Origin of the sequence: Pseudomonas syringae group sp. J248-6 (genome assembly GCF_032586995.1) — a bacterium.
Lineage (GTDB): Bacteria > Pseudomonadota > Gammaproteobacteria > Pseudomonadales > Pseudomonadaceae > Aquipseudomonas > Aquipseudomonas amygdali.
In genome coordinates this window covers 76,583-158,462 of record NZ_JAWHOP010000011.1, presented here as the reverse complement: position 1 = coordinate 158,462, position 81,880 = coordinate 76,583, and the positions used below count along the sequence as shown (strand labels likewise).

General features: G+C 59.4%; 72 protein-coding genes, 3 tRNA genes and 1 riboswitch. Of the genes, 43 read left to right on the top strand and 32 right to left on the bottom strand.

Translation table 11 applies throughout. From position 1 onward, the window contains the following. Positions 1-361, top strand: a 361-nt coding sequence (locus tag RYC17_RS16155; RefSeq protein ID WP_316903756.1) for a hypothetical protein, incomplete at its 5' end; no start/stop codon positions are given. On the opposite strand, the gene RYC17_RS16150 is transcribed toward RYC17_RS16155, so the two are convergent. The 5 genes from RYC17_RS16150 to RYC17_RS16130 all read right to left on the bottom strand — a co-directional run bounded on the left by RYC17_RS16150 (position 299) and on the right by RYC17_RS16130 (position 5,131). After that, entirely contained in the window at positions 299-739 is a 441-nt protein-coding gene (locus tag RYC17_RS16150; RefSeq protein ID WP_316889231.1) for a hypothetical protein, read from the bottom strand. The two genes, RYC17_RS16155 and RYC17_RS16150, sit on opposite strands and share 63 nt — an antisense overlap. After that, positions 736-1,662 carry a DUF6402 family protein gene (locus RYC17_RS16145; RefSeq protein ID WP_316889234.1) on the bottom strand — a complete coding sequence of 309 codons (927 nt, stop codon included), beginning with the start codon at positions 1,660-1,662 and terminating at the stop codon, positions 736-738. The genes RYC17_RS16150 and RYC17_RS16145 overlap by 4 nt, the downstream gene beginning before the upstream one ends. Positions 1,663-1,667: 5 nt before the next feature. Then, positions 1,668-2,252 carry a PAAR domain-containing protein gene (locus RYC17_RS16140; RefSeq protein WP_316903736.1) on the bottom strand — a complete coding sequence of 195 codons (585 nt, stop codon included), beginning with the start codon at positions 2,250-2,252 and terminating at the stop codon, positions 1,668-1,670. A 329-nt stretch (positions 2,253-2,581) separates the two neighbouring features. Then, positions 2,582-3,295, bottom strand: a complete 714-nt coding sequence (locus RYC17_RS16135; protein WP_002554489.1) for a FadR/GntR family transcriptional regulator — start codon at positions 3,293-3,295, stop codon at positions 2,582-2,584. A gap of 93 nt (positions 3,296-3,388) precedes the next feature. Continuing rightward, complete coding sequence (locus RYC17_RS16130; protein WP_058399922.1) at positions 3,389-5,131, bottom strand: IlvD/Edd family dehydratase; 1,743 nt, start codon at positions 5,129-5,131, stop codon at positions 3,389-3,391. 214 nt (positions 5,132-5,345) lie between these two features. Here RYC17_RS16130 and RYC17_RS16125 point away from each other — a divergent pair, with 214 nt between their 5' ends. The 5 genes from RYC17_RS16125 (at position 5,346) to RYC17_RS16105 (ending at position 9,722) form a co-directional block, all read left to right on the top strand. Continuing rightward, on the top strand, positions 5,346-6,659 hold the full coding sequence (locus RYC17_RS16125) for an MFS transporter (protein ID WP_058399923.1): 1,314 nt from the start codon (positions 5,346-5,348) through the stop codon (positions 6,657-6,659). Positions 6,660-6,694: 35 nt separating this feature from the next. Continuing rightward, positions 6,695-7,687 (top strand): AraD1 family protein, encoded by a 993-nt coding sequence (gene araD1, locus RYC17_RS16120; protein ID WP_058399924.1) that lies wholly within the window; start codon positions 6,695-6,697, stop codon positions 7,685-7,687. Positions 7,688-7,814: 127 nt separating this feature from the next. Continuing rightward, the gene (locus tag RYC17_RS16115) at positions 7,815-8,099 is read left to right on the top strand and encodes a DUF5629 family protein (RefSeq protein ID WP_003368505.1); all 285 of its coding nucleotides are present in this window, start codon (positions 7,815-7,817) and stop codon (positions 8,097-8,099) included. Between the two features lie 80 nt (positions 8,100-8,179). Further along, the gene (locus tag RYC17_RS16110) at positions 8,180-9,352 is read left to right on the top strand and encodes a lactonase family protein (protein WP_316903733.1); all 1,173 of its coding nucleotides are present in this window, start codon (positions 8,180-8,182) and stop codon (positions 9,350-9,352) included. Between the two features lie 175 nt (positions 9,353-9,527). Next, positions 9,528-9,722, top strand: coding sequence for a hypothetical protein (locus RYC17_RS16105; protein ID WP_219169752.1), 195 nt, complete (start codon positions 9,528-9,530; stop codon positions 9,720-9,722). Positions 9,723-10,009: 287 nt separating this feature from the next. On the opposite strand, the gene RYC17_RS16100 is transcribed toward RYC17_RS16105, so the two are convergent. From RYC17_RS16100 to RYC17_RS16055, 10 genes are all read right to left on the bottom strand, one after another. Further along, positions 10,010-13,654 (bottom strand): AAA family ATPase, encoded by a 3,645-nt coding sequence (locus RYC17_RS16100; protein ID WP_316889242.1) that lies wholly within the window; start codon positions 13,652-13,654, stop codon positions 10,010-10,012. Then, the gene (locus RYC17_RS16095) at positions 13,651-14,895 is read right to left on the bottom strand and encodes an exonuclease SbcCD subunit D C-terminal domain-containing protein (RefSeq protein WP_005781813.1); all 1,245 of its coding nucleotides are present in this window, start codon (positions 14,893-14,895) and stop codon (positions 13,651-13,653) included. The genes RYC17_RS16100 and RYC17_RS16095 overlap by 4 nt, the downstream gene beginning before the upstream one ends. Positions 14,896-14,937: 42 nt before the next feature. Next, positions 14,938-16,596, bottom strand: a complete 1,659-nt coding sequence (locus RYC17_RS16090) for a BatD family protein (protein WP_316903731.1) — start codon at positions 16,594-16,596, stop codon at positions 14,938-14,940. After that, positions 16,593-18,311, bottom strand: a complete 1,719-nt coding sequence (locus RYC17_RS16085) for a VWA domain-containing protein (protein ID WP_219169746.1) — start codon at positions 18,309-18,311, stop codon at positions 16,593-16,595. The genes RYC17_RS16090 and RYC17_RS16085 overlap by 4 nt, the downstream gene beginning before the upstream one ends. After that, on the bottom strand, positions 18,308-19,366 hold the full coding sequence (locus RYC17_RS16080; protein WP_002554479.1) for a vWA domain-containing protein: 1,059 nt from the start codon (positions 19,364-19,366) through the stop codon (positions 18,308-18,310). The genes RYC17_RS16085 and RYC17_RS16080 overlap by 4 nt, the downstream gene beginning before the upstream one ends. Further along, positions 19,359-19,853 (bottom strand): DUF4381 domain-containing protein, encoded by a 495-nt coding sequence (locus RYC17_RS16075; RefSeq protein ID WP_004660770.1) that lies wholly within the window; start codon positions 19,851-19,853, stop codon positions 19,359-19,361. The genes RYC17_RS16080 and RYC17_RS16075 overlap by 8 nt, the downstream gene beginning before the upstream one ends. Continuing rightward, on the bottom strand, positions 19,850-20,794 hold the full coding sequence (locus RYC17_RS16070; RefSeq protein ID WP_002554477.1) for a DUF58 domain-containing protein: 945 nt from the start codon (positions 20,792-20,794) through the stop codon (positions 19,850-19,852). The genes RYC17_RS16075 and RYC17_RS16070 overlap by 4 nt, the downstream gene beginning before the upstream one ends. Positions 20,795-20,798: 4 nt before the next feature. Next, complete coding sequence (locus RYC17_RS16065) at positions 20,799-21,758, bottom strand: AAA family ATPase (RefSeq protein WP_002554476.1); 960 nt, start codon at positions 21,756-21,758, stop codon at positions 20,799-20,801. Positions 21,759-21,968: 210 nt separating this feature from the next. Beyond that, positions 21,969-22,715 (bottom strand): amidohydrolase family protein, encoded by a 747-nt coding sequence (locus RYC17_RS16060; protein WP_316903727.1) that lies wholly within the window; start codon positions 22,713-22,715, stop codon positions 21,969-21,971. Between the two features lie 46 nt (positions 22,716-22,761). Then, positions 22,762-23,121, bottom strand: coding sequence for a hypothetical protein (locus RYC17_RS16055; RefSeq protein ID WP_316903725.1), 360 nt, complete (start codon positions 23,119-23,121; stop codon positions 22,762-22,764). A 367-nt stretch (positions 23,122-23,488) separates the two neighbouring features. On the opposite strand from RYC17_RS16055, the gene RYC17_RS16050 reads away from it, so the two are divergent. Continuing rightward, complete coding sequence (locus RYC17_RS16050; RefSeq protein ID WP_122281832.1) at positions 23,489-28,348, top strand: NAD-glutamate dehydrogenase; 4,860 nt, start codon at positions 23,489-23,491, stop codon at positions 28,346-28,348. Between the two features lie 639 nt (positions 28,349-28,987). Here the strand turns inward: RYC17_RS16050 and RYC17_RS16040 are convergent. From RYC17_RS16040 to acnB, 4 genes are all read right to left on the bottom strand, one after another. Next, complete coding sequence (locus RYC17_RS16040; RefSeq protein WP_122281831.1) at positions 28,988-29,398, bottom strand: hypothetical protein; 411 nt, start codon at positions 29,396-29,398, stop codon at positions 28,988-28,990. After that, positions 29,379-30,542: a polymorphic toxin type 44 domain-containing protein gene (locus RYC17_RS16035; RefSeq protein WP_316889247.1), complete on the bottom strand. Its 1,164-nt coding sequence runs from the start codon at positions 30,540-30,542 to the stop codon at positions 29,379-29,381. The genes RYC17_RS16040 and RYC17_RS16035 overlap by 20 nt, the downstream gene beginning before the upstream one ends. Positions 30,543-30,841: 299 nt before the next feature. Next, positions 30,842-31,414 carry a manganese efflux pump MntP gene (gene mntP, locus RYC17_RS16030; RefSeq protein WP_122281830.1) on the bottom strand — a complete coding sequence of 191 codons (573 nt, stop codon included), beginning with the start codon at positions 31,412-31,414 and terminating at the stop codon, positions 30,842-30,844. 279 nt (positions 31,415-31,693) lie between these two features. Continuing rightward, positions 31,694-34,294: a bifunctional aconitate hydratase 2/2-methylisocitrate dehydratase gene (acnB, locus tag RYC17_RS16025; RefSeq protein WP_004665908.1), complete on the bottom strand. Its 2,601-nt coding sequence runs from the start codon at positions 34,292-34,294 to the stop codon at positions 31,694-31,696. 402 nt (positions 34,295-34,696) lie between these two features. Between acnB and RYC17_RS16020 the strand changes: the two genes are divergently transcribed. From RYC17_RS16020 to RYC17_RS16000, 5 genes are all read left to right on the top strand, one after another. Continuing rightward, complete coding sequence (locus RYC17_RS16020; RefSeq protein WP_002554470.1) at positions 34,697-35,167, top strand: DUF1289 domain-containing protein; 471 nt, start codon at positions 34,697-34,699, stop codon at positions 35,165-35,167. A gap of 83 nt (positions 35,168-35,250) precedes the next feature. Continuing rightward, complete coding sequence (locus RYC17_RS16015) at positions 35,251-35,862, top strand: tRNA-(ms[2]io[6]A)-hydroxylase (RefSeq protein WP_003368536.1); 612 nt, start codon at positions 35,251-35,253, stop codon at positions 35,860-35,862. A gap of 150 nt (positions 35,863-36,012) precedes the next feature. Further along, on the top strand, positions 36,013-36,501 hold the full coding sequence (locus RYC17_RS16010) for a MarR family winged helix-turn-helix transcriptional regulator (RefSeq protein ID WP_058399935.1): 489 nt from the start codon (positions 36,013-36,015) through the stop codon (positions 36,499-36,501). A 76-nt stretch (positions 36,502-36,577) separates the two neighbouring features. Beyond that, the gene (locus tag RYC17_RS16005) at positions 36,578-37,786 is read left to right on the top strand and encodes an HlyD family efflux transporter periplasmic adaptor subunit (RefSeq protein ID WP_230016582.1); all 1,209 of its coding nucleotides are present in this window, start codon (positions 36,578-36,580) and stop codon (positions 37,784-37,786) included. A gap of 63 nt (positions 37,787-37,849) precedes the next feature. Then, positions 37,850-39,388 (top strand): DHA2 family efflux MFS transporter permease subunit, encoded by a 1,539-nt coding sequence (locus tag RYC17_RS16000; protein WP_005731352.1) that lies wholly within the window; start codon positions 37,850-37,852, stop codon positions 39,386-39,388. Between the two features lie 199 nt (positions 39,389-39,587). Here the strand turns inward: RYC17_RS16000 and RYC17_RS15995 are convergent, their stop codons facing one another. Then, a complete protein-coding gene (locus RYC17_RS15995) occupies positions 39,588-41,042 on the bottom strand; it encodes a TrkH family potassium uptake protein (protein ID WP_004665905.1) in 1,455 nt (484 codons plus the stop codon). Positions 41,043-41,215: 173 nt separating this feature from the next. Here RYC17_RS15995 and RYC17_RS15990 point away from each other — a divergent pair, with 173 nt between their 5' ends. After that, entirely contained in the window at positions 41,216-41,776 is a 561-nt protein-coding gene (locus tag RYC17_RS15990; RefSeq protein ID WP_316903723.1) for a nitroreductase family protein, read from the top strand. Here the strand turns inward: RYC17_RS15990 and RYC17_RS15985 are convergent. From RYC17_RS15985 to RYC17_RS15960, 6 genes are all read right to left on the bottom strand, one after another. Continuing rightward, the gene (locus RYC17_RS15985; protein ID WP_058399938.1) at positions 41,773-43,122 is read right to left on the bottom strand and encodes a sensor histidine kinase; all 1,350 of its coding nucleotides are present in this window, start codon (positions 43,120-43,122) and stop codon (positions 41,773-41,775) included. The two genes, RYC17_RS15990 and RYC17_RS15985, sit on opposite strands and share 4 nt — an antisense overlap. An 86-nt stretch (positions 43,123-43,208) precedes the next feature. After that, positions 43,209-43,721 (bottom strand): Spy/CpxP family protein refolding chaperone, encoded by a 513-nt coding sequence (locus RYC17_RS15980; protein WP_058399939.1) that lies wholly within the window; start codon positions 43,719-43,721, stop codon positions 43,209-43,211. A gap of 109 nt (positions 43,722-43,830) precedes the next feature. After that, complete coding sequence (locus RYC17_RS15975; RefSeq protein ID WP_058399940.1) at positions 43,831-44,508, bottom strand: response regulator transcription factor; 678 nt, start codon at positions 44,506-44,508, stop codon at positions 43,831-43,833. A gap of 7 nt (positions 44,509-44,515) precedes the next feature. Continuing rightward, complete coding sequence (locus RYC17_RS15970; RefSeq protein ID WP_058399941.1) at positions 44,516-44,929, bottom strand: hypothetical protein; 414 nt, start codon at positions 44,927-44,929, stop codon at positions 44,516-44,518. A gap of 143 nt (positions 44,930-45,072) precedes the next feature. After that, positions 45,073-45,372, bottom strand: coding sequence for a YciI family protein (locus RYC17_RS15965; protein ID WP_058399942.1), 300 nt, complete (start codon positions 45,370-45,372; stop codon positions 45,073-45,075). A gap of 1 nt (position 45,373) precedes the next feature. Continuing rightward, the gene (locus RYC17_RS15960) at positions 45,374-45,970 is read right to left on the bottom strand and encodes a septation protein A (RefSeq protein WP_002554458.1); all 597 of its coding nucleotides are present in this window, start codon (positions 45,968-45,970) and stop codon (positions 45,374-45,376) included. Positions 45,971-46,035: 65 nt separating this feature from the next. Here RYC17_RS15960 and RYC17_RS15955 point away from each other — a divergent pair, with 65 nt between their 5' ends. The 8 genes from RYC17_RS15955 to arfB all read left to right on the top strand — a co-directional run bounded on the left by RYC17_RS15955 (position 46,036) and on the right by arfB (position 53,191). Then, entirely contained in the window at positions 46,036-46,899 is an 864-nt protein-coding gene (locus RYC17_RS15955) for a PHP domain-containing protein (RefSeq protein ID WP_122257992.1), read from the top strand. Between the two features lie 13 nt (positions 46,900-46,912). Continuing rightward, the gene (locus RYC17_RS15950; protein ID WP_002554456.1) at positions 46,913-47,542 is read left to right on the top strand and encodes an L-threonylcarbamoyladenylate synthase; all 630 of its coding nucleotides are present in this window, start codon (positions 46,913-46,915) and stop codon (positions 47,540-47,542) included. A gap of 119 nt (positions 47,543-47,661) precedes the next feature. Further along, on the top strand, positions 47,662-48,360 hold the full coding sequence (locus tag RYC17_RS15945) for a segregation and condensation protein A (RefSeq protein ID WP_193600917.1): 699 nt from the start codon (positions 47,662-47,664) through the stop codon (positions 48,358-48,360). Positions 48,361-48,375: 15 nt separating this feature from the next. Next, positions 48,376-49,143, top strand: a complete 768-nt coding sequence (scpB, locus tag RYC17_RS15940; RefSeq protein WP_122257994.1) for an SMC-Scp complex subunit ScpB — start codon at positions 48,376-48,378, stop codon at positions 49,141-49,143. 319 nt (positions 49,144-49,462) lie between these two features. After that, a complete protein-coding gene (locus tag RYC17_RS15935) occupies positions 49,463-49,654 on the top strand; it encodes a DUF1289 domain-containing protein (RefSeq protein WP_005767716.1) in 192 nt (63 codons plus the stop codon). Positions 49,655-49,838: 184 nt separating this feature from the next. Beyond that, the gene (gene rluB, locus RYC17_RS15930; RefSeq protein ID WP_005781848.1) at positions 49,839-51,065 is read left to right on the top strand and encodes a 23S rRNA pseudouridine(2605) synthase RluB; all 1,227 of its coding nucleotides are present in this window, start codon (positions 49,839-49,841) and stop codon (positions 51,063-51,065) included. 271 nt (positions 51,066-51,336) lie between these two features. Then, entirely contained in the window at positions 51,337-52,746 is a 1,410-nt protein-coding gene (locus RYC17_RS15925) for an amino acid permease (RefSeq protein WP_316903719.1), read from the top strand. A 31-nt stretch (positions 52,747-52,777) separates the two neighbouring features. Beyond that, positions 52,778-53,191 (top strand): alternative ribosome rescue aminoacyl-tRNA hydrolase ArfB, encoded by a 414-nt coding sequence (gene arfB, locus RYC17_RS15920; protein ID WP_003314723.1) that lies wholly within the window; start codon positions 52,778-52,780, stop codon positions 53,189-53,191. Between the two features lie 169 nt (positions 53,192-53,360). On the opposite strand, the gene RYC17_RS15915 is transcribed toward arfB, so the two are convergent. The 4 genes from RYC17_RS15915 to phhA all read right to left on the bottom strand — a co-directional run bounded on the left by RYC17_RS15915 (position 53,361) and on the right by phhA (position 56,531). Further along, a complete protein-coding gene (locus RYC17_RS15915) occupies positions 53,361-54,560 on the bottom strand; it encodes an MFS transporter (RefSeq protein WP_122257998.1) in 1,200 nt (399 codons plus the stop codon). Positions 54,561-54,697: 137 nt separating this feature from the next. Next, complete coding sequence (locus RYC17_RS15910) at positions 54,698-54,877, bottom strand: hypothetical protein (protein ID WP_005746724.1); 180 nt, start codon at positions 54,875-54,877, stop codon at positions 54,698-54,700. A gap of 464 nt (positions 54,878-55,341) precedes the next feature. Further along, positions 55,342-55,698, bottom strand: coding sequence for a 4a-hydroxytetrahydrobiopterin dehydratase (locus tag RYC17_RS15905; protein ID WP_316903717.1), 357 nt, complete (start codon positions 55,696-55,698; stop codon positions 55,342-55,344). A gap of 35 nt (positions 55,699-55,733) precedes the next feature. After that, positions 55,734-56,531 (bottom strand): phenylalanine 4-monooxygenase, encoded by a 798-nt coding sequence (phhA, locus tag RYC17_RS15900; RefSeq protein WP_230016577.1) that lies wholly within the window; start codon positions 56,529-56,531, stop codon positions 55,734-55,736. A gap of 267 nt (positions 56,532-56,798) precedes the next feature. Here phhA and RYC17_RS15895 point away from each other — a divergent pair, with 267 nt between their 5' ends. Continuing rightward, complete coding sequence (locus tag RYC17_RS15895; protein ID WP_316903715.1) at positions 56,799-58,388, top strand: sigma-54-dependent transcriptional regulator; 1,590 nt, start codon at positions 56,799-56,801, stop codon at positions 58,386-58,388. 83 nt (positions 58,389-58,471) lie between these two features. On the opposite strand, the gene RYC17_RS15890 is transcribed toward RYC17_RS15895, so the two are convergent. Then, positions 58,472-58,738, bottom strand: a complete 267-nt coding sequence (locus RYC17_RS15890) for a DUF2790 domain-containing protein (RefSeq protein ID WP_002554445.1) — start codon at positions 58,736-58,738, stop codon at positions 58,472-58,474. A gap of 312 nt (positions 58,739-59,050) precedes the next feature. On the opposite strand from RYC17_RS15890, the gene acs reads away from it, so the two are divergent. From acs to astE, 14 genes are all read left to right on the top strand, one after another. Next, the gene (gene acs, locus RYC17_RS15885) at positions 59,051-61,006 is read left to right on the top strand and encodes an acetate--CoA ligase (RefSeq protein ID WP_002554444.1); all 1,956 of its coding nucleotides are present in this window, start codon (positions 59,051-59,053) and stop codon (positions 61,004-61,006) included. 529 nt (positions 61,007-61,535) lie between these two features. Beyond that, the gene (locus RYC17_RS15880) at positions 61,536-62,312 is read left to right on the top strand and encodes an ABC transporter substrate-binding protein (RefSeq protein WP_002554443.1); all 777 of its coding nucleotides are present in this window, start codon (positions 61,536-61,538) and stop codon (positions 62,310-62,312) included. Between the two features lie 84 nt (positions 62,313-62,396). Beyond that, complete coding sequence (locus RYC17_RS15875) at positions 62,397-63,086, top strand: ABC transporter permease (RefSeq protein WP_002554442.1); 690 nt, start codon at positions 62,397-62,399, stop codon at positions 63,084-63,086. Continuing rightward, entirely contained in the window at positions 63,083-63,781 is a 699-nt protein-coding gene (locus RYC17_RS15870) for an ABC transporter permease (RefSeq protein ID WP_057454656.1), read from the top strand. Before RYC17_RS15875 ends, RYC17_RS15870 begins: the two co-directional genes overlap by 4 nt. A gap of 1 nt (position 63,782) precedes the next feature. Continuing rightward, complete coding sequence (locus RYC17_RS15865) at positions 63,783-64,895, top strand: succinylglutamate desuccinylase/aspartoacylase family protein (protein WP_122258002.1); 1,113 nt, start codon at positions 63,783-63,785, stop codon at positions 64,893-64,895. A gap of 22 nt (positions 64,896-64,917) precedes the next feature. Continuing rightward, on the top strand, positions 64,918-65,682 hold the full coding sequence (locus RYC17_RS15860) for an ABC transporter ATP-binding protein (protein WP_002554439.1): 765 nt from the start codon (positions 64,918-64,920) through the stop codon (positions 65,680-65,682). A 135-nt stretch (positions 65,683-65,817) separates the two neighbouring features. Then, positions 65,818-66,810, top strand: coding sequence for a transcriptional regulator ArgR (gene argR / locus RYC17_RS15855; protein WP_004665895.1), 993 nt, complete (start codon positions 65,818-65,820; stop codon positions 66,808-66,810). A gap of 236 nt (positions 66,811-67,046) precedes the next feature. Further along, positions 67,047-68,264 (top strand): aspartate aminotransferase family protein, encoded by a 1,218-nt coding sequence (locus RYC17_RS15850; RefSeq protein ID WP_316903713.1) that lies wholly within the window; start codon positions 67,047-67,049, stop codon positions 68,262-68,264. A 133-nt stretch (positions 68,265-68,397) separates the two neighbouring features. Further along, entirely contained in the window at positions 68,398-69,429 is a 1,032-nt protein-coding gene (gene aruF / locus RYC17_RS15845) for an arginine/ornithine succinyltransferase subunit alpha (RefSeq protein WP_005746295.1), read from the top strand. A gap of 63 nt (positions 69,430-69,492) precedes the next feature. Beyond that, positions 69,493-70,518 (top strand): arginine N-succinyltransferase, encoded by a 1,026-nt coding sequence (gene astA / locus RYC17_RS15840; RefSeq protein WP_004659722.1) that lies wholly within the window; start codon positions 69,493-69,495, stop codon positions 70,516-70,518. Beyond that, entirely contained in the window at positions 70,515-71,984 is a 1,470-nt protein-coding gene (astD, locus tag RYC17_RS15835; RefSeq protein ID WP_316903711.1) for a succinylglutamate-semialdehyde dehydrogenase, read from the top strand. Before astA ends, astD begins: the two co-directional genes overlap by 4 nt. 48 nt (positions 71,985-72,032) lie before the next feature. Then, entirely contained in the window at positions 72,033-73,379 is a 1,347-nt protein-coding gene (gene astB / locus RYC17_RS15830; protein ID WP_122258005.1) for an N-succinylarginine dihydrolase, read from the top strand. Positions 73,380-73,440: 61 nt separating this feature from the next. Beyond that, a complete protein-coding gene (locus RYC17_RS15825; protein ID WP_005731381.1) occupies positions 73,441-73,728 on the top strand; it encodes a hypothetical protein in 288 nt (95 codons plus the stop codon). A gap of 12 nt (positions 73,729-73,740) precedes the next feature. Next, a complete protein-coding gene (astE, locus tag RYC17_RS15820) occupies positions 73,741-74,748 on the top strand; it encodes a succinylglutamate desuccinylase (protein WP_316903709.1) in 1,008 nt (335 codons plus the stop codon). Positions 74,749-74,901: 153 nt separating this feature from the next. Here the strand turns inward: astE and RYC17_RS15815 are convergent, their stop codons facing one another. Continuing rightward, positions 74,902-75,414, bottom strand: a complete 513-nt coding sequence (locus RYC17_RS15815; protein ID WP_005746300.1) for a 6,7-dimethyl-8-ribityllumazine synthase — start codon at positions 75,412-75,414, stop codon at positions 74,902-74,904. 126 nt (positions 75,415-75,540) lie between these two features. Next, positions 75,541-75,707, bottom strand: a riboswitch (FMN riboswitch). A 212-nt stretch (positions 75,708-75,919) separates the two neighbouring features. Here RYC17_RS15815 and ltaE point away from each other — a divergent pair. The 7 genes from ltaE to RYC17_RS15780 all read left to right on the top strand — a co-directional run bounded on the left by ltaE (position 75,920) and on the right by RYC17_RS15780 (position 81,879). Further along, on the top strand, positions 75,920-76,924 hold the full coding sequence (gene ltaE, locus RYC17_RS15810; protein WP_058399996.1) for a low-specificity L-threonine aldolase: 1,005 nt from the start codon (positions 75,920-75,922) through the stop codon (positions 76,922-76,924). A 144-nt stretch (positions 76,925-77,068) separates the two neighbouring features. Continuing rightward, on the top strand, positions 77,069-79,693 hold the full coding sequence (gene alaS, locus RYC17_RS15805; RefSeq protein ID WP_316903706.1) for an alanine--tRNA ligase: 2,625 nt from the start codon (positions 77,069-77,071) through the stop codon (positions 79,691-79,693). 93 nt (positions 79,694-79,786) lie between these two features. Further along, the gene (locus RYC17_RS15800; RefSeq protein WP_002554427.1) at positions 79,787-81,019 is read left to right on the top strand and encodes an aspartate kinase; all 1,233 of its coding nucleotides are present in this window, start codon (positions 79,787-79,789) and stop codon (positions 81,017-81,019) included. Positions 81,020-81,190: 171 nt separating this feature from the next. Then, positions 81,191-81,379 carry a carbon storage regulator CsrA gene (gene csrA, locus RYC17_RS15795; RefSeq protein ID WP_002554426.1) on the top strand — a complete coding sequence of 63 codons (189 nt, stop codon included), beginning with the start codon at positions 81,191-81,193 and terminating at the stop codon, positions 81,377-81,379. Between the two features lie 62 nt (positions 81,380-81,441). After that, positions 81,442-81,532 (top strand) — tRNA-Ser (locus RYC17_RS15790). Between the two features lie 109 nt (positions 81,533-81,641). Continuing rightward, positions 81,642-81,718 (top strand) — tRNA-Arg (locus RYC17_RS15785). 87 nt (positions 81,719-81,805) lie between these two features. After that, a tRNA-Arg gene (locus RYC17_RS15780) sits at positions 81,806-81,879 on the top strand. Position 81,880 lies beyond the last annotated feature (1 nt).

Sequence of the window (81,880 nt, the reverse complement as noted above, 5' to 3'; positions counted from 1 at the left end):
GACTATCGTGCCAATGCTCCGCGTTGGCATGCAGTTCGTGACGCTCCGCGTCACAAATTTGCGCCGCGCCGCTTACTTGGGACAGGACGCAGAGCGTCCAGAACGGCATTCCCACGCGGAGCGCTGGAACGATGAGTTACGCCTCAAGATGACTATCGTGCCAATGCTCCGCGTTGGCATGCAGTTCGTGACGCTCCGCGTCACAAATTTGCGCCGCGCCGCTTACTCGGCACAGGACGCAAAGCGTCCTGAGCGTTGGAACGATCATTTAAAAACGTCCAGCATCGTGATGCTCTCGTTATTGAGGGCTTACTGGAGTAGGGCGGTCACCCAGACAATCAGGGAGATTGGGGCCAATTGAGATCATTCCAGCCGATACCTCGCCCGATCCGCCCCCCCAGTCCAGCGGTCCACTCGCTGACGCCAGATCGTAAACCTCTGTCTCTGAAATCAACTCGCCAGTGCGATGATCATAGAGCCGAAAAAACGCAGGGTACTCCCACCAGGGTAGCCACCTTCTTGGCACCTCACTATCCGGGTGTGGCATCGAATGAAACATCATCGGAAGAACCCAGAGTGGTTTGAACAGCTCCACTCTGTAACAGCCTCCAGGGCTTATGTCAGGCTCGCCAGAGCGTTCCGCTAACCCTTTTTCCCACCATTCCGATGCGGTCCAGAGACTACCGGCGATAATAATGTAGGCTGTAAAAAATTTGAGCCGTTGTGGAAGTGGTTTCATTTACGGACTCCCAACTTTATGATCTGATCAGATTTTTTCCACAAAATGTTTGAGTAAATAAAAAAATCGCCCCCTTGACCTGTATCGCCACGATAGTTGCGAAAGTGGGAGTTTGTAACTGCAGCAAATGGTCCGTCTTTTAAACGGATGACCAGATTTCCTTGTGGCGTCAAGGCTATAGCGGTTTCTGCCTTGGTCAGCACGCGATCTTCTGTCCACGTGCCGAGATATTGTAATCCGCTAAAGTCGTAATGGTCCCGTATGTAGAAGCCTAGGTTTTTTATCTGAAAATACAGCTCGGTCTGCTGGGTGATGAAATTTTTCTTACTGAAAGCTCGTCCTGTAACACCAACTTTTAGTGTTGCAGACCCCAGCGCACCGTACATATCGTCCAGTGAGTCCCACGTACTGCCGAATATACGAAAATTTACTTGGGATAAAACATCTATCTGCCGAGAAGACAGTAAGTTGTTGCCCAGTTCAAATGAGCTATTCTCATCCCATTCGGCACGTTTCAAAAGTTTTCTCAATCTTTCAACCGCTTTTGCCGAGGATACGATGGACTCGGCCTCATCTACTGCTTCCCGACAACGCTCAAACTGCATTGCCCACTCCATTTTTACAATGCTTTCGTCACACTGTATTGCAGGTAAGCTCAAAGGGTCAGGTTGGGTTTTTGGCTCCTTCCACTCCTCCGGCATCTCCCACGCGGGACTGTCAAACCATCGCTGCATCAGCGCCGCTGCCGTGTTCCAACCCATGTTGCGCATGGCTCCGGGTATGCGGGAGAGGGCCAGGCTTTGGATGATGACTTCTTTGGCCGGGGTGTCTGTCGGGGCGTAGGTGTGTGAAGCTCCTTGGGGCAAGGCGAAGTAAGTGTCGGGGCCCAAGGCGTTGGTACGCTGGAAATCGTTCAGAGACATTGGGGTTACTCCATGACCGGCCAAGGGGCGGTGGTTGCGAGTTGCAGTGCGATGACAGCCGGGCTTTTATGGCTGCGGCTGTAGCCTTGCAGGTCAAGCGCGCCAACGCAGGTGCAGCGTTGGTCTTGCATCACCACATAGCCCAGATGACCCAGGCTGGAACGCTTTTGATTGAACAGACGAAAACGTTCGTCGCACATGATTGACTCTCGCTGGTCCACCAGCGAATTAACTGAATGCACAACCCGATCCACCACACTTTCGCTGGCCGCCTCCTGATCATTACCAACCGAAGGATCGGGCGCAGACTGCACAACACTCGACCGCCTCTCAACCCGAAAGAAACTTTGTTGCCTGGATATCAATCGAGCCCCGCAACTGGTGAGGTCGCCCTCCAGTGCGATGATGTTTTCTTCGATATGAAAGTTGTTTTCTTCACCGATGATTTTGCTGGCGCCATGCAGTGGGCAGATGACGTCACAGCCTCTGTGCGCCACAGGGAAACCATTGATGCGCTTTGTTTGATCGCCGTTGATAACAGACCCTCCGTGGTCTGTGGTGTCGCCCTGAACGATGGCCAGAAGTTTCATGCAATGCTCCTTGCACACTTTTTATCAGCAGCACGAGTCTCTGACGTCTGATAGGTTTAATCGACGTTTATGAACAGGCGCAGCGTTTTAATTAATGTGCAGGTAGAGATATCATTACTTTATGTTTTCGGAAATGACGGAGCGTCATTTGCGATAATTAAGGACTGAGCTTACGCTGGGCTGATAAGGCTCTTACAAATAGTATGGATATTTCCCACGGAAATAGAATATTCAGAGGCGGGTATCAGCAATAAAGAGGGTTCGCCATATTTGATTGATAAACACGGCGAACATACAGACTCAGAGAGTTATCGACTCAGTCGAGCCAATCAACCGCCGCCCAGGACCACACTCAGCGCATTGCGCGCATCGTCCAGTTGCACCAGCGAAGCATGGCGTGCGCCCAGTGCGTCGCGGTTCTGGATGGCGGTGAGGATTGCCTTGTGACGAGGCATGGCCAGTTCGTGCAGGTTGGGGCGTTTGTTGGAGTATTTGAGTGCTTCGCGCAACGCCAGTGACAGCATGTTGCACAAGTGCGCCAGCAGGTCGTTGTGGGTGGCGTCGGCGATGCGGCTGTGGAAGTCGAGGTCGGGTTGCAGCAGGTCTTCCGGCGTCGGTGCAGCTTCCATGCGCAGGTAGGCTTCGTGGATCGACTCGATCTCTGCGTCGGTGGCATGTTGCGCGGCCAGTGCGGCAACCGCCGGTTCGATGACAGCGCGCACACTGGTCAGCAGGTTGAAGAATTCATTCTGCGGCGAACTTTGCATCACCCAGTGCAGCACATCCGGGTCCAGCAGGTGCCATTCGCGTCGGGCCTTGACCACCGTGCCGACACGCGGCCGCGAGTAGACCAGCCCCTTGGCGACCAGAACCCGTGTGGCTTCACGCAGTACCGGGCGGCTGACGGCATACTCTTCGCAGAGCAGTGCTTCGGCAGGCAGCTTTTCGTCAGGCTTGAAACGGCCGGATACGATTTGCATGCCCAGTTCCTGGACAATGCGCGCGTGCATGCTTTTTCGGTCGGAAGGCTTTCGATAATCCATGAGAGCGCAATTGGGTCCTGGCGGTGATTGCTGGGCATCATACCATCGCGCAACAGTGACGGCGGTCCCCAGAACAAGGGACCGCCGCTTCTTTTAGTGCGAGTGGCGAGGCACTTCTGAACCTCTGCAACCGACCAGAAAGTCGAAGTCGCAGCCTTGATCCGCCTGCATCACCCGGTCCACGTACAGTTGACGATAGCCACCGAGCAGCAGTTGCGGCGGGGCCTGCCACTCGGCAAGACGTGCATCCAGTTCGGCTTGTGGGATGTCCAGATGCAAGCGCCCGCTGGCGCAGTCCAGTTCGATCCAGTCGCCTTCCTTGACCACGGCCAGCGGCCCGCCGGCTGCGGCTTCCGGTGCCACATGCAAAACCACTGTGCCATAGGCCGTGCCGCTCATACGTGCATCGGAAATGCGCACCATGTCGGTCACACCCAGCGCGAGCAGTTTGGCCGGAAGGCCCATGTTGCCGACCTCGGCCATGCCCGGATAACCTTTGGGGCCGCAGTTCTTGAGCACCATGACCGAGGTGGCGTCAATGTCCAGATCCGGATCGTTGATCCGCGCCTTGTACATTTCGAAGTTCTCGAACACCACCGCCCGGCCACGATGCTGCATCAGTGCCGGTGTAGCGGCAGACGGTTTGAGCACTGCGCCGAGGGGGGCGAGGTTGCCGCGCAATACGCAGATACCACCATCAGCGCGAATCGGATTGTCCAGAGCACGGATTACCTGGTCCTCGCCATAGATCGGTGAATTGCAGGTGTTTTCGCCAATGCTTTTACCGTTGACGGTCAGGGCGTCCGGGTTGGGCAGCAAATTGGCTTCGTTCATGCGCCGCAGCACGGCAGGCAGGCCACCGGCGTAGTAGAACTCTTCCATCAGAAAGCGCCCTGAGGGTTGCAGGTCGACGATGGTCGGCATGCCACGGCCCATGCGCGACCAGTCATCCAGGTCCAGGTCGACGCCGATGCGCCCGGCAATGGCCTTGAGGTGGATAACGGCGTTGGTCGAACCGCCGATGGCTGCATTGACCCGGATTGCGTTTTCGAATGCGGCCTTGGTGAGAATCTTCGACAGGCGCAGGTCTTCACGAACCATGTCCACCGCACGCATGCCGGACATGTGCGCCAGCACGTAACGCCGCGAATCCACTGCCGGAATAGCCGCGTTGTGCGGCAGCGAAGTGCCCAGCGCTTCGGCCATGCAGGCCATGGTCGAGGCCGTGCCCATTGTGTTGCAGGTGCCTGCCGAGCGAGACATGCCGGCTTCGGCGGAGAGAAACTCATCCAGGCTGATGGTGCCGGCCTTGTAGGACTCGTGCATCTGCCAGACGATGGTTCCGGCGCCGATGTCCTTGCCTTCATGCTTGCCGTTGAGCATCGGTCCGCCGGTCACGACGATGGCGGGGATGTCGCAACTGGCGGCACCCATCAACAGGGCAGGTGTGGTTTTGTCACAGCCAGTCAGCAGCACGACGCCATCAATGGGGTTGCCGCGAATCGCTTCTTCAACGTCCATGCTCGCCAGGTTGCGGGTGAACATCGCGGTAGGACGCAGGTTGGATTCGCCGTTGGAAAACACCGGAAACTCCACCGGCCAGCCGCCTGCTTCGATCACACCACGTTTGACGTGCTCGGCGATCTGCCGGAAATGCGCGTTGCAGGGGGTCAACTCCGACCAGGTATTGCAAATGCCGATGATCGGCTTGCCCTGGAACTGATGGTCGGCAATACCCTGATTCTTCATCCAGCTGCGGTACATGAAGCCATTCTTGTCAGCGGTGCCAAACCACTGGGCAGAACGGAGGGTCGGTTTTTTATCGGAGTCAGACATGATCGGCTCTCTTATTGTAAGACTTAATGGCGATACTGCTGGCTAAGGTAAGCCTAAAAAACGCGTATTGGAAGAGTTGTCAGTTTAAATAGTATTACTATATAGTCGGTCGTAGACGAGGGATCATCCTGGCGCATGTGCTGCATTATTCAGCCCCCAGGCACAGAGGCGATCCCCGCAGGTTCCATAACAAAAACAATGGGAGACCGCCTACATGAGCCAGGAACTGCGGCTTATACGCCGCATTACGTTCAAACTGATTCCGTTTCTTATCCTGCTGTACCTGATCGCTTATGTAGACCGCTCTGCCGTGGGCTTTGCCAAGCTGCACATGGGCGCGGACATCGGTATCGGCGACGCCGCCTACGGGCTGGGTGCCGGACTGTTCTTCATCGGTTACTTCCTGCTGGAGATCCCCAGTAACCTGATGCTCGAGCGTTTCGGCGCACGTCGCTGGTTCGCGCGGATCATGATCACCTGGGGCGCGATCACCATCGGCATGGCCTTCGTCCAGGGGCCGCACAGCTTCTATGTGATGCGTTTTCTGCTGGGTGCTGCCGAGGCGGGCTTCTTTCCCGGTGTGCTGTACTACATCACCCAATGGTTTCCGGTGCGCCATCGCGGCAAGATCCTTGGCCTTTTCATCCTCTCGCAACCCATCGCCATGATGATCACCGGGCCCGTTTCCGGCGGTTTGCTGGGCATGGACGGCATACTCGGTCTGCATGGCTGGCAATGGCTGTTCATCGTCATTGGTACGCCAGCGATTCTGCTGACCTGGCCGGTGCTGCGCTGGTTGCCGGATGGTCCGCAGCAGGTCAAATGGATGGACCAGGCCGAGAAGGACTGGCTGACCGGTGAGTTGAAAAAGGACTTGGAAGAGTACGGACAGACCCGCCACGGCAATCCACTGCATGCCTTGAAAGACAAACGCGTGCTGTTGCTGGCGCTGTTCTACCTGCCGGTGACCTTGAGCATCTACGGTCTGGGCCTGTGGCTGCCGACCCTGATCAAACAGTTCGGTGGCAGTGACCTGACCACCGGCTTCGTGTCATCGGTGCCTTACATTTTCGGCATCATTGGCCTGCTGATCGTGCCGCGCAGTTCCGACCGCCTCAACGACCGTTACGGGCATCTGGCCGTGCTCTATGTGCTGGGTGCCATCGGCCTGTTCTGCAGCGCCTGGCTGACCCTGCCGGTGGCGCAGCTGGCTGCATTGTGCGCCGTGGCATTCGCGCTGTTTTCCTGCACGGCGGTGTTCTGGACCTTGCCGGGGCGGTTCTTCGCTGGTGCCAGTGCCGCAGCCGGTATCGCGCTGATCAATTCGGTCGGCAACCTGGGCGGCTACATCGGGCCGTTCGTGATCGGTGCGTTGAAGGAAATCACCGGCAGCCTGGCATCGGGCCTCTATTTTTTGTCGGGTGTCATGGTCTTCGGGCTGCTGCTGACCGGCATCGTCTATCACGTGCTGGAGCGCAAGCATGTGCTGCCAGTGTCCGACTTCGCGGCGAGTGCCAAGGCGAGGTAGGTTTTCAGCGGCCCATTATCTGGAAGGAGAATTTCATGCGGTTAGTACAGTTTGAATTGAGCGACGGTCAGCGCCGGGTCGGTCTGGTCGACGGTGATCAGGTGCGTGAGGTCCAGGGTGTCGAGAGTGTTCGCGAGCTGGCGCTGGCGGCGATCGAGGCGGGTTCGGCTCTGGCGCACCAGGTCGAGCAGCGTGGGGTTGGCGAGACGCACGACTATTCGCAGTTGCTTGAGGAACTGCGGATTCTGCCGCCGCTCGACCATCCTGACCCTGCGCACCTGCTGGTCAGCGGCACCGGGCTGACCCATCTGGGCAGTGCGTCGGCACGCGACAAGATGCACCAGCAGTCAGGCGACGAAGCTTCGATGACCGACACTATGCGTATCTTCAAATGGGGCGTTGAAGGCGGCAAGCCGGTGGCGGGGCAGGCCGGTGTTCAGCCAGAGTGGTTCTACAAGGGTGACGGCAGCATTGTCGTGCGCCCCGGCCATTCGTTTTCCCTGCCGCCTTTCGCCGAAGATGGCGGGGAAGAGCCCGAACTGAGTGGCCTGTATGTGATCGGTCATGACCGCAAGCCGTACCGGTTGGGCTTCGCCATCGGCAACGAATATTCCGACCACGTCATGGAGCGTCGCAACTACCTGTATCTGGCGCATTCGAAACTGCGCGCCTGTTCGTTCGGTCCGGAGTTGCGCGTGGGCGACTTGCCGCAAAGCCTGTCGGGCACCAGCCGGGTCTGGCGCGACGGCAAGGTGCTGTGGGAAAAAGAGTTCCTCAGTGGCGAAGCGAACATGTGCCACAGCCTGGAAAACCTTGAATACCATCACTTCAAGTATGCACAGTTCCTCAGGCCCGGTGACGTGCATGTGCATTTCTTCGGCACCGCGACCCTGTCGTTTGCCGATGGCGTGCGCACCCAGCCGGGCGATCGTTTCGAGATCAGTCAGGCCGAGTTCGGCAAGCCGCTGGTTAACGGTTTGGCACCGAGCGAGCCGGTGTTTCAGCCGGGCGGCATCGGCAAGCTGTAAGCGCAGTCCCTGTTTGACTGCTCACCGTGCCAGCGCTCGGCGCTGGTACGGCTCTACTTGCGCTCCGACTGTATCTGCGCCTGCCTTTTGCCCTATCATTCGCGCTTTTGCTGGCCGGATGAATTTCATGACTACCACACCCACCACACTGCTCGCCGCACTCGAAGCCACCACCATGCTGGAAATCGACGGTCTGCACGCCTGGGACTTCTCTCTGGGCGAGGAATTGAACGTCGAATGCATGGACGGCCGCGAGCGCAAGGTATGGCGCTTCACCAAGGCGCAAGTCGATGCTGCGACCTTCGATGAATCCCTGCAAAGCTGGGTGATCAATGACGGCAACGCCGATCACCGGATCATCTGTCTGGATGCCTTCACCCCTTCCGACGAAGATGATTCCGCGCAGGATTGAGTAAATGCGGGCTGGCGCTGTCATAGACCCGACAGTGCCGTAACAGGCATCAATAATTTCGACAAAAAGGGATGCCCTCCATGCCCCATAAATTTCTGCCGTGGCTGGCGATTGCCAGTGCCATGAGCGCATTTACCCTGCAGGCCCAAGCCATGCCCGATACTGAATTGCTGATAGGTTCCTACACGCAAGGCAAGAGTGAAGGGATCTATCGTTTTGCCTTCGACAGCAAAACCGGGATGATCGACGCCAAGCCGCTGCAAGTGGTCAAAACCGAAAACCCGTCGTGGCTGACCGTCTCCAGAGACCAGCGTTATCTGTTCGCGGTCAATGAAAACGGCCCAGGGCAAAAAGATGTGGTCGGTAAGGTCAGCAGCTTTGCAATCGACCCGAAAACCCGTCAGATCACGCCGATCAATCAGGTTCAAAGCCGCGGTGAAGAACCGACGCACTCCAGCCTTAGTTATGACGGCCGCTACCTGTTCGTTGCCAACTACGCAGTAAACCCTGAACCGGGCGGTGCGCTGACCGTGGTGCCGGTGGGCAAGGACGGTACGTTGAGCGAGGCCGTTCAGGTCTTGCCGCTGGGGCCCGGAAGCAAGGTCAACAGTGAGCGGCAGATGTCGTCACATGTGCACCTGGCCGTGCCGACCCCGGATGACAAGTACTTAGTGAGCGCTGACTTGGGCGCTGACAAGCTGTTTGTGTATCGCTACGACGCGAGCCAGGCCAAGCCACTGCAGCCAGCCAAGGAGCCGACCGTGCAATTGCCGGGTGGCTCCGGACCACGTCACACCCTGTTCAGTGCTGATGGCAAGCATGCCTGGCTGGTGCTGGAAATGACGGCGCAGGTCGTGGTGTTTGACTACCATGACGGCGTCTTCAAGCAGACCCAACTGGTTGATATGAAGAACAAGGGTATGCAGGAGAAAAACGGTGGCGGTGCCTTGCACACCTCACCGGACGGCAAGTTTCTCTATGTGACCAATCGTGGTGACGCGAATCAGGTCGTGGTATTCCGTATCGATCAGGCCAGCGGCAAGCTGGAAGAAATTCAGCGCCGTTCCCTGGAAGGCAAGGAGCCACGCGAGTTCGCCTTTGACCCGACTGGCAAGTACATGCTGTTCGCCAATCAGAAGAGCAACCAGATCGTGACCGTGCGCCGTGATCCGCAGAGCGGGAAGATCGGTGAAACTGTGCAGAAATTTGATGCAGATTCACCTTCTTATCTGCGTTTTCTGACTGACAAGTAAGCCTTTCCAGCTCCAGCCCTCTAGATACAAGGGCTGGAGCCGTTATCATTCTTGATGATATGGGTTAGTGCTACAAAAGATTTCTGCTGAACCACCCTCGGGCGTAAGTTTGAGTCACGGCCAAGACGGCCAACACTTCAAGCAAACGCTAACCGGATAACGAGGGGTGACCGACATGAATTTCAATCTTTTCTCCATCATTGCTGCATCGGCTGTTTCCGCAAGCGTCGCGCTTCCAGCCAGTGCCAGTGTCGATGTAGCTGACAAAAAAGCCCACGCTGCTCAGACCTACACTCAGACCTACACCTCGAAATATCTGCAACAGAGCGCTAATTTCTACGCAGCGCTGGATCACAAATCCGCTCAATGATTCATCAGCCGTCACGCTTTCGCGAGCATGTTCGCCAACACAGGTCCCTGCGACTTACTGCCCACTGCGCGGCAGACCATGCACGGAATGTCAGGCGAGCCTGTTCGCGAAAGCATTGACGGCGATGGCGTATTCAAGACCGGACGCAGAGCGTCCAGAACGGCATGCGACGCGGAGCGCCGCACGATAGTTGAAAACGTCCAGAGCTACGGCACGATAGTTGAGATTATCGTTCCGCACGTTCCAGCGTGGGAGTGCCGTTCGTGACGCTCCGCGTCACAGGTCTCTCAGTTACCCACCTCGATTGTGCTCAACCCATTCCCCTGACGACGCACTTTGATCTGTACCGGAATCCGCTCGTGCATTTCCTGTACGTGGGAGATCACGCCGACCTTGCGGCCCTGCGCCTGCAAGCCGTCCAGTGCGTCCATTGCCAGTTGTAGCGATTCCGGGTCGAGGCTGCCGAAACCTTCGTCGATGAACAGCGACTCGATACGCAGCGTGCTGGAGGCCATCGAGGCCAGGCCCAGCGCCAACGCCAGCGAGACCAGAAAGGTTTCCCCGCCTGATAGCGAATGCACCGAGCGCAGTTCATCGCCCATTTCGGTGTCCATAACCAGCAGGCCGAGCATGCTGCCGCCGCGTTTCAGGCGGTAGCGACGCACCAGTTGTCGGAGCTGCGCATTGGCGTGATGGACCAGCAGGTCAAGGTTGTAGGCCTGGGCGATCTTGCGGAATTTGTCGCCTTCGGCCGAGCCGATCAGCGATGCCAGGCGTGCCCAGCGCAGGTATTCGTTGTTGGCGTCGATGATGCGCGCCTGCAACTCGCTGTTGGCGTTGCGGCGGCGTTGATCTTCGCTGAGTTCGGCGCGCAGGTCGGCGCACTGCTGCTCGCCGAGCGCTGACTGCTCCTGGGCCTGTTGCAGCGCTGCCGCCAGTTGCGTGCTGTCGTTAAGGTCGCTGTGTTGCGCCTGATGCTGTTGCAGGCGCTGATCGCGTTCCTGCAGCAATACTTTTGCCTGCTCCAACGCCTTGTCGGTAGCGTTCAGTTGCAGACGCAGTTGCTCAACATGCGCGTCATCGTAAGTCAGCAGTGTGTCGAGCGCGGTATCGTCCAGCTCGGGATGCTGGCCGCGCCACTCGCTGATCTGCACATCAAGTTCAGCCAGTTCCTGCTGTAAGGATTGCTGTTGTTGCCGGGCGGACTTGAGTTCGGCAGCCAGCTGGATCAACTGGCTTTGAATCTGCTGCAGAGCCTCGGCGGCCGAGCTTTCGGTTTGCCTGGCTTGCTCAATGGTGCTTTCCAGCGCCTGTTGCCAGTGCTCGGCAGTCGCATGCTCGCCCAGCAAGCCGGTCAGTGCCTGTTGGCTGGCCTGCTGTTGCTCGCCGAGCCGGGCGACTTCCTGCGCCAGTTCGGTCTGGCGGTGCAGGCGAGTCTGCTGCTCGATCTGCTGCTTTTCGATCTTCTGCTGGCGCTCGCTCTGCTCCTGCTGCTCTTCGTGTTGCTGCTCCAGTTGATCCAGACGCTGAGTCACCTGCTGCTCAAGCTGCATCACTGTCGCCGATGCATCACTGCGCAGCCCTTCAAGCACGTGTGGCGAGACCAGCGGCGTAAATGCGCTCAGTTCTTCTTCCAGCCGCTGCCTGTCGACGTCCAGCTGCTTGAGCTGCTCGGCAACATGGCTCGCCGCGGTCTGACTGGCTTCTGTGGCTGCCTGAAGTTGCTGCTGCAAGCGGGCGGCGTCTTTCTGCAGGGTCAGCAACGCTTCCTGGCGTTGCTCGTCACGGGTGATGACTTCGCTCAGGTTATTCAATTGCTGGCTCAACCAGCTGTCACGCTTGCCTGCGTCGTGGTCGAGCAATTGAGCCGCGAGGGGATGAGATTCCAGATCCGGTGCCAGGGCTTGATAACGCAGGGTGAGCTGCTCGTGTTGGCGAAGCAGCTCTTTCTGGCGGGCGATCACGCCGCCAACCTGCTCGCGCAATTGGTTGCGCTGTTCGGTCAGCTGGTCCACCGCCTTCTGCGCGCTGGCCTGCTCGTTGTCATCATGTTGCGTGAGGCTTTCCAGCAAAGCTTCCGGCTGATGCCAAGGGTGCTCAATGCTGCCACAGACCGGGCAGGGCTGGTCGTCCTGCAACTGGACGCGCAATTCTTCAACGCTGGCGCTGCGGGCCAGGCGTTGACGTTCCAGCAGTTGCCGGGTAACGGTCAGGGTCTGTTCGGCGACGGTCAGTTCATCACGAACGCGAATGCCTTCGCTGTTGAGCTGTTCGCGTTGCTGCTGAGCGCTTTGCTGTTGCTGCGCCAGATCGGCCAGTTGCCGGTCTACGTCCTGCTGGCTGGCCCACAGACGGGCCAGGTCTTCGAATGCGCGTTGCTGCTTGCGATTGTCCTGCAGCAGGCTGCCGAGAATCTGTACCTGTTCAGTCACCGCATCCACTTCGCAATCGGCTTCGCGGTACAGCAATTCCAGCGCGCTGCGTTGCTCGGTCAACTGTTGGTCAGCCGTGCTGGCACGTTGCTGCAGTGCAGGCAGTTCACTCTGCCCGTGCTTGAGGCGGTTGGCGATCAGCGTGAGGGACTTCAGGCGGTCGCGCCAGGCGCTCCAGGCCTGAGCCAGCGGGGCCAGTTCGCTGCTGTGCTCCAGTTGCTCGGCAATACGTTCAAGGCGCTGCGAAACCTGTTGCTGCTGGTCGAGCAGAATGTGCAGGCTGGCCTGACCCTCAGTACAAAGCTGTCCGGTTTGCTGATGCAGGTCAGACACTTTGGCCAGTTCCTGGGCCAGGTGGTTCAGCGTGTTCTGTGTGTCAAAAGCCTGCTGCAACAGCGGTTTGGCGGTGCTGTGGGTTTGCTGGGCCGCCAGCAGACTGGCGTGCGCCTGGGTGCGGTGGGTCTCCAGTTGTTGCTGCTGATCTTGCAGCGAAGCCTGTTGTTGCTGATGCTGGAGAATTTGCTCCGCCAACGGGTTGAGCTGGGCGTTCAGCGTGACCCGACGCGTGAAACGGTGGCGTTGCGGGCCCAGGCGTTCCAGTTGGCCGAGGGTCTGACGTGCTCCGCTCTGGTCGTCCCAGGCCTGTTGAGTACGGGTGATCGCTTCCTGAGCAGCAAGATGTTCGTCGCGCAGGCGGTGCAGCTCGATCAGCCACTGCTGTTTGATTTCCAGTTGCCGTTGCTGTGCCTGGTGCGCCTTGAGCTGCTGCTGCGCATCGTTGAGGCGTTGCTCCAGTTCGGCCAGCAGCTCCGGAGCCAGCGGGACGATGTTGCTGGCTTGAGCAGTGAGGGTTTTAAGCGCTTCCTCGGCCTCTTTGCTCTTGCTGTAAGCGCGCCGCCCGAGCTGGCTGTAGATGGCGGTATTGGTCAGCTTCTCCAGCAGTTCGCTGCGTTCCTTGTCGTCGGCCTTGAGGAAGGCGCTGAACTCGCTCTGGGCAAGCATCACGGCACGGGTGAACTGCTCGAAGTTGAGCCCCAGACGCTGCTCGATCAGTTGCTCGAATTCACGCTTGCTCTGGTTGCTGAGCACCTGTTCGCTGTCCAGGTCGGTCAGGGTCTGGCGGCTGGCCTGCAGCTTTTTGGTCGCGTTGTCGCGTGCGCGGTTGGTTTCCCAGCGCGCGCGATAACGCCGCTGATCGATGCCGATAAAGTCTACTTCTGCGTAACCGCTGCCCGTGCCACGCCGCAGCAGGGTGCGCGGGTCGCTGGTGGTGATGTCGCCGTCGATGTCCGGGACCTTGGACTGGCCGATATTGCTCAGCCGCGGAATCGCTCCGAACAGCGCCAGGCACAAGGCGTCGAGCAGGGTGCTTTTACCTGCGCCGGTCGGGCCGGTAATGGCGAACAGACCGGCGCTGGCCAGCGGCTCGGCAGTGAAATCGATTTCAAACGGCCCGGCCAGCGAGGCAAGGTTTTTCAGGCGAATGGCAAGGATTTTCATGGCTGTTCGCTCTCCTGCTGGACTTCACGCAGCAGCGTGGCGAAATCGGTCAGGGTCTGTTCGTCGACCTCGCTGCCGAAGTTGTCCTGCCAGGCACGGCTGAACAATTCCTGAGGCGTTAGCTGGTCCAGCTCGATCAGGGCGGCTTCACCCTCATTGCCGTCGGCACTGCCTTTACCGGCGTATTCAGCACCGATGCGCACCAACCGCACGGCTTTGCCCTGCAGCGCGGTTTCTATCTGGTTGCGCAGGTCCGGTTGCGGTTCATCAAGACGCACGCGCACTTCCAGCCACGGCTGGCGGTCCGGGTCGGCAAGCAGGTCGATGTCCGGCAGCGCCTTGAGCTGTACCAGCAAATCGGCCAAGGGTGCAGGCCCCAGGCGTTGCAGGTTGACGGCGCGAGGGATGAGCAACGGCTCGACACTGGTCAGCGTCTCACCGTCGCAATTGATCTCGAGAATCTGGTGCTGATAGCTGATTTCCGAAAAGGACAGTGGAATCGGCGAGCCGCTGTAGCGAATGCGCTCTTCGCCGTTGACCCGCTGCGGTTTGTGCAGGTGGCCCAGCGCGACATAGGTGATGCTTGGTCCGAACAGGCTGGCCGGTAACGCTTCGGCGTTGCCGATGATCAGGCTGCGCTCGGAGTCTTCCGAGACCGAACCGCCTGCCATGTGCGCGTGGCTGATGGCGATCAGTGCCTGACCGGGCTGGCGCTTGAGGTTGGCTGCTTCGATCAGCAACTCATGAACCCGACCGATACCGCGCAGGTAGTCGTCACCCAGCGTCGGGCCGGTGACTTCGGCAGGGCGCAGGAAAGGCAGCGCAAGGCACCAGGCTTTGACGTTGCCTTCGGCGTCCGGCAACGGCAGCAGCAGGCGTTCGGCATCCAGCACACCGTCGTCCAGCCACATCACCCTGCCCAGTGCGTGAGTACGCAAGCGGCGCATCAAGGGTGCGGGGAGTTCGATACGCGAGCCGGAGTCATGGTTGCCTGCGATCATCACGATGGTCAGCAGCGGCTGCCGTTCATGGGCGTTGACGATGAAGTCGTACAGGCGTTCCTGCGCTTTGACCGGCGGGTTGACGGTGTCGAAGATGTCGCCCGCGATCAACAGTACATCAGGTTTTCGTTCGGCCAGACGGGCCAGCAGCCAGGTCAGAAAGCAGGCGTGTTCGAAATCCCGCTCCTGACCATGCAGGTTCTGACCCAGATGCCAGTCAGAGGTGTGAAACAGACGCATTGGTTTACCTTGTCGTGTAGAGGTGTTGCCTGAGCTGCATCCTCACTTGGGATACAGCGGTGGCAACCCGGCATCGCCTGCCGGGTCCTTGATATGTTCGGCGGCAGGCAGCTTGCGCACGGCGCGCCAGAGGTCTTCACCCAGCCACAGCTTGCCGGTTTCGCTATAAAGCGCGCCGTTCAGACCGTCCAGTGCATCGGACAGCGGCACGAAACGCGCGGCCATTTCGGCCAGGGTTTCCGGCTGCTGGCGTGCCCACGCGTCGAGTGCCTGACGGGTGCCTTGAGGGTCGTTGGCCAGACAGGCGCGTTTGAGGTCATCCAGTACGGTACGCGGGCTGGGCCCGGTCTGCACGGCACGGGCGATTGCCGGCTGCCCGCGGGCCCGCCACCACAGGGCGAAACCGTAAAAGGTGGTGCAAGCCAGCAACAGCGTGCTCAGTTGCCACGGCCAGACCGGCGGGCCGATCACCGTCACGCCGCCCATCTCGTTGTTCACTGGCGTGTCCACTGCCAGGCCGGGGTTGTTGCTGATCTTCAGTGTGCGGGCGGCCAGACTGGTGTGTTCCAGATGATCTTCACGGGTATTCCACCAGGTCACTTCAACCGCAGGCAGGTCGATTGCCCCGGCCCGGCCGGGCACCAGCGCCTCGCGTTCTTCGCGGGTGCCGATCAGGCCACGTTCACTGGGCAGGTTGCGCAGCTGCGGCTGATCCGGGTAACGCCGCAGGCCGGGCACTTCGGTGGGCGGCAAGGGTGGCAGTTGCGCACCGGCCAGGCCTTCGGCCTTGAGTATGAGGGTGCGGGTCAGTGAGTCGCCGACCTGAGTGGTGCCTGGCTCGGGGCTCCAGTTTTCTTCAAGGCTGATACTGCGCGCCGGTAACCAAGGAGTATCAGCCGGGTAGTCAGCGGGCTTGGGTTTGACGGTCAACGGCACTTCAGCGGACTTGACCCGCACGGATCGGCCTGGTTGCGGGCCGAACGGGTTGGCCTCCTGGCCTTGCGAGCCTTCGGCAGGTGTCTGCACCAGCTTGGCGCTGAACACTTGCGCCGGTATCTTCAGCACGCCGCTTTGCTGCGGATAGATCGCGTAGCGTGTTTCGATCACGCCATGACGCACACCATTGATCAGCTTTTCGTAGGTGCGCGAATCACCCAGTTTTTCGACCCGTGCGTCCGGTACCTGCAAAGGGCTCAGGCTGCTGTCATCGAACAGCGACACCGAGTGGTAGACGCGCAGGGTCAGCACGGCCTGGGCCTGAACATACACGCTGTCCTGATCGAGGCTTGCTTCGATGAAGATCGACGCCAGATGGCTGCCTGGGTCCTGGGGCTCGCTTTGCAGCACCTGCAGCGTCAGTGGCTGACTTTTCAGCTCACCCAGTTGCAACGACGGGATCAACACGCTGCCGGTCTCGCGAGGCAGCAGGGTAACGATCCAGCGAGTAGTGGCCTGGCTGCTGCCGTCCAGGGTTTTCAGGCTGTTGAGCTGACGCGTATCGCGCACCTCGAAGCTGCTCTCCAGAGCGCTCATGTCTGGCTTGCCAAACTGGGTGACATCGTCGGTTTCCAGCGTCAGCTCGACAGTTTCCCCGGCGTTGAGGCGCGTGCGGTCGACGCTGGCGGTCAGTTGCGCAGCCTGCAGTGACAAGCTGATCAGGCTCAGCAGCAGGCCGATCAATAAGGTGTACACGCGACTCATCGGGTCTTTTCCTGATGTTGCTGTTCGTAGCGAAATTTGCGCCGCAGCAGTTCGCCCGGATCATCCGGAATCTGCCTCAGCCACTGTTCCAGTTCCTGGCGCCGCTCGCCAGTGATAGGGGTGTCTGCGGCCTGCAGCGGTGGGCGGGTGGTTTGCTCATCGTCCATTGATTCGCCTGAGGTGGCCTGACCGCTGACGTCTGGCGGCAGGCTCTCGCTGGCACCGGGCTGATCCGAGCGGGACGGGTTCTGATCGGCTGGCGATGCACTGCTGTTGGGGTCCTGTGACGCTTGCTGGCCTTCTTCGCCCTGATCGGCCTTGTTCTGCTCATCCTCGGCAGGCTTCTGGACATCGGCCTTGTCCAGCAGGCTTTGTACCAGCGCCCGGTTGGCTTGTGCGGCGGGAAACTCGGGCTGGCGGTCCAGGGCCTGTTCGTAGGCATCCAGTGCTGCCGCCAGTTCGCCGCTGCGCGCCAGGGCATTGCCGCGATTGTAATGGTCGGCGGCGCTGTTGCCTTCGGCAAACTGCTGGGCGGCGCTGACGTAGTCTTCGGCCTGGTAAAAGGCCACGCCTTTCCAGCGCGGGTCTTCGAAGCGTTGTGCGGCCTCGGCTGGCCGATGTTGCTCCAGTAGCCGCTGGCCCTGTTGATCGGGACGCAGCCACAGGTCCTGAAACTCGAACGCCTGGCTGTTCTGCGGAAACATGAACAGCAGCGGCAGACAGAACAGCCAGCCGCGCCGACCAGCCAGGGCTGCGATCAACAATAGCGGGAGCAGGAACCAGTGTCCCTGATCGGCCCAGGTATCGAGTTGCACAACCTGCCCGTCGCTGCTCATGTGCTGGGGGCTGGCCAGCAGGCCAAGGCTGCGCAAATCTTCTTCATCGCCTCGTGCCTGACGATAGCTGCCGCCGACCTGATCGGCGAATTCGTTGAGGCTGTTGCTGTCCAGGCGCGACACCAGAATGGCGCCCTGATCGTCCTTGAGCAGGCTGCCGTTTTCCTGCATGACCGGCGCGCCGTCAGCCGTGCCGATGCCAAGGATCAGCAACGGCGGCGATTGCCCGCGCAACGCCGCACGGATGCCCTGACGTTCCTGTTCGCTCAGTGACGAGGTAATCAGTAGAATTCGCCCTTGGCCCAGTGCGCCCTGTTTCAGCAGGTGCAGGGCTTTCTGGACCGCCAGATCGGCACGCTGGCCGGTCATGGGCATGATCGACGGCCTGATGGCTTCCAGCAGGTTATGGCTGGTGACCAGGTCATCGGACAGCGGCACCAGCGTGTGTGCGCTGCCCGCATAGACGACGATGGCGGTCTGCGCATCGCTGCGTTTTTGCAACAGGTCCAGCAGTTTGCGTTTCGCCTGTTCCAGACGGGTGGGCGCAGTGTCGGTGGCGAGCATCTGCGGGGTGAGTTCAAGTATCACCACCAGCGGATCAACCGGTTTCTGGCTGATCTGTTCGACGCGCTGCCAGCTGGGTCCCAGCAACGCGAAAAGCGCCAGCAGCCATGCCAGCCCGAGTGCGACCCACGGCAGTTTACTGTTGCTGCCGCGCCCACCGTTGAGCAGTACGGCATGAAAGTGGGTCGGCAGAAGCATTTGCCAGCGCCCGGCGCGTTTCTGCCGATGCCAGAGCCGCCAGATCAACAGCGCCAGCAACGGCAGGATCAGCAGCCATTCGGGGCGAAACCAGTGCGGCCACAGAGAGGCGATCATCGCGACCTCCAGAGGCTTTTGACGCGCTCACGCCAGTTGACTGAACGCACGACAGTCAGCAGGCGTTGCAGCGCATTGTTTGGCCACAGTTCACGCAGCACCAGCAGTACGCTCAACAGCAGGGCTGTCGCCAGCGGCCATTGATAAAGCGTCTGCGCCGGACGTGCCTGGGTGGGCTGCTGGGCAACCGGTTCCAGGCTGTCCAGGGTGGCGCGAATCTTTTCCAGTTGGTCGCCGTCACGAGCACGGAAATACTGGCCGCCACTGAGGCTGGCGATTTCCTTGAGCGTCGGTTCGTCCAGATCAAGGCTCGGATTGAGGCCGAGGACGCTTTGCAGCGCGTCCTTGTCGGGGTCCGAGCCAATACCGATAGGGTAGATTTTTACGCCTTCTTCGGCAGCCAGCCGCGCGGCAGTGATCGGATCGATCTGGCCGGCGTTATTGGCACCGTCAGTGACCAGCACCAGCACGCGGCTGGTGGCCGGACGCAGGCGCAGGCGTTTCAGGCCCAGACCGATAGCATCGCCAAGCGCAGTATTCTTGCCTGCAATACCGATTTTTGCCTCGTCAAGCCAGACCCTTACAGTGCGCCGGTCATAGGTGAGCGGTGCCTGGACAAAAGCCTGAGTGCCAAACAGGATCAAACCGACCCGGTCGCCCTTGCGGCCCTCGAGAAAGTCACCGAGCAGCTGTTGCACCAGCACCAGTCGGCTGACTTCATCGCTTTTCCACTGCATGTCCGGGTAGTCCATGGAACCGGACACGTCGACCGCCACCAGCAGGTCGCGCCCGCTGGCAGCCACTGGCAGTGGCTCGCCCAGCCATTGCGGTCGCGCGGTGGCAATCAACAGCAACAGCCAGATCAACAGAAAGGGCGCGCGCTGCCTCCAGACCGGCAGATTGGCCTTGGCGCGGCGTCCACTCAGCCCTTCGAGTTCACTGAGAAAACTGACCTTGAGCGCCGGCTCGCCGCTGTCGGCCATGGGCAGCAGGGCGCGCATCAGCCACGGCAGCGGCAGCAGGGCGAAAACCCAGGGCCAGACGAACTCAAACATGTTTGCGGATCCAGGTATCAACCGCCTGGGTCAGCCCGGTGATGGCCTTGTCGTCCAGCTTGCACTCGGGTTTGTAGGCACCTTCGACCAGAATCATCCAGCGCGTCAGGCCTGCCGCCGGGCAGCGGTTGTCGAGGAACGCCAGCCATTTTCGGCCGTTCAGCGTGTGGCTCTGGCTGTGCGGATAATGGTTGCGGCACAGGCGCTTGAGCAGGCCGTTGATCTGCTGCAGCCAGGCACCTGCCGGGGCGCCATCGTAGGGCTTGGGCAAGCTGGCGAGTTCCGCCAGGGCGGCGAGGCGAACCGGGTCCAGCGGTTGTTCGCTGCGAACCTTGCGCGCCTTGACTGGCAGCAGTACGCGCAAACGCCACAGGCCCCAGCCCGCTGCCGGGATCAGCAACAGCAGCAGCCACCACCCCGGGGCAAGCGGCCAAAAGCCGACGGCTTCGGGAGCAATCAGCGGCTCGAGCTGATCAAGCGGATTCATTTGCGCTTCACCGGACGCTTTGCGTTGAGGTATTCGCGCAATTGTTCAACGAGTTCCGCCTGGGTGCTCAAGGGCATGAGCAATACCCGCAGTTTCTGCGCGAGCAATTCCCAGCGCGCAGAGCGGTCTTCGCCCTGTTGCCGGTAGGCGCGGCGCAGTTCGGGGTTGAGGGTATCGAGTTCCAGCTGCGCGCCGCGTTCGGCAAAGCGCAGCAGGCCCGCAGCGGGCAGCGCGCGGTCCAGTGGGTCGGACAATGGCAGCAACAGCAGGTCGCTGTGGCGTGACAGCAGGCTCAACTGTTGTTCGGCAGCATCGGAAAGGGCGCGTTCGTCGCACAACACGATGACCAGGCTGCCAGGGCGCAGCACTTCCCGGGCGCGACGCAGCGCAGTGCCGAAGGCATCGCGGTCTGCCGGGATCTCGGTGTGCAGTGACTGATTGACCCGCACCAGTCGGTTGAGCAACTGCAACAGGCTTTGTTTGCTGCGTCGGGGCTTGATCTCGTAGTGCTCGTTATCGCCGAACACCAGCCCGCCGACCCTGTCGTTGTGTTCCAGCGCTGCCCAGCCGATCAGCGCGGCAGCCTGGGCCGCGAGTACCGACTTGAACATCAGACCGGAGCCGAAGAACAGTCGACGGCTTTGCTCCACCAGAATGAAAATCGGCCGCTCGCGTTCTTCGTGGAACAGCTTGGTGTGCGGCTCCTGAGTGCGTGCGGTCACGCGCCAGTCGATGCTGCGCACGTCGTCACCAGCCTGATAGACCCGCACCTGATCGAAATCCACGCCGCGCCCGCGCAGTTTGGAGTGGTGCAGGCCGATCAACGGGCTGCGTTGGCTGGGCGTAGAGAACAGCTGAACTTCCCGCACCCGATGACGCATTTCGATCAGCTCGCTGAGGCTGACGCGGATGCCCGGCTGGGGGATCAGGTAGGGTTGCATGGGCTCAGGCGACGGCCACGACGTCGAGGATGCGCTGAATCACGCGATCCTGATCGATACCGGCAGCTTCGGCTTCGAACGACAGGATGATCCGGTGGCGCAATACATCGAACAGCACTGCCTGAATGTCTTCGGGGCTGACGAAGTCACGTCCGGCCAGCCAGGCATGTGCGCGGGCGCAGCGGTCCAGCGAAATGGAACCACGCGGGCTGGCACCGTAGGCAATCCACTCGGCCAGCTCCGGGTCGAACTTGGCCGGGGTCCGGGTGGCCATGACCAGTTGCACCAGGTACTCCTCGACCGCATCGGCCATGTACAAGCCGAGAATTTCCTTGCGTGCGGCAAAGATCGCCTGCTGGCTGACACGGCGTTCCGGCTTGGTTTCGCCATTCAGGGCTTCGCCACGCGCTTGTTGCAGGATCTTGCGTTCGACGGCGGCATCCGGGAAACCGATCTTGACGTGCATCAGAAAGCGATCGAGCTGGGCTTCGGGCAACGGGTAAGTGCCTTCCTGCTCAATGGGGTTCTGGGTGGCCATGACCAGAAACAGCGGTGACAGGTCGTAGGTGCTGCGGCCCACGCTCACCTGGCGTTCGGCCATGGCTTCGAGCAGCGCTGACTGAACCTTGGCCGGCGCACGGTTGATTTCGTCGGCCAGTACCAGATTGTGGAAGATCGGCCCTTGCTGGAATACGAAACTGCCGGTTTCCGGGCGATAGATTTCCGTACCGGTGATGTCGGCAGGCAGCAGGTCGGGGGTGAACTGAATGCGGTGGAACTGTGCTTCGATGCCTTCTGCCAGTTCCTTGATGGCCTTGGTCTTGGCCAGGCCGGGTGCGCCTTCGACCAGCATGTGACCGTCGGCAAGCAGGGCGATGAGCAGACGTTCGATCAGCTTTTCCTGGCCAAGGATCTGCGTTGAAAGAAAGGTTCGCAGCGCAATCAGCGCTTCACGATGTTCCATCGGTGACGGTTCCTGGCAGGGTAATCAGCTGTGTCTGGTGACTGCTGAGCTGGGGGCGATACTTTAATCCATCCAGGCAGGTATCGACTAACGACTACCGCGTTTTTTATTGCATTTAGAGACGCATACGTCATTTAACTGGGAATTGCCCTACATGTTCTGTGTATGGGCGTGTAGGACGACAGGGTCAGGCCGTCGAATGCGGCAGGGTTAGAGCCGATAGAATTCAGCTGCGTTATCCCACAACGCCTGACGGGCGCCGCCTTCACCCAGTGCGTCGATCAGCAATTCGATATCGTCAGGCTGGAAAGGGCGGGGCGCTCGCGTGGAGGGCAGGTCGGTGCCGAACATCAACGCATTCGGATTGGCGGCATGGATATCCCTGAGTGCTTCGCGCACCGGGAAGTCAACGCGTCCGAAACCACAGGCCTTGACCCGCACGCCGCGCTCGGCAAGACGCAGCAGCACGGGCAATCCTTCGGCGCTCAATCCCAGGTGATCGACGCTGATCGCTGGCAACTTCAGCAGACGGGTTTCTATTTCCGCCAGTTCTCGGGAGTCGATGTACAGCTCCGAATGCCAGCCTGCGCGTTCATGCACTCGCACGGCCAGCGCTTCCAGCTGGTCGAGCTGCTCCGAGCCGCCGCGCTTGAGGTTGAAACGCAGGGCGCGCACGCCTGCGGCATTGAGGGTGTCCAGTTCAGTATCGGTGACACTGGCGGGCAGTTGAGTGACACCGACGAAGCCCGGCCCCAGCAAGCGCAGCGCCTCAAGCAGGTAACCCTGATCAAAGCCCTGAAAGGAGCCGGACACCACCGCGCCACCCTGAACACCCAGAGGCTGGACTGTTGCAAGGTAGTCACCGACGCCGAACGGGTCCGGCAGGTAGCCGTTATTGGCGGTCAGCGGGAAGTGCGGATCGATGATGTGACAGTGGGCATCGAAAATGCGGTTCATGACGGGCTCCTGTACGGCGAAGTACTCACTCTAGCGGTTTTGCCCGTTAACTGATCGTGCTGGTGTACTCGCCCACGTTTTCAAGAATGATCTGTAACGTTTGGTGAACATCCTGCAGCTCGGCTGCGTCGGTGCCGTGCAGAATTTCATACTGGTGATGGCCATCGAGCTGCTTAGCGTCCTCCGGGGTAATTTCCACTAACAGACGCTCGGCACTGAAGCTGACTTTCAGGCTGGACACATTCAGTGACTTTTCATCGCTGACAGTGATTTCCACTTCATTCTCGTCCGGGAAGCGGGTCAGGGAAAACAGCACGCCGTTCTCTGCGTGGCAGCAAAGTAGCGCCATGTCGTCGTATTCGTCGTCGCACGGGTTGGCGATGAGGCTGGCGGTCTTTATTTGCATGGTGGGGCTCCGGGTCTAAGCAGTTGAGGCGTGAGGTGGATTTTGCCAGTCCCGAGTCAATTTTGTCGGGGGATGTTGGCACCATCGTGCGTATTTTAACGCGACCTGATGACCGAATATGTCGCAGCCTCGTAAGCAGCACGCCGTCAGCTCTCGTTAAGCTGCATGGCAGACGAGTGGTGTACGGTGTCGGATGCGCGCAGTTTTTTTATTCCCGCATTCAAATGTGACTACCCTGACACAGCGCGCGTTAGTACTTTAGCTTTACACTCGATCAGGTTATGCCCACGCAAGTGAATGTAAGGGCACACCGGTCGCAACACCTTCTTCAAGCCTCCCCAATAAAAGCCAAAGCGGAGTACCACAGATGGCGTTCTTCACCGCAGCCAGCAAGGCCGACTTCCAGCATCAACTGCAAGCGGCACTGGCTCAGCACATCAGCGAACAGGCACTGCCACAAGTGGCGCTGTTCGCCGAGCAATTCTTCGGCATCATTTCCCTCGACGAACTCACCCAGCGACGTCTGTCCGACCTGGCAGGCTGCACCTTGTCCGCATGGCGCCTGCTGGAGCGTTTCGAACATGCTCACCCGCAGGTCCGGGTCTACAACCCTGATTACGAGCGCCACGGCTGGCAGTCGACTCATACTGCCGTTGAAGTGCTGCATCACGACCTGCCGTTTCTGGTCGACTCCGTGCGTACCGAGCTGAACCGTCGCGGTTACAGCATCCACACCCTGCAGACCACCGTACTGAGCGTGCGTCGCGGCGCTGCTGGCGAACTGTTGGAGCTGCTGCCCAAGGGCACCACCGGTGAGGACGTGCTGCAGGAATCGCTGATGTACCTGGAGATCGACCGCTGCGCCAACGTCAGCGAGTTGAACGTGCTGGCTCGCGAGCTGGAGCAGGTGCTGGGCGAGGTGCGTGCTGCCGTCGAAGACTTCGGGCCGATGAAAGCGCGTCTGCACGAGCTGCTGGCCAGCATCGATGCCAACGAGTCCAACACCGACGTCGAAGAGAAGGCCGAGATCAAGGTCTTCCTGCAATGGCTGGTAGATAACCACTTCACTTTTCTGGGCTACGAAGAATTTGAAGTGCGCAACGACGCCGAAGGCGGCCAGTTGGTCTACGATGAGTCGTCCTTCCTCGGGCTGACCCGACTGCTGCGCCCGGGCCTGACCCGCGAAGAGCTGCACATCGAAGACTACGCAGTGAAATACCTGCAAGAGCCGGTGCTGCTGTCGTTTGCCAAAGCTGCCCATCCAAGCCGCGTACACCGTCCTGCCTACCCGGATTATGTGTCGATCCGGCAGATCGATGCCTCGGGCAAGGTCATCAAGGAATGTCGCTTCATGGGCCTGTACACTTCGTCGGTGTACGGCGAGAGCGTACGGCAGATCCCGTATATCCGTCGCAAGGTCGCAGAAGTCGAGCGCCGTTCCGGTTTCGACGCCAAGGCGCACCTGGGCAAGGAACTGGCGCAGGTCGTCGAAGTGCTGCCCCGTGACGACCTGTTCCAGACGCCGGTGGACGAGTTGTTCACCACGGTCATGTCCATCGTGCAGATTCAGGAGCGCAACAAGATTCGCGTGTTCCTGCGCAAGGACCCGTACGGCCGTTTCTGCTACTGCCTGGCTTATGTGCCGCGCGACGTGTACTCAACCGAAGTGCGCCAGAAGATCCAGCAGGTATTGATGGATCGCCTGAAAGCCAGCGATTGCGAGTTCTGGACGTTCTTCTCTGAATCCGTGCTGGCGCGTGTGCAGTTGATCCTGCGGGTCGATCCGAAGGTCAATCTGGACATCGACGTTGCCCAGCTGGAAAACGAAGTCATTCAGGCCTGCCGCTCGTGGAAAGACGACTACGCCAGTCTGGTGGTCGAGAGCTTTGGCGAGGCCCACGGCACCAACGTGCTGGCCGATTTCCCGAAAGGTTTCCCGGCCGGCTACCGCGAGCGCTTTGCTGCGCATTCGGCGGTGGTCGACATGCAGCACGTGCTGAGCCTGAGCGAAACCAATCCGCTGGTGATGAGCTTCTATCAGCCACTGGCCGGTGGCCGCCAGCAATTGCATTGCAAGCTGTATCACGCCGACACGCCGCTGGCACTGTCCGATGTGCTGCCGATTCTTGAAAACCTCGGGCTGCGTGTACTGGGCGAGTTCCCATACCGTCTGCACCACGCCAATGGTCGCGAATTCTGGATTCATGACTTCGCCTTTACCTATGGCGAAGGTCTGAACCTCGATATCCAGCAGCTCAATGACACCTTGCAGGATGCGTTCGTGCATATCGTGCGCGGCGACGCTGAAAACGATGCGTTCAACCGTCTGGTGCTGACTGCCGGTCTGCCGTGGCGCGACGTGGCCCTGCTGCGTGCTTATGCGCGCTACCTGAAGCAGATTCGTCTGGGTTTCGATCTGGGCTATATCGCCAGCACCCTGAACAACCACACCGGCATTGCCCGCGAGCTGACGCGTCTGTTCAAGACCCGTTTCTACCTGGCGCGCAAGCTGGGTTCCGATGATCTTGATGACAAGCAGTTGCGCCTGGAACAGGCGATTCTGACTGCCCTGGACGACGTGCAGGTGCTCAACGAAGACCGCATCCTGCGTCGTTATCTGGACCTGATCAAGGCCACCCTGCGGACCAACTTCTATCAGGCTGATGCCAACGGGCATAGCAAGGGCTACTTCAGCTTCAAGTTCAACCCGCGCCTGATCCCCGAATTGCCAAAGCCGGTGCCCAAGTTTGAAATCTTCGTCTACTCGCCGCGCGTCGAAGGCGTGCACCTGCGCTTCGGCAACGTGGCGCGTGGAGGCCTGCGCTGGTCGGATCGCGAAGAAGACTTCCGTACCGAAGTGCTGGGCTTGGTAAAAGCTCAGCAGGTGAAGAACTCGGTCATCGTGCCGGTTGGCGCGAAGGGCGGTTTTGTGCCGCGTCGTCTGCCGACCACCGGCAACCGTGATGAAGTGCAGGCTGAAGCGATTGCCTGCTACCGCATCTTCATCTCGGGGCTGCTGGACATCACCGACAACCTCAAGGAAGGCGTGCTGGTGCCGCCGGTCAATGTGGTGCGTCATGACGACGATGACCCATATCTGGTGGTTGCCGCCGACAAGGGCACCGCGACCTTCTCCGACATCGCCAACGGCATCGCCATCGATTACGGCTTCTGGCTGGGTGATGCGTTCGCGTCCGGTGGTTCGGCCGGTTATGACCACAAGAAGATGGGCATCACCGCCAAGGGCGCGTGGGTAGGTGTGCAGCGTCACTTCCGTGAGCGCGACATCAATGTCCAGCAGGACAGCATCAGTGTGATCGGCATCGGCGACATGGCCGGTGACGTGTTCGGCAACGGCTTGCTGATGTCCGACAAGCTGCAACTGGTTGCCGCATTCAACCACCTGCACATTTTCATCGATCCGAATCCGGACCCGGCCAGCAGCTTTGTCGAGCGCCAGCGCCTGTTCAATCTGCCGCGCTCGTCCTGGACCGACTACGACACCAGCATCATGTCCGCTGGCGGCGGGATCTTCCCGCGCAGCCTCAAGAGCATCGCCATTACCGAGCAGATGAAGGCGCGCTTCGACATCAAGGCTGACAAGCTGACTCCGACCGAATTGCTCCACGCGCTGCTCAAGGCGCCGGTCGATCTGTTGTGGAACGGCGGCATCGGCACCTACGTGAAGTCCAGCGAGGAGTCGCACGCCGACGTGGGCGACAAGGCCAACGATGCGCTGCGCGTCGATGGCAACGAGCTGCGCTGCAAGGTGGTGGGCGAGGGCGGCAACCTGGGCATGACCCAGCTGGGCCGTGTCGAGTTCGGCCTCAATGGCGGCGCGACCAACACCGACTTCATCGACAACGCCGGTGGTGTGGACTGCTCCGACCACGAAGTGAACATCAAGATCCTGCTCAACGAGGTGGTGCAGGCCGGTGACATGACCGAGAAGCAGCGCAACCAGTTGCTCGAAAGCATGACCGACGAAGTGGGCCACCTGGTGCTGGGCAACAACTACAAGCAGACTCAGGCACTGTCGCTGGCAGCACGCCGCGCTTACGAGCGGATTGCTGAGTACAAGCGTCTGATGAATGACCTGGAGGCCCGCGGCAAGCTCGACCGGGCCATCGAGTTCCTGCCTGCCGAAGAACAGATTGCCGAGCGGGTGGCGGCCAAGCAGGGCTTGAGTCGTGCCGAGCTGTCGGTATTGATCTCCTACAGCAAGATCGACCTCAAGGAAGCATTGCTGGAATCCCGTGTGCCGGATGACGATTATCTGGCGCGCGATATGGAAACTGCGTTCCCGCCATCGCTGGGTGCCAGATTTTCAACGGCCATGCGCAGTCATCGTCTGAAACGCGAAATCGTCAGCACCCAGATTGCCAACGATCTGGTCAACCACATGGGCATCACCTTCGTGCAGCGGCTCAAGGAGTCGACCGGCATGAGTGCTGCGGCTGTGGCTGGTGCTTACGTGATTGTGCGCGACATCTTCCACCTGCCGCACTGGTTCCGTCAGATCGAAGCGCTGGACTACAAGGTTTCCGCCGAGATCCAGCTGGCGCTGATGGATGAACTGATGCGTCTGGGGCGTCGTGCGACGCGCTGGTTCCTGCGCAGTCGCCGCAACGAGCTGGATGCCGGTCGTGACGTGGCGCACTTCGGTCCGCACCTTGCTGCACTGGGCCTCAAGCTTGACGAGTTGCTGGAAGACGGGCCTACCCGCGAGATCTGGCAGACGCGTTATCAGGCTTATGTCGAAGCCGGTGTGCCGGAACTGCTGGCGCGTATGGTGGCGGGTACGACGCACCTGTACACGCTGCTGCCGATTATCGAAGCCTCCGACGTGACCGGGCAGAACGCTGCCGACGTGGCCAAGGCGTACTTTGCCGTGGGCAGCGCGCTGGACATCACCTGGTACTTGCAACAGATCAGCAGCCTGCCGGTGGAAAACAACTGGCAGGCCCTGGCGCGTGAAGCGTTCCGTGACGATGTTGACTGGCAACAGCGGGCGATCACCGTGTCGGTCCTGCAAATGGCTGACGGTCCTTCGGAAATCGATGCGCGTCTGGCCCTGTGGCTGGAGCAGCACTCGCTGATGGTCGAGCGCTGGCGTGCCATGCTGGTCGAGCTTCGTGCGGCAAGCGGCACGGATTACGCCATGTACGCCGTTGCCAACCGTGAGCTGCTGGACCTGGCCATGAGTGGGCAGAGCCTCACGGTCTGATCCGCTTGTAACCGGTAGAGCCATGAAAAAACCGCATCGAGAGATGCGGTTTTTTTGTGGTGCGACAAGCATGGCGCGTTGCGCCTAAGCGCAACCAGCTTGGATGTGGTGTTCCGTAAGGAGGTCGTCTCGGTCTGCATGATGGCCGTGCTGATTGTCTTTTTTGTATTGCTGGCAGGGCTCTTTAGGGCAGAAAGGGGGCAGATTCACCCACACATTGTTTCAGCCGGGCAATAACCTTAGGAGATGTTTTTTCGATATCGACCCTACCAGCCTATCAAGGTAGATGTCTATCGTTGCCCAGCGCTTAGGTGTGATGTCGATGCATTTTCGTAAACCTCTGTCGGTCCACCAAAAGAACACCATGAAGAAGTTCTCATCAGGGAATACATGACCAAACTCCGATGTCGCCTCCCCCGGTAGCATTCGCTGTCGTGTAATCTGGTCGTGAGCGTTCCAAATTAAGCGCAGTTCGTCCGGGGTTTCTTTAGGGTAGTGGACAATTACGCCGGGAGCAGCAAAATACCAAGCCACCAGCGGAGCTATCAATAGGAAAAGGAACAAGTAACGGACCTTGATTTTTTTGCATTTGTGCTCAATAACACGTGTTCCCCATTCTTGGGCGGCTGGTTGGGCACCTTAAGGCCGGAAAGGATCAGCGTCACCCTCACATCTCTTCAAGCGAGCAATAACGTCAGGGCCAGTTTTAGCAGTTTCGATGCGGCCTCTGCCATCGAGGTAGATGTCGATCACGCCGCCCCATTTTGGCGTAATTGCTATACACCTCCGCAGACTCTTTTCATTCCACCAATCAAAGTTCATAAAGAATTTCTCATTGGGGAAAATATGCCCGGTATCGTATGTGCCCTGACCCGGTAGCATTCCTTCTTTATGGATGTTGTGCTGGGTGTTCCAAATCACACGAAGCTCGTCTGTAGCTTCTTTAGAATAATGGACACGAACGACTGGGGTCGCCACGTACCAGAACAGCGCTGGAATAACTATGAATGCCCCAATAAAATACCGGGCCTTAATATTTTTCACAGACATGGACACTGGCGCCATCTCCCCATTCTGACGGTGTGACAGCGAGTACTTTGTCCATGATCATTCTTGCCGTGACGCCTCCGTTTGGATTCTCATAGAAGAGTTTAACGCCAATGCTAATAGAAATCCGATCCGGGACGTCATCCCATGCGCGCATCCCTTCTACGCCCTCAGTGGCATGAGGTCCTTTGAGTCTCTGATCTTCTTTGGCTTCGAATATCTGCTCTCCCCACCGTCGTAATTGATCAGAAACAATCTGCTCGACACCCGCGCCGTCTAAAAGGACGCTCTCACTGAGTCCTCCGGCCATGCCCACATAGCCGTAATGAATGTTGGACCAAATATCGTAGTAGTAGTCGTACTTGCCTTGCCTATGGCGATACCTGCCAAACTTCGCGTGGATCTTTGGTTTGTGGTCCCAATCACGACCCTGGCCTACTCGCTCAGTCCAAAGGATCATGGCTGCCGCCACGTTTGAAGCGCCGATAGCTTGAGGGCTGGTGTTCCCTATTTGGGCGTACCAAGGCAGGTCCATTTTTTTACGAGTCTCTTCCGCAACGTCATAGTTGAGCAGCTTATTCATCTTCAAGACGGAGGAGTGGTGGATATTGTTGTTCATCTCGTCTGCGATGTAGGTCGCCAGCTTTTCCATCATGTTCGGATGCGTACAGCCTTCAGGTCCATCATTTGGTACAGCTTCCTCTTCAGGTTTCTCACGGGCCGCATTTGGATTTACCAAAGCGTTCGCCGCCAAGGCTTTCTCCGTGAGCTTCGGGTCAGCCAACAAGGTCGCCATCTTCTCGTCGTCCACGGAACCGTCTGGTCGTAAGGCCCCCAGCGCCATGAAGTTAATAATGGTCGCGCCACCCGCGTCACCCATGACGAAGCCGCCACCAACATTATTGGAGCCCGTGATGATTGTCCCGCCGTGACTGGTTGGGCTTCCCAGGTGCGCCATAGGACGGCCATTCACTTGAATAGAGGGGAAACCCGAAGTGATGACCGCCCCGCACCCACAGGTATCACCCACACGTGCCGCGCCCATGCCGTTGATGTTGACGTCACCGGATGCAGAAGTGATTGACGTTGTACCGTGACCCGGCAATGGGCAGGCGTGCTTGTCACCCAATCGAGCTGAAGAAATCATTGCAGGCCGTCCTTATGTCTTTGATCCGTAAACAATAACCAGCGTTTAGTTGACGCATGGGAGGCTATCGGAAACGTGAAAGGCGGTCTGTAGGAGAAGTCTTAATTTTCTCGTAGTGCCTTGAGAATCTGATCGGGATGTCATCTATATTTCTGGCTGTGCTGGGTGACATCGTTGTAGTGGTAACAAATCTTAGTGCCTGAAAGGTTCTGGCTGGTCGGCGGGGGGTGGTGTGAGAGGACGGCGGGTGTGAACCCGCCTCCTACTCGATTCTGCATTTATAGGTCTCGGGCCCTCAATCAGGCCGCCGCAGACAAGTGCTCATAAAGAATCGTTGCGCCAACCACGATCAGCACGATGCCGCCAACGATTTCAGCGCGCTTGCCGACCATGGTGCCGAGCACGCGACCGAGCATCACGCCGATGGTAACCATCACGGTGGTGGCCAGGCCGATAGCCAGCGCTGCGGCCATGATATTGACGTCGACAAACGCCAGGCCTACGCCGACCGCCAGTGCATCGATACTGGTGGCGAATGCGGTGACGGCAAGAATCCAGAACGAGTGCTGGCCGGGTTTTTCCTGCTCTTCATCGTCATCGTGCTTGATGCCGTTGTAGATCATGTGCAGGCCCAGCACCAGCAACAAGGTGAAGGCGATCCAGTGGTCCCAGCTTTCAGCGAAGCGGGCAGCGACCTGACCGATGCCCCAACCGATCACCGGAGTGATGGTCTCGATAGCGCCGAATATCAAACCGGTACGCAACGCTTCGATAAAGCGCGGTTTATGCAGGCTTGCCCCTTTACCAAGGGCCGCAGCAAAGGCGTCCGTGGACATGGCAAGCGCGAGAAAGAGGAGGGAAATCGGGTTCACGGTTATATCCAGTCGGGCTATGAGTCAACGACGCAACCACACGCCCGACTTTAGGCATGGATGCATCGTTGGTCTCGCCAACCAGAAGGTGTCCGCACCACGGCATGCAGCCGAGAATGTTGATGCGAACGCTCAGTGACCGGAGTCAAGAGCAGGCTACTCCCCAACAAGGGCCGCTACTATAGCCATCCGAATGTGAAAAATATATGTACGAGGGTGATTCAAGCCAAAAAAAACCCCATCACGAGGATGGGGTTCTTTTAACGCCTGCTTTCGTGCTTACACTTGAACGGCCGGGATGTTGGCGTTCGCAGCGGCTTCACGGAACTCGGCGATCTGATCGAAGCTCAGGTAGCGATACACGTCCGCTGCCATGGTGTCGATCTGGTTGGCGTAGCCCATGTACTCCTCGACGGTCGGCAGGCGACCCAGAATCGAAGCGACGGACGCCAGCTCGGCGGAGGCTAGGTAGACGTTCGCGCCGTCACCCAGACGGTTCGGGAAGTTACGGGTCGACGTCGACACTACGGTCGAGTTCGGTTCCACGCGTGCCTGGTTACCCATGCACAGCGAGCAGCCCGGCATTTCCATACGCGCGCCAGCTTTACCGTAGATGCCGTAGTAGCCTTCTTCGGTCAACTGGTGAGCGTCCATCTTGGTCGGCGGCGACAGCCACAGACGCGTCGGCAGCTGGCCCTTGACCTGATCCAGCAACTTGCCCGCAGCGCGGAAGTGGCCGATGTTGGTCATGCAGGAGCCGATGAACACTTCGTCGATCTTCTCGCCTTGTACCGAAGACAGCAGGCGGGCATCGTCCGGGTCGTTCGGCGCGCAGAGCACAGGCTCTTTGACGTCGGCCAGATCGATTTCGATGATTTCGGCGTACTCGGCGTCCTTGTCGGCTTCCAGCAGCTCCGGGTTGGCAACCCAGGCTTCCATCGCCTGAGCACGACGCTCCAGGGTGCGCGGATCACCGTAACCCTGTTCGATCATCCAGCGCAGCAGGGTGATGTTCGAATTCAGGTATTCGATGATCGGCTCTTTGGCCAGCTTGATGGTGCAACCGGCAGCCGAACGCTCGGCAGAGGCGTCGGACAGCTCGAAAGCCTGCTCGATGCTCAGGTTGTCGAGGCCTTCGATTTCCAGGATGCGGCCGGAGAATGCGTTCTTCTTGCCTTTCTTCTCTACGGTCAGCAGGCCAGCCTGAATCGCGTAGTAAGGAATGGCATGAACCAGGTCGCGCAGGGTGATGCCGGGTTGCATCTTGCCCTTGAAGCGAACCAGGATCGACTCAGGCATGTCCAGCGGCATGACGCCGGTGGCAGCGGCAAACGCCACCAGACCGGAACCGGCCGGGAAGGAGATACCGATCGGGAAGCGGGTGTGCGAGTCGCCACCGGTGCCGACGGTGTCCGGCAGCAGCATGCGGTTCAGCCAGCTGTGGATGATGCCGTCGCCCGGACGCAGGGAAACGCCGCCGCGGGTCATGATGAAGTCAGGCAGCGTGTGGTGCGTCTTGACGTCGATAGGCTTTGGATAGGCTGCAGTGTGGCAGAACGACTGCATGACCAGGTCGGTCGAGAAGCCCAGGCATGCCAGGTCTTTCAGCTCGTCGCGGGTCATCGGGCCAGTGGTGTCCTGGGAACCGACGGTGGTCATCTTCGGCTCGCAGTAGGTGCCAGGACGAACGCCTGCCACGCCGCACGCCTTGCCGACCATCTTCTGCGCCAGGGTATAACCCTTGGTGCTTTCGGCTGGCTGGTCAGGAGTCTTGAACAGGTCGAACTCAGGCAGGCCCAGTTCGGCGCGCGCCTTGCTGGTCAGGCCGCGACCGATGATCAGCGGAATACGGCCGCCTGCGCGGACTTCGTCGAGCAGCACCGGGGTCTTCATTTCGAAGGTGGTGATGACTTCGTCGCTGTCGTGCTTGCAGACCTTGCCAGCGTAGGGGTAGACGTCGATCACGTCACCCATGTTGATGTTCGAGACATCGAATTCGATTGGCAGGGCGCCAGCATCTTCCATGGTGTTGTAGAAGATCGGGGCAATCTTGCTGCCGAAGCAGAAACCACCGGCACGCTTGTTCGGTACGTAAGGAACGTCGTCGCCGAAGAACCACAGTACCGAGTTGGTTGCCGATTTACGCGAGGAACCGGTACCGACCACGTCGCCGACGTAGGCAATAGGGAAACCCTGACCGCGCATTTCTTCGATCTGTTTCATCGGGCCGATAGAGCCCTGAACGTCTGGAACGATGCCGTCACGGGCCATTTTCAGCATGGCAAGGGCGTGCAGCGGGATATCCGGACGGGACCAGGCATCAGGTGCCGGGGACAGGTCATCGGTGTTGGTTTCGCCGGTGACCTTGAAGACGCGCAGGCTGATCTTGTCGGCCAGCGTCGGACGCTTCTTGAACCACTCGCCGTCAGCCCAGGACTGCAGGACAGCCTTGGCGTGAACGTTGCCGTTTTTGGCTTTTTCGGCCACGTCGTGGAAGGCATCGAACATCAGCAGGGTGTGCTTGAGCTGTTCGGCGGCGACCGGCGCGAGGGTGGCGTCATCGAGCAGTTCAACCAGGGTGACGATGTTGTAGCCGCCCTGCATGGTGCCCAACAGTTCGGTTGCACGTTTTTTGTCGATCAGGGGAGAAGTGGCTTCGCCCTTGGCCAGGGCAGACAGGAAACCGGCCTTGACGTAAGCGGCTTCGTCAACGCCTGGCGGAACGCGGTTGGTGATCAGATCGACAAGGAAAGCTTCTTCGCCAGCCGGGGGATTCTTCAGCAGCTCGACCAGGCCTGCAGTTTGTTCGGCGTTAAGCGGCTGGGGCACGATGCCCTGGGCGGCACGCTCTTCGATGTGTTTACGGTAGGCTTCAAGCACAGTATTAACCCTCATCAGTGGTCCCAAATGGGTGTCCGGGACGCTCATCCAGAAATCGTCCGTACCCACGCAAGGCTTATTGAGCCTTGTTGGCAGGGTGTCGGCGATTCCTAACAGAAGCTGTTTTCAAAGTTTTACGCCTGCAGAACGGGGGGAGTGACGGTCGACACGGCCATTCTTGATGAGGGAATGGCCTGTCGACGCCGCAATGCGGGGTTAACCTGACTGTGCTCGTGACGCTTTGAAAACAGCTTCCAACGGACATTGGCGCCTTAAAAGGCTCGCTGATTCTACGCCAAAACTTCGCTAAAGGTAAGTTAGCCCCTACATCTTCGGGGGTGAACTTGCTTAGACAAAGGGCTAACATGAGCCCCTGTTTCGCCTTCCCCAGTCCTGCCTGACATGCCCGATTACATTATCAAAACCCCCTGCGTCGGCCTTTGCTCCACTGTTTACGGGGACCTTGTGTGCCGTGGCTGCAAGCGGTTCCACCACGAGGTCATCCACTGGAACGGCTATAACGAGGATGAAAAAAGAGCGGTATGGCTGCGTCTGGAACAATTGCTGGTCCAGGTGATGACTGCCAAGCTTGAAGTCTTCGATGCAGACAAGCTGCGCGCGCAGCTCACCCAGCGCAAGATCCGTTTCGTGCCGCACCAATCCGAGTATTGCTGGGCCTACCAGTTGATCGCGCGCGGCGCACGGGTCATCAGTCAGGTTGAGGCCTACGGCTTTGTGCTGCTGCCGGAGTTTCGTGACTGGACGCTGCCGGAACTGCGTGATGCGATCGATCGTGAGTTTTTCCTGCTGTCCGAGGCGCACTATCAGCGTTATATCGCGCCGGGCTTTCTGCGCGACGCATTCGGCGCCTGACAAACCGGCATGCTTTTGTCTCGCGAGGCCTCGTTGCTCCTCGTATAATGCGCGGCCGTGCCTCTCTGTCATTCTGTGAGCTTATGTACCCGATCCCCGAAATCGAAGCCTTCCTGCTTTGCCGCACCCCCGACAGCTGGGTTCAGGCCGCGTTGCGCAATCTGGACATCTTGCTGATCGACCATGCGAACAATGAGAAGAAGGCGGCCGGGGCTGCGTTTCAGTTCATGTTTCAGTACAACGACAAGTTCGACCTGTTGAGCAAGATGTCGCGTCTGGCCCGGGAAGAGCTGCGCCATTTCGAGCAAGTGATCAGCATCATCAGAAAGCGCCAGATCCCCATGGCCAACATCAGCTCGGCGCGTTATGCCGGAGCGCTGCGCAAACTTGTGCGTAATCACAATCCTTACCGACTGACCGACGCCCTTATCGTCGGGGCGATCGTCGAAGCCCGTTCCTGCGAGCGGTTCGCCGCGCTGGTGCCTCATCTGGATGAAGAGCTGGCCAAATTCTACGGCGGCCTGCTGAAATCCGAAGCGCGGCATTTTCAGGATTATCTCAAGCTGGCTTACAGCTACGGCGACAAGGCAGACGTCGATGCCAAGATCGAGGAAATCCGTCTGGCCGAGCGTGAGCTGATCGAAAGCCCTGATGAAGAGTTCCGCTTTCACAGTGGTGTGCCCGTCGCCGCCTGATTCCCCTCGCGCACCTTCAAAAAACGACCGCCTTGCCAGTGGTCGTTTTTTTATGAGTATTTAGTAAGCAAGCTAATAAATGCTTTGACAACGGCTGCCTAGGCAGTAATATTTTGTAATCACTGCCTAGGCAGCTATCTGGATGATTTCTTGAAACATTTCAGCCCCGAAAATTTCGATTCCAGCCTGATCGGGCTGCTGGTCGGTCGTACCAATGCGCTCAAAGACCGCATGCTCGACAAGTACCTGCTGCCTTATGACGTGACGTTCGCGCAGTTTAAGGTGCTGATCATCATTGCCCAGTTCTCGACCGACACCCCTGTGGAGTTGTGTCGTCACCTGTCGCTGGACAGCGGTTCGATGACCCGCATGCTCGATCGGCTGGAGCAGAAAGGGCTGGTTGTGCGCCAGCGGTCAGCGACTGATCGTCGTCAGGTGCGCCTGGCGTTGACGGAGCAGGGGCAGGCGCTCTCGGACCTGCTGCCGCAGATTGGTGCGGACGCCATGAATGACACCTTTGCCGCGCTCGACAGTGATGAGGTCGAGACCCTGACAAGGATTCTCACCAAGGTACTGGTGGCCGCCGATGACCACATCACCCTGACTCGTCTGAGCTTCAACCCCAAAGCTAAAAGCTGAGCGGCAGACCTGTCGGCAGGCGTGCGCCTGCCCCTCGTCCCTGTCTCGCCGTTTCGCTGATAAAAAGGTAACTGCCATGGCCACTGCCGCCACTGAAAACACATCTGCCCAGTCCTCACAGCAAACGCCGAAGCCCGGCAAGCGCAAGTTCCTGCTGATCGGGCTCGCCGTCATCGTCGTGATTCTTGGTTTGGCCATCTGGGCCTGGTACGAGTTTTACGGCCAATGGAGCGAAGAGACTGATGACGCCTACGTGAATGGCAACGTCGTCGAAATCACCCCGTTGGTCACCGGAACCGTTATCAGCATTGGTGCCGATGACGGGGATCTGGTGCACGAAGGGCAGGTACTGCTCAAATTCGACCCGAGCGACGCCGAAGTCTCGCTGCAAAGCGCCGAGGCCAATCTGGGCAAGGTTGTACGTCAGGTGCGTGGTTTATACAGCAATGTCGATGGCATGAAGGCACAACTGGCTGCGCAGCGTACCGCCGTGCAGACCGCTCAGGAGAACTATAACCGGCGGCGCAGTCTGGCCGCGGGCGGGGCGATTTCCCAGGAAGAGCTGTCGCATTCCAGAGACAGCCTGACCAGCGCGCAAAGTGAGTTGAACAATATTCAGCAGCAGTTGAGCACCAGCGTGGCGCTGGTCGATGACACGGTTGTCTCCTCACATCCCGACGTCAAGGCTGCTGCCGCCCAGTTGCGTCAGGCCTTTCTGGCCAATGCACGCAGTACGCTGGTAGCGCCGGTCACCGGTTATGTGGCCAAGCGCAGCGTGCAACTGGGCCAGCGCATTCAGCCGGGCACCGCGACCATGGCTGTGATCCCGCTGGATCAGTTGTGGATTGATGCCAACTTCAAGGAAACCCAACTGGGCAAGATGCGCATTGGTCAGCCGGTGGAAATCAGCTCCGACCTGTATGGCAGCGATGTGAAGTACAGCGGCACCATCGACAGCCTGGGCGCAGGCACCGGCAGTGCCTTTGCGCTGTTGCCGGCACAGAACGCGACGGGTAACTGGATCAAGATCGTCCAGCGTGTGCCGGTCCGTGTACATATCAACCCTGAAGAGCTGGCGAAGCATCCGTTGCGCATCGGTCTGTCGACCACCGTCGAGGTCAATCTGCATGACCAGAGCGGTCCGGTGCTGGCGCAACAGCCGCGCAAGCAGGCCGCTTTCAGCACTCAGGTTTACGCCGCGCAGCTGGCCGACGCTGATGCGTTGATCGCCCGTCTGATTCACGAGAACAGTGCTTCCAGTGGCAAGACTGCCGTTCAGCGCTGAACCGCCAATCCGTGAACCCCGGCCACTTGGCCGGGGTGTCGCACTCGTCTTCAGGGATTTGCGATGAGCAACAACGCCCCCGCTTCTTTTACCCCGCCAAGCCTGTTGCTGTGCACCATCGGTCTGTCGCTGGCGACCTTCATGCAGGTGCTCGATACCACGATTGCCAACGTGGCGTTGCCGACCATTGCCGGCAACCTGGGGGTCAGCTCCGAGCAGAGCACCTGGGTGATTACCTCGTTCGCAGTCAGCAACGCGATTGCCTTGCCGCTGACCGGCTGGCTCAGTCGTCGCTTTGGTGAGGTGAAGCTGTTTCTGTGGGCAACCATTCTGTTCGTGATGGCGTCGTTTTTGTGTGGCATTTCCCAATCCATGCCGGAACTGGTGGGGTTCCGGGCGTTGCAGGGCATGGTGGCCGGTCCTCTGTATCCGATGAGCCAGACATTGCTGATCGCGGTTTATCCTCCGGCGAAAAGGGGCATGGCGCTGGCATTGCTGGCGATGGTGACGGTGGTTGCGCCTATCGCCGGGCCGATCCTCGGTGGCTGGATCACTGACAGTTACAGTTGGCCGTGGATTTTCTTTATCAACATCCCCATCGGCCTGTTCGCGGTGCTGGTGGTGCGTTCGCAGATGGCTAAAAGGCCGGTCAGCACTGCTCATCAACCGCTGGATTACATCGGCTTGCTGGCCTTGATTGTCGGTGTCGGCGCGCTGCAGATAGTGCTCGACAAGGGCAATGATCTGGACTGGTTCGAGTCGAACTTCATCATCTTCGGTTCGCTGATTTCGCTGGTCGCGCTGGTCTTCTTCGTGATTTGGGAAATGACCGACAAGCATCCGATCGTCAACCTGCGGCTGTTTGCCTACCGCAATTTCCGTATCGGTACGCTGGTCATGATCGGCGGCTATTCAGGCTTCTTCGGTATCAACCTGATTCTGCCGCAGTGGTTGCAGACCCAGATGGGCTACACCGCGACCTGGGCGGGGCTAGCCGTCGCACCGATTGGCATCCTGCCGGTGCTGATGTCGCCCTTTGTCGGCAAGTACGCGCACAAATTCGACCTGCGTCTGCTGGCAGGGCTGGCGTTTCTGGCGATGGGGCTGAGCTGTTTCATGCGTGCCGGCTTCAACACTGACGTGGACTTCGAGCACGTGGCAATGGTGCAGTTGTTCATGGGCATTGGTGTGGCGCTGTTCTTCATGCCCACCCTGAGCATTCTGCTGTCCGACCTGCCGCCCAATCAGATTGCCGATGGCTCGGGACTGGCGACCTTCCTGCGCACCCTGGGCGGCAGTTTTGCGGCGTCGCTGACCACCTGGATCTGGATCCGTCGCGCCAACCAGCATCATGCTTACCTGAGTGAAAACATCAGCACCTTCGACCCGACAACCCGGCACGCCCTCGACAGCCTGGGCGGCGCGAGCCCGCAGGCCTACGCCCAGTTGGAACGCACCCTCAACGCACAGGCCTACATGATGTCCACGGTGGACTACTTCTACCTGCTGGGCTGGGTATTTGCGGGGCTGATTCTGCTTGTCTGGCTGGCCAAACCGCCGTTTGGTGCCAAGGCGGGGCCAGCGGCGGGGGGCGGGCACTAGTAGCTTATGCGCCTGGCTGAACCGTGCCTTGGCCAAATTGCCCCAAGGCGCTTTTCAACCGCGATGGCATTGACGATGCAGAGTGCGACTGCATTACTGCGCGGAGCGTGGGAACTATAAATCAAATGCCGTCTTCGCGAATAAGCGAAGCGTCGTCCGGTCCGGTCCGGTCCGGTCCGCTCCTGCGCCCAGCCAGACCTCAATGCCGCCAGAACGCCGGTACACACAGTACCAGCACGGTAATGATCTCCAGGCGGCCGAGCAGCATGCCGCCGGACAGAATCCATTTGGCAGCATCGGGCAGGGTAGAGAAGTTGCCCGCAGGCCCAATCACCTCGCCCAGCCCCGGCCCTACGCCGGACACAGTGCTGGCAGCGCCGGTCAGTGCAGTCATCCAGTCCAGCCCGAGCAGCGACAGCATCAGTGCGATCAGGCAGATAGTGATGGTGAAGAAAAACGAAAAGGTCAGAATCGAGCGAACGATTTCGTCGTCCAGTCGATGGCCGTTGTATTTCTGCTTCATCACCGCGCGTGGGTGAATCAGTTGGTTAAGGTTGGTCTTGAGCAGGATATAGGCGACCTGAAAGCGGAAGATCTTCACCCCGCCCGCCGTCGAGCCCGAACAGCCGCCGATGAAACCCAGATAGAAGAACAGCATCAGCGAGAAGTTGCCCCACAGGCTGTAGTCACCGAGTGCAAAACCGGTAGTCGTCACCACCGACGTCACGTTCAGGGCCACATGACGCAGCGCCTCGGTCCACGGCAGGTCGGTGGTGTTGGCGTACCAGACAGTCATTACCAGCCAGGTGACCAATAGCAGCCCGATCAGCCCCTGCACCTGCTCATCCTTGATCAACGCCTTGCGATTACCGCGCAGGGTCGCGACATACAGGGTAAAGGGCAGGCTGCCGAGGATCATCACCACAATCGCGACCCAATGCACCGCAGGCTGCGGCCACTTGGCCAGCGACAGGTCGGAGGTAGAGAACCCGCCCGTGGAAATGGCCGACATCGCATGGTTGATCGCATCGAACAGGCTCATGCCCGCCGCCCAGAAGGCCAGGCTGCCCAGCGCGGTAAAGCCGACGTAGGCCAGCACAATGAACTTGGCCACCATGTGCGAGCGGGGCATGACCTTTTCCGAGCGGTCCGAGGATTCGGTCTGGAACAGGCGCATGCCACCAATGCGCAGCAACGGCAGAATCGCCACGGCCATACCGATGAAGCCGATACCGCCAAGCCAGTGCAGCATCGAACGCCAGATCAGAATGCCCGGTGACATGCTGTCCAGATGGCTGAGCACGGTGGAACCGGTGGCGGTGATGCCTGACATGCTTTCAAAGAACGAATCGGTGTAACTGATGTGCTGGGTCAGCAGAAAGGGCAGGGCGGCGAAGATGCACACCACGATCCAGCTGGAGACGGTCAGCATGTACATGTCCCGCGGGCGCAACTGGACGTTGTCGGGGCGTCCGGGCACCACCAGCGCCAGGCCGGCGATAAAGGTGATGGCGCTGGCCCACAGAAACTCGCGCAGGTCCTCGAAACGGTCGTAGATGACCAGCGTGGCCATAGGCACGATCATGGCGACAGCCAGGGTGATCAGGAAGATGCCGATAATGAAACCGATGATGCGAAAGGTCGGCAACGACATGAATGGCTCGGGCGGGTGTGAGGGAAGGCGCCATTCTACCCGCGCTTGAAGGCATGTAAACCAGTGCAGCCAGGGGCAAGGTTCGACAGAGTGGGTAAGGAATTGTCCGTCGCGCTCGTTATTGAAGGTAAACAGGCTCTAGAATGCTCGATCACTTTTCAAGGAGACCGCCCATGCAGGCGCTCGACGTTTTGCTCAATCGCGTATCGGTTCCGCGACTGGTCGACCCGGTCCCGGATGCTGCGCAGCGGGAAATCATGTTCGGTGCGGCGCTGCGCTCACCGGATCATGGACAGCTCAAGCCTTATCGTTTCCTGACCGTCGAAGGTACGGCCCGTGAGCGTATGGGCGAGCTGTTGGTGGAAGCGCTGCAGCAAAGTAGCGGTGAGATTACCCCGCAGGCGCTGGAAAAGGCCCGTCTGGGACCGTTGCGCGCACCCTTGGTCGTGGTGGTGATCGCTCGCTTGCAAGACCATTTCAAGGTTCCGCGTTCGGAACAGATGATCACCGCCGGGTGCGCCGCCCACGGCGTGTTGCTGGCGGCATATGCACTGGGTGTCGGCGCGGTCTGGAGGACGGGTGAGCTGTGCTATACGCCACACGTCGCCAAAGGGTTCGGGCTTGAGGCCGACGAAGAGGTGATTGGCTTTCTATACCTCGGCACCCCGCAGAACCCGCCGCGCGAAGCCCCGAAAGTCGACGTTGGCGGGTTTGTCAGCGAGTGGCAAGGCTAAACAGATGATGAGCTGAGCGGTTCTCTGGGCAGATCCAGCGTGGCAATGAAGCCGCCGTCCGGGTGATTGCCCAGTATCAGGCTGCCGCCATGCCGTTCCGCTGCACGTTTTGCAATCGCCAGGCCCAGACCGTGTCCCGGCGTCGTCTGGCCGGGCGCGCGATAAAACGGCTCGCCCAGTTGTGCCAGATGTTCGTCGGCAACCCCCGGGCCATGATCGCGGACGCTCAGACGGACGTAATCGCCGACCTGAGTTGCCTGCAGATCGATGCGCTGACCGGTGGAGTTGAAGCGCAGCGCGTTGCGCAGCAGGTTGTCCAGCGCACGTTCGATCATGTCCGGCCAGCCTTTGAACTGCAGGTTGTCCTGCACCTCGACGCGAATGTTCTGGTCGATACCGTCCAGTTGAGTATCGTTCTTCAGGCGCTGCAGCAGCGCTTCGAGGTCGACGGGCTCAGGGCCGCGAAGCTCGGCGTCGAGGCGCGCCAGGGCCAGGATCTCGCTGATCAGCGCCTCCAGCCGGTCACACTCACGACCCAACCGTGGCCAGAGCTTTTCACGCTCGGCAGGCTCCGCACGTTCAGCCAGCGCCAGGGCGATACGCAGCCGGGCCAGTGGCGAACGAAGTTCATGTGACACATCACGCAACAGCTGCCGCTGGCTGCCGATAAGGCTTTGCAGGCGTGCGCCCATACGGTTGAAGTCAGTGGCCAGCACGCCGAATTCGTCACGCCGGTTGGCCAGTTGGCCGAGGCTGTGCTGTTGATAGCTGGTCTGCCCCAGATCATGCACCGCGCCGCGCAGACGGCTCAGCGGTCGGGTGATCGAGAGCGTTACGAACAGGCTGAAAAGGGTCAGCACCACCAGCGCAATACCCAGCGCACTCAGCGGCCACATCAGGCTCTGACGGTGCCACTCGTCGAGCTCCGGGTGCGGAACGCGGTAGATGAACAGGTACGTTTCACCGGTTTTCGGACTGCTGTATTCGGTTGCCAGACGGCGCCAGGGCAGTTTGCGGCCCTGATCCTCGTCGGCCTGCTGGCGCGCTTCGAGCGCAGCGGCGCGTGGCGGGAAAGTGCCACGCACCATAGGCTCGCCGCTGTCGCTCAGCACCTGAACATCGATACGATTGCGTCGTTTGATATCCTGAAGGAAATCCTGAGCGTTATCCGCGCCCTTTTCTTCGAAGCGTTGGGTCCATTGTTCCGGCAGTGAGTTGAGCACCGGATGACGATTGAGAATCCATGCATCCTGATTGAGCATGTGCCCGACGAGCACCGACAGGCCTCCCACCAGAGCAATGGCCAGCCAGAAGCTGGCCAGGATTCGCCAGAACAATGAACGCACAGGATTCCCTCGATCTCAATAAAGAAGCCCGGCATGCGTATGCATGCCGGGTCTGGTTCAAGTCATCTGGCCAGACGGCCTGACCATTACTGCATCTTTGCAGCTTTTTCCGCTTTCCAGGCTTTGAATTCGGCCCATTCGGCGCGACGCTCGTCCTGCCGTTTCTTGATTTCGTCGAACTGCTTCTGCTGTTCAGGGCTCAGCAGTACACGAATGGCGCTGTCGGTCTCGGCGCGCTTGGCATTGATTTCGTTGTACATCGCTTTCTGCTCGGGGGCAGGCATCTTGTCCAGATAGCGTTGAGTGATCTCATGGTGTTCGTGCTTCTGCTCGCGCATCAGCCGGTCGATCTGCTGACGCTGTTCACGGCTCAGGTCCAGGTCTCGCAGAGGGCCGGGGCCTCGACGCATTTCCGGACCAGGGCCTGGCTCGCCCATAGGGCCGCGACGCATGTCTGGACCTGGGCCACGATCAGGACGATCAAGGCGCATTGCCGGCGCGTCTGCGTCAGGGCCACCCGCTGGCGGAGGTGGTGGTGCAGCCATGACAACGGTGGGCAGGGCAGTGGCGAACATCAAAGCGATCAGGGTCTTGCGCATGGTGTATCTCCTTGTCTCTAGTGCGGCTCGATGCCGATGAGCCCAGTTTAGGGAGATCAAGGTCAAGCGCAGTCAGCGCTTGGTAAAGCTTGTGTAAGGGGGCAGATACTTACAAAGCATAATAATAGCCGCGGCTGCGCAGGGCGACGATGCGTGGGCGACCGTCAGCGTGAGGGCCGATTTTCTTGCGCAGGTTGCTGACGTGCATGTCCAGGCTGCGGTCGTAGAGCGTCAGTTTGCGGCCCAGCGCCAGTTGCGCCAGCTCCTGCTTGTCCAGTGGTTCGCCGGGCTGGCGCATCAGTGCTTCAAGCAGACGGCTTTCGGAGACGGTGAGGGTCAGTTCCTTTTCGTCGACACTGACCACGCCGCGCATCGGACTGAAGGTCAGGTCGCCCAGTTCCAGTTGCGTAGACGACGCCACCGGGTGGCTGCGACGCAGCACGGCGCGCAGGCGGGCGGTGAGCTCACGCGGGTCGCAGGGTTTTGCCAAGTAGTCATCAGCGCCCAGTTCAAGGCCCAGAATGCGGTCCAGCGGTTCGCCGCGTGCCGAGAGCATGACCACCGGCAGGTCCGGATGGTCATTGCGCAATTGCTTGAGCAGTTCCAGGCCGCTGCCATCAGGCAGCATCACGTCCAGCACCACGGCCGCCGGAGCTTCATCGGCCAGAGCCTGACGCGCACTGGCGCCGTCGTGACAGGCGCGCACCTGAAAACCTTCCTGGCTCAGCCAACTGCTCAGCAGCTCGCACAGCTCCTGATCATCATCAATTAGTAACAGCTCGCTCATGACTCACTCAATTTAGCCACTGCCGACGTTGCCTACGCCAACCACTGACCAATATACCGCACAGAAGGGCGAACATCGCAACGCCACCGCCTGCGACGAACCATTGTTGTTGCTCGGTCAGCAAGCGAGGAGGCGCTGCCGACAGTGCTTCTTTGAGCTGCAACTTGAGCTTTTGGTTCTCTTGGCGCAAACGTGTCAACAAGGCGTTGTCGCGTTCCGGGTCGACGTTTTGCAACTGCCGTGTCAGCTCGTCGCGCTGACGCTCGCTGTCCTTGAGCCGCAACTGAAGGTCGGCAATCTGATTGGCGGGGCTGGGCAGGTGCAAAGGCTGCACTGCGCCGCTCTCAGTGACCGTCTCGGCGTTCACCTGAAACCCTGTCGCCATCAAAACTGCCAACAGACACCACGTACCTGAACGCATCTGAACTCCCTTTTCCCGAGCCGTGTAAATTCGCACATTGAGCAGGTTATCGGCAGTGTGTCGGGAAGGATGAGCAAGAGGCGGGGTTCAACACGGCTCTGCCTCGGTTGAAGCAGAGCGTGTATGTATGTCAGAGAAGGGGATCAGGGCAGGACTTGCTTGAACGGCTTGACCACGACATTGGCATAGACGCCTGCTGCAACGTATGGATCGGCCTCGGCCCACGTTTTGGCGGCGCTTTGCGATTCAAACTCGGCCACGATCAGGCTGCCGCTGAAACCGGCAGCACCCGGGTCGTTGCTGTCGACTGCCGGGTGTGGACCGGCCAGTACCAGACGGCCTGCGTCCTTGAGCGCGTGCAAGCGCTCAAGGTGTGCCGGGCGCACGCTGAGGCGTTTTTCCAGCGAGTTTTCGACGTCGGTGGCGATGATTGCGTAGAGCATGTCAGTCCTCGGATTTGGTCGTATTGGGAGCGGTGTCGTGCAGATGGCGTGACAGGTAGATCCCTTGGCCGACCAGGAAGATCAGGGTCATGCCCAGGCTGCCGAATACTTTGAAGTCGACCCAGAATTCCTGATAGGTGAAGGCCACGTACAGGTTGGCCGCGCCGCAGAACAGGAAGAATACGATCCAGGCGATGTTGAGCCGGGTCCAGATCGCCGCTGGCAGGGTCAGCGCGTGGCCCATGATGCGCTGGATAAGCGGGCGGTCACCGATGAAATGACTGCCAGCGAAGGCCACGGCAAACAGCCAGTTGACCACCGGGGCTTTCCATTTCAGGAAGGTTTCGCTGTGGAAGGCCAGTGTCAGACTGCCAAACACCAGACAGGCGACCAGTGTGAGCCACTGGCTTTTTTCCAGCTTGCGCTGTTTGAGGTAAAGAATGCCGTAGACCACCACCGAACTGATGATCAGCATCGCCGTTGCGCTGAAAATGCCGCCTACCATATAGGTATTGCCGAGGATATCCACGGCACGCGGCTCGGTTTTGTAAACGATGAAAAACAGGAGCAGCGGGATGAAGTCGATGAATTGTTTCACAATGGCAGCCAGAAGCAGGATGTGGCGGCATAATAACAAACATCAATGAACACGAAAGCACCACTATGAATGTTGACCTGCACTGCCACAGCACCGCTTCCGACGGGGCGCTCTCGCCCACGGCACTGGTTGCCCGTGCTCATGAAAATGGCGTGCGCGTCCTTTCGCTGACCGACCACGATACCCTCGAAGGGCTTGAAGAGGCCCGCGCGGCAGCGCATTCATTGGGCATGCAGCTGGTCAATGGGGTGGAGCTGTCCTGCACCTGGGGCGGTGCGACCATCCATATTCTGGGCTATGGATTCGATACCGAGGCACCGGCGCTGACCGAAGCCATCGTGCGTTTGCATGAAGGGCGCTGGCTGCGTGCGGAAGAAATCAGCCGCAAATTGGCGATCAAAGGTATGCCTGGCGCGCTGGAAGGCGCTCGCGCGATCCAGCAGGAACTGGGTGACAGCGGTAATGCGCCTGCGCGTCCACACTTTGCTGACTTCATGGTGCGCGCAGGTTTCGTCAAGGACCGCGCCGAGGCGTTTCGTAAATGGCTGGGTGCTGGCAAACTGGGCGATGTGAAGCAGCACTGGCCAACGCTGGAAGAAACCGTCGCCACCTTGCGGGCGTCGGGTGCATGGGTCAGCCTCGCGCATCCTTCACATTATGACTTTACCCGCAGTAAACGGCGTAAACTGGTCAGCGATTTCGTCCAGGCTGGTGGGCACGCCATAGAAGTGGTCAATGGCATGCAGCCTGCCGATCAGGTGGGGACCCTGGCCATCCTTGCACGCGAGTTCGGTCTGCTGGTTTCTGCCGGCAGCGACTTCCACGGTCCTGGCAACTGGGGCGAGATCGGCACTTATCGTCCCGTGCCTGAAGATCTACCGCCTTTGTGGTGCAGATTTAAACATGAACAGCCTACTGCCGCCGTCTGAACAGGAAGTTACCGTGAGTCAATTTTTCCAGGTCCATCCGGAAAACCCGCAGCCGCGCCTGATCAAACAGGCCGCGGAAATCATAAAAGCCGGCGGGCTGGTGGTGTACCCGACAGATTCGTCCTATGCGCTGGGTTGCCAGATCGGTGACAAGAGCGCCATCGAGCGTATCCGCCGCCTGCGTCAGCTGGACGACAAGCACAACTTCACCCTGATGTGCTGCGACCTGTCGCAACTGGGGCTTTTTGCCAAGGTCGACACTGGCGCTTTCCGTGCCCTCAAGGCGCACACCCCAGGGCCTTACACCTTTATTCTCAACGCCACCCGCGAGGTGCCGCGCCTGGTGCTGCACCCCAAGCGCCGCACTATTGGCCTGCGCGTGCCGAGCCATCCCATTGCCCAGGCCTTGCTCGAGCAATTGGGCGAGCCGCTGATGAGCGTCAGCCTGATCATGCCGGGTGACACTGTGCCGCTCAGCGATCCCTACGAGATGCGCCAGATTCTCGAGCATCAGGTGGACCTGATCATTGATGGCGGGATCGGCGGTATTTCGGCGTCCACGGTCATCAACCTGGCCGGTGGAGAGCCCGAGGTGGTTCGGGTCGGCTGCGGTGATCCAACGCCGTTCGGTGAACGCGCTTAATGACCGTCGTCGAGGCAGTCGACAGCCAGGCAGACGCCCAGCAGGAGCTGCCGTTCGCGCTGGTCTACGGGCGTGCGGTCACGCAGATGCCGCTGGACCTGTACATCCCGCCCGATGCGCTGGAGGTCTTTCTTGAAGCGTTCGAGGGGCCGCTCGACCTGCTGCTGTACCTGATCCGCAAACAGAACATCGACATCCTCGATATTCCCGTGGCAGAGATCACCAAGCAGTACATGGGTTACGTCGAGTTGATGAAAACCGTGCGCCTGGAGCTGGCGGCCGAATACCTGGTCATGGCCGCCATGCTGGCTGAGATCAAGTCGCGCATGCTGCTGCCGCGCTCGGCGGAAGTCGAAGAGGAAGAAGGCGACCCGCGCGCCGAGCTGATTCGCCGCCTGCAGGAATACGAGCGCTTCAAGGCCGCTGCCGAAGGTATTGACGGCCTGAGCCGGGTCGGCCGCGATGTCATCGTACCGAAACTGGACGCCCCCGAAGCACGTGCGCGCAAGTTGCTGCCGGATGTCAGTCTTGAAGAAGTGCTGATGTCGATGGCCGACGTGCTGCACCGCGGCGACATGTTCGAAAGCCATCAGGTCAGCCGCGAGGCGCTGTCGACGCGTGAGCGCATGAGCGACGTGCTGGAACGTCTCAAGGGCAGCGGTTTTGTGCCGTTCGCCGAGCTGTTTACCGCAGAAGAAGGGCGTCTGGGTGTGGTCGTGACATTTATGGCGGTGCTGGAGCTGGTCAAGGAATCCCTTGTCGAGCTGGTCCAAAACGAGCCCTTTGCGGCGATCCATGTCCGGGCGCGAGCCGAGTAGAGCAAGAACACACCCATGAACCTCAACGAACCGCGTGAACTGGCCCCGTTGCTTGAAGCCTTTCTGCTGGCCTCCGGAAAGCCGCAGACACTGGAGCGGCTTTATGAGCTGTTCGAAGAGGGCGAGCGTCCCGAACCGCCGGTGTTCAAAAAAGCGTTGGAGGTGCTGCGTAAGTCTTGCGAGGGGCGTGCTTTCGAACTCAAGGAAGTCGCTTCGGGTTATCGCCTGCAGATTCGTGACCGGTTTTCCCCCTGGGTCGGACGGCTGTGGGAAGAGCGGCCGCAGCGTTACTCCCGCGCCATGCTGGAAACCCTGGCCTTGATCGCTTATCGCCAGCCGATCACGCGGGGCGAAATTGAAGAGGTGCGCGGTGTTGCGGTGAACAGCCACATCGTCAAGACCCTGCTGGAACGCGAGTGGATTCGGGTGGTGGGCTACCGTGACGTGCCCGGCAAGCCGGCGATGTTCGCGACCACCAAGGGGTTTCTGGACCACTTCAACCTCAAAAGCCTCGATGAGCTGCCACCGCTGGCCGACCTGCGCGAGATGGAAACCGAGCCGGTCCTGGATTTCGAAGACGCCCCCGTACCCGCGCACCTGCAAGCCCTGGCCGACGCCAGCCTCGACCCGGATGCAGAGCCCGAAGCGCCTCGCGACGAAACCAGCTTCCGCAGCCTGCTGGTGGAACTGGATTCGATGGAGCAAGGCCTCAAGACCGACTTTGACGACCTGCTGCGGGCGGAGCCAGAGCCTGAAGACGACAAAGGCGACGATGAGGTCTGATTGACTCGCGCTCCCACGCTGAAGCGTTCAGCGTGATAAACAAGTCTCGTGGGAGCGAGCCGGGCGACGCTTCGCTTGCTCGCGAAGGCGATGGTGCAGGCTCGCTATTTTCGGATTCTGTACGGGCCCTTTCGCGAGCAAGCTCGCTCCCACATGACCTGTATGTAGTCATGAGCGCTCTGCGTCCTCTTGATACCTCGTCCTGGAGCGTGCAGAACGATAATCAGGACTGTAGTGCCAACGCCCAGCGCACTCCGGTCGAATTCATACGCCTGCCCAGAGTCACATACGATATCCCTTGCCATGAGAGCCGCTGCCCATGAGTTCGACCAAGAACCCCTGCATCAGTCTGTGCAAGTTCGATGATGATATCTGCCTGGGCTGTGGCCGCAGCAAGCGTGAAATCAAGGCCTGGAAGAAACTCGACAAGGATGACAAGCGCACGGTACTCGATGAGTCCGCCAAGCGGCTGGCGAAGCTCAAGACCGCCGGTCGTAAAAAGAAGAAGTGATTCGGGCATTTGTCACTGACGCTGGATGCGTAAACCGGCGCAGAGGCGTATCATGGCCGACCCTCGGCGATCAAGTGTCGCCCGGGCTTTCAAGTATTTCGCCCTGCCGCTATCCACAGCGCGCCGGGCACAGGTCTTGCCGGTTCTCGGCCAGCCCTGATTCGACACACCGGGAGGTGCCCAGATGAGTGAAAAAGACAAGCAGGACAGCCAGGAAATCGGACCCGCAGGCGAAAAGCTGCAGAAGGTTCTGGCGCGCATTGGCGTGGGTTCACGCCGTGACGTAGAAGCCTGGATTACCCAAGGCCGCATCAAGGTCAATGGCAAGGACGCGACCCTCGGTCAACGCGTCGATCTGCATGACGCCATCAGTGTCGATGGTCGCGTCATCAAGCGCGAAGAAGCAGCCGAAACGGTTCGCCGCGTGATCATGTACAACAAGCCCGATGGCGAAATCTGCACCCGTGACGACCCTGAAGGCCGTCCGACCGTGTTCGATCGTCTGCCGCGCCCAAAAGAGGGTCGCTGGATCAACATCGGCCGTCTCGACATCAACACCACCGGTCTGCTGATGTTCACCACTGACGGTGAGCTGGCCAACCGTCTTATGCACCCGTCGTTTGAAATGGACCGCGAATACGCAGTTCGTGTGCGTGGCGAAGTCGATGATGACATGCTGCTGCGCCTCAAGAATGGTGTGATTCTCGAAGACGGTCCGGCACGTTTCACCGATATCCAGCAGGCACCGGGCGGCGAAGGTTTCAACCACTGGTATCACTGCGTGGTGATGGAAGGTCGTAACCGTGAAGTACGCCGTCTCTGGGAATCCCAGGGGCTGGTTGTCAGCCGTCTGAAGCGTGTGCGTTACGGGCCGGTGTTCCTCAACTCCGACCTGCCGATGGGCCGCTGGCGCGAAATGAGCCAGTACGAAGTCGACATTCTGGCGGCCGAAGTCGGTCTGCAACCTGTGGCCCAGCCGCAGATGAATGCCAAGACCAAAGACAAGATGGAACGTCTGCAGCGTCAATCGTCGCGCCCTCTGGGCAAAGGCGAGCGCGTTCGCACCTTGCGTCCTGCTGCTGGCGCTCCGGCGACTGGCGACCGCGCACCGCGTCAGCCGCAAATTACCGGCAGCGAACGTGATCGTCCGCGTGGCGGCGATTCCACGCAGCGTCCTTCGCCGCGCAAGGATTCGGGCAAGCCCGGTTCGCGTGCACCGCGCCCGGCGGACAACAGCCGTGGCACACCGGTCGCCGAGCGTCCTAGCGAGATGAACAAGCGTCCTGCCAAGCCTGGGCCAAAGCGTGTCGGCATCAAGCTGGTCAACGACGATGCACCGTCAGGCAAGCGTCGCGGTCCACCGGCAGGTTCGGGTCAGCGCCCTGGCTTCGGTCGTCGCAAGCCTGAGTGATCCTGTGGTGTGAATGAATGGCAACGCCAGCCCCGAGGGCTGGCGTTGTCGTTTAGGGCGATGTGAAAAACCTTGTCATACAGCCCCGGCGCATTCATTTCCCTGTTTCAAACCTCAACCTGGATGCAGGTGTACAATGCCGCGCTTTTTTCTGTGAATCATTGCTGCTCAATGCTTCGGGCTATCCGTCCGTAGTGCTGCAATTCTGTTGCGTCACAAGCGCGGCAGGTCCTTTTCGGTCACAGAACAAGAACAATCAGGTAGCTATCGAATGAGTGAAACAACTGCACCTTCGGGTGAATTGAAGCGCGGTCTGAAGAATCGGCACATTCAGCTGATTGCTCTGGGCGGCGCTATCGGCACTGGCTTGTTTCTCGGGTCGGCGGGCGTGCTGAAATCGGCCGGGCCTTCGATGATTCTCGGTTATGCCATCTGCGGCTTCATCGCCTTCATGATCATGCGCCAGCTGGGCGAGATGATCGTCGAAGAACCGGTCGCCGGGTCGTTCAGCCACTTCGCGCACAACTACTGGGGCGGTTTCGCCGGGTTCCTGTCAGGCTGGAATTGCTGGCTGCTGTACATTTTGGTCGGCATGTCCGAGTTGACCGCCGTCGGCAAATACATCCATTACTGGTTGCCGGACATCCCGGGCTGGGTATCCGCAGCGGCCTTCTTCGTGCTGATCAATGCCATCAACCTGACCAACGTCAAGGTGTTCGGCGAGACCGAGTTCTGGTTCGCGATCATCAAGGTGGTGGCGATCATCGGCATGATCGCGCTGGGCAGTTACATGCTGGTCAGTGGCAGCGGTGGCCCGCAGGCCTCTGTGACTAACCTCTGGGAGCATGGCGGGTTTTTCCCTAACGGCGTCGGCGGCTTGGTGATGGCGCTGGCAATCATCATGTTCTCCTTCGGCGGGCTGGAGATGCTCGGTTTCACCGCTGCCGAAGCCGAACAGCCGAAGACCGTGATCCCCAAGGCAATCAACCAGGTCATCTACCGCATCCTGATTTTCTACATCGGCGCGCTGGTGGTGCTGTTGTCGCTGACGCCCTGGGACAGCCTGCTGGCCAGTCTCAATGCGTCTGGCGATTCCTACAGCGGCAGCCCGTTCGTGCAGGTGTTCTCGATGCTGGGCAGCGATGCGGCGGCGCATATCCTGAACTTCGTGGTACTGACTGCAGCGCTGTCGGTCTATAACAGCGGCACTTATTGCAACAGCCGCATGTTGGTAGGCATGGCCGAGCAGGGCGATGCGCCGAAAGCGCTGGCGCAGGTCGACAGGCGCGGGGTGCCGGTCAAGGCTATCTTTGCGTCTGCCGCGGTGACCGTGGTGGCGGTTCTGCTCAATTACTTCGTGCCGCAGCAGGCACTGGAGCTGTTGATGTCGCTGGTAGTGGCCACACTGGTCATCAACTGGGCGATGATCAGCTATTCGCATCTGAAATTCCGCCAGCACATGAACCGCACCGCCCAAGTGCCGCTGTTCAAGGCGCTGTGGTATCCCTACGGCAACTACGTGTGTCTGGCGTTTGTGCTGTTTATCCTCGGCATCATGCTGATGATTCCCGGCATCCAGATATCGGTTTACGCGATACCGGTCTGGCTGGCGGTCATGTGGGTGTGTTATCGAGCCAAGAACAGGCGTAGCGTTGTCGTGAATGCCGAGACTGGCAAATAACCGTGCCTGTTGCAGAAAAGAAGATGCCCCGATGCTGGTGATTTCCAACAATGTCCATTTGCCGGACGCCGAGATCGAGCTGACTGCCATTCGCGCCCAAGGCGCGGGTGGGCAGAACGTCAACAAGGTCTCCAGCGCCGTGCATTTGCGTTTCGACATCAACGCCTCGTCGCTGCCGCCGTTCTACAAGGAGCGGCTGCTGGCGTTGAGTGACAGTCGCATCACCAGCGATGGTGTGATCGTGCTCAAGGCCCAGCAATACCGCACTCAGGAACAGAACCGCGCCGACGCGTTATTGCGCTTGAGCGAACTGATCGTCAACGCCGCCAAAGTCGAAAAGAAACGCCGCCCGACACGGCCGACCCTGGGTTCCAAGACCCGCCGCCTGGAGTCCAAGAGCAAACGCGGCTCGATCAAGGCCGGACGCGGGAAAGTGGATTTCTGAGTACAGCTGGCCCTTCAAGATCGGACGCAGAGCGTCGCGAAATGCATTACCGATAATCGCACTATCGTGCGGCGCTCTGCGTCGCATGCCTTTCCGGACGCTCTGCGTCCTCTTTGCGACGCAGAGCGTTACGACGCTAAAGCGTCTGAGCGATGACCGGAACCGACCATCAGTGGCGTACCACCTGCGTCTGCTTGTACAGATAGACGCTTAACGCCAGCCCGGTAAGTGACGCCAGTGCCGCGAACAGGAAGATCGAGACAAAGCCGAAGCCTGCGGCAATCGCGCCTGCCAGTGGGCCGGTGATGCCCAGGGACAGGTCAATGAACAGCGAGTAAGCGCCCACCGCTGCGCCGCGGCTGGAGGCAGGGACGAGGTTCACAGCTTCCACGCCCAGCGCCGGGAACACCAGCGAGAACCCGAAACCGGTCAACGCCGCGCCAGCCAGTGCCAGCTCCGGAGTGGGGGCCATCCACAGCAGCAACAGCCCCAGGCTTTCCACTGACAGGCAGACAATCGCCACCCGAAAGCCGCCCAGACGATTGATCAGGTTGCCGAACAGCAGGCGCGCCGCGATGAAACTGCCACCGAACAGGGTCAGGCACAGCGCCGCATTCGGCCAGTGGTTGCTCGCGTAGTACAAGGTGATAAAGGTTGCGATGGTGCCGAAGCCAATGCCGCCCAGCGCCAGGCCCATGCCGTGTGGAAACACTCGCCCCAGCACATGCATGAAGGGCAACCGTTCACCCGGCACAATCGGTGCGGCCTGCTTGTGCCAGGTCAGGTATAAGCCCAGTGCGCAGAGCAGCATGATGCTGACCCCCACTGTCCACAACCCGAGCGAGTTAACCATCCAGACACCCAGCGGTGCGCCGATGGCCAGAGCGCCGTAGCTGGCGATACCGTTCCAGGAGATCACTTTGGCAGTGTTCTGCGCGCCGACCCGGCCAATGCCCCAGCCAATCGAACCCGAACCTACCAGACTTTCCGCGCTGCCGAGAATCACCCGGCCAATCAGCAGAATGATCAGGCTCGCCATCGGCCAGCTGTCCAGCCAGACCGGCACCAGCATGAATATACCGCTCAGCCCGCAGCCGGTCAGGCCGATCTGCACGGCTTTCTTGCTGCCCAGATTGTCGATGATACGGCTCGCCCATGGTCGACTGATCAATGTCGCCAGGTACTGCACGCTGATCACCAGGCCTGCGATAACCGCGCCGAAGCCCAGATCGCTGTGGACGTAGCCTGGCAATACGGCAAGCGGAATACCGATATTCAGGTAGCCGATGAACGTGAACATCACGATGGAAATGACGGTCTGGGTAACAGCCATAGGGGTTTGCGGCGTGGTTTGCTGTGTCTCGGGCATGGGGCAGGCTTTCGTTCTGTGCGGGTATGGCGTTCGAGCGGGCAGGGAAAACCCTTAGCAAGCTCTCGAAGTGCTCATCATACCGACGCATCGCGTGGTGCAGGTGCAACGAAGTGAAATAAACGGCAAATGGGGGATTATTTGTCTGCCGGGGCTACAAGCTGAGTGGTCACGAGGGCGGCCAAGGCGTTTTCCTGAGTACCGAAACGGGCGAGCAAGGCGCTCTGTTTTTCCGGGCTGAGGCGTGACCAGATTTCGATCATTTTCTCTGCGGTGCCAATCAGGGCATTGGCTTGCGTTTCAGTGAAGTCGCTCATAAAAATCTGCTGTTTGCCTGTTGCTGGTTTTCCAGGCGTATTGAAAATCGGCAGAACCGTTTTTCGATACGCCTGAAAACAATCGCCTTCAGTCTTTGCTTCCGGCTTTCTGGCTGTCTTGAGCCGAGGGTGCTGCTTTCATTGCGACAGGTTGACCAAGCTCCTGTTGAGCCAGGGTCGACTGTTGTGGTTCCTGTTGGCCTGGTGGGAAGTTAGGGATTTCATGCATCGTCGTCGCTCCTCGCAAGGGGTTGCAGATAGAACCGTGCTTTAAAAAAGCCTGCGCAGGATACCCCACTGAAAATGACAATCAGGATATTTTTTTATCCTCATTGGCCTGTCAGCGAAACAAAATCGCATTTTCACTGTCCGGGCCCATGCCTTGCGAGTCGCTGCACGCTTTGGTTTTACTGCGTTATGGCTGCATCAGGGCGCAATAACCTTCGTAGACCTTCTCGCAAAAATTATTTGCGGCCCTCGGCGCCATGTGCCACTTCATCGGTGCGCGCGGCCATGATGAAGTCGTTGCGGTGCAGTCCTTTGATCGAGTGGCTCCACCAGGTCACCGTCACTTTGCCCCATTCGGTCAGCAGGCCTGGATGGTGGCCTTCAGCCTCGGCAATCTCGCCGACCGCGTTGGTGAACGCCAGGGCGAATTTGAAATTCTTGAACAGGAATACTTTTTCAAGCTGCATGACGCCGTCGCGGACTTCGATGTTCCAGTCGGGGATCTGCTTGAGCAGTTCCGGCAGCTCGGCTTCGCTGACTTGTGGGGCGTCTGCTCGGCAGGCTTCGCAATGGGCTTGATTCAAGGTGCTCATAAACAGGGTTTCCTTTTCATATACCTGGCCGCATTTCAGGCCGCGTGGCTTTTGGTTTTAGGTGGGAATTTCGGGGCGTGCAAGCCCAACTGCATGCCCTGTTCTACCAGCGTCATGATGTCTTCCTGCGCCAGGTCGAACAGGCGCTTGAGGCTTGGCAGAACAAAATACAGCGGTTGCAGAATGTCGATGCGGTATGGCGTGCGCATCGCTTCAAGCGGGTCAAATAGCTGGTGTTCGGGAGCCGACGACAGGCTGTATACCGCTTCCTTGGGCGAAGAAAGAATACCGCCGCCATAGATCTTGCGCCCGTGTGGTGTATCGACCAGGCCAAACTCGATGGTCATCCAGTACAGCCGGGCCAGATACACACGTTGTTCCTTGCTCGCGCTCAGGCCAAGTTTGCCGTAGGTGTGGGTAAATTCGGCAAACCACGGATTGGTCAGCAGCGGGCAGTGACCAAAGATTTCATGAAAGATGTCCGGTTCCTGAAGATAGTCCAGCTCTTCCTCGGTGCGAATAAACGTCGCCACCGGGAAGCGCTTGCTGGCCAGCAGTTCAAAGAACGTCTGGAAGGGGATCAGCGCTGGCACTCGCTCAACCTGCCAGCCGGTGGTCGCACCCAGCACCTTGTTGATTTCTCCCAGCTGCGGAATACGCTCATGGGGAAGGCCCAGTTGCTCGATACCGTCCAGATACTCCTGACAGGCCCGACCTTCAATGATCGTCATCTGCCGGGTAATCAAGGTGTTCCATACCGCATGTTCGGCAGCTGTGTAATCAATGAAGCCCGAAGCGTCCGGCTCGCGTGCCACGTAAAGCGTCTGGGCCATGCTGATGTCCTCGAAAGGCTGCTCTTGTGAAGTATTTTTGTAAAAGCCTGCCTGCAGGAATAACCCGCTTTCGACGATGGGTCTGCCTGTGAAAGTCGTCGCGCTCCCGTCCTGTCGCCAGATTTCGTAACGAAAACTTTACGAATGATTCCCGTGGGTCAGGAATTCAGCAGATTGCTCTCTCGCGAAGCGTGCGTCTGTAACGTATTGTTGACGGAAAACTTTGCCACTCTCTAAAAAAACCATGCTCACAGGGGCGAATGAATCATGCGCATCAAGGTGCATTGCCAGAACCGGATCGGCATTCTTCGCGACATTCTCGATCTGTTGGTGGCCTACGGCGTCAACGTGGCGCGTGGTGAAGTGGGGGGCGAGCATGGCGACGCTATCTATCTGCATTGCCCGAACCTGATCAATCTGCAGTTTCAGGCCCTGCGCCTGAAGTTTGAGGCGATCACCGGTGTATTCGGCGTCAAGCGTGTCGGGCTGATGCCCAGCGAGCGTCGGCACATGGAGCTCAACGCCTTGCTCGGTGCGCTGGAGTTCCCTGTGCTGTCTATCGACATGGCCGGCGCAATCGTCGCAGCCAATCGCGCAGCCGCGCAGTTGCTGGGTGTGCGGGTCGATGAAGTGCCGGGGATACCTTTGTCGCGCTATGCCGAGGATTTCGACCTGCCTGAGCTGGTGCGGGCCAGCCAGTCGCGGATCAACGGCCTGCGGGTCAAGGTGCGCGGCGATGTGTTTCTCGCCGACATCGCCCCGTTGCAATCGGAGCACGATGACAGCGAAGCCATGGCCGGGGCCGTACTGACCCTGCACCGCGCTGATCGGGTCGGTGAGCGCATTTACCATGTGCGCAAGCAGGAGTTACGCGGCTTTGACAGCATCTTTCAGAGTTCGAAGGTCATGGCCGCGGTCGTCCGCGAGGCGCGGCGCATGGCACCACTGGATGCGCCGCTGCTGATCGAGGGCGAAACCGGCACCGGCAAGGAATTGCTGGCCCGTGCCTGTCACCTTGCCAGCCCGCGCGGCCAGTCACCGCTGATGGCGCTCAACTGTGCCGGGCTGTCGGAGTCCATGGCCGAGATTGAGCTGTTCGGCTATGACCCCGGTGCGTTCGAAGGCGCGCGAGCGGAAGGCCGACTCGGGCTGCTGGAGCTGACAGCAGGCGGCACGTTGTTCCTTGATGGCGTGGGTGAGTTGAGTGCGCGTATGCAGGCCAAGCTGCTGCGTTTCATTCAGGACGGCAGCTTTCGCCGGGTCGGCAGCGATGAGGATATGTTTCTCGATGTGCGTGTGATGTGTTCGACCCAGGTCGACCTGTCGGAGCTATGCACCCAAGGGGTTTTCAGGCAGGACCTTTATCATCGCCTCAATGTGCTGTCGCTGCACATACCGCCGTTGCGCGATTGTCTGGACGGTCTTGAGCCGCTGGTGGAACACTTTCTGGATCACGCCAGCCGCCAGATCGGCTGCCCGTTGCCAGGCATTGCGCCGGCTGCCATCAAGCGCCTGAGTCAGTACCACTGGCCCGGCAATGTAAGGCAATTGGAAAATGTATTGTTTCAGGCTGTATCGCTGTGTGACGGCAGCAAGGTACAGGCCGAGCATATTCGTTTGCCGGATTACGGTGTGCGGCCAGGGCTGAGCGATATGTCTCTGGAAGGGGGGCTGGAGGCTATTATCGGGCGTTTCGAAAAATCGGTGCTGGAACATTTATATGTGCAATATCCCAGCAGTCGCCAATTGGGCAAACGCCTGGGGGTGTCACATACAACCATTGCCAACAAGTTGCGTGGCTATGAGTTGGGGCGTGAGTCAGGTCAGCACGCAGCCGATCAACAATCCGCTGATTGACCGTCCGGCAACCAACGCTCGTGCATACGCCTCGCAATCAATATCTGCGAGGCGTCGGGCACGGGTCGCAACAGCGAAAAGCATCAACCGTTGCTGCAGCCGTTGCCCATCACCTGGTAGCTCATGGTGTGCCGTGCGCCTTGCGAGTCTTCATAGACCATGCGCGCCGGGACCACTTCGCAGACGTTGGGGATCTGGCTGATGGAAATAACCCGGGCGATATCCAGATGAGTGCCATACGTGTATTGCTCGACACGGGCTTGCTGGGCAGCAACTTTGGTCTGCGATTCTTCGGCCATGGCGAAGCTGCTGACACCGCACAGTGCCAATGTCACTAATAAAGCTTTCATTGTGTTTTACCTTTTTGAAAGTGAGCGCGTGCGCATCACGCTTTTAGCGTCATGTGCGAACTCTGTTTGATATCTAGAAGCGGGCTGCGTGGGGGCAGCTGATAGTTGCCGTGTTGGCGAGATGAATTCTAGGCCTGTTGCAAGGCGACATATATAAAGACTTTGGATAAGCGCTTTCATCAAAACGGTAATAATCCGGAGGCCGTCTGAGGCTCCGGCCCCGCCCGGTAATACCAACGTCGAATGGCCCCACCGGGTGGGGCGGGATACAACGGGTGCATAAAACAACAACTATCCACCGAGGTAACCAAGATGAGTGCAGCTTCCCTGTACCCCGTCCGCCCAGAAGTCGCAGCGACTACGCTGACGGATGAAGCGACCTACAAGGCCATGTACCAGCAGTCGGTGGTCAACCCTGATGGTTTCTGGCGTGAACAGGCTCAGCGCCTCGACTGGATCAAACCTTTCAGTGTGGTCAAGCAAACCTCGTTCGACGACCATCGGGTCGATATCAAATGGTTCGCCGACGGTACGCTGAACGTTGCCTATAACTGCCTGGATCGCCATCTGGCAGAGCGCGGCGACACCATTGCCATCATCTGGGAAGGCGATGACCCTTCCGAGCACCGCGAAATCACCTACCGCGAGCTGCACGCCGAAGTCTGCAAGTTTGCCAACGCACTGCGTGGTCAGGACGTTCACCGTGGCGACGTCGTCACTATCTACATGCCGATGATCCCCGAGGCTGTGGTCGCCATGCTGGCGTGCGCCCGGATCGGTGCGATTCACTCGGTGGTATTCGGCGGTTTCTCGCCCGAAGCGCTGGCTGGGCGGATCATCGATTGCAGTTCCAAAGTGGTTATTACTGCCGACGAAGGCCTGCGTGGAGGCAAGAAGACTGCGCTCAAGGCCAACGTCGACCGCGCCCTGACCAACCCGGAAACCAGCAGCGTGCAGAAGGTTATCGTCTGCAAACGCACCGGTGGCGAGATCGAGTGGAACCGTCATCGTGACATCTGGTACCACTCGCTTCTGGAAGTGGCCTCCAGCACCTGCGCGCCAAAAGAGATGGGGGCCGAAGAGTCGCTGTTCATCCTCTACACTTCGGGCTCGACCGGCAAACCCAAGGGTGTGTTGCACACCACCGCAGGTTATCTGCTTTATGCGGCGCTGACCCACGAGCGTGTGTTTGACTACAAACCGGGCGAAATCTACTGGTGCACCGCCGACGTCGGCTGGGTCACCGGGCACAGCTACATTGTCTATGGGCCCTTGGCCAATGGTGCAACCACGCTGCTGTTTGAAGGTGTGCCGAACTACCCGGACATCACGCGTGTGTCAAAAATCATCGACAAGCACAAGGTCAATATCCTCTACACCGCGCCGACCGCGATCCGCGCCATGATGGCCGAGGGCACCAAGTCTGTTGAAGGTGCCGACGGTTCCAGTCTGCGCTTGTTGGGTTCGGTGGGCGAGCCGATCAACCCGGAAGCCTGGGGCTGGTACTACAACACCGTTGGCAAACAGAACTGCCCGATTGTCGATACCTGGTGGCAGACCGAAACCGGCGGCATTCTGATCAGCCCGCTGCCAGGCGCAACAGCGCTGAAACCGGGCTCGGCAACACGTCCGTTCTTCGGCGTGATTCCGGCGCTGGTGGACAACCTGGGCAACCTCATCGAGGGCGCGGCCGAAGGCAATCTGGTGATTCTCGATTCCTGGCCGGGTCAGTCACGCTCGCTGTACGGCGACCACGACCGTTTCGTCGACACCTACTTCAAGACCTTCCGTGGCATGTACTTCACCGGTGACGGTGCCCGTCGCGATGAGGACGGCTACTACTGGATCACCGGGCGCGTAGATGATGTGCTCAACGTTTCCGGCCATCGCATGGGCACCGCAGAGATCGAAAGCGCGATGGTTGCGCACCCGAAAGTCGCCGAAGCCGCAGTGGTCGGTGTGCCGCATGACTTGAAAGGGCAGGGCATCTACGTCTACGTCACCCTCAACGGTGGCGAAGAACCGAGCGACGCGCTACGCACTGAGTTGCGCAACTGGGTGCGCAAGGAGATCGGCCCGATTGCTTCGCCTGATTTCATCCAGTGGGCGCCTGGATTGCCGAAGACCCGTTCGGGCAAGATCATGCGCCGTATCCTGCGCAAGATTGCCACCGCTGAGTACGATGCGCTGGGTGACATCTCGACGCTGGCCGATCCGGGTGTGGTGCAGCACCTGATTGACACGCACAAGACCATGAACGCTGCCTGACCGCTCATTGACTGAGCGCGCCTCGTCCGGTGAACGCCGGGCGGGGCGCTTTTGTTTGTGCGGCCCGGTATCGGAAACGAGATATATATCGGTTTGTTACGGGTTTACACGGCGTTGTCGGACGGTGCTTCATTGTGAGACGTTCTCTGGCTTTCTTTTAGGAAGCTGCGACGCATCAGGGCGTTTCATCCGCCATATGGAACGCTGGGCTTGCCGGATTAGAAGGGTTTGCCAATAATGGGCGCGCTTTTTGCTGTTATGACAGGTTTAGCTGGCTCTGCTGGATCAGCAGAAATATGCTTCGTCAATAGCTGGTAGTGGGTTTTTCGGTGCATCTGTAACTAGTTGTCGCATTGAAGAAATATCGACTTCGAGCCTGTCGTTAAAATGCCCGTCATTCGCCGAAGGTCCGTGAGCCACCAATGCGGTGTCACGCCCCCGGCGTCGCTCTCCCCCGAGATTGTCCTTTCGCACATTGGGCGCTTGCTCACTTTGCCACTTGTCGTGCTTTACCGATGGAGTCCTGGAAATGAAGAAGCTCATGCTTATTGGCGCGATGGCGTTGTCCGTGCTCGCCCAGCCGATCTTTGCTGATGAAAAACCGCTGAAAATCGGCATCGAAGCGGCTTACCCTCCGTTCGCTTCCAAGGCTCCGGATGGCAGCATCGTCGGTTTTGACTACGACATCGGCAATGCGCTGTGTGAAGAAATGAAGGTCAAGTGCACTTGGGTCGAGCAGGAATTCGACGGTCTTATCCCGGCACTGAAAGTGCGCAAGATCGACGCGATCCTTTCGTCCATGTCGATCACCGACGACCGCAAGAAGTCTGTGGATTTCACCGGCAAGTACTACAATTCCCCGGCCCGTCTGGTCATGAAAGACGGCACCGTGATCAGCGACAGCCTGGCGGAACTCAAGGGCAAGAAAATCGGCGTGCAGCGCGGTTCGATCCATGAGCGTTTCGCCCGTGAAGTTCTTGCTCCCAAAGGTGTGGAAGTGACGCCGTACGGTTCGCAGAACGAAATCTACCTGGACATCGGTGCGGGTCGTCTGGATGGCACGATTGCCGACGCCACCCTGCTGCAGGACGGCTTCCTGAAGACCGACGCAGGCAAGGGTTACGCGTTCACAGGTCCATCGTTCACCGACCCGAAATACTTCGGTGACGGCATCGGCATCGCCGTGCGCAAGGGTGACAAGGCCAACCTTGAGCGCCTCAATGCTGCCATTGCAGCCATCCGTGCCAACGGCAAGTACAAGGCCATCCAGGACAAATATTTCGACTTCGATATCTACGGCAAGTAAGTCGTCATACCGATCCTGATCAATGGCGCAAACAGAATTGCCTGGCTTGCGCCATTTTTATTCCACGCTTGAGGACCGCACATCATGTTGAAAGGTTACGGAGCTGTCATCCTCGAAGGTGCCTGGCTGACGTTGCAGCTGGCCCTGTCGTCGATGGCTCTGGCGATCGTTCTCGGTCTGATCGGCGTGGCGCTTCGTCTGTCGCCGGTACGCTGGATTGCCTGGCTGGGCGATCTGTACAGCACGGTCATTCGCGGCATTCCCGATCTGGTCCTGATATTGCTGATTTTCTACGGCGGTCAGGACCTGCTCAACCGCGTTGCGCCGCTGCTGGGTTTTGATGACTACATCGATCTTGACCCCTTGCTGGCCGGCATCTGCACTCTGGGCTTCATCTTCGGTGCCTATCTCTCGGAAACCTTTCGCGGTGCGTTCATGGCGATCCCCAAGGGGCAGGCCGAAGCCGGCATGGCGTATGGCCTGAGCAGCGGCAAGGTGTTCTTCCGCATTCTGGTGCCGCAGATGATTCGTCTGGCGATCCCCGGCTTCACCAATAACTGGCTGGTGTTGACCAAGGCCACCGCACTGATTTCCGTGGTCGGCCTGCAGGACATGATGTTCAAGGCCAAGCAGGCGGCCGATGCCACCCGCGAGCCTTTCACCTTCTTTCTGGCGGTTGCAGCGATGTACCTGGTTATTACCAGTGTTTCGCTGCTCGCCTTGCGTTACCTCGAAAAACGCTACTCGGTAGGCGTCAGGGCGGCTGACCTATGATCTTTGACTACAACGTGATCTGGGACAGCCTGCCGCTGTACTTCGACGGCTTGCTGACCACCCTGAAACTGCTGGCGATTTCGCTCGCATTCGGGCTGCTCGCGGCGTTGCCGCTGGGCCTGATGCGGGTCTCGAAAAACCCTTGGGTCAACATGCCTGCCTGGCTGTACACCTATGTGATTCGCGGCACGCCGATGCTGGTCCAGCTGTTCCTGATTTATTACGGGCTGGCCCAGTTCGACGCGGTGCGCGAAAGCTTTTTATGGCCCTGGCTGTCAAGCGCTACGTTTTGTGCCTGTCTGGCATTCACCATCAATACCAGCGCCTACACAGCCGAGATCATTGCTGGCAGCCTCAAGGCCACGCCGGCCGGTGAAATCGAGGCAGCGCGGGCCATGGGCATGTCGAAGGCCAAAATGTATCGGCGCATTCTGCTGCCGTCGGCCTTGCGCCGGGCGCTGCCGCAGTACAGCAACGAGGTCATCATGATGCTGCAGACGACCAGTCTGGCCTCCATCGTGACCCTGATCGACATCACCGGCGCTGCCCGCACGGTCAACGCGCAGTTCTACCTGCCGTTCGAGGCTTACGTTACCGCAGGCGTTTTCTATCTATGCCTGACATTCATTCTGGTGCGGCTGTTCAAAATTGCCGAACGCCGCTGGCTGGGCTATCTGGCCCCACGGAAGGTCTGAAATGCAAAGAATCGATCATGTATTGCCGTGGAGCACCCTCGGCACCGAACGCACGCTGAGTGTCTTTCGTTTCGGCACCGGCGAGCGCAAAGCGTATATTCAGGCCAGTCTGCACGCAGACGAACTGCCCGGCATGCGCACCGCCTGGGAGTTGAAGAAACGCCTGACCGAGCTGGAACAGCAAGGCGCCCTCAAGGGCGTCGTCGAGCTGGTGCCGGTGGCCAATCCGCTGGGGCTGGGGCAGTTGCTGCAAGGCGCACACCAAGGGCGTTTCGAGTTCGGCAGCGGCAAGAATTTCAACCGTGACTTCACCGAGCTGAGCGAGCCGGTCGCCGAGTTGCTGGAAGGCCAGTTGGGCGATGACCCGCGCGCCAATACCCAATTGATTCGTCAGGCGATGATGACTGCACTTGACGGCTTGCCTGCCGCGCAATCGGAGTTGCAGGGCATGCAGCGCATCCTGCTCAAGCATGCCTGCATCGCTGATGTGGTGCTTGACCTGCATTGCGATGCCGATGCCGCGCTGCATATGTATGCCTTGCCGCAGCACTGGCCGCAATGGCGCTCGCTGTCGGCGCACCTGAATATTCAGGTGGCACTGCTGGCCGAGGATTCCGGTGGCAGTTCCTTCGATGAAGCCTGTTCGCTGCCGTGGTTGCGTCTGTCACGGACCTTCCCGCAGGCGCAGATCCCGCTGGCGTGTCTGGCGACCACTATCGAGCTGGGTGGTCAGGCCGACACCGGCAGGCCTCAGGCGCAAGCGCACGCCGAAGGCATTCTGGCGTTTCTGGCCGAGCAGGGTTTCATCAGCGGTGACTGGCCGCAGCCGGCACATCAAGCCTGCGAAGGTATGCCATTCGAAGGCACCGAATTGCTCTATGCGCCGCATCCTGGCGTGGTGACATTCCTGCGTGCCGCAGGCGATAAAGTCGAAGTCGGCGATGCGCTGTTCGAAGTCATCGACCCGCTGTCCGATCAGGTCAGTACCATTTGTGCGAATACTGCCGGGGTGTTGTTTGCCATCGAGCGGCTTCGTTACGCTCAACCAGGTTTCTGGCTGGCCAAAGTGGCGGGGCGCACCGCGCTGCGTCATGGACGTCTGCTCAGTGATTGACCGTTCTGTGGGAACCCAAAGCATGAACAAACTGGAAGTGCAGGACCTGCACAAGCGCTATGGCAGTCACGAAGTGATCAAGGGCGTGTCCCTGACCGCCAAAGCTGGCGATGTCATCAGCATCATCGGCTCCAGCGGCTCGGGCAAAAGCACCTTTCTGCGCTGCATCAACCTGCTCGAACAGCCCCATGCCGGCAAGATCCTGCTCAACAACGAAGAGTTGAAGCTGGTGCCGAACAAGGACGGCGGTCTGAAAGCTGCCGACGCCAGACAGTTGCAGCGCATGCGCTCACGTCTGTCGATGGTGTTCCAGCACTTCAACCTGTGGTCGCACATGACGGCGCTGCAGAACATCATCGAAGCGCCGGTTCATGTTCTGGGCGTGTCGAAAAAGGAAGCGCTGGAAAAAGCCGAGCACTATCTGGCCAAGGTCGGCGTGTCCCATCGTAAAGACGCTTATCCAGGGCACATGTCCGGTGGCGAGCAGCAGCGTGTGGCCATTGCCCGCGCGCTGGCGATGGAGCCTGAGGTGATGCTGTTCGACGAGCCCACGTCGGCGCTCGACCCGGAACTGGTCGGTGATGTGCTCAAGGTCATGCAGGGTCTGGCTCAGGAAGGCCGGACCATGGTGGTGGTGACTCACGAAATGGGCTTTGCCCGGGAAGTCTCCAACCAGCTGGTTTTCCTGCACCAGGGTGTGGTGCTGGAGCGTGGTGACCCGCGCGAGGTACTGGCCAACCCGCAGACCGAGCGTCTGCAGCAGTTCCTGTCAGGCAGCCTCAAGTGACGATAGGCATCGCATGGCGATGCCTTTTTACGGCAGAACAGGGCATGCTGCGCGACGCGCGACATGACCTGGATGTTCCAGATCGAGCCATCTTCTGAGGCTCGGCTTTTGCGGCAATACGTATCGGATGTCCCAATGACTGCCCATCGAATAGGTTTTCTCGTCTGGCCTGGCACCAAAGCCCTGACTCTGGCACTTGCCGAGGAAGCCTTGCGTGTCGCTCAGCGCGTTCATCCTGAAGTGGTCTACGAATTGTCGTTTCTACAGGCCGAGGCAGGGGAGCCGACAGCGGTTGCCGGCGCCTGGCAATTGCCGGGCGAGCCCTGGACCGGGCGACTGGACGGTTTTCAGAAGCTGTTTCTGCTCGCCGATGAGCCTCCGGCAGCCGTGGCCCCGGCGCTGGGCAGCGCGCTCAAGCAACTGGTGCGTGCCGGCTGTTCGATTGGCGGGCTGTCGGCGGGCGTTTATCCGCTCGCGCAACTGGGCCTGCTGGACGGCTATCGCGCTGCCGTGCACTGGCGCTGGCAGGACGACTTCGCCGAACGCTTCCCCAAAGTCATCGCCACCAGCCATTTGTTCGACTGGGACCGGGATCGTCTGACCGCCTGCGGTGGCATGTCGGTGCTCGACCTGCTGCTGGCGGTGCTGTCTCGCGATCACGGTGCGGAACTGGCCGGGGCGGTTTCCGAAGAGCTGGTGGTCGAACGCATTCGCGAAGGCGGCGAGCGTCAGCGCATTCCGTTGCAGAACCGTCTGGGCTCCAGCCATCCAAAGCTGACCCAGGCTGTACTGTTGATGGAAGCCAACATCGAAGAGCCGTTGACCACTGACGAAATCGCCCAGCACGTGTGTGTGTCGCGCCGTCAGCTGGAGCGAATCTTCAAGCAGTACCTCAACCGTGTACCCAGTCAGTATTACCTGGAGCTGCGCCTGAACAAGGCGCGTCAGATGTTGATGCAGACCAGCAAGTCGATCATTCAGATCGGTCTTTCGTGCGGTTTTTCCTCGGGGCCGCACTTCTCCAGCGCCTACCGCAACTTCTTCGGCGCCACGCCGCGTGAAGACCGCAACCAGCGACGCAGCAGCAGCCCGTTCGAACTTTCGCCGGTGCCTGCCGAGCGCGGTTGATTGTCTTGTCGCGATAGAAGTGCTGCCGCGACAGCTCTGGTCCAGACAGGCCGGCCTCAATCCGTTTAAACTGCGCCTTTGTGACGCAATATGTCGCATTGCCGAAAACCTTGAAAAAAGCCGGTTTTGCGCTGTAACAAGTTGTCGCCTGGCGGCAAGGCCGAACACAATTCAGTCCTTACAATCTTCCCATCGCTCGCCAGTTTCAGGCAGGCGTTCCTCATCAGGAGACTCCGATGTCCGTTGAGCATGCTGCGGTGCAACGCGCCGATTTCGACCAGGTAATGGTCCCCAATTACGCCCCGGCCGGGTTCATTCCCGTGCGCGGTGCGGGCTCCCGGGTCTGGGATCAGGCGGGACGCGAACTGGTGGATTTCTCGGGCGGGATCGCCGTCAACGTATTGGGCCACTGCCATCCGGCGCTGGTCGGTGCCTTGACCGAGCAGGCCAACAACCTCTGGCATGTGTCCAACGTTTTCACCAACGAGCCGACCCTGCGTCTGGCGAAAAAGCTGGTGGATGCGACGTTCGCCGAGCGCGTGTTCTTCTGTAACTCCGGTGCTGAAGCCAACGAAGCCGCTTTCAAGCTGGCGCGTCGTGTGGCGCATGATCAGTACGGCCCGGAAAAGTACGAAATCATCGCGGCCCTGAACAGTTTTCATGGCCGTACCCTGTTCACTGTCAGCGTGGGTGGGCAGCCGAAGTACTCCGATGGTTTCGGGCCGAAGATCACCGGCATCAGCCACGTGCCGTACAACGACCTTGAAGCGTTGAAAGCGGCTGTTACCGACAAGACCTGCGCCGTGGTGCTGGAGCCGATTCAGGGCGAAGGCGGCGTGTTGCCGGGCCAGCTGGAATACCTGCAAGGCGCGCGCAAACTGTGTGACGAGCACAACGCATTGCTGGTGTTCGATGAAGTGCAGAGCGGCATGGGCCGTAGCGGTCATCTGTTCGCCTACATGCATTACGGCGTGACCCCGGACATCCTTTCCAGCGCCAAAAGCATCGGTGGCGGTTTCCCTCTGGCGGCCATGCTGACCACTGAAAAACTCGCCAAACACTTTGCGGTCGGCGTTCACGGCACCACGTATGGCGGCAACCCGCTGGCCTGCGCGGTCGGTGAAGCGGTGATTGATGTCGTCAATACGCCTGAAGTGCTGGCTGGCGTGCAGCGCAAGCATCAGCAATTCAAGACCCGCCTGGAGAGCATCGGCCAGCAATATGGCGTGTTCACCGAAGTGCGCGGCCTGGGCCTGTTGATCGGCTGCGTGCTGTCCGACGCCTGGAAAGGCAAGGCCAAGGACATTTTCAACGCCGCTGAAGCCCAGGATCTGATGATTCTGCAGGCCGGTCCCGACGTGATCCGTTTCGCGCCGAGCCTGGTTATTGAAGACGCAGACATCGAAGAAGGCCTGAACCGCTTCGAACGTGCCATCGCCAAGCTGACGTCCTGATTCATCCGCTTTATCCCGGTGTCTGCCTGATCGGCAAACACCGGACATTTTCCTGTGCTGTGCGGCATGATGCCGTGTGGTGCTTTTACCAGTGCCGGTCGTAAATGCCGGTCGATCTACAAGGAGTGGCACCATGCTGGTGATGCGCCCTGCGCAAATGGCTGATCTGGCCGAGGTTCAACGCCTCGCTGCCGACAGCCCTATCGGTGTCACGTCCTTGCCCGACGATGCTGGCCGCCTGACCGACAAGATCGGCTCGTCGGAGGCATCATTCGCCGCCGAGGTCAGCTTCAACGGCGAAGAAACCTACTTCTTCGTGCTCGAAGACAGCGAAAGCGGCAAGCTGGTGGGCTGCTCGGGCATTGTTGCTTCGGCGGGCTACTCCGAGCCGTTTTACAGTTTTCGCAACGAAACCTTCGTGCATGCTTCCCGCGAACTGAAGATCCATAACAAGATCCATGTTCTATCCCAGTGTCACGACCTGACCGGTAACAGCCTGCTGACCAGTTTCTACGTGGTCCCGGAGCTGGTCGGCACGGCATGGTCGGAGCTCAATTCGCGCGGCCGTCTGCTGTTTGTCGCCAGTCACCCCGAGCGCTTTGCCGATTCAGTGGTCACCGAGATCGTCGGTTACAGCGACGAACAGGGAGATTCGCCGTTCTGGGATGCCATCGGGCGCAACTTCTTCGATCTCAACTACGCCGCTGCCGAGCGCCTGTGCGGGCTGAAAAGCCGGACCTTCCTCGCCGAGCTGATGCCGCATTACCCGATCTACGTGCCATTGCTGCCTGACGCTGCGCAGGAGGCCATGGGCCAGGTGCATCCGCGTGCGCAGATCACCTTCGACATCCTGATGCGCGAAGGCTTTGAAACCGACCATTACATCGACATCTTCGACGGTGGCCCGACCCTGCATGCCAAGGTATCCGGAATCCGGTCCATCGCGCAGAGCCGTCTGGTGCCGGTCAAGGTCGAAACCGCGCAAAGCAGCGATGTCGGCACAGGCGGGCGTCTTTATCTGGTTGCCAACGGCCTGTTGCAGGATTACCGCGCGGTGCTCCTGGAACTGGACTGGGCACCTGGCAGACCGGTGGTGCTGAGCCTGCAGGCCGCCGACGCACTGGGCGTTGGTGAAGGTGCCAGTGTGCGGATCGTCGCGGTCTGAGCCAGACGTTCGATAGCCGATTAGCGAGTTTCAAGGCTCTCGATGAGCCGCTGAGGAGATAACATGATCGTTCGTCCTGTACGCAGCAGTGACCTGCCTGCGCTGATCGAGCTGGCGCGCAGCACCGGTGCCGGTCTGACGACACTGCCCGCCAATGAGCAGCGTCTGGCGCACCGGGTAGGCTGGGCTGAAAAGACCTTTCGCGGAGAAGCCGAGCGCGGCGATGCCGACTATCTGTTCGTGCTTGAAGATGACGATGGTCGGGTGGTCGGCATTTCTGCCATCGCCGGGGCGGTCGGCCTGCGCGAGCCCTGGTACAACTATCGGGTCGGCCTCACGGTCAGTGCGTCGCAGGAACTGAACATCTACCGGGAAATCCCGACCCTGTTCCTGGCCAACGACCTGACCGGCAATTCCGAGCTGTGCTCGCTGTTCCTGCACAGCGATTCACGCAATGGCCTCAATGGCCGCCTGCTGTCCAAGGCGCGCATGCTGTTCATCGCCGAATTTCCGAAGCTGTTCGGTAACAAGATCATTGCCGAGATGCGTGGCATGTCCGACGAGAATGGCCGGTCGCCGTTCTGGGAAAGTCTGGGTCGGCATTTCTTCAAGATGGAATTCAGTCAGGCCGATTACCTGACCGGCGTTGGCAACAAGGCATTCATTGCCGAGCTGATGCCCAAATTTCCGCTTTATAGCTGCTTTCTTTCCGAAGACGCACGCAATGTGATCGGCCGCGTGCATGCCGACACCGAGCCTGCGCTGACCATGCTCAAGGGCGAAGGGTTCTCGTATCAGGGTTACGTCGACATCTTCGATGCTGGGCCTGCCATCGAGTGCGAGACCGGCAAGATTCGCGCAATCAAGGACAGCCAGGCGCTGGTACTGGCCATCGGTACGCCAGGTGACGATGCGCCGCAGTTTCTGATTTACAACCGCAAGCGTGAAGACTGCCGCATTACGGTAGGCGCTGCGCGTTTCGCCGCTGGCACGCTGGTGGTTGCGCCACAAACCGCCAAGCGGCTGCGCATGAGTGCAGGCGACAACGTGCGCGCCGTGCCTTTGTCAGCGGCGCGGGAGGGCGTTTGATGAGTACCCTCTACATTGCAGGTGCATGGCAGGCCGGGCAGGGCGAGCTGTTCCATTCTTTGAACCCGGTGAGCCAGCAAACTTTGTGGTCCGGGCAAAGCGCTACGGCAGAACAAGTCGATTACGCTGTGCAGGCTGCGCGTCAGGCATTTCCCGGCTGGGCGCTGCTGTCTCTGGATCAGCGTATCGCGGTGCTGGAAGCCTTCTCTGCACGTCTCAAGCATCACGCCGACGCGCTGGCGCACTGCATCGGTGAAGAAACCGGCAAGCCTTTGTGGGAGTCGGCGACCGAAGTAACCAGCATGGTCAACAAGATTGCCATCTCGGTGCAGAGCTATCGCGAACGAACCGGCGAAAAGAGCGGGCCGCTGGGCGATGCCACAGCAGTATTGCGCCATAAGCCACATGGCGTGGTCGCGGTGTTCGGGCCGTACAACTTTCCTGGTCATCTGCCTAACGGGCACATCGTTCCGGCCTTGCTGGCGGGCAATACGGTAGTGTTCAAGCCCAGCGAACTGACGCCGAAAGTCGCCGAACTGACCGTCAAGTGCTGGATCGAAGCCGGGTTGCCTGCCGGTGTTCTCAACCTGCTGCAAGGCGGTCGCGAAACCGGTATTGCACTGGCTGCCAACCCAGGCATCGACGGGCTGTTCTTTACCGGGTCAAGCCGCACCGGTGACGCGCTGCACCAGCAGTTCGCCGGGCGCCCCGAGAAGATTCTCGCGCTGGAAATGGGCGGTAACAATCCACTGATCGTTGATCAGGTTCAGGACATCGACGCAGCGGTTTACACCATCATTCAGTCGGCATTCATTTCCGCAGGCCAGCGCTGCACCTGCGCGCGTCGCCTGTTGGTGCCCGAGGGCGACTGGGGCGATGCCTTGCTGGCGCGATTGGTTGCCGTCAGCGCGACTATCGAGGTGGGGGCGTTCGATCAGCAGCCGTCTCCGTTCATGGGCTCGGTCATTTCGCTGGAGGCCGCGCGCTCCTTGCTCGACGCGCAGCGCAACCTGCTCGCCAACGGCGCAGTTACCTTGCTGGAAATGCGTCAGCCGCAGCCCGGCGCGGCGCTGCTGACGCCGGGCATTGTGGATGTCAGCGCGGTCGCCGAGCGGCCTGACGAAGAGCTGTTCGGCCCGCTGTTGCAGGTCATCCGCTACGCCGGTTTCGACGCCGCCATCGCCGAAGCCAACGCCACTCGCTATGGCCTGGCGGCAGGTTTGCTCTCGGACTCCGAAGCACGCTATCAGCAGTTCTGGCTGCACAGCCGCGCCGGGATCGTCAACTGGAACAAACAGCTGACCGGCGCCGCCAGCAGCGCACCGTTCGGCGGAGTCGGAGCCTCGGGAAACCACCGCGCCAGCGCCTATTACGCAGCCGACTATTGCGCCTATCCGGTGGCTTCGCTGGAGACGGGCAGTCTGACCCTGCCGACGACACTGACCCCCGGCATCAGGCTGAGCTGACAGGGTGCGCACGATTGCTTATAAAAACAGATCCACGGAGCCTTGCCGATGAAGTCCTGTGAAGTGAATTTTGACGGTCTGGTAGGGCCAACCCACAACTACGGTGGGTTGTCCTACGGTAATGTCGCCTCCCAGAGTAACAGCCAGCAATGCGCAAACCCGCGTGAAGCGGCGCTGCAAGGCCTGGCGAAAATGAAGGCGCTGATGGACCTGGGTTTTACCCAGGGCGTGCTGGCACCGCAGGAACGCCCTGATGTGGCCGGTTTGCGGCAGCTAGGTTTCACCGGCAGCGATGAACAGGTGATTGAAAAAGCCGCCCGTCAGGATATGCCATTGCTGGTTGCCAGTTGCTCGGCGTCGAGCATGTGGGTGGCCAATGCCGCGACGGTCAGCCCCAGTGCCGACACGGTAGATGGGCGCGTGCATTTCACGGCGGCCAACCTCAACTGCAAATACCATCGCAGCATCGAGCACCCGACCACCAGCCGCGTGCTGGGGGCGATGTTTGCCGATGCAAAGCATTTTGCCCATCACCCTGCGTTGCCGCCAGTCGCGCAGTTCGGCGACGAAGGCGCAGCCAACCACACCCGTTTCTGTCAGGACTACGGCCAGCCCGGTGTGGAGTTTTTCGTTTTTGGCCGCAGTGCGTTCGATACCCGCTACCCGGCACCGCAAAAGTATCCGGCCCGCCAGACCCTGGAAGCGTCACGAGCTGTTGCGCGTTTGCATGGCTTGAGCGAGGGCGGCGTGGTTTATGCTCAGCAGAACCCGGCGGTCATTGATCAGGGTGTGTTTCATAACGATGTGATCGCGGTCGGCAACGGTGAGGTGCTGTTCTATCACGAGGATGCATTCCTCAACACCGAGCCGATGCTCAATGAGCTGCGCGCCAAACTCGGCCGTGTCGGTGGGCAGTTGCGGGCGATTTGTGTGCCGCGTGCCGAAGTCTCGGTGCAGGATGCGGTGCGCTCTTACCTGTTCAATAGCCAGTTGTTGTCACGCCCGGACGGCTCGATGCTGCTGATCGTGCCGCAGGAGTGTCAGGCCAATGCGAGCGTCTGGGCTTATCTGCAGCGATTGATTGCCGATGACGGCCCGGTTGCCCAGGTCAAAGTGTTCGACCTCAAGCAAAGCATGCAGAACGGCGGCGGCCCTGCCTGCCTGCGACTGCGTGTGGCGCTCAAGGAAACCGAGCTGGCAGCGGTGAACCCAGGCGTGATCATGACTGCGCCCCTGTATGACACGCTGACGCAATGGGTCGACAGGCACTACCGTGATCGCATGAGTGAAAACGATCTGGCCGATCCCCGATTGCTGACCGAATGCCGTACGGCATTGGATGAACTGACGCAAATCCTTAAACTGGGTGCCGTCTATCCGTTTCAACTGAATTGAAACACCCTGCGCGCCGGGCAAATGTCTGGCGCATGATTTCTTTATCTAGAGCATTCCGACTATGAGCGACGCCCTGCAACTGATCCTTGAAGACACCGATGGCACCCAGCTGGAAACTTCTTGCACCCGCGTAGCCATTATCTGGCAGGGCAAGGAACTGTGGATTCAGCAGGATGGCCGTGGCCAATTGCTGATCGGCGTTGACGTCGAAGAAGACGATGCAGAGTACGCCAACCTGCTGCTGCGCCCGCTGGCAACCAACCTGGTCAGCCTGCAACTGGAAATGGAACCGGCCGACGCAGGTGCCGACGAAGACGGTCACGTTCACGGCCCTGACTGCAACCACTAAGGAAGTTGCCCTATGCTCGCCCTCGGCAAACTGCTTGAACTGACCCTGGCTGGACGTGAGCCAGCGGAAAAGACTCAACTGACCGTCGAAGGCGTGCGGATGCGATGGATGGGCGAGGGGGCTCTGGAGGTTCGCCCGCCGGAGGTTCGTGACAATGGCACGGACCTGCTGCTCTCCGCCGGTATTCATGGCAACGAGACAGCACCCATCGAGCTGCTGGATGAACTGATCCGCAGCATCGCGCGCGGCGACCTTAAACCGCGCGCACGTATCCTGTTTCTGTTCGGCAATCCCGACGCCATGCGGCGCGGTACCCGGTTTGTCGAGCAGGACGTCAATCGGCTGTTCAACGGTCGTCACGAGCAAAGTGGCGGTGCAGAAGCCCTGCGTGCCTGCGAGCTGGAGCATCTGGCCGCCAGCTTTTTCAGTCTGCCGGATCGCTACCGCCTGCATTACGACCTGCACACTGCCATTCGCGGTTCGAAGATCGAGCAGTTCGCGCTGTACCCGTGGAAAGAAGGCCGTCAGCACTCGCGTCTCGAACTGGCCCGGCTGCGTGCTGCGGGGATGAGTGCGGTGTTGTTGCAGAACAAGCCGTCCATTGTGTTCAGCGCCTATACCTACGATCAACTGGGTGCCGAGGCCTTCACTCTGGAACTGGGCAAGGCCCGGCCGTTCGGCCAGAACCAGCAGGTCAACCTCGCGCCACTGCGTTTGTGTCTGGAGCAGATCATCGAAGGCCGCGAGCCCGAGCTGGATGAAAATCTTGAGGGGTTGCAACTGTTCAGCGTGGCACGCGAAGTCATCAAGCGTACCGATGCATTCACGTTCAACCTTGCCGATGCTGTAGAAAACTTCTCACCGCTGGAAAAGGGCTACGTGCTGGCCGAAGACGCGGGCGGTTCACGCTGGGTGGTAGAGGAGGAGGGCGCGAGGATCATCTTCCCCAACCCGAAAGTCAAAAACGGCCTGCGGGCGGGGATTCTGATTGTGCCGACTGATGCGGGTAGCCTTGGCTGATCGCCTGGCACCCTCAAGATCGGACGCAGAGCGTCCAGAACGGCATTCCCACGCTGGAGCGTGAGGAACGATAGGTGTCCGGGAGAACACCTATCGTGCCAATGCTCCGCGTTGGCATGCAGTTCGTGACGCTCTGCGTCACACCTACGCGTTTCAGCAGGCCGCTTTCTGCTGTGCGTCCAGACGGCGCAGGCTGCGTACCTTGTTCAAGGTGTCAGCGCAGGTCTTCGCCGCTTCTTCGCCTTTGTGCGAGAAGTGATCGAAGAAGAACTTCTGGTGTTCTTCGCCCGCATGGAAGTGGTGCGGTGTCAGGACCACGGAAAACACCGGTACTTCGGTTTCCAGCTGGACCTGCATCAGCGCACTGACCACTGACTGTGCAACGAATTCGTGGCGATAGATGCCGCCGTCCACTACCAGTGCAGCGCCGACGATGCCAGCGTAGCGGCCGGTATTGGCCAGCAGTTTTGCATGCAGCGGAATTTCGAAGGCACCGCCCACTTCAAAGATGTCGATGTCACTTTCCGCATAGCCATGATTGGCCATCTCGGCGATAAAACCTTTACGGCTTTGATCGACAATATCCTTGTGCCAGCAGGCCTGGATAAAGGCGACGCGTTCGTTCGGGTGGCTTTTGCTTTTGCTGTCGATTGCAGTAGGTTGCACGTGTTCTGACTCCTGTTTATAGAAAAAACAGGGCGTTTGGATCGAAAGGGATTCAAGTCGCGTAGGAAAGCCTCCTGAACGATGTCGTTCATGATGAGGTTTTGCAGACGTTCTTGCAGACACCAATCCCGCTCTCTCTTCATCCGGACTATGACCGTCGGCCCCGGAATCACACCGGGTCTGCTGACCTTGCCGATCGCCAGCCAAAGCTGCGACCCCCAAGCGCTCGCGGGCTAGACGCATTGCGCGCCATTACCGCCGGTGGGGAATTGCACCCCGCCCTGAGAACGTTGCCGGCACTTTACGTGGCCGGCGCGGGATTTTTATCACAGTTCGCTGGATCATGCATGGACACTTTCGTACGGTGCACCTACCTTTTTCTTATAAGGGCACGGAGTATCGAGAGCGGCGGTGCTTGATTATCATGTACCGCGGCCTCAGTAATGCCTTGTTGCAAGCCAAAGGTTGCATGCATTATCGATCTTCAACTTCAGGGAGCTTTTTCGTGACTGTCATCGATCTGCGCAGCGACACAGTGACTCTGCCTACGGCCGGCATGCTCGATGCCATGGCGCATGCGCCCGTCGGCGATGACGTCTACGGTGAGGACCCAACCGTCAACCTGCTCGAAGCGACGCTCGCCGAGCGCCTCGGGTTTGATGCCGCGCTGTTTGTCCCGTCAGGCACCATGAGTAATCTGCTGGCACTGATGGCGCACTGTGAGCGTGGCGATGAATACATCGTTGGCCAGCAGGCACACACGTATAAGTACGAAGGCGGCGGTGCAGCGGTGCTGGGTTCCATCCAGCCGCAGCCACTGGACGTGCAGGCCGATGGCTCGCTGGACCTGAAGCAGGTGCTCGACGCCATCAAGCCCGATGACTTTCACTTTGCCCGCACACGCCTGCTGGCCCTGGAAAACACCATGCAGGGCAAGGTGCTACCGTTGGAATACCTGGCTGCCGCACGCACACTGACGCTGGAAAAAGGCCTCGCCCTTCATCTGGACGGCGCACGGCTGTACAACGCATCGGTCAGGCTGGGCGTCGATGTCCGCGAGATTACCCGGCACTTCGATTCAGTATCGGTGTGCCTTTCCAAGGGCCTGGGCGCACCGATCGGCTCGGTGCTGTGCGGATCGCAGCCGTTGATCGCCAGAGCGCGTCGCCTGCGCAAAATGCTCGGTGGCGGCATGCGTCAGGCCGGAGGGCTGGCTGCCGCAGGGCTCTACGCGCTGGATCATCAGGTCGAGCGGCTGGCGGATGACCATGCCAATGCCGCGTTTCTGGCCGAAGGCCTGAGCGGGCTCGGCTACGCTGTCGAGCCGGTGCAGACCAACATGGTCTACGTGCAGATTGGTGAGCGCGCTGCAGCACTCAAGGCGTTCTGCGCCGAGCGTGGCATCGTGCTCACAGCCGCAGCGCGGCTGCGCATGGTGACTCATCTGAATGTGTCGCGTGCGCAGGTTGAACAGGTCATCGCTGCATTTGCAGCCTTTGAACACTCATGAGATCACGATAATCCAGTTACTTGTTTCTATCGCACAAACACACTGTACCGAGGGCGCAACGCCTATATAATGCGGCCCTTTGCCGTTGCTACGTCATTTGACGTTTTGCACTTGCCTCTGGCCGCAGTCTCCGTGGAAGAACCTATGAAAAGCGCAGAAATCCGTGAAGCCTTCCTTGGCTTCTTCGAAGAGCAAGGCCACACCCGTGTTGCTTCAAGCTCCTTGATTCCGGGCAATGACCCAACCCTGCTGTTCACCAACGCAGGCATGAACCAGTTCAAGGATTGCTTCCTGGGCCAGGAAAAACGCGCCTACACCCGCGCCGTTACCAGTCAGAAATGCGTGCGTGCCGGTGGCAAGCACAACGACCTGGAAAACGTCGGCTATACCGCTCGTCACCACACTTTTTTCGAAATGCTGGGCAACTTCAGCTTCGGTGACTATTTCAAGCGTGATGCCATTACCTACGCCTGGACCTTCCTGACCTCCGAGAAATGGCTGAACCTGCCCAAGGAAAAGCTTTGGGTCACGGTCTACGCGACCGACGACGAAGCCTACGACATCTGGACCAAAGAGATCGGCGTGCCTGCCGAGCGCATGGTTCGTATCGGCGACAACAAAGGCGCGCCTTACGCCTCCGATAACTTCTGGACGATGGGCGATACCGGCCCGTGCGGTCCTTGCAGCGAGATTTTCTTCGATCACGGCCCGGAAATCTGGGGCGGCCCGCCAGGCTCGCCGGAAGAAGACGGCGACCGTTACATCGAAATCTGGAACAACGTATTCATGCAGTTCAACCGTACGGCTGATGGCGTGTTGCACCCACTGCCGGCGCCGTCGGTCGATACCGGCATGGGCCTGGAGCGTGTCAGTGCGGTTCTGCAACACGTACATTCCAACTACGAAATCGACCTGTTCCAGAGCCTGCTGGCTGCGTCGGCCAAGGCCATTGGTTGCAGCAATGACAACCAGGCTTCGCTGAAGGTCGTGGCGGACCACATCCGTTCTTGCGGTTTCCTGATCGCAGACGGCGTGCTGCCTTCCAACGAAGGTCGTGGCTATGTGCTGCGCCGCATCATTCGTCGCGCCTGCCGTCACGGCAACAAGCTGGGTGCCAAGGGCAGCTTCTTCTACCAGATCGTTGCTGCGCTGGTGGCCGAAATGGGCTCTGCGTTCCCTGAGCTGGTGCAACAGCAGTCGCATATCGAGCGCGTGCTGAAAGGTGAAGAAGAACAGTTCGCCAAGACCCTTGAGCAGGGTCTGAAAATTCTTGAACAGGATCTGGCTGACCTCAAAGGCACCGTGGTGCCGGGTGAAGTCGTGTTCAAGCTGTACGACACCTACGGTTTCCCGATGGACCTGACGGGTGACATCGCCCGCGAGCGCAATCTGACCCTGGACGAAGCCGGCTTCGAGCGTGAAATGGACGCCCAGCGCGTGCGCGCCCGTTCGGCCAGCTCGTTTGGCATGGACTACAACAGCCTGGTCAAGGTCGACGTCGCCACGCAGTTCACCGGTTACTCTGCAACGACTGGCAGCGCCAGCGTTGTGGCGCTGTATAAAGAAGGTCAGTCGGTCACTCACCTGAATGAAGGCGAAGAGGGCGTGGTGATTCTCGACACCACCCCGTTCTATGCCGAATCAGGCGGTCAGATCGGCGACAGTGGTTTCCTGCATGCCGGTGATGTGCGTTTTGATGTCAGTGACACCACCAAGACTGGCGGTGCGTTCCTGCACCACGGTGTTGTGGCCTCCGGCAGCCTGAGCGTTGGCGCCCAGGTTGAAACACAGGTGGCCGATGAAGTTCGCGATGCAACCAAATTGAACCATTCGGCCACTCACTTGCTGCACGCCGCATTGCGTCAGGTGCTGGGTGAGCATGTTCAGCAGAAAGGCTCGCTGGTCGACAGTCAGCGCCTGCGCTTTGACTTCAGCCATTTCGAGGCGATCAAGCCCGAGCAACTGCGTGCGCTGGAAGATATAGTCAACGCCGAGATTCGCAAGAACACCGAGGTAATGACCGAAGAAACCGATATCGACACGGCGAAGAAGAAGGGCGCCATGGCGCTGTTCGGCGAAAAGTACGGCGACAGTGTTCGCGTACTGAGCATGGGCGGCGAGTTTTCCGTCGAGCTGTGTGGTGGCATTCACGCCAGCCGCACCGGTGACATCGCGCTGTTCAAGATCGTCAGTGAAGGCGGTGTCGCTGCAGGTGTGCGGCGCATCGAGGCGGTTACCGGTGCTGCTGCGCTGGGCTGGCTCAATGCGGCCGAAGATCAACTCAAGGAAGCCGCGACGCTGGTCAAAGGCAATCGCGACAACCTGCTGGACAAGCTGACGGCTGTGCTTGAGCGCAACCGTCTGCTGGAAAAACAACTGGAACAACTGCAAGCCAAGGCAGCCAGTGCCGCCGGCGACGACCTGTCGTCTGCCGCGCTGGATGTCAAAGGGGTCAAGGTTCTGGCTACGCGCCTGAATGGCCAGGACGGCAAGGCGCTGTTGGCGCTTGTCGACCAGTTGAAGAACAAGCTCGGCCGCGCAGTGATCCTGCTCGGCAGTGTTCATGAGGACAAGGTTGTCTTGGTCGCAGGCGTGACCAAGGACCTGACTGGCCAACTCAAAGCCGGTGATTTGATGAAGCAGGCGGCTGCCGCTGTCGGTGGTAAAGGCGGTGGACGTCCTGATATGGCTCAAGGCGGTGGTGTCGATGCAGGTGCGCTGGATTCAGCGCTGGCACTGGCCGTTCCTTTTGTAGAGCAGGGTATCTGAGTCGAGTCTGCAGGCCTGTCGATTGCCGGCAGGCCTTGCAAGGATTTGAATGGGTTAATAGGTGCTCTTAACGGGTTCTGAGGCGGCTTTGAGATGGCTTTAATCGTACAGAAATTTGGCGGCACCTCGGTGGGCTCTGTAGAGCGCATCGAGCAGGTGGCCGACAAGGTCAAGAAATTCCGTGAGGCTGGAGACGACCTGGTGGTCGTGCTGTCAGCCATGAGCGGCGAAACCAACCGTTTGATCGAGCTGGCCAGGCAGATCAGTGATCAGCCGGTTCCCCGTGAACTGGACGTGATCGTCTCCACGGGCGAGCAGGTCACCATCGCGCTGCTGGCGATGGCGCTGATGAAGCGTGGTGTGCCTGCGGTGTCCTACACCGGCAATCAGGTCCGTATCCTCACCGACAGCGCGCACAACAAGGCGCGCATCCTGCAGATCGACGACCAGAAGATCCGCTCCGACCTGAAAGCCGGTCGTGTAGTGGTGGTCGCCGGTTTCCAGGGCGTCGATGAGCACGGCAACATCACCACCCTCGGCCGTGGTGGCTCGGACACGACCGGTGTTGCGCTTGCCGCAGCGCTGAAAGCTGACGAGTGCCAGATCTACACTGACGTCGATGGTGTGTACACCACCGACCCGCGTGTCGTGTCGCAGGCTCAGCGCCTCGACAAGATTACCTTCGAAGAGATGCTGGAAATGGCCAGCCTCGGGTCCAAGGTGCTACAGATCCGTGCGGTCGAGTTCGCCGGCAAATACAACGTCCCGCTGCGCGTTTTGCACAGCTTCAAAGAGGGGCCGGGCACCCTCATTACAATCGATGAAGAGGAATCCATGGAACAGCCGATCATTTCCGGCATCGCCTTCAACCGCGATGAAGCCAAGCTGACCATCCGTGGTGTGCCAGACACTCCCGGCGTAGCGTTCAAGATTCTTGGCCCGATCAGCGCGGCCAATATCGAAGTCGACATGATCGTGCAGAATGTTTCGCACGATAACACCACCGATTTCACCTTCACGATCCATCGCAACGACTATCAGGCGGCCTTGCAGGTGCTTGAGTCCACCGCACGTGAGATCAGCGCTCGTGAAGTGTCTGGCGATACCAAGATCGCCAAGGTGTCCATTGTCGGTGTCGGCATGCGCTCGCACGCAGGCGTTGCCAGCCGTATGTTTGAAGCATTGGCCAAGGAGAGTATCAATATACAGATGATCTCCACGTCGGAAATCAAGGTTTCCGTGGTCATCGAAGAGAAGTATCTGGAGTTGGCTGTGCGCGCGTTGCACACGGCTTTTGAGCTGGATGCTCCGCGGCAGGGTGAGTGATCCTGTCGTCGAAGGGCGCGGTCTGACCGCGTCTTTCGGGTGCTGCGCAGAAAGGCTGTGGTTTTCTTTGCGTTAGTCGATACACAGGTAAGGGTTGTGGCCTTGTGCTACAGGTCGATGCCTACTGGTTTGCAGACTGTTGTCCCTGAATAAAGGCGTAAGGAGAAAAGTATGCTGATTCTGACTCGTCGGTGCGCGGAAAGCCTGATCATTGGTGACGGTGAGATTACCGTGACCGTGCTCGGAGTGAAGGGTAATCAGGTGCGTATTGGTGTCAATGCGCCCAAGGAAGTCGCTGTCCACCGTGAAGAGATTTACCTTCGCATCAAGAAAGAGAAGGACGAAGAACCAAGCCATTAATTTTTATTGAATTTTTGGTTTGCAAACGGGGAAAAGGGTGGTTATTATACGCCCCGTGTTGCGGAGAGCTGGCCGAGTGGCCGAAGGCGCTCCCCTGCTAAGGGAGTACACCTCAAAAGGGTGTCGGGGGTTCGAATCCCCCGTTCTCCGCCATTATTTATGTAGTGCGTAAGATTGGGCTTGATCGGTAAGTTGTTGAATTTACTAGAAAAAGTGCTTGACTAAACAATTTTACGACCTATAATGCGCGGCACCAACACATGCACTCGTAGCTCAGCTGGATAGAGTACTCGGCTACGAACCGAGCGGTCACAGGTTCGAATCCTGTCGAGTGCACCATTTAAAGTTGTTTGAAGTGTTGTAAGCAATTACAAGGTTTCTGATAACTGGCTTCAACCAGAGGTGATCTGGTCTAAAAACACCAATGCACTCGTAGCTCAGCTGGATAGAGTACTCGGCTACGAACCGAGCGGTCACAGGTTCGAATCCTGTCGAGTGCAC

Excerpts from the sequence above, each read along its gene's own strand:
- RYC17_RS16150 (WP_316889231.1), bottom strand. The coding sequence starts at position 739 with ATGAAACCACTTCCACAACGGCTCAAATTTTTTACAGCCTACATTATT.
- RYC17_RS16145 (WP_316889234.1), bottom strand. The coding sequence starts at position 1,662 with ATGTCTCTGAACGATTTCCAGCGTACCAACGCCTTGGGCCCCGACACT.
- RYC17_RS16140 (WP_316903736.1), bottom strand. The coding sequence starts at position 2,252 with ATGAAACTTCTGGCCATCGTTCAGGGCGACACCACAGACCACGGAGGG.
- RYC17_RS16135 (WP_002554489.1), bottom strand. The coding sequence starts at position 3,295 with ATGGATTATCGAAAGCCTTCCGACCGAAAAAGCATGCACGCGCGCATT.
- RYC17_RS16130 (WP_058399922.1), bottom strand. The coding sequence starts at position 5,131 with ATGTCTGACTCCGATAAAAAACCGACCCTCCGTTCTGCCCAGTGGTTT.
- RYC17_RS16125 (WP_058399923.1), top strand. The coding sequence starts at position 5,346 with ATGAGCCAGGAACTGCGGCTTATACGCCGCATTACGTTCAAACTGATT.
- araD1 (WP_058399924.1), top strand. The coding sequence starts at position 6,695 with ATGCGGTTAGTACAGTTTGAATTGAGCGACGGTCAGCGCCGGGTCGGT.
- RYC17_RS16115 (WP_003368505.1), top strand. The coding sequence starts at position 7,815 with ATGACTACCACACCCACCACACTGCTCGCCGCACTCGAAGCCACCACC.
- RYC17_RS16110 (WP_316903733.1), top strand. The coding sequence starts at position 8,180 with ATGCCCCATAAATTTCTGCCGTGGCTGGCGATTGCCAGTGCCATGAGC.
- RYC17_RS16105 (WP_219169752.1), top strand. The coding sequence starts at position 9,528 with ATGAATTTCAATCTTTTCTCCATCATTGCTGCATCGGCTGTTTCCGCA.
- RYC17_RS16100 (WP_316889242.1), bottom strand. The coding sequence starts at position 13,654 with ATGAAAATCCTTGCCATTCGCCTGAAAAACCTTGCCTCGCTGGCCGGG.
- RYC17_RS16095 (WP_005781813.1), bottom strand. The coding sequence starts at position 14,895 with ATGCGTCTGTTTCACACCTCTGACTGGCATCTGGGTCAGAACCTGCAT.
- RYC17_RS16090 (WP_316903731.1), bottom strand. The coding sequence starts at position 16,596 with ATGAGTCGCGTGTACACCTTATTGATCGGCCTGCTGCTGAGCCTGATC.
- RYC17_RS16085 (WP_219169746.1), bottom strand. The coding sequence starts at position 18,311 with ATGATCGCCTCTCTGTGGCCGCACTGGTTTCGCCCCGAATGGCTGCTG.
- RYC17_RS16080 (WP_002554479.1), bottom strand. The coding sequence starts at position 19,366 with ATGTTTGAGTTCGTCTGGCCCTGGGTTTTCGCCCTGCTGCCGCTGCCG.
- RYC17_RS16075 (WP_004660770.1), bottom strand. The coding sequence starts at position 19,853 with ATGAATCCGCTTGATCAGCTCGAGCCGCTGATTGCTCCCGAAGCCGTC.
- RYC17_RS16070 (WP_002554477.1), bottom strand. The coding sequence starts at position 20,794 with ATGCAACCCTACCTGATCCCCCAGCCGGGCATCCGCGTCAGCCTCAGC.
- RYC17_RS16065 (WP_002554476.1), bottom strand. The coding sequence starts at position 21,758 with ATGGAACATCGTGAAGCGCTGATTGCGCTGCGAACCTTTCTTTCAACG.
- RYC17_RS16060 (WP_316903727.1), bottom strand. The coding sequence starts at position 22,715 with ATGAACCGCATTTTCGATGCCCACTGTCACATCATCGATCCGCACTTC.
- RYC17_RS16055 (WP_316903725.1), bottom strand. The coding sequence starts at position 23,121 with ATGCAAATAAAGACCGCCAGCCTCATCGCCAACCCGTGCGACGACGAA.
- RYC17_RS16050 (WP_122281832.1), top strand. The coding sequence starts at position 23,489 with ATGGCGTTCTTCACCGCAGCCAGCAAGGCCGACTTCCAGCATCAACTG.
- RYC17_RS16040 (WP_122281831.1), bottom strand. The coding sequence starts at position 29,398 with ATGTCTGTGAAAAATATTAAGGCCCGGTATTTTATTGGGGCATTCATA.
- RYC17_RS16035 (WP_316889247.1), bottom strand. The coding sequence starts at position 30,542 with ATGATTTCTTCAGCTCGATTGGGTGACAAGCACGCCTGCCCATTGCCG.
- RYC17_RS16020 (WP_002554470.1), top strand. The coding sequence starts at position 34,697 with ATGCCCGATTACATTATCAAAACCCCCTGCGTCGGCCTTTGCTCCACT.
- RYC17_RS16015 (WP_003368536.1), top strand. The coding sequence starts at position 35,251 with ATGTACCCGATCCCCGAAATCGAAGCCTTCCTGCTTTGCCGCACCCCC.
- RYC17_RS16005 (WP_230016582.1), top strand. The coding sequence starts at position 36,578 with ATGGCCACTGCCGCCACTGAAAACACATCTGCCCAGTCCTCACAGCAA.
- RYC17_RS16000 (WP_005731352.1), top strand. The coding sequence starts at position 37,850 with ATGAGCAACAACGCCCCCGCTTCTTTTACCCCGCCAAGCCTGTTGCTG.
- RYC17_RS15995 (WP_004665905.1), bottom strand. The coding sequence starts at position 41,042 with ATGTCGTTGCCGACCTTTCGCATCATCGGTTTCATTATCGGCATCTTC.
- RYC17_RS15990 (WP_316903723.1), top strand. The coding sequence starts at position 41,216 with ATGCAGGCGCTCGACGTTTTGCTCAATCGCGTATCGGTTCCGCGACTG.
- RYC17_RS15980 (WP_058399939.1), bottom strand. The coding sequence starts at position 43,721 with ATGCGCAAGACCCTGATCGCTTTGATGTTCGCCACTGCCCTGCCCACC.
- RYC17_RS15975 (WP_058399940.1), bottom strand. The coding sequence starts at position 44,508 with ATGAGCGAGCTGTTACTAATTGATGATGATCAGGAGCTGTGCGAGCTG.
- RYC17_RS15970 (WP_058399941.1), bottom strand. The coding sequence starts at position 44,929 with ATGCGTTCAGGTACGTGGTGTCTGTTGGCAGTTTTGATGGCGACAGGG.
- RYC17_RS15965 (WP_058399942.1), bottom strand. The coding sequence starts at position 45,372 with ATGCTCTACGCAATCATCGCCACCGACGTCGAAAACTCGCTGGAAAAA.
- RYC17_RS15955 (WP_122257992.1), top strand. The coding sequence starts at position 46,036 with ATGAATGTTGACCTGCACTGCCACAGCACCGCTTCCGACGGGGCGCTC.
- scpB (WP_122257994.1), top strand. The coding sequence starts at position 48,376 with ATGAACCTCAACGAACCGCGTGAACTGGCCCCGTTGCTTGAAGCCTTT.
- RYC17_RS15935 (WP_005767716.1), top strand. The coding sequence starts at position 49,463 with ATGAGTTCGACCAAGAACCCCTGCATCAGTCTGTGCAAGTTCGATGAT.
- rluB (WP_005781848.1), top strand. The coding sequence starts at position 49,839 with ATGAGTGAAAAAGACAAGCAGGACAGCCAGGAAATCGGACCCGCAGGC.
- RYC17_RS15925 (WP_316903719.1), top strand. The coding sequence starts at position 51,337 with ATGAGTGAAACAACTGCACCTTCGGGTGAATTGAAGCGCGGTCTGAAG.
- arfB (WP_003314723.1), top strand. The coding sequence starts at position 52,778 with ATGCTGGTGATTTCCAACAATGTCCATTTGCCGGACGCCGAGATCGAG.
- RYC17_RS15915 (WP_122257998.1), bottom strand. The coding sequence starts at position 54,560 with ATGCCCGAGACACAGCAAACCACGCCGCAAACCCCTATGGCTGTTACC.
- RYC17_RS15910 (WP_005746724.1), bottom strand. The coding sequence starts at position 54,877 with ATGAGCGACTTCACTGAAACGCAAGCCAATGCCCTGATTGGCACCGCA.
- RYC17_RS15905 (WP_316903717.1), bottom strand. The coding sequence starts at position 55,698 with ATGAGCACCTTGAATCAAGCCCATTGCGAAGCCTGCCGAGCAGACGCC.
- phhA (WP_230016577.1), bottom strand. The coding sequence starts at position 56,531 with ATGGCCCAGACGCTTTACGTGGCACGCGAGCCGGACGCTTCGGGCTTC.
- RYC17_RS15895 (WP_316903715.1), top strand. The coding sequence starts at position 56,799 with ATGCGCATCAAGGTGCATTGCCAGAACCGGATCGGCATTCTTCGCGAC.
- RYC17_RS15890 (WP_002554445.1), bottom strand. The coding sequence starts at position 58,738 with ATGAAAGCTTTATTAGTGACATTGGCACTGTGCGGTGTCAGCAGCTTC.
- acs (WP_002554444.1), top strand. The coding sequence starts at position 59,051 with ATGAGTGCAGCTTCCCTGTACCCCGTCCGCCCAGAAGTCGCAGCGACT.
- RYC17_RS15880 (WP_002554443.1), top strand. The coding sequence starts at position 61,536 with ATGAAGAAGCTCATGCTTATTGGCGCGATGGCGTTGTCCGTGCTCGCC.
- RYC17_RS15875 (WP_002554442.1), top strand. The coding sequence starts at position 62,397 with ATGTTGAAAGGTTACGGAGCTGTCATCCTCGAAGGTGCCTGGCTGACG.
- RYC17_RS15870 (WP_057454656.1), top strand. The coding sequence starts at position 63,083 with ATGATCTTTGACTACAACGTGATCTGGGACAGCCTGCCGCTGTACTTC.
- RYC17_RS15865 (WP_122258002.1), top strand. The coding sequence starts at position 63,783 with ATGCAAAGAATCGATCATGTATTGCCGTGGAGCACCCTCGGCACCGAA.
- RYC17_RS15860 (WP_002554439.1), top strand. The coding sequence starts at position 64,918 with ATGAACAAACTGGAAGTGCAGGACCTGCACAAGCGCTATGGCAGTCAC.
- argR (WP_004665895.1), top strand. The coding sequence starts at position 65,818 with ATGACTGCCCATCGAATAGGTTTTCTCGTCTGGCCTGGCACCAAAGCC.
- RYC17_RS15850 (WP_316903713.1), top strand. The coding sequence starts at position 67,047 with ATGTCCGTTGAGCATGCTGCGGTGCAACGCGCCGATTTCGACCAGGTA.
- aruF (WP_005746295.1), top strand. The coding sequence starts at position 68,398 with ATGCTGGTGATGCGCCCTGCGCAAATGGCTGATCTGGCCGAGGTTCAA.
- astA (WP_004659722.1), top strand. The coding sequence starts at position 69,493 with ATGATCGTTCGTCCTGTACGCAGCAGTGACCTGCCTGCGCTGATCGAG.
- astB (WP_122258005.1), top strand. The coding sequence starts at position 72,033 with ATGAAGTCCTGTGAAGTGAATTTTGACGGTCTGGTAGGGCCAACCCAC.
- RYC17_RS15825 (WP_005731381.1), top strand. The coding sequence starts at position 73,441 with ATGAGCGACGCCCTGCAACTGATCCTTGAAGACACCGATGGCACCCAG.
- astE (WP_316903709.1), top strand. The coding sequence starts at position 73,741 with ATGCTCGCCCTCGGCAAACTGCTTGAACTGACCCTGGCTGGACGTGAG.
- alaS (WP_316903706.1), top strand. The coding sequence starts at position 77,069 with ATGAAAAGCGCAGAAATCCGTGAAGCCTTCCTTGGCTTCTTCGAAGAG.
- RYC17_RS15800 (WP_002554427.1), top strand. The coding sequence starts at position 79,787 with ATGGCTTTAATCGTACAGAAATTTGGCGGCACCTCGGTGGGCTCTGTA.
- csrA (WP_002554426.1), top strand. The coding sequence starts at position 81,191 with ATGCTGATTCTGACTCGTCGGTGCGCGGAAAGCCTGATCATTGGTGAC.